Here is a 113,607-nt window from a genome sequence, read left to right on the forward strand (position 1 = left end):
TTCTTCGCCGATGTTGGCAGCGCAGTGCATTGGCAGCACGTCAGCGGCCGGCAGCAGGAAGTTCTGCACGGAGAACATGGCTTTCTTCATTTCACCGGCGTAACGCATGCCGGCGATCAGCACTTTCTTCTGGGCAAAGTTGAGGATCACGCAACCGTCGGAGTTGGTGCCGTCACGCTCAGGCACGCACTCGAAGTTGGCGACGTTGAGCACTTGCCACTCTTCACGGCCAGCCGGGTTGTACTGGGCCGGGTTGATGAACAGGCAACGACCGAACAGATTCTGCCAGGCAGTCTGGGTGGTCATTTTCACGGCCAGGTAGTGATCTTCGGCCGCGCCTACATGTACGTGGGAAACGAAGTGCTCTTGCGCGTTGTTGAACGCTTCAACGCGGTCCCACAGGGCATCGAACTTGTCGGCCGGGAACTTGCGGTTGATCGGGCCCCAGGCGATAGCGGCCTGGGTGGAAGGCTCTTCAACGATGAAACGGTCAACTGGCGAACGACCGGTGCGGTGACCAGTGCGAACAACCAAGGCGCCGGTATCGGCAAGCTCGCCCTCACCGCGATTCAAGGCTTCTTTTACCAGATCATCAACACTCAGATCGGTGTACACGGCGTTATTGGCTTGCGTCATGAGATTCCCCGTCGGCCAGTGGCCGAGTGTGCTCCAAACGTTTTGTAGTAGAAAGTCGTGCACTACTACCGCGACAAAAAGTGGGCCGGATTATGCCAGAAACGCCCAAAAAGAGTAGGGTCCTCCCGTCGTAACGGCGATATTCCGTCGCTGAGCAGTGAATTTACCTGCGCTGAACCGTTTTAGTGCCGGGTATCTGACGGCGTGTCGACGCCTGCGCCAGCGAACAATTGAGCAACATCCGTGGCATCGAACAGGTAGCGCTCGTTGCAGAACTGGCAATCGACCTCGATGTTGCCGCCGTGTTCGACCACCAATTGCTGCGCATCTTCCAGACCGAGACTGACCAGCGCATTGCCGGAGCGTTCCCGCGAGCAACTGCAACGGAAGCGCAGTTTCTGCACATCGAACAGACGAACCTGCTCTTCGTGGTAGAGGCGATGCAGCACGGTTTCGTTGTCGAGGCTGAGCAACTCATCGGCGGTCAGGGTGGTGGCCAGTGCGGTGATGTGCTGCCAGCTGGCGGCGCGATCATCTTCGTCTTTCAAACGGTCTGCCGGCAATTGTTGCAGCAGCAAGCCACGGGCACGACGACCGTCAGCGAACAGCTTGAAGCGAGTGCCAACCTGTTGCGACATGACGAAATAGTTGGTGAAGCAATCGGACAGTGTTTCGCCGTCGAGATCGACGATGCCTTGGTAGCGCTGGCCAACTGTCGGGTCGACGGTCAGGGCCAGAACGCCGTTCGGCATCAGGTCGGCGAGGGTCGCATCCGCCGCGATCTGATCGGCGTGATAACGCGCCAGACCACGGATGTCGCGGTCGCTGGAGCACTCGATCATCAGCATCGGGATCGGCCCTTCGGAACGCGCCTGCAGAATCAGCAGTCCATCGAACTTGAGGGTGCCGACCAGCAACGAGGCGGCCGCCATCAGTTCGCCGAGCAATTGCGCAACCGGTTCCGGGTACGGGTGCTTGGCAAGGACTTCGGCGTAGCTGCGCTCAAGCGCGACCAGTTCGCCACGGGTGTCGCTGTCATCAAAGATGAAGCGTTGGGTGAAATCGGTATCCGGTAGGTCGGTCATAGGTCTGGGTATCTGAATGTGGTGACAAAATGGTTACAAAACGTGAAAATTTACGCTTCTCGGCATAATTTTTGGTGCTGACTGTTCAGCCATTGGAGGCATTTTATGAACAATCCGGGTTTGTTCCAATCAAGGTGGAACCTCGGCCGGCTGGTTCTGTGCAACGTCGTGCCATTAGCGCTACTGGCTTTCTGGTTATGGCCTACGGGCAACTCGCTGTGTGTGATTTTCGACGAGTGGCTGTTTCGCTCACTCAATGCACCACTGGCCAGCAACCCGATATGGCTCCACATCTGGGCAATTGCAAGTATGCGTCCGTTCGACATCGTCGTTGGCCTAATCCTGCTGACCCTGCTGATCAAGGGCGACTGGGTGTTCAAGGCGATTGACGTACGCCGGGCTTTTTTCGGTTTTCTTTCGATCCTGCTGTTGATGGTGGTGATTCGCGCACTGTTTTCCAAGTTCGCCGACCATATGGATTGGCAGCACAGCAGTCCGTCAATGGTGCTCGAAGGTGCCGTGCACATCAGCGATTACTTCCCGGATCTGGAAAAAACCTGGGAAGTGAAAGATCGCTCGAGCCAGAGCTTTCCCGGTGACCATGCTTCGGTACTGCTGATCTGGGCACTGTTCATGGGCGTGTTCAGCCGTACGGCCGGGCAGTTTTTAGCGGTGTGGGGCTTGGCTGTTCTGTTCATGCTGCCGCGCCTGGTGGCGGGTGCGCATTGGGGGCAGGACGATTACATCGGTGGCGTATTGCTGGCGGTGTGGGCATTGGGCTGGGGTTATTACACGCCGTTTGCCTATCACGCATCGAACTTCTGGCTGAAGATGACCGCGCCGGTTTTCGCGCTGCTGGGCAAGTTGCCGGTGGTTTCGCGGATGAGTGTGGTGTCTGCTCGTTGATGGGATGAATGCTAAAAGATCGCAGCCTGCGGCAGCTCCTACATGGGAATGCATTTTCCTGTAGGAGCTGCCGCAGGCTGCGATCTTTTTATTCGTTGCTGCTGCCGCGAAACTTGAACAAATCCCGCCGCTGTTTCTTGCTCGGCTTGCCATCGGTGCTCACACCCAAAGCACCCGCCTTGCGCATCGCCGCAGCTGCTTCGCGCTTGGCGATACTCACCTCGGTTTCCGAATACAACGCCTGCGCTTCAGGCGCGCCGCGGCGCACGATCGACAACGCCTCGACCTTCACTGTACGCACTTCAAAACCGGTGCGGATCTCGAACTCATCGCCAATGCGTGGCTCTTTGCCAGGCTTGCAGCGCTCGCCGCGACAATGCACCTTGCCACTCTCGATCGCTGCTTTGGCCAAGGCGCGGGTTTTAAAAAAACGCGCTGCCCACAGCCACTTGTCGAGACGGACCTTGTCGTCCTCTGCGCTTTTTTGTGCCATGGCGTTTCCTCATTCTGAAATATTGATGAACTGTACTACCGTTTCAGTCATGTCATGAATGACCCTGTCCCGGATTACAATGCGCGCGTTCCGGCGCCTGCTTCAGGGGCCGGAAATCCGGGCTGTAGATATCTGTCGCCTTTTAACCCTTATTCTGCGTGAATACCGCGAATCCGGCCTCGTGTGGGCTGAGCGGTTGCCACGGTTGAGCATTTTTTTGAAGACATTTGACCATTTGACCGTTGTCGGTCTGCGCGAGTGGGTGGCGCTCCCGGATTTGGGAGTCGCTGGCCTGCGGGCGAAAATCGACACCGGCGCCAGCACCTCCAGCCTGCATGCCACCGACATCGAACCGTTCGAACGCGACGGCGAAAAGTGGGTGCGCTTTACTGCGCACCTGGGCACGGTGGTGCAGTTGCGTCACCGCCGTTGCGAAGCACCGCTGGTGACCCGCAAGACCATCAAAAGCTCCAACGGCCATGCGCAGGTGCGCTACGTGATCAGCACTACTCTGGCCCTGGGTGATCGGGTCTGGCCGGTCGAGTTCACACTCGCCTGCCGCAAGTCCATGCGTTATCGCCTGTTGCTCGGCTCCAAAGCCCTGATCGATGGCCAGTTGGTGGTCAATCCAGGCATCAAATATGTACAAGACAAGCCGGTGTTCCCGGTATCTACCTCCTCCACAGGTGTTGCATGAAGATCGCTGTGCTGTCGCGGAACCCGCGTCTGTATTCCACCCGCCGTCTGGTCGAAGCCGGAACCGAGCGCGGGCATGAAATGGTAGTGATCGACACCTTGCGCGCCTACATGAACATCGCCAGCCACAAGCCGCAGATCCACTATCGCGGCAAACCGCTGGAAGGCTTCGACGCGGTGATCCCGCGGATTGGCGCGTCGGTGACGTTTTACGGTTGTGCGGTGTTGCGCCAGTTCGAAATGATGGGCGTGTTCCCGCTCAACGAGTCGGTGGCGATTGCCCGTTCACGGGACAAACTGCGTTCGCTGCAATTGCTCTCGCGTCGTGGTATCGGTCTGCCGGTGACTGGCTTTGCGCACTCGCCGGACGACATTCCCGACCTGATCGACATGGTCAACGGCGCCCCGCTGGTGATCAAGGTGCTGGAAGGCACTCAGGGCATCGGAGTGGTGCTGTGTGAAACCGCAACGGCAGCGGAATCGGTGATCGAGGCGTTCATGGGCCTGAAGCAGAACATCATGGTTCAGGAATACATCAAGGAAGCCGGCGGTGCGGATATCCGTTGCTTCGTGGTCGGCGACAAAGTGATCGCGGCGATGAAGCGTCAGGCCAAGCCGGGTGAGTTCCGTTCCAACCTGCATCGCGGCGGCAGCGCGAGCCTGATCAAGATCACTCCGGAAGAACGCATGACCGCGCTGCGTGCAGCCAAGGTCATGGGGCTGGCGGTAGCGGGTGTGGATATCCTGCGCTCCAATCACGGGCCACTGGTGATGGAAGTGAACTCGTCGCCAGGTCTGGAAGGGATCGAGACCACCACCGGCAAGAACGTGGCGGGGATCATCATTGAGCATCTGGAAAAGAATGGTGGGCCGAATATGACCCGGACCAAAGGCAAAGGCTAGAGCGAAGAGCAAGAGCCCCTCACCCTAACCCTCTCCCATAGGGAGAGGGGACCGATTGGGGGATGCTTAAAAGATACACCGACCGGATCCTGCTGTGCCGAATCCACAATCGCCCCAGTCTTTCAGGTCGATGTATGACGCCAGACACCTCGGTCGGCCCCCTCTCCCTCTGGGAGAGGGTTGGGGTGAGGGTTTTATGTTTTAAACGGCATCCCGAGGCAGCATCAACCCAAGCGGCAACCTTACCCGCGCCTCCAGCCCGCCGCCGGACCGATTGCGCAACTCGACATTGCCGCCATGCATCGAAGCAATCCGCTTCACGATCGCCAGACCCAACCCGGTCCCCTTGCCACCACGGGCACGGTCACCGCGGGTAAACGGGTTGAAAATCGCCTCAAGCTCCGAAGGATCAATTCCCGCCCCCCGGTCCATCACACTCAGCACCACATAAGGCGCACTGGTGTCGCCGGACACATAGGCCGCCACTTCAACGCCGCTGCCGGCATGGTGCAAAGCATTGCCGATCAGGTTGTTGAGCAAGCGTTTCATCGACACTCGACGTAGCGGGAACGGCTGGATCGGCTCCAGGCGCAAGCGCACTTTCTCTTCGTTCTGGTTGTAAGGTGCTGCCACCTCACGCACCAGATCGCTGAGATCCACCTCTTCCACCGACTCGTCGCGACCATCGCGAATGAACGCGAGGAACTGGTCGAGAATCGCGTCCATGTCTTCGATGTCACGCACCATGTCGTCAGTCAGATCGGTGTGGTCGCCCATCAGCTCCAGCGACAAGCGCAACCGCGTCAACGGTGTGCGCAAATCGTGGGAAACCCCGGCCAGCATCAGCTCTCGCTCACGCCCCGCCTGTTCGACGTCCTCAGCCATCTGGTTGAAGGCACGGTAAACTTCGGCCATCTCGCTTGGCGTGTCACTGATCGGCAAACGCACACTGCGGCCCTGACCGAGTTGCCGCGCGGCATACACCAGGCGTTTCAGCGGTTGATTGAGCTGACTGACGAAAATCCACGCCGACGCAGTCGAGAGCAGGCCGATGGCGAGGAACCAGCCGAGTACGTTCCAGATTTTCTGGCCGCGCAACGGATGTGGGTACAGCGGCACTTTCAGCCAGCCATCCCCCAGGCTCGGCGCACGCACCCACAGCGCTGGCGGCGAGTGCATACGCAAACGCACTTCGGTGTCGGCACCGAGTTCGGCCTGCATCTGTCGCTGGTAGATTTCACTGTACGGCCAATGCTGTTCGCCTTCCGGTACACCGGCACCGACAACCCGGATCAGGGTCGCGGCATCGGCGATCTTCGCGCGGTTTTCTTCATCGGCGGCCCAATAGGCGCGCAACGTCAGGGCGACGCCGTGACTGTACTGACGATCCACCAGCACGTCCTCGTTCATCAACAGATAAACCAGGGTCAGCGCCTTGGAAAACAGCACGACGATGAGCACCAGCCAGAGGGTGCGAGAGAAAAAACTTTGGGGGAACCAGACGGGGGTTTTCATCTATAACCGCTACACACTTGCAGGAGCGAGCAATGCTCGCATATTGCGGATTGCGAGTCTGCGCCCGGGTCATTCAACCCGGGCCTGACAGACCCGCTCCTACAAATCGCCGATCACTTGGTGGCGGCGCCATCCGGTACGAACACGTAGCCCACGCCCCAGACAGTCTGGATGTAGCGCGGTTTCGACGGATCGGGCTCGATCATCCGGCGCAGACGGGAGATCTGCACGTCGATGGAACGCTCGAGGGCATCCCACTCGCGGCCACGGGCCAGGTTCATCAGTTTGTCGCGGGTCAACGGCTGACGCGCGTTCATCACCAATGCCTTGAGGACCGCGAACTCACCGGTGGTGAGCATGTGCACCTCGTCACCGCGCTTGAGTTCGCGAGTGGCCAGGGACAACGTGTAATCGCCGAAGGTGACGTTTTCGTCTTCGCTGCCCGGCGCACCAGGAACCGACGGTGCCTGACGACGCAATACCGCTTTGACCCGAGCCATCAGCTCGTCCGGGTTGAACGGCTTGGCCAGATAATCGTCCGCGCCCAGTTCCAGGCCCTTGATCCGGCTCAGCTCGTCGCCCTTGGCGGTAAGCATGATGATCGGAATCTGATTGTTCGCGCCACGCAGGCGGCGGCAAGCCGTCAGGCCGTCTTCGCCCGGCAGCATCAGGTCGAGGACGACCAGATTGAATACTTCACGCGATAACAGACGATCCATCTGCTCGGTGTTCGGTACGGCGCGGGCACGGTAGCCCTTGCTGACGAAGAAACGCTCCAGCAGGCTGCTCAGCCCCGGATCGTCATCAACGATAAGAATTTTTTCGCCTTCAGCAGTTTGTGCAGTGCTGCTCATTGGATGCTCCTTTTAGCTCGGCGCGCATTATGGCGTAGCTGTCGTTATACGCACCGTGTGCATTGTTAGCAGATTTTTCCTTCACTGCCAGAAAACCGGGGTTTATGCCTACAGACTGCAACGCCCCCGAATGTCAGAACGCTGGTTATAATGCGCGGCGTTTTGTGCCAGGCAACGTCTGAATCGTTACCGTAAATGGCCGGCACTTTTTCCGGCACTGTGCAGTAATTGTTCGATTTCACGGGTCAATGGTCTGCCTTTTGACCCAGGCAGCGGCAATCTTCAAGCCGCTCAACCAGACTCCGGGCCTTTATTTCCGTGCCTGCGAGCCTGCTTTCACAATATGTCAGGTGGTTTTATGGACAGCATCAACAGCCGCATCGCCGAGGAACTCGGCGTACGCCCACAACAGGTCGAAGCGGCCGTCGCGCTACTCGATGAAGGCTCTACCGTTCCCTTCATCGCCCGTTACCGGAAAGAAGTCACCGGCAGTCTCGATGACACCCAGTTGCGTCATCTGGAAGAGCGCCTGCGCTACCTGCGAGAACTCGACGAACGGCGTATCAGCATCCTCGCCAGCATCGAAGAGCAAGGCAAACTCACCCCTGCCCTCGAACGCGATATCAAACTCGCCGACACCAAGACTCGCCTCGAAGACTTGTACCTGCCGTACAAGCAGAAGCGCCGCACCAAGGGCCAGATCGCCCTGGAAGCCGGACTTGGCGACTTGGCCGACGGCCTGTTCAACGACCCGAACCTGGCCCCGGAAACCGAAGCCGCACGCTTTGTCGACGCCGAAAAAGGCGTGGCCGATGTCAAGGCAGCCCTCGAAGGCGCCAAATACATCCTCATGGAACGCTTCGCCGAAGACGCCAGCCTGCTGGAAAAACTGCGCAGCTACCTGAAACAGGAAGCCACCCTCAGTGCCCGCGTCATCGCCGGCAAGGAAGAAGAAGGCGCCAAGTTCCGCGACTACTTCGAACACGATGAGCCGCTGAAAAGCATGCCGTCGCACCGTGCGCTGGCGATTTTCCGTGGCCGTAACGAAGGCATTCTCAGCTCCGCGCTGAAAGTCGGCGACGAGCTGCCGGGCACAATGCACCCATGCGAGGGCATGATCGGCCAGCAATTCAACATCCAGAACCAGAACCGTCCGGCCGACAAATGGCTCGGTGAAGTGGTGCGCTGGACGTGGAAGGTCAAGCTCTATACCCACCTGGAAACCGACCTGCTCGGCGAACTGCGTGACGGCGCCGAAACCGAAGCGATCAACGTGTTTGCGCACAACCTGCACGACCTGCTGTTGGCCGCCCCGGCTGGCCCGCGCGCAACCCTGGGCCTCGACCCGGGCCTGCGTACCGGTTGCAAGGTGGCCGTGGTCGATTCGACCGGCAAAATGCTTGATCACGCCACGGTTTACCCGCACGTGCCGCACAACAAATGGGATCAGACCATCGCCATTCTGGCTGCCCTGTGCGCCAAGCACTCGGTCGATCTGATCGCCATCGGCAACGGTACCGCCAGCCGCGAGACCGACAAACTGGCGATCGAGCTGATCAAAAAATACCCAGCCATGAAGATGACCAAAGTCATGGTCTCCGAGGCCGGTGCATCGGTGTACTCGGCGTCAGAACTGGCGGCGAAGGAATTCCCGGATCTGGACGTGTCGATCCGTGGCGCCGTCTCCATCGCCCGTCGTCTGCAGGATCCACTGGCCGAGCTGGTGAAAATCGATCCGAAATCCATCGGTGTCGGCCAATACCAGCACGACGTTTCGCAGCTGAAACTGGCGCGCGGTCTGGACGCTGTGGTCGAGGACTGCGTAAACGCCGTTGGCGTTGACGTGAACACCGCTTCGGTGGCGCTGCTGGCGCGTATCTCCGGCCTCAACTCGACGCTGGCGCAGAACATCGTCGCTCACCGCGATGAGCACGGCGCGTTCAAAACCCGTGCAGCCCTGAAGAAAGTCGCCCGCCTGGGCGAAAAAACCTTCGAACAGGCCGCAGGTTTCTTGCGCGTGATGAACGGCGATAACCCGCTGGATTCGTCGGCGGTTCACCCGGAAGCCTATCCGCTGGTGCAGCGTATTGCCGCTGAAACCGACCGCGACATCCGCTCGCTGATCGGCGACGCAAGCTTCCTCAAGCGTCTGGATCCGAAGAAGTTCACCGACGAGACCTTCGGTCTGCCCACCGTCACCGACATTCTGCAAGAACTGGAAAAGCCGGGCCGCGACCCGCGTCCGGAGTTCAAGACTGCGGAGTTCCAGGAAGGCGTTGAAGATCTGAAAGACCTGCAACTGGGGATGATCCTCGAAGGCGTCGTCACCAACGTGACCGCGTTCGGTGCATTCGTCGACATCGGCGTGCATCAGGACGGTCTGGTGCACATCTCAGCGCTGTCGGAAAAATTCATCAAGGACCCACGCGAAGCGGTGAAGGCCGGTGATGTGGTGAAAGTGAAGGTCATGGAAGTCGACATCCCACGCAAACGCGTTGGCCTGTCGATGCGCATGGGCGACACCCCAGGCGAGAAAATCGACGGTGCGCGTGGTTCGCGTCCGGGCTCGGCGCAACGCCAGCCTTCGAACAACGCGCCGCGCAAGGAAACCGCAACCGCCGCACCAGTCAACAACGCAATGGCCTCGCTGTTCGCCAACGCCAAGCAGTTGAAGAAACGCTGATGGAGATTCCGGCCGGGCTCGTCGAGAGCGCGTTTTTCAAGCTGTTGGGCTGCCGCCTGCACAGCCTGGAAACCGGGGTGGCGCAAGTTGCCCTGGGGCTGGAACCCGAACTGCGCAATCGCGGCGGCAAATTGCACGGTGGCGCGCTGTTCAGTCTGGTCGATATCGCCATGGGGCTGGCCTGTTCCAGCACCCACGGCTTCGATCAGCAAAGCGCGACCATCGAGTGCAAGATCAACTATATCCGCGCCGTTTCCGACGGCGAGGTGCTGTGCACGGCGCGGGTGATTCACCCGGGCCGGCGCACGTTGGTGGTTGAAGCCGACGTGATGCAGGGCGACAAACTGGTCGCAAAAGCGCAAGGCACGTTCGCTGTCCTGTAGCTACCGGTCACCATTTTGGGTTAATTTCGGCGCAATGAATCCTGTAGGAGCTGCCGCAGGCTCGGGCCGCGATCGGACGATCTTTTGATCTTGCTATTGAAAAACAAAATCAAAAGATCGTCCGATCGCGGCCCGAGCCTGCGGCAGCTCCTACAGGGTATGTGTGCGGCTGACCGGCTAGAAAAACCAGGCGATAACGCCAGTTTCAACTTCACCCTTGTAGACCGTCCTGCCCACCCCCATATTGGGGCGACTGACGCGTGAAGGAATCCAAATTGAGCGAACTTCTCAACCGCCGCCTGGCTCTGCTCGGCGAGCGCGCTAACCTCTCTCTGCTCGAGCAGTGCCTGCACGGTATCGAACGTGAATGCCTGCGCGTGACCAGCGAAGGTCGCCTGGCGCAAACGCCGCACCCCGAAGCCTTGGGTTCCGCGCTGACCAACGAACAGATCACCACCGACTATTCCGAGTCGTTGCTGGAGTTCATCACGCCTGCCCTGCCGGATCCTGCCGACACGCTGGCGAGCCTGGACAAGATTCATCGCTTTGCCTACAGCAAACTCGGCAACGAGTACCTGTGGAGTCCATCGATGCCGTGCCCGTTGCCGGCCGAGGAAGACATCCCGATCGCCTATTACGGCACCTCCAACATTGGTCAGCTCAAGTACGTCTACCGCAAGGGCCTGGCCCTGCGCTACGGCAAGACCATGCAGTGCATTGCCGGTATTCACTACAACTTCTCGCTGCCGGAAAAGCTCTGGCCGCTGCTGCGCGAAACCGAAGGTTTTGTCGGCACGGATCGCGACTTCCAGTCGTTTTCCTACATCGCACTGATCCGTAATTTCCGTCGTTACAGCTGGCTGCTGATGTACCTGTTCGGTGCGTCGCCAGCGCTGGATGCAGGGTTCCTGCGGGGGCGTTCGCATCAACTCGAACAACTCGATCCAGACACCTTGTATCTGCCGTACGCGACCAGCCTGCGCATGAGCGACCTCGGTTACCAGAGCAACGCCCAGGCCGGTCTGACGCCGTGCTACAACGATCTGTCGAGCTACACCGACAGCCTGCGCAAAGCCGTTGCCACGCCGTACCCGCCGTACGTTGAAGTCGGCACGCACAAGGACGGTGAGTGGGTGCAGCTCAATACCAACATCCTGCAGATCGAAAACGAGTACTACTCCAACATCCGCCCGAAACGCGTGACCTACACCGGCGAGCGGCCGATTCAGGCGCTGGTGGCCCGTGGCATTCAGTACGTCGAAGTGCGTTGCTTGGACATCAATCCGTTCCTGCCGATGGGCATCGACCTGACCGAATCGCGTTTCCTCGATGCGTTCCTCCTGTACTGCGCGTTCAACGACAGCCCTTTGCTGACCAACACGTCCTGCGGCAACGCGACGTCGAACTTCCTCAGCGTGGTCAAGGAAGGTCGTCGTCCGGGCCTGCAATTGCAGCGCGACGGTCAACCGGTCGAAATGAAGACCTGGGCGGCAGAACTGCTGGAGCAAATCGCGCCACTGGCGGCGTTGCTGGACCAGAGCCATGGCGGCGATGCGCACAGCAAGGCGCTGGATACGCAACTGGCCAAGGTCAGCGATCCGTCCCTGACGCCATCCGCGCAGGTGCTGGCGGCGATGGCTGAGCATAAGGAAAGCTTTGCGCAGTTCTCGTTGCGTCAGAGTCAGGCGCATGCCGAGTTTTTCCGCAGCGAGCCGTTGGCGGCGGATGAACAGGCGAAGTTTGAGGAGTTGGCGCGTACGTCGCTGGCTGCGCAGGCTGAGCTGGAGCAGAACGAGGTGGGCGATTTTGATGTGTTTGTCGGGTCATATCAGGCGAGCATTTTGGCGATCAGCAATTAAGCGTTGGCAGTAAAAAAGATCGCAGCCTTCGGCAGCTCCTACACTTGATCGTTCCCACGCTCCGCGTGGTAACGCCTCAAGGGACGCTCCGCGTCCAGGTGACGCGGAGCGTCACCGGCTGCATTCCCACGCAGAGCGTGGGAACGATCTGAGCCCTTCTTAGATTTTTCCGCTCATAAGCTCATTCGAAAAAGTTATTTATTTACTGATTCTTAGATCATTTAGTCTCCTTTCACGCCGACGCTCGGTCGCCTGATATGGAGCTGTTCAATGAAACTGAATTTCCCGCTTCGCCTGCTCGCCGTTGCCTCTCTGGCTGCTGCGAGTTTCCTGGCCCAGGCCGCCGACCTCACCGTCGCCTACCAAACCACCGTTGACCCGGCGAAAGTCGCCCAGGCCGACGGCGCTTACGAAAAAGCCACCAAAGCCGATATCGCTTGGCGCAAGTTCGACAACGGCGCCGACATCATCGCCGCCATCGCTTCCGGCGACGTGCAGATCGGCTACCTCGGTTCGAGCCCGCTGACCGCGGCGATCACCCGCAAAGTTCCGGTCGAAACCTTCCTCATCGCCACTCAGATCGGCGCTGCCGAAGCACTGGTCGCTCGCGACGGTTCCGGCATCAAAACCCCGCAAGATCTGGTCGGCAAGAAAATCGCCGTGCCGTTCGTGTCTACCGGTCACTACAGCCTGCTCGCCGCACTGAAGCACTGGAACATCGATCCGTCGAAAGTCACCATCCTCAACCTCGCGCCACCGGCCATCGTTGCCGCATGGAAGCGTGGTGATATCGACGCCACCTACGTTTGGGATCCGGCACTCGGCGTGGCCAAGGAAAACGGCAAAGTGCTGATCACTTCCGGCGAACTGGCCAAATTCGGCGCGCCGACCTTTGACGCGTGGATCGTGCGCAAAGACTTCGCCGAGAAGCACCCGGAAATCGTCACCGCGTTCGCCAAGGTCACCCTCGACGCCTACGCCGATTACCGCAAAGACCCGAAAGCCTGGCTGGCCGATCAGTCCAACGTCGACAAACTGGTGAAACTCTCCGGCGCCAAGGCCACTGACATTCCGCTGTTGCTGCAAGGCAACGTCTACCCGCTGGCGGCTGACCAGGTCAGCGACCTCGGCGCGCCGACCACCAAAGCCATCACCGACACCGCCGCGTTCCTCAAGGAGCAAGGCAAGGTCGAAGCCGTTCTGCCGGACTACGCGCCGTACGTCAGCGCCAAATTCATCACCAACTGATCGGGAGTTAACTGCGATGGCCTTGCTACAGCTGGAGCGCATCAGCGCACAGTACCCGGGCAGCCCGGAACCGGTGCTGGCGGATATTTCTCTGACCCTGGGGCCTCAGCAATTGCTGGTCGCCCTCGGCCCGTCCGGCAGTGGCAAGACTTCGTTGTTGAACCTGATTGCCGGTTTCGTTGAACCGAGCGCCGGGCGCATCACCCTCGACGGCGTACCGGTCAAAGGCCCGAGCGCCGAACGTGGCGTGGTGTTCCAGGACGACGCCTTGCTGCCTTGGCAGGACGTGCTGGCCAACGTTGCATTTGGTCTGGAACTGGCCGGCGTCGCCAAGGACAAACGCGAAAAGATCGCCCGTGAAATGCTCGCGCTGGTTGATCTCTCCGGTTTCGAAAGCCGCCGGATCTGGCAGCTTTCCGGTGGCCAGAAGCAGCGTGTCGGCCTCGCCCGCGCCCTCGCCGCTGATCCGCGTGTATTGCTGATGGACGAACCCTTCGGCGCCCTCGACGCGTTCACTCGCGAACAGATGCAGGAATTGTTGCTGCAAGTCTGGCAGCGCACCGCCAAGCCGGTTTTCCTGATCACCCACGACATTGAAGAAGCGGTGTTCCTCGCCACTGACCTGATTCTGCTCGCGCCGAATCCGGGGCAGATCGTTGAACGCCTGCATCTGGATTTCGGTCAGCGTTACGCCGCTGGCGAGTCCGCCCGCGCGATCAAATCCGATCCACGTTTTATCGAAACCCGCGAACACGTGCTGAGCAAAGTGTTCTCGCAACGCAGCGCCGGGCAACGGCAGGAGCGCGCATGAGCAGTTACGACGTTTCCTCGGCTGCGGTAAAACCGGTCAGCGCATCGGTGGCGATTCCGGTGCGCCGCAGCCTCAGCACGCGCTGGATCAGCTTGCTGACCTTGTTTGCATTGTTAGCGATCTGGTGGGCGGTGACTGCCACCGGTTTGATCGAACCGCTGTTCCTGCCGCCGCCTTCCGCCGTGCTGCAAAAAGGCTGGTTGTTGGCGACCACGGGCTATATGGATTCGACCTTGTGGCAGCACCTGGGTGCGAGCCTGAGCCGCATCGGTCTGGGCCTCGGTTTTGCGATTCTGACCGCCGTGCCGGTGGGCATTGCCATCGGTGCCAACCGCATCGCCCGTGGTGTGCTCGATCCGTTGATCGAGTTCTACCGCCCGATTCCACCGCTGGCCTATCTGCCGCTGATCGTGATCTGGTGCGGCATCGGCGAGTTGTCGAAAGTGCTGCTGATCTATCTGGCGATTTTCGCGCCAATCGCCATCGCTACGGCGACCGGCGTGCGCACGGTTGATCCGGCGAAATTGCGCGCGGCGCAGTCGCTGGGTGCAACGCGTTTACAGCTGATTCGTCATGTGATTTTGCCAAGCGCCCTGCCGGACATTCTCACTGGCGTGCGCATTGGTCTAGGGGTTGGCTGGTCGACGCTGGTCGCGGCCGAATTGATCGCCGCCACCAGCGGCTTGGGTTTCATGGTGCAGTCAGCCGCGCAGTTCCTGGTCACCGATGTGGTGGTGCTGGGGATTCTGGTCATCGCCCTGATCGCCTTCGCCATGGAAATGGGCCTGCGCGCCCTGCAGCGCAAACTGGTGCCGTGGCACGGCCAGGCCCACTAAAGCATTTTTTTGAATCACCCCCTGTAGGAGCTGCCGCAGGCTGCGATCTTTTGATCTTGTTTTTAAAAAGATCAAGATCAAAAGATCGCAGCCTGCGGCAGCTCCTACAGGGAGGTGGTTATCTGGAATTGAAGAGAAAGACCATGAGCAGCCTCAACATCACCCCGTTAAGCTCGGCCCTCGGCGCGCAGATCAGCGGCGTCGACATCAGCCAGCCGCTGTCCCTGGAACACCGCGACGCCATCGAGCAGGCGCTGCTCAAATACCAGGTTCTGTTCTTCCGCAACCAGCCGATCGAACCACCGCAACAGGCACGCTTCGCCGCCTATTTCGGCGATCTGCACATTCACCCGATCTACCCGAACGTGCCGGAACAGCCGGAAGTGCTGATCCTCGACACCGCCGTCACCGACGTGCGCGACAACGCGATCTGGCACACCGACGTGACCTTCCTGCCGACGCCGGCGATGGGCGCGGTACTCAGCGCAAAATTGCTGCCGGAGTTTGGTGGCGACACGCTGTGGGCCAGCGGGATTGCCGCGTATGAAGCGCTGTCGGCGCCGATGAAAGGTTTGCTCGAAGGGCTGACCGCCACGCACGATTTCACTCGCTCGTTTCCGCTGGAACGCTACGGCAATACGCCGCAAGCGCTGGCGCAGTGGGAAGAAGCGCGACGCAAGAATCCACCGTTGTCGCACCCGGTGATACGCACGCATCCGGTCAGTGGGCGGCGCTCGTTGTTCGTCAATGAAGGCTTCACGTCGAAGATCAATGAGCTGTCGGAAACCGAGAGCGAGGCGATTCTGAAGTTTCTGTTCGCCCATGCGACGCGACCGGAATTCACCATTCGCTGGCGCTGGCAGCAGGACGATATTGCGTTCTGGGACAACCGCGTGACCCAGCATTACGCAGTGGATGACTACCGGCCGGCGCGGCGAGTGATGCAGCGAGCGACGGTGTTGGGGGATGTACCGTTTTTTCGTTGAGCCTTATTGAAGCAAAAGCCCCTCACCCTAACCCTCTCCCGGAGGGTGAGGGGACTGACCGAGGTGTCTGTACAAGCTACATCGACCTGAAATATCGGGTTGAACTCAAGCTTTGAAAGGCATGAAGATCGGCTCCCTTTCCCCCTCGCCCCCCTGGGGGAGAGGGCTGGGGTGAGGGGGTTGGATCTTGCTGATACAAGCCAATCGTCATCACTGCGCCGTCGAAGGCTTCTCCCACAGATTGATCCCGCCCTCTTGGGCAAAGCGGTCAATCTCCGCCAGTTCTTCAGCACTGAAACTCAAATTCTTCAACGCGCCGACGTTCTCGATAATCTGCTCCGGCCGGCTCGCGCCGATCAGTGCCGAGGTCACCCGGGGATCACGCAGCGTCCACGCCAGCGCCAGTTGCGCCAGGCTCTGACCACGATGCTTGGCGATCTCGTTCAGCGCGCGCACGTGAGCGATGTTGGCGTCGGACAAGTGCGAAGCCTGCAGCGAGCCACCGCCCGGACGATTGACCCGCGCATCCGCCGGCACGCCGTTGAGGTATTTGTCGGTGAGCAGACCTTGCGCCAGCGGTGTGAAAGCGATCACGCCGGTGCCGAGTTCATCGGTGGTATCGAGCAGATCCTTTTCCACCCAACGATTGAGCAGGTTGTACGCCGGTTGATGGATCAACAGCGGCACTTTCCATTCTTTCAACAGCGCGGCCATTTCGCGGGTTTTCACGCCGGAATACGACGAGATACCGATGTACAACGCCTTGCCCTGTTGCACGGCAGCGGCGAGGGCACTGGCGGTTTCTTCCAGCGGGGTGTCCGGGTCGAAGCGGTGCGAATAGAAGATATCCACATAGTCCAGACCCAGGCGTTGCAGGCTCTGGTCGAGGCTGGCCAGCACGTATTTGCGCGAGCCGCCGCCCTGGCCGTAAGGGCCGGGCCACATGTCCCAACCGGCCTTGCTGGAGATGATCAGCTCGTCGCGATACTGCTTGAAGTCTTCACGCAGCAAACGGCCGAAATTGATCTCGGCGCTGCCGTATGGCGGGCCGTAGTTGTTGGCCAGGTCGAAGTGGTTGATGCCCAGATCGAACGCGGTACGCAGCAACGCGCGCTGGGTGTCGATCGGCGTGCTGTCGCCGAAGTTGTGCCACAGCCCCAGCGACAGCGCCGGCAGCACCAGACCACTGCGCCCGACGCGGCGGTAAGGGATGGAGTCATAGCGGTTTTCGGCAGCGGTGTAAGTCATCGAATCCTCTCTTGTCTGTCTTTTAGTCATCTGAAACCGAATACCTTTGTGGCGAGGGGATTTATCCCCGTTGGGTGGCGAAGCCGCCCCAAAACCTGAAACCTCGATGAATCAGGTGCGCCGTATGCGCTGGTTTTACGACTGCTCCGCAGCCGAACGGGGATAAATCCCCTCGCCACAAAAGCTCTACCAGTCATGCAAAGCGATTTACAGGTCGGGCGAGGCCAAGGTTCTGGCGCAACGTCCGGCCCTCGTATTCCGTTCTGAACAACCCACGACGTTGCAGTTCCGGGACCACGCTGTTGGCGAAGTCTTCAAGCCCGCCCGGCAGATGCGGCACCAGCACGTTGAAACCGTCCGCCGCACCCTGCTCGAACCATTCCTGCAAACGATCAGCGATCTGCTGCGGCGTACCGACCAGGCTGTAATGCCCGCGCCCGCCAGCTATCTTGCGCCCCAGTTCGGCAAGGCTCAGGTTCTCCCGCCCCGCCAACTCAGTGAGCAATTTCTGCCGGCTCTGCTGACCGCTTTCCGTCTGCGGCAACTGCGGCAACGGTCCGTTCAGCGGGTACTTCGACAAATCGAAGTTGCCCAGCATACGCCCAAGCAAGGCGACGCCAACCTCGGGTTCGACTAATTGCTGAAACGTTTCACATTTTTCCTGCGCTTCGGCTTCGGTGCGGCCGACCACGACAAAAACCCCGGGCATGATTTTCAGCGATTCGGCGCTGCGCCCGTATTTCGGCAAGCGCCCTTTGAGGTCGGCGTAGAACGCCTTCGCATTGGCCAGCGAAGTCTGCGCGGTGAACACCACCTCAGCCGTTTGCGCCGCCAACTCGCGGCCGAGTTCGGAAGATCCGGCCTGAACGATCACCGGTTGCCCCTGTGGCGAGCGCGCAACGTTCAACGGGCCTTTGACCCTGAAGTGTTCCCCGACGTGATCCAGCACGTGCAACTTCGCAGGGTCGTAATACGCCCCGCTCGCCTTGTCGCGCACAAACGCATCGTCCTCCCAACTGTCCCAGAGCCCGGTGACCACCTGATGAAATTCGCGCGCTCGGATGTAGCGTTCGGCATGGCCAATATGTTCATCGCGGCCGAAATTCAACGCCTCGGCGGCATTGTCCGAGGTCACCAGATTCCACCCCGCTCGCCCGCCCGACAAATGATCGAGCGAAGCGAATTTGCGCGCCACGTGATACGGCTCGTTGTAACTGGTGGTCGCCGTGGCTATCAGGCCAATGTGCTCGGTCACTGCACTCAGCGCCGAGAGCAACGTCAGCGGTTCAAAGTGATCGGAGCGCGCCATGCGACTGGCGATGTTCTGGGTCGGCGCGGCGACGCTGTCAGCGACAAACAACGCATCGAATTTCGCCGCCTCGGCAATCTGCGCCAGCCGTTTGTAATGGGCGAAATCCAGACCCGCATTCGCCGGCACATCCGGATGACGCCACGCCGCGACGTGGTGCCCGGTGGCCATAAGGAACGCGCCGAGTTTCAACTGTCTGCTCATCTCAGAAATCCTTGCGCAGTTGCACACCGAAATAGCGCTCGTCATCCCGTGGCACGGCGCGGTAGATGTAGTTGCCGCCGCTGGCGAGAACCGGCGAGTAAGACTTGTCGGTGAGGTTCTTGCCCAGCAAGGCAACGCGCCAGCCGTTGCTGTAATCGGCCAAGGCAATGCTGGCGTTCCAGATGCCGTACGCGCCCTGCTTGGTGTCGACGTTTTGGCTGATGTCGTACTGCACTTCGCTTTGCCAGCTGTAGTCGGTGCCGAGTTCGATATCCAGGCCGTTATCCAGCGGGATGCTGTAGTCGGCGCGCACGTAGCTTTTCCAGTCCGGGCTGAACGGCAGCGGTTTGCCGTTGACGTTGCACGACGCCGCCGCACCGGCCGGGCAGGCGAATTCGTCGATGCGCGCGCGGGTGTAAGCGAGTGCACCGGACAGCTTCAATTGTTGGGTCGCTTGCAGGGCGTAATCGAGTTCGACGCCTTCGGTGCTGACACTGCCGGCGTTGATCAGCCGCGTCACCACTTGCCCGGCGACGGTGTCGAAAAAATTCGCCTGGTAGTTGTCGTACTCGCTGTGGAACACCGCGAGGTTGGTGGTCAGGCGATTGTTCCAGGAAGTGGCTTTGATCCCCGCCTCCCAAGTGTTGGAGGTCTCCGGTTTCAGCGCTTCGGTGTCGCGCGGCTGCATGTTGAAAAACACGTTGTAGGCCGGGCCTTTGTAGCCGCGCGAGTAGGTCAGGTAAGTGGTGACGGCATCGCTCAAGTCGTACTGCAAACCGAGGCGGCCAGACCAGCCATCTTCGTCGACGGAACCTGAGCTGCTGGTCGACGGCTGGATGCCGCTGACGGTGGTCGCCGAAGTCGAGACGCGACGATGATCGTATTCAAGATCATCGTGGGTGTAGCGAAGGCCGGCGATGCCGCGAAAGTCAGACGTGAAGTTCAGCGTGCTCTCGCCGAACACCGCGTAGCTGTCGCTGGTGGTGCTGTAGTTGGCCACGCCTCGGTCGGTGCGCGTCGTCGTTGTCAGGGTGCGCTGATAGGTCTCGTCGTCCTTGCCGTGCATGTAGAACAGGCCTGCGACGTACTCGAGGAATTCGCCCTTCGGCGAAGCCAGGCGCAGCTCTTGCGAGTATTGATCGAAGGCCAGATCGCCTTTGTCGGCCGTACCGGGGAACGCTGCCGTCACCGTGCCGAGGCGGTCGCCGTCCTGATACTGAGTGTTGTCCCAGCCACGCCACGCAGTGATCGACGTCAGCGTGTAATCGCCCAATTGCCAGTCGAACTGACCGGACAAACCTTTGTTGATGTCCTCGACGTGAGTACGGGTGTCGGTGTTGATGTCGCGGTTGTGGCTGGAGGCATATGCCGGACTCAGCGCGTTGGCAAAGGCCGGGGTCAACGACTTGCTGACCACGCCGTTGGGGCCGTCGTCATGGGCCTGCATGTAGTCGGCAATCAGCGTGAAGGTGACGTCGTCATTCGGGGTGAATTCGAGTTTGCCGCGCACGCCACGATGGTTGTAGCCGTTGACCTCCTGACCGTTGTGCTGGTTGTCGACGTTGCCGTAGTAGCTGCCGAACAGCGTGCTGATCGAGCCTTTCAACGTCTCCGGAATCAGGCTGCCACCAATGCCGAAACGGGTGCGACTTTCGTTGCCGCTGTAGTACGACTGATCGATGTAACCGTGAGTCTCGGCGGTCGGCGCCTTACTGGTGATGTTGAGCACGCCGGCCGAGGCGTTCTTGCCGAACAGCGTGCCTTGCGGACCGCGCAAAACCTCGACGCGCTCCAGATCCAGCAGGTCCATGGTTGCCTGTCCCGGACGTGCATACACCACGCCGTCGATCACCGTGGCCACGGTCGGCTCAACGCCTGGAGAGGTGGAAATCGTGCCGACGCCACGTACGAATAACGAGGTGTCCTTGTTCGACGCGCCAGTGCGGAAATTCAGCGACGGCACTTGCTGAACGATGCTCGCCACACCGTTGCGGTTATCGCGCTCAAGCTGTTCGCCGTCGATCACCGAGACCGCGACCGGCACTTTTTGCAGCGACTCTTCGCGGCGGGTAGCGGTGACGGTCACCGACTTCAGTGTCGGCTCTTGCTCGCTATTGTCAGCGGCGAATGCGTTGGGCAACGGCAGCGCCGCCAGCCCTGTCAGTAACCAGCCAGCGGCGCGAATCGACTGCGCCAGTGTGTGTGTCGCCCCAGCAATGTTGTGCATGCTTTGCCCGCTCGAAAATGGTCCTGATCCGCTGCCGTTCTGCGACGACAGCGCCTGAATCGGTGTCTTGGGCATTCGCTCGAGCGAGTAGCAGACAACGCGCTATGTTAGCGCTAACATCGACAGTATTGGCAAGCCGCACATAGAGCGTCCAATACTGAAAAATTAGTTTTATATGCGATTTTGTTTTTAACAAGGATCGACCCGTGAGCGAAGAAAAGCCCCGCAAGCGCCGTGGTGCCGGACGTGTGACCCTCAATGCCGTGGCGCGTGAGGCCGGGGTTTCGGCGATCACCGTGTCGCGTTATTTCAATCAGCCGGAACAGGTTTCACCCGAGCGCCGCGAGCGGATTGCGGCAGTGGTGGCCGAGTTGGGTTACGTACCGAATCTGGTGGCCGGCGGGCTGGCCTCGGCGCGGGGGAAAATCGTCGGCATGGTCATTCCGAACATCTCAGGGCCGATCTTCGCCAACACCATTCAAGGCTTCAGTGACACGCTCAGCCGTCATGGCTATCAGCTGTTGCTGGCGTCGAGTTACTTCAGCACCGAGCAGGAAGAAAACGCGGTGCGCGCGTTTCTCGGCTGGTCGCCGGCGGCGTTGGTGCTGACCAGTCACTTTCACAGTGCCGGTACCGAAAAGATGATTGCCGAAGCCGATGTGCCGGTGATCGAAACCTGGGATTACCAGCCGGATCGCGAGCCGATGCAGATCGGGTTTTCGCATTTCGACGTGGGCGTGGCGGCGGCGAAGTATCTGCTGGGAAAAGGTTATCGACGTATCGCCTTCGTGCAGAACAGTGCTGCGGGCGACTTCAGCGCCCTGGAGCGTCGCGACGGTTATGCCGCGACCGTGCGTCAATCAAAACTGGAGCCGTGGGTGTTCGCACCTGACGCTGATCGCACTCCATTCGAGGCCGGCAAACAGGCGATGGACGCCCTGATGAACGCCTCACCGCCTCCCGACGCGATCATCTTCGCCAACGACAACCTCGCCGCCGGCGGCCTGCTCGCCGGGCAACGCGCCGGTTTGAAAATCCCTGAAGACTGCGCCGTTCTCGGCTTCGGTGATTACCCGTTCGCCGAGATGCTGCTGCCGAGCCTGAGCACGATCAAACCACCGGCGCTGGAGATCGGCGTACTGGCCGCGACACGAGTGCTGGAAAGCCTTGGGGTATTACCAAGCGAGGAGGTGCAACGGCTGAATCTGCTGCAGTGCCAAGTCATCGGACGCGAAAGCACCTGAAACGGACATTTGCGTAGGAGCTGCCGCAGGCTGCGATCTTTTGATCTTAAAAACAAGGCAAAAGATCGCAGCCTGCGGCAGCTCCTACAGGGGCATCTTTACACCGAGAGTTCGCGCAGGGCGGCTGCCGCGAGGAAACCGGAGCGGGAGCGATAGCGCTGGTCACGCCGCACAGTCTGGTCAATACGCTCAAGCAACTGCTCAGGCAGCGTGGCGTTAAACCGCACTGACTTGCCGAAATACGGGGTGATATCAAAATCGACCACACCCCAGATCCCTCCCGCGTAATCCGGATTATCGAGATGAGCATCGATGTCCCTCACTTGCGGCAACGGTGCGGCGTCGGCGACCAAACCCTCATAGTGAAGCGCCAACGCTTCCTGAGTATTCTCAAACGCCTCAGCGACCGTAGTGCCCGCAGAGAAGCAGCCCGGTACATCCGGGATGATCACGCCGTAGTCTGAGTCGGCATCCGATCAACGGCAGGCGCGGCCAAGCAAGCAAAACACGTCGCCGACCGAACTCTGTGCAGGAGTCGCAAAATGTGTGCAGTAGAGAAGCAGGACGGGCAGTGGCGGGGGCTGGATTGGCTATGCTCTAAAGGACACCGAGGTGGCCCCATCGCGGGCAAACCCGCTCCCACAGGGTTCTGCGTCGTTCACAAATTTGTGTCCAACCCCGAAACCTGTGGGAGCGGGCTTGCTCGCGATGGCGGCCGATCTGGCACCGCACATCCCGCAGGCACCACCATGCACACCGCCATCATCATCTTCTTCGGCCTGGTTCTGCTCGCCCTGATGCTCTACATCGGCGAACGCATCGGCTTCAGCCGTCAGACCATGGCCTACAGCTTCGCCGCTCTGTGGCTGGCGTTGACGGTGATTAATGGCGCGGTGGGCGTGGTGCATGCGGGCCAACCACTCGGTTCGGAAATAGCGATTGGCAGTGCGGTATTCGGGGTGCCGATGGCGGCGATGGTGTTGTTCATGGTGCTGAGCGCCGAGTCGTAAATCGTCCCGGCGCCCAGCTGCCAATCAACGCACCAGATGCAGGAACTGCATGTGGCGTTCGTACTGGTCGAGGATGTCGTTGATGATCTGCTCTTTGGTGTAGCCGACCAGATCGTAGTCCTGACTGCCCTCGCTCAAATGCACTTCGGCGCGGTAATAGCGGCGGTTGTTGAGCTGCTTCGAACCCATCCCGCCACGCGCGAACGACGGCGTGAAGTAGCCGCGCATCTGCACCTGGTAGATGAACGGATGCGCATCACCATGGCCGATTTCGAGGCTGACGCTGTCATTCGCCGGATCCGGCTGAGTGACCACGTTCAGGCCTTTCTCGACGAACACCGCCGTCACTTCTTCAATCGCCGGGCGCACCGTGGTGTCCATGAAACGGTACACCTCGTCACGCGACGGGAAGTGTACGGCCTGACTCAGGCGCTGACGCCAGCCGCCCGTGCCGCGCCGCGAACCGGAGACCGGTGCCAGCGAATGCAACTGCGCGATCTGCTTCTGCGACTCCAGATAGAACGCCTTGTGCAGGCCCCACATCATCAGCAATAGAATCAGCGAGAACGGCAACGAGGTCAGCACCACCGCTGACTTCAGCGCATCGATGCTGCCAGAGAACAGCAACGCACTGGTGATCAGTGCCGTCATCGCGCCCCAGAACACCCGCAGCCATTTCGGCCCGTCTTCGTCCGGATTGCCGCCCTTGGCCGACAGGGTCGAGAGCACAACGGTGCCGGAATCGGCAGAGGTGACGAAGAACACGAAGCTGATGAACACTGTCACGGCGATGACGGTTTTGCTCCATGGATAGGTTTCCAGCAGCAGGTAAATGCTCATCGACGGGTTGTCGATGGCCGACATGCCGAGCGCGCTCATGCCGTGGTTGAGCACCTGATCGATGGCGCTGTTGCCGAAGATCGACATCCACGCGAGGGTGAAACCGAGCGGAATCAGCAGCACACCGAAAACGAATTCGCGGATGGTCCGCCCACGGGAAATCCGTGCGATGAACAGGCCCACGAACGGCGACCATGCAATCCACCAGGCCCAATAGAACACAGTCCAGCCGCCGAGCCAGTCGCTCGGTTTGTCGTAGGCGTAGAGGTCGAAACTCTTCATCGGCAAAGCGCCGAGGTAGTCACCGATGTTCTGGATCAGCGTGTTGAGCAGGTGCTGCGTCGGCCCGGCGAACAACACGAACAGCAGCAGCGCACAGGCCAGCAGCATGTTGATGTCGGACATCACCCGCACGCCTTTATCGACACCGGAGACGGCAACGATGATCGCCGCGCCCATCATCAGCGTGATCAGGCCGACCTGAATCCACTGGGTGTGCGCGATGCCGAACAGGTAGTCGAGGCCGGAGTTGAGGTGCAGCACACCAAAGCCCATGTCGGCACCGAGACCGAACACCGTGGCGATGATGCCAAAACCATCGACTGCGTAACCGATCGGGCCGTTGATGCGCTTGCCGATCAGCGGATACAGCGCCGAACGCAGAGCCAGCGGCAGGTTGTGGCGGTAAGCGAAATAGGCCAGCGCCATGCCGACGAAGGCGAACACGCCCCAGCCATGCAGGCCCCAGTGCAGAAACAGAATCTGCATCGCCTGGCGCGCCGCATCCGCCGTGCCCGCCTCGCCTTGTGGCGGCTGGAGCATGTGGGTCAGCGGTTCGGATACGCAGAAGAAAAACAGCGTGATGCTGATCCCGGCGGCGAACAGCATGCCGGCCCAGGACAGGTAACTGAATTCGGGTTCGTCGTGGTCGGCACCGAGTTTTATCTTGCCGTAGCCGGATAAGGCGGTGACCACCACGAAGACCAGATACAGGGTCATCGCGAGCATGTAGTACCAGCCGACCGTGTTGGCCGCCCAGTTTTGCGCTTCCAGCAGCCAAGCGCCGGCCTGTTCAGGCATGGCGATAACAACCAGACCGAAGAGCAGAATGACCGTCGCGGCGAAGTAGAACACCGGCGGATTCATGCGCACCAGACCGCTGGCGGGGGTAGACGATGCACTCATGAAACGTGCACCTCGAGGGGTTGAAACGTGGCTGAAATGATCGGACTCAGCAAAGGCAAGCCTCCTGTTGTGAGCGGGCAGCGAACCACCGGTTTAACTTGAATGAACGTTCAAGTTAAACATGGATAGGGTGGTAAGGACTAATCGCAGGGCTGGGCGGTAGTTTTCCTACAGTAGCCCAAGGAGGGTCAAAAGCCCCTCACCCTAACCCTCTCCCAAAGGGAGAGGGGACTGATTGGGGAATATTTGAGCGATACGCCGACGTGGTCCTGCTTTACCGAATCCAGAATCGACTCGGTATTTCAGGTCGATGTATGACGCAAGACACTTCGGTCGGCCCCCTCTCCCTCTGGGAGAGGGCTGGGGTGAGGGGAAGCTGTTAAAGCCCTACTTCTGCGTGCCGTCATCATGCTGCAAGTTGGCCTGGGTCAGATTGCACCCGGCCGGCACACTGCGCGTCAGCCACACGTTGCCGCCAATGGTCGATCCTTTGCCGATGGTGATCCGCCCGAGAATCGTCGCCCCGGCATAAATCACCACATCATCCTCAACGATCGGATGGCGCGGATGGCCCTTCTGCAACTGGCCGTCTTCGTCCGCCGGGAAGCGCTTCGCCCCCAGCGTCACGGCCTGATAAATCCGCACGCGCTCGCCAATGATCGCGGTCTCGCCGATCACCACGCCCGTGCCGTGATCGATAAAGAAGCTGCGGCCGATCTGCGCCCCCGGATGGATATCGATGCCAGTCGCCGAGTGGGCGATTTCCGCGCTGATTCGCGCCAGCAATGGCAGCCCGGCGCGATACAAATGGTGCGCCAGACGATGGTGAATCACTGCCAGAATCCCTGGGTAGCAGAGCAGCACTTCATCGACACTGCGCGCCGCCGGGTCACCGTGATAGGCGGCTAGCACATCGGTGTCGAGCAGGGCGCGCAAGCCCGGTAAGGCCAAGGCGAAATCCTGGACGATCTGAATTGCGCGGGCCTCGACTTCGCTGTCGACTTGCGCGCTGTGGCGGGCGACGTAACGCAGCTCCAGGCGGGTTTGTGCCAGCAGGGCATTCAGCGCGACATCAAGGGTGTGGCCGACGTAGAAATCTTCACTCTCTTCGCGCAGATCCACCGGCCCCAGACGCATCGGGAACAATGCGCCACACAGCGCTTCGAGAATCTCCGCCATCGCTGCCCGCGACGGCAACTCGCGACCACCCTGCTCGCCGGACGCCCGGCCGTTCTGTGCCCGCCATTGATCCCGCGCGCTGCGCAGTTGACTGACGATGGCCTGCAATTGCCAATGGCTGGAACGCTCGCTCACGGTAAAGACTCCTCACGGGCGGCCGGACTGTCTGGCCGCGTCCACGGCGCCTACTTTACGGCATGCTCGCGAGGGCGAATTAAGAACCGATAGTGCTGGGCTCAGTTTATTTGGCTATAAGCGATTCGCGGTTGCCCGGGTAAAAGCGCATGCCTATAGTCCTTTCATCTTCCTCCGCCAGTACGGAACCATGTCTAAACAACCGATCAAACAACAGCTGGATCGCTTTGACCGTCTCGACCTGCTCGGTCATCCGACGCCTTTGGAAAAACTCGAGCGCCTGTCCTCCTGGCTCGGCCGCGAGGTGTACATCAAGCGTGATGACCTGACGCCGCTGGCCATGGGTGGCAACAAGCTGCGCAAGCTCGAATACCTCGCCGCCGACGCCCTCGCGCAAGGCGCCGATACGCTGATCACCGCCGGTGCGCTGCAATCGAACCACGTTCGCCAAACTGCTGCACTCGCTGCCAAACTTGGCCTCGGCTGCGTGGCGCTGCTGGAAAACCCGCTGGGCACCGATGACAGCAATTACACCGGCAATGGCAACCGCCTGCTGCTGGATCTGTTCGACACCAAGGTCGAACTGGTCGACAACCTCGACAATGCTGACGAACAACTCGCGGCCCTTGCCGTGCGTTTGCGCAGCAACGGCAAGAAACCGTACCTGGTGCCGATTGGCGGCTCGAATGCGCTCGGTGCATTGGGTTACGTACGCGCAGGGCTGGAACTGGCCGGGCAAATCAAAGACACCGGCATCGATTTCGCTGCAGTGGTGTTGGCCTCGGGCAGCGCCGGAACTCACAGCGGTCTGGCATTGGCGTTGAGCGAAGTGTTGCCGCAATTGCCGGTGATTGGCGTGACCGTTTCGCGCAGTGAAGAAGACCAGCGACCGAAGGTGCAGGGCCTCGCCGAACGCACGGCGGACCTGCTCGGCGTCGAGTTGGCGGCGAGTTTCAAGGTTGAGTTGTGGGACGAATACTTTGGCCCGCGTTATGGCGAACCGAATGCCGGGACGTTGGCGGCGGTGAAGCTGTTGGCGAGTCAGGAAGCGGTGTTGCTGGATCCGGTTTATACCGGCAAGGCGATGGCGGGATTGCTGGACGGGATCGGGCGTCAGCGCTTTGATGAGGGGCCGATTATTTTCCTGCACACCGGCGGTGCGCCGGCGTTGTTTGCCTACAGGGATTTTCTGTAAGCAAGATCAAAAGATCGTAGCCTGCGGCAGCTCCTACAGGTGATCCCGCGTAGGAGCTGCCGCAGGCTGCGATCTTTTTCCAGAGATAACGCATATTCCAATAAAGAATAACATTTCAAATATTTAGTATTTTCAAGTCTAAAGCAGACATCTTATAGTCTCGCCGCAGGCGAATTTCGCGCAAGACGCATAAGCTGCTTTAGGGCACGATAACGCAGTCGCGCGAATAACAAATTCGCCAACTTTCCTTCAGCGTCTTCCATAAGAAAACACAGGGGCTCGTCATGAATTTTTCCGCACTACGTCGCAATCTGCTGGTTGGTTCGCTGGGCCTGGCGCTGAGCGCCGGTCTGATCGGCCAGGCAGTGGCCGGTGAGCAGCTGCAACAGATCAAGGACAAGGGCGTTCTCAACGTCGGCCTGGAAGGCACTTACCCACCGTTCAGCTTCGTCGATGCCGACGGCAAACTGTCTGGCTTCGAAGTCGAGCTCTCCGAAGCGCTGGCGCAAAAACTCGGCGTCAAAGCCAAGATCCAGCCAACCAAGTGGGACGGTATTCTTGCCGCGCTGGAATCCAAGCGCCTCGACGTCGTGGTCAACCAGGTAACGATCTCCGACGAGCGCAAGAAGAAGTATGACTTCTCTGAGCCTTACACCGTTTCCGGGATTCAGGCATTGGTGCTGAAGAGCAAAGAAGCGGCACTGAACATCAAGACCGCTGCTGACCTGTCCGGCAAGAAAGTCGGTGTAGGCCTGGGCACCAACTACGAGCAATGGGTCCGCGCCAACGTGCCGGGCGCCGATGTGCGCACCTACGATGATGATCCGACCAAGTTCGCCGACCTCAACAACGGCCGTACCGACGCCATCCTGATCGACCGTCTGGCCGCACTTGAATACGCCAAGAAAGCCCCGAAAACCGTCGCCGCCGGTGAAGCTTTCTCGCGTCAGGAATCCGGTATCGCCGTGCGTAAAGGCGAGCCTGAGCTGCTGGCAGCCCTGAACAAAGCCCTCGAAGAGCTGCGGGCCGACGGCACCCTTGAGAAGCTGTCGATCAAGTACTTCAACGCAGACGTCACTAAATAATGGAAGAAGCTTTCCAACTCGCACTGGACTCCGCGCCCTTCCTGCTCAAGGGCGCGTATTACACGGTAGTCCTCAGCCTCGGCGGCATGTTCTTCGGCTTGCTGCTGGGTTTCGGCCTGGCGCTGATGCGCCTGTCGCGCTTCAAATCGGTGAGCTGGCTGGCGCGCATCTACGTGTCGTTCTTTCGCGGCACGCCGTTGCTGGTGCAACTGTTCGTGATCTATTACGGCTTGCCGCAATTGGGTCTCGAACTGGATCCGTTGCCAGCGGCGTTGATCGGCTTCTCGCTGAACATGGCCGCTTACGCCTGTGAAATTCTGCGCGCCGCGATCGGTTCGATCGAGCGTGGTCAGTGGGAAGCTGCTGCGAGCATCGGCATGACCCGCGCGCAAACCCTGCGCCGGGCCATCCTGCCGCAAGCGATGCGCACGGCGTTGCCGCCGCTGGGCAACAGCTTCATTTCACTGGTCAAGGACACGGCACTGGCCGCCACCATTCAGGTGCCGGAGCTGTTCCGCCAGGCCCAGTTGATTACCGCCCGGACTTTCGAAGTCTTCACCATGTATCTTGCCGCCGCGCTGATCTACTGGATTCTGGCCACGGTGCTTTCGCACTTCCAGAACAAGTTGGAAGAGCGGGTCAATCGGCACGACCAGGAGTCCTGACGCGATGATTGTCGTGGAAAAACTGACCAAACAATTCAAGGGTCAGGTCGTGCTCAACGGCATCGACCTCGAGGTCAAGGAAGGTGAAGTAGTCGCGATCATCGGCCCCAGCGGCTCGGGGAAAACGACGTTTCTGCGCTGCCTGAATTTCCTTGAACAACCCACCAGCGGCCGGATCAAGGTCGGCGATATCGAGATCGATACCAGCCGCCCGCTGAACCAGCAGCAAGCGCTGGTGCGCAATCTGCGCCAGCACGTTGGCTTCGTGTTCCAGAACTTCAACCTGTTCCCGCATCGCACCGCTTTGGAAAACGTCATCGAAGGCCCGATCGTGGTCAAGAAGATGCCGCGCGACGTAGCCATTGCCTTGGGCAAAAAGCTCATGGCCAAGGTCGGTCTCGCCGGCAAGGAAGACGCTTATCCACGTCGCCTCTCCGGCGGTCAGCAACAGCGCGTGGCGATTGCCCGGGCGCTGGCGATGGAGCCGGAAGTGATCCTGTTCGACGAACCGACTTCGGCCCTCGATCCGGAACTGGTCGGCGAAGTGCTGGCGACCATTCGTGGCCTCGCCGAAGAGAAACGCACCATGGTCATCGTCACCCACGAAATGGGCTTTGCCCGCGACGTGGCCAACCGCGTGGTGTTTTTCGACAAGGGCGTGATCGTCGAACAAGGCGAAGCGAAAGCGTTGTTTGCCAATCCAAAAGAAGAACGCACTAAACAGTTTCTCAGCAAGTTTCTCAATCACGCCTGAGAATCCAGATGTATCAAACGGCAACTTCCATGGATGGAAGTTACGTTATCCCGCCTGAACAACCTGCTTCAACAAACACTAATCAAACACGTTCTATTTAGAACACATATATGTTCTGCAACAGATAATCCGCGCTAAAAATATGTCCATCATTTAAAGATAGGGTTCCCGTAGCGACTTATCGAAACCGCGGAAAACCACTGAGATTTGTGGCTCAATTCGCCAACAGACCTAGGCATAAGGCCTCATCAGCGTAGGACACTTCTGATTAGCACGTAATTCACGGATTAACTAAGCACATCTATTGACACCCCTTCCCGCACACTCTTATCTAGTCGCCAACCGGCGCCACTTAGTTTAATCAACGCACATTCAACCTTGATCAAGGTTCTCGGCTGTATTGCCAGTTGATTCACGCCTTTGTTCTTCAGAAACGGACTTCGTTGCAAGCTTCAAGGAGAGAAATCGATGACTCACACTTCGCACACCCCCGAGCTGGCAGCGCCAATCCTGGCGCCCGCGCAAAAAACCGGCATCAATCTGGCTGCTGCCGCCCATCTGTCGGTCGACGTGGCGCCCTATCCCGAGATGGATTGCGGGGACCTGATCGAACTGTTCTGGAACAAATGTTATGTCGCTTCGAAGGTCCTGACCGTCGAGGATGTCGGCGCCCCGGTCAGCCTGCGGGTGCCGGAGAGTTTCATCGCCAACGGCACGGCACGTATCCACTACCGGGTCATGCAGGTTGGCCAGGGTCAGGCGCTGTCGGCGGCGACCCGGGTGCAAGTCAAACTCGATTGTCCCGGAGGCCTGCCATCGGCATTGTGCAGCGACGAAAACCAGCAACTGCAAGCCGTCACGATCCCCGACACCATCCGCCGTCAGGGGGTTAATCCGAACCAGATCAAACGCGGCGTACCGCTGACCATCGAGCCTTACGTGAACATGGCCGAGGACGATGAAATCACCTTGCGCTGGGGCGATGTGCGCATGGACCTGGTACCGGTCACGGCGGCAGACGTCGGCTTGCCGATTCAGGTCTGGGTGCCGCCGGCGGTCATCGTCGAGGCCGGTGAAGATCTGCGCCTCGACGTGACGTACTGCGTCATCGACCGGGTCGGCAACAACTCGCGCTGGGCGCCTCCGCGGACGTTGAAGATCGGCTGTGTGAACCCTTACCTGAAAGTGCCGCTGAGGCCCGCCCTCAAAGCCGCCGAGCCACGCAATTGAATAAACGCAAATCCCCTGTGGCGAGGGGATTTATCCCCGCTCGGCTGCGAAGCAGTCGTAAACCCATAACACGCGGTGTATCTGATGCACCGCGTTACCTGATTTTGGGGCCGCTTCGCAGCCCAACGGGGATAAATCCCCTCACCACAGGGATCGCATTGGCGCTTACAAATATTGTTAACCAACCCGACCATCACCCCTTCTATGCATATTCCTAAAAGTTAGTTTATTTAATATTTATACGCGCTTAGGGTATATGAACCGGACCACCGGACATTCTTTCGTTCGCCGCACTTTTGCGGCGTTTTTCATGAGATGTGAGGTAGGTAGTATGGTCCGGAACACAATCACCCCAGTGCGAATCGCCAGGGCATTGCGTGCAGCCAAGGAGCGGCACTGATGTCCAGTCTGGCAGACGCAAACGTCCAGTCTGATCTGGACATCGCCCCGTTGTTGTTGCCCGCGCAGGTCTTGCGCAACGACGCCCAAGCCATCAAGGCCGCGCATGATCTGGCGCAAGTCGCCCGTGTGCAGGCCGCCAAGCGTGACCGTCAGCGCAAGTTGCCGTGGTCGGAAATCGAACAGTTCACTCGCAGCGGTCTGGGCAGCATTGCCATCCCGCGTGAATACGGTGGCCCGCAGGTTTCGTTCGTCACCCTGGCCGAAGTGTTTGCGATCATCTCCGCCGCCGATCCGGCGCTGGGACAGATTCCGCAGAACCAGTTCGGCATCATCAATCTGGTGCTTGGCAGTGCGACCCAGGAGCAGAAAAAACAGTTGTTCCAGAGTGTTCTGGAAGGCTGGCGAATCGGCAACGCCGGCCCTGAGCGTGGCACTAAAAACACCCTGGAATTGAAAGCGCGGATCACCGCCGACGGTGACGATTATGTGATCAATGGCCAGAAGTTCTATTCCACCGGCGCGCTGTTCGCACACTGGGTTGCGGTGAAAGCGCTCAACGATGACGGCAAGCAAGTGCTGGCCTTCGTCCGTCGCGGCACGCCGGGTTTGCGCATCGTTGATGACTGGTCGGGCTTCGGCCAGCGCACCACCGCCAGCGGCACGATCCTGCTCAACAATGTGCGCGTCGAGTCGAGCCTGGTGGTCGACAACTGGAAGATCAACGACATCCCCAACACCCAAGGCGCGGTGTCGCAGTTGATTCAAGCGGCGATTGATGCCGGCATTGCCCGTGGCGCCATCGACGACACCATCGAGTTCGTCAAAACCCGGGCGCGGCCGTGGATCGACGCCAAGGTTGATCGCGCCAGTGATGACCTCTATGTGATCGCCGATATCGGCAAACTGAAAATCGAACTGCACGCCGCCGAAGCGCTGCTGCGCAAGGCCGGCAAAGTGCTCGATCAGGTGCACGCCGCGCCGCTCACCGCCGAATCCGCCGCCCGCGCTTCGATTGCCGTGGCCGAAGCGAAAGTGCTGACTACCGAGATATCTCTGCTCGCCAGCGAAAAACTGTTCGAACTGGCCGGCAGCCGCGCCACCCTCGCCGAATTCAACCTCGACCGCCACTGGCGCAACGCCCGCGTGCACACGCTGCACGACCCGGTGCGCTGGAAATATCACGCGGTCGGAGCGTATCGCCTGAACGGCACTTTACCGGCTCGCCATTCCTGGATCTGAGACGACCAGACATCTGGAGAAACACCTATGACGATTTCCCATCACGTCGCGGTCATCACCAGCGATGAGCAAGCCCTGATCGTCGCCAGCGACCTGGCCGAAGATTTCAAACGCGACAGCGCCGTGCGCGACCGTGAACGTCGCCTGCCACTGCCAGAACTCGACGTGTTTTCCCGCTCCGGCCTGTGGGGCATCAGTGTGCCGAAGGAATACGGCGGCGCCGGCGTGTCCAACGTAACCCTGGCCAAAGTCATCGCCCTGATCGCTCAGGCCGACGGCTCGCTCGGGCAGATTCCGCAGAACCATTTCTACGCACTGGAAGTGCTCCGGGTAAACGGCAGCCACGCGCAAAAACAACGGCTGTACGCCGAAGTACTCGCCGGCCAGCGCTTCGGCAATGCCCTTGCGGAACTGGGCACGAAAACCGCGCACGACCGCGTCACCAGCCTAAAACGCGACGGTGACGGCTACCGCATCAACGGTCGCAAGTTTTATGCGACCGGTGCGATTTATGCGCAGCGCATTCCGACCTCGGTCGTCGATGAAAACGGCGTGCAGCGACTGGCCTTCGTCCCGCGTGACGCCAAAGGTCTGACCGTGATCGATGACTGGAGTGGTTTCGGTCAACGCACCACCGGCAGCGGCTCCGTGGTGTTCGAAGACGTCTACGTTGCCGCAGAAGATGTACTGCCTTTTCAAAGTGCGTTTGAGCGTCCGACCACCGTCGGCCCATTGGCACAGATCCTTCACGCCGCCATCGACACCGGTATTGCTCGCGCCGCTTATGAAGACGCGCTGCATTTTGTGCGCAGCAAAACCCGTCCTTGGATCGATTCCGGCAACGACAAAGCCACCGAAGACCCACTGACACTGAAGAGCTTCGGCCGCTTGAGCATTCGCCTGCACGCCACCGAAGCCTTGCTTGAACGTGCTGGCGAATTCCTCGACGCCGCGCAAGCCGAGACCAACGCAGACACCGTTGCCGCCGCGTCAATTGCGGTCGCCGAAGCACGCGCGATCAGCACGGAAATTTCCCTCGCTGCGGGCAGCACACTGTTCGAACTCGCCGGCAGCCAGGCCACGCTGATCGAGCACGGCCTCGACCGCCACTGGCGCAACGCCCGCGTGCACACCCTGCACGACCCGGTGCGCTGGAAATATCACGCGGTGGGTAACTACTACCTCAACGATGAAAACCCGCCGTTGCGGGGGACCATCTGATGAGCGCTACGAAAAAGAAGATCCTGCTCAACGCGTTCAACATGAACTGCATCGGCCATATCAACCATGGCTTGTGGACGCATCCGCGCGATACCTCGACCCGCTACAACACGATTGAATACTGGACCGAACTGGCACAGTTGCTCGAGCGTGGGCTGTTCGACGGATTGTTCATCGCCGACATCGTCGGCGTGTACGACGTCTACCAGAACTCGGTCGATGTGCCGCTGAAAGAGTCGATCCAGTTGCCAGTCAATGATCCATTGCTGCTGGTTTCGGCCATGGCTGCGGTAACCAAGAACCTTGGCTTCGGCCTCACCGCCAACCTCACCTACGAGCCGCCGTATCTGTTCGCCCGCCGCATGTCCACGCTCGATCATCTGAGTCGCGGCCGCGTGGGCTGGAACATCGTCACCGGCTACCTCGACAGCGCTGCGAAAGCCATGGGCCTGAGCGAGCAAGTCGAACATGACCGTCGCTACGATCAGGCCGATGAGTACCTGCAAGTGCTCTACAAACTCTGGGAGGGCAGTTGGGAAAACGGCGCGGTGCTCAATGACCGCGAGCAACGCATCTATGCGCAGCCGGAGAAAGTGCACAAGGTCGAGCACAAGGGCGAGTTTTATCAGGTCGAGGGCTATCACCTCTGCGAGCCTTCACCACAACGCACGCCAGTGTTGTTTCAGGCCGGCAGTTCCGATCGCGGTTTGCTCTTCGCCGGGCGCCATGCCGAGTGCGTTTTCATCAGCGGTCAGAACAAGCCATCGACCAAGGTTCAGGTCGACAAAGTGCGTGCCAGCGCCGTTGAAGCGGGGCGCAATCCTGAGGACATCAAGGTGCTCATGGGCCTTAACGTGATTGTCGGCGCGACTGAAGAAGCCGCGTGGGCCAAGCACGCCGAGTATCTCAGCTACGCCAGCGCCGAGGCCGGCGTCGCACATTTCTCGGCGTCGACCGGTATCGACTTCTCCCAATACGAAATCGACGAACCGATCCAGTACGTGAAGAGCAACGCGATTCAGTCGGCGACCAAGAACCTGCAGAACAACGACTGGACCCGCCGCAAGTTACTCGACCAGCACGCCCTCGGTGGTCGCTACATCACCGTGGTCGGATCGCCTGAGCAAGTGGCGGACGAGCTGGAATCGTGGATCGCCGAAACAGGTCTCGATGGTTTCAATTTGACCCGGATTGTTACGCCAGAGAGCTATGTCGATTTCATTGAACTGGTGATTCCCGAGTTGCAGCGGCGCGGGTCGTACAAGACCTCGTATGACAGCGGCAGCTTGCGCGAGAAGCTGTTTCACGGGGAGGCGCAGCTACCTGAGCAGCACACCGGCTCCCACTATCGCCAATAACTCTTTGTACTGATCATTCCCACGCTCTGCGTGGGAATGCAGCCCGGGACGCTCCGCGTCCCAACAGCGGACGCAGAGCGTCCATAGAGGCATTCCCACGCAGAGCGTGGGAACGATCTGTGAAAAATTCATGCACTGACTGGAAAACCCATCATGACCAAGAAAACTCTGTCCCACCCAGTCAAAGCACTGGCCCTGGCCCTCGGCCTGTTCAGCTCTGCGATCTTCGCCGCTGACGCCCCCCTGAAAATCGGCACCACCGCCGCCTTCGCCATCCCTCTGGAAGCCGCCGTCGAAGAAGCCTCCAAACAGGGCCTGAAGGTCGAGCTGGTGGAGTTCACCGACTGGATCGCGCCGAACGTCAGCCTCGCCGCCGGCGACATCGACGTGAATTACTTCCAGCACATCCCGTTCCTCGAAAACGCCAAGGCTGCCGCCGGTTTTGACCTGGTGCCGTTCGCGCCGGGGATCATCAATAACGTCGGCCTCTACTCGAAAAAATACAAAAGCTTCGATGAGCTGCCAGAGGGCGCCAGCGTCGCTATCGCCAACGATCCGATCAACAGCGGTCGCGGTCTGCAATTGCTCGCCAAGGCTGGTTTGATCACGCTGAAACCGGGTGTCGGCTACAAGGCCACCGAAGACGACATCGTCGCCAACCCGAAGAAAATCAAAATCCTTCAAGTCGAGGCCGTGCAACTGGTACGCGCCTATGACGACGCCGATCTGGTCCAGGGTTATCCGGCCTACATTCGTCTGGCGAAGACCTTCGATGCCGGTTCCGCGCTGCTGTTCGACGGTCTCGATCACAAGGAATACGTAATCCAGTTCGTCATCCAGCCGAAGAGCAAAACCGACCCGCGCCTGATCAAATTCGTCGACATCTACCAGCATTCGCCAGTCGTTCGCGCGGCGCTGGATAAGGCCCACGGCAAGCTGTATCAAGCCGGTTGGGAAAGCTGAGCATGACGGCCGCGATCCAACGGCGACTGGAAATTCCAGAGCCACACAATGCTGAAAAAACCGAGCTGCATCCCGAGTTGAATCGCGCCCACGTACGCTTTATCGGCCTGGGCAAAACCTACAACGGCCGGCAAGGCCCGGTCGCTGCGCTGCAAGGCATCGATCTGGCGATTTCGCGCGGTGAAGTGTTCGGCATCATTGGTCGCAGCGGTGCCGGCAAGTCGTCGTTGATCCGCACGATCAATCGTCTGGAACAGCCGACTTCGGGGCGCGTGCTGATCGATCAGATCGACATCGGCGAGTTCGATGAAGACCGTCTCGTAGCGCTGCGTCGACGGATCGGCATGATCTTCCAGCACTTCAATCTGATGTCGGCGAAAACCGTTTGGCAGAACGTCGAACTGCCGCTGAAAGTCGCGGGCGTGCCGAAAGAGCAACGCGAGAAAAAAGTTCGCGAACTGCTCGAACTGGTCGGTCTGCAAGAAAAGCACAAAGCCTATCCGGCGCAGCTTTCCGGTGGGCAGAAACAACGTGTCGGCATCGCCCGCGCGCTGGTGCATGACCCGGACATTCTGCTCTGTGACGAAGCGACTTCGGCGCTCGACCCGGAGACCACCCAGTCGATCCTCGGCCTGCTGCGCGAGATCAACAGACGCCTGGGCCTGACCATCGTGCTGATCACTCACGAAATGGCGGTAATCCGCGAGATCTGCGACCGCGTGGTGGTGTTGGAGCAAGGCCGCGTTGTCGAGCAAGGCCCGGCCTGGGAAGTGTTCGGCAACCCACAACACGAGGTCAGCCAGACCTTGCTCGCACCGTTGCAACACGCCTTGCCGGAAGAATTGCAGAGCCGTTTGCACCCGCAGCCGCCCTCCTCCGACGCAGCCGTGGTGCTGCGTTTGCAGTTCACCGGCAGTGCCAGCGACGAACCGGATCTGGCGGCGCTTTTTACTGCGCTCGGTGGCCGGGTGAAGTTGCTGCAGGGCGGCGTCGAACGGATTCAGGGGCATGCGCTGGGGCAACTGCTGTTAGCCGTCAGCGGCTCATCGTTTGGCGCCGAGCAATTGCGCGAGCGCGCCGCGCCATGGGCACAACGGGTGGAGGTCGTCGGATATGTGGTTTGATCGCTTGCTGCAAGGTTTTATCGACACGTTCCTGATGGTCGGTGTGTCGTCGCTGATCGCCCTGCTGGTGGGCATTCCGATGGCGGTGATCCTGGTCACCAGCGACAAGGGCGGGATCTACGAAGCGCCACTGTTGAACCGCACGTTGGGCGCGTTCGTGAACCTGTTTCGCTCGATCCCGTTTCTGATTCTGATGGTCGCGCTGATTCCGTTTACCCGGTTGATTGTCGGCACCACGTACGGCGTCTGGGCCGCCGTGGTACCGCTGACCATTGCCGCTACGCCGTTCTTTGCGCGGATTGCCGAAGTGAGTTTGCGTGAGGTCGATCATGGTTTGATCGAGGCGGCGCAGGCAATGGGTTGCCGACGTTGGCACATTGTCTGGCATGTGCTGTTGCCGGAGGCGCTGCCGGGGATTGTCGGCGGGTTCACGATTACCCTGGTGACGATGATCAACTCTTCGGCGATGGCTGGGGCGATTGGTGCTGGCGGCTTGGGGGATATCGCTTATCGCTACGGGTATCAGCGTTTTGATAGCCAGATCATGCTGACGGTGATTGTGTTGCTGGTGGCGTTGGTAGCGGTGATTCAGCTGGGTGGGGATCGCTTGGCGCGGGGGTTGAACAAGCGCTGAGGCAAGAGCAAAAGATCGCAGCCTGCGGTAGCTCCTACATTGGCATGTGTACCCTCTGTAGGAGCTACCGCAGGCTGCGATCTTTTCGCTTATAGTCAGCGCATCTCTCCTTGAACACGCAACTGACCATGAAACAGACCCCCACCGACCTCGAACAGATCACCGCCACCACCCTCGGCCACTACAACTCGGTGGCCGAGGACTTCCGCGAAGGCACCCGCGACCACGATGTCAGCCAGAACATCGATGCATTGCTGCGGCATATTCAGGGCGCGGCGCCGTTCACGATCCTGGATTTCGGTTGCGGGCCGGGCCGGGATTTGCAGACGTTTACCCGTATGGGTCACGTTGCGGTCGGCCTGGATGGTTCGCAGGAATTTGCGCGGATGGCGCGCGAGGACAGCGGCTGCGAGGTGTTGCAGCAGGATTTTCTCAAGCTTGAGCTGCCGGTTGAACGCTTTGACGGGATTTTTGCCAACGCGGTGCTGTTTCACGTGCCGTTGCAGGAGTTACCGAGGGTACTCAAGCAATTGCACGGCGCGTTGAAGCCTGGTGGGGTGTTGTTCAGTTCGAATCCGCGTGGGGATAACCGTGAGGGCTGGAACGGGCCGCGCTATGGCTCTTATCACGATCTGGAGGCCTGGCGCGGATTGCTGACGGCGGCGGGGTTTGTCGAGCTGGAGCATTATTTCCGGCCGGCGGGGCTGCCACGCGAGCAGCAGCCCTGGTTGGCCAGTGTCTGGCGGCGTGTGGGTTGAAGATCAAAAGATCGCAGCCTGCGGCAGCTCCTACATGGGGTGATAGGTAGGAGCTGCCGTAGGCTGCGATCTTTTACTTTTGCCCTAGGCGGCGTCTTTTTTCGGTTCGCGAATCTTGTACCAGGCCACATACAGCGCCGGCAGGAACAGCAGCGTCAGCAATGTCGCGATCACGATCCCGCCAATCATCGCGTAGGCCATCGGCCCCCAGAACACCTCCCGGGCAATCGGGATCATGCCCATGCTCGCCGCCGCTGCGGTCAGCAAGATCGGTCGGCGGCGGTGCTCGGTCGCCTCGACCACTGCATCCCACGGCGCATAACCCTTCTTCTCGTATTCATCGATCTGCGTCACGAGAATCACCGAGTTGCGGATGATGATGCCGATCAGCGCGAGAATCCCCAGAATCGCCACGAAACCCATCGCCGTACCGGTCGGCACCAGCGCCAAAACCACGCCGATCAGACCCAGCGGCGCCACGCTCGCCACCAGGAACATCTTCTGCACGCTGTGCAACTGGATCATCAGGAAGGTCGCCATCAGGAACAGCATCAACGGCAGAACCTTGGCAATCGGCCCTTGGGCCTTGCCGCTTTCCTCGACGGTACCGCCGGTGGCGACCTTGTAACCCACCGGCAGTTTATCGGCGAAAGCGTCGATAGAAGGCTTGAGGATTTTCACCAGGTCGGTGGGTTGGATCTCGTCGCGCACCGACGCCTTGATGGTGATCGTCGGCAAGCGGTCGCGACGCCAGACCAACGGCTGCTCCAGTTCGTAACGCACAGTGGCGAACGCCAGCAACGGAATCGACGTGCCGCTCGGCGTGACGATCTGCAGGTTTTGCAGGGTTTCCGGGGTACCGCGTTCGGAATCCACTGCGCGTCCGACCACGTTGATCAGGTAGATATCGTCATCGACCTGGGTCAATGGCGAGCCGCTGACGATGCTGTTCATCAGGTTTGCCACGTCTTCGGACGACAGCCCGAGTTGGCGCGCCTTGTCCTGGGCGATGTCGATGCGCAGGACTTTGCCCGGTTCGTTCCAGTCGTAAATGATTTCGCCGATGTGCGAGTTCTTGTCCAGCTCGGTGGCGAGGTCGATGGCGTGCTTGCGCACCTGATCGATGTCCTTGCCGCTGACCCGGTACTGGATTGGACGCCCCACGGGCGGGCCCATTTCCAGCGCTTGCACGTAGCTGCCGATGCCGACGAACTCCTTGTGCAGACGCTCGCGCAAGCGCTCGCTCAATGCTTCGCGGGATTCGAAGCCTTTGCTGACGATCACCAGTTGCGCGTAGTACGGGTTCTGCAATTGCTGGTCGAGCGGCAGGTAGAAACGGATCGCGCCCTGACCGATGTAAGTACTCCAGCGCACGATGTCCGGGTCGCCCTTGAGGGTTTCCTCGAGTTTGTCGACGGCTTTGCGGGTTTCGTCGATCGAGGCGTTTTGCGGCAGGTTCAGATCAACCAGAATTTCCGGGCGGTCGGAAGACGGGAAGAACTGGTTCTGGACAAAACGCATGCAAAAGATCGACAGGGCAAAACACAGCACGGTGATACCGATGGCCCACCAGCGATTGCGCATGCACCAGAGCAAACCGCCATTGAACGCGCGGCCGATGCGCCCGGGCTCGGCAGAATGGGGTTTGACGTTGGTGCTGAGGATGTGTACGCCGATCACTGGCGCAAAGAACACCGCGACCACCCACGACACCAGCATCGCCACGGCAATCACCGCAAACAGCGTGTAGGTGTATTCGCCGGCAGAACTGGCATTGAGGCCGATCGGCACAAAACCGGCGACGGTCACCAGCGTACCGGTGAGCATCGGGAATGCTGTCGAGGTGTAGGCGAAGGTCGCCGCCTGTTCCTTGGTCTCGCCCATTTCCAGGCGCGTGACCATCATCTCCACGGTGATCATCGCGTCGTCCACCAGCAGGCCGAGGGCGATGATCAACGCACCGAGGGAAATCCGCTGCATGGTGATGCCGCTGTACTCCATGTACACAAACACCATGGCCAGCACTAACGGAATCGAGCACGCCACCACCAGACCGGCGCGCACACCGAGGCTGATGAAGCTCACCACCAGCACGATGATCACCGCTTCGAACAGCGCGCTGGTGAAACCGCCAACGGCTTCTTCCACCACCACCGCCTGATCGGAAACGGTGTGCACGCCGACGCCCACCGGCAGGTCGGCGGTGAGTTGGTCGATGCGTTCGTGCAGGGCTTTACCGAACGCCTGCACGTTGCCGCCCTTCTGCATGGCGATCGCCAGGCCGATTGCCGGTTTGCCGTCGAAACGGAACTCCGGTGTCGCCGGGTCGACGTAACCGCGACTGATCTCAGCGATGTCGGCCAGGCGATAGAAACGATCATTGAGCTTGAGATTGACCTCGGCCAGGTCCTTCTCCGAAGCGAACTGCCCCGAGGTGCGCACGGAAATCCGTTCTGGACCGGCCTCGATCACACCCGCCGGGGTTACGGCGTTCTGCGATTGCAGGCTCTGCACCACCTGACGCTGATCGATGCCCAGCGCGGCGAGTTTGCGCGTGGAGAAGTTCAGGTAAATCACTTCGTCCTGCTGGCCGACCATTTCGATCTTGCCCAGCCCCGGCACGTTGCGGATCTCGGCTCGCGACTGCTCGACGTAATCGCGTAGCTGGCGCATGGTCAGGCCGTCGGCGGTAAACGCGTAGACCGAACCGAATACATCACCGAACTCGTCGTTGAACCCCGGGCCTTGAATGCCTTGGGGGAACTGCCCGCGAATGTCGTTGATCTTCTTGCGCACCTGGTACCAGATTTCCGGGATGTCCTTGGCGCTGGTGGTGTCGCGCAGGTACACGTACACCGTCGATTCGCCGGGGCGCGTGTAGCTTTTCACGTAGTCGAGGGAGTCGAGCTCTTCGAGTTTTTTCTCGATGCGATCAGTAACCTGCTTGAGCGTTTCCTCCTGGGTCGCGCCCGGCCATTTGGTCTGGATCACCATGGTCTTGATGGTGAACGACGGGTCTTCTTCGCGGCCCAGATTGAAGTACGAAAACACCCCCATGAGCAATCCGACGAACATCAGATACCAGACGAATGACTGATGCTTGAGGGCCCATTCGGAGAGGTTGAAAGAGCCTTTCATTGACTGTCCTCGTCAAGTTTCACGGATTGTCCGGGTTTGAGACTGTTGACGCCGGCGCTGACCACTTGCTCGCCGTTCTTTACCCCGCCGGCCAGCACCACAGTGCTGTCGGTGCGGCTGATAACGCTGACATCACGCGGGCTGACGGTTTTGCTTTGGGTGTCGATCACCCAGATGCGCGCTTTGCCATCGACCTCCTGCAATGCCGTCGCGGGCAATTCGATACGCGGCTTGATCGCTGAACTGAGGGTCACACTGATCGCGGTACCGAGGCGGAAACCGTCCGGCGTATCGGCCAGGGTCAGCCGTGCACGGCGAGTACGCGTGGCACTCTGCGCTTGCGGTTCGATCTCGCGAATGACGGCGGTGGTGTTGATGCTTGGATCGAGTTGCGCGGCCACTGAAAACACTACGTCGGCGGGGATCTGATCGACCAGGGTGTCGGGCAGATCAATCACCGCTTCCTTGATGTCCGGCTGCGCCAGTGTCACCACTTGCTGGCCGGCGGTCACCACCTGCCCGGCCTCGGCGTTCCACGCGGTGACCACGGCTTTGTGGTCGGAGCGCAGCTCGGTGTAGCCGAGTTGATCCTTGCTCTGATTGACCGCCGCCCGCGCCTGATCGAGCGAAGCCTGAGTGGTTTTCAGATCGGTGTTGGCGACGTCCAGTTGCGCCTGCGCGCCAACGCCGCGATCAAACAGCGCTTGCTGCCGGCGAGCGTTGGCCTGGGCGTTGATCAATTGCGCCTGGATCTTCGCCAGGTCGCCCTGGGCCGAGCGCAACTGATTCTGTTGATCGGACGGGTCGAGGGTCGCAAGCAGCGTGCCCTTCTCGACTTCCGTGCCGACATCGACGTTACGACTGGCGATACGGCCACCGACGCGGAACCCGGTATTGCTCTCGTAGCGCGCCTGAATGCTGCCGGCAAAACGCCCGAGGCTTTCCTCACTCAACGCCTGGACCTTGACCGACAGCACCGGGCGCACCGGCTCGGGCGGTGGTTCTTTCTTCGAGCACGCGGCTAACAACACAGCTACGGGAAACAGCCACAGAGACTTCATGGCTGTGCTCCCGGTTGCAGATCCTTGTAGGTGTTTTCGGCAATCTCGACTTTCATCCCCGGGTGCAACAACTGCCCGCCGGCGACGATGACCTTCTCGCCGCCCTTGAGGCCTTCGCTGATGATGACTTTGCCAGTCAGGTAGCGACCGACCGTGACCGTGTGCAACTGCGCCTCGCCCTTGTCGTCGACCATCCACACCGCCGGGTCGCTGATGTTTTTCGTCAGCGCCGACCACGGCAATTCAACCGCCGATTTGCCGGAGCCTTTCGCCGTGGCGCTGACCACCGAACCGAGCTGCATGCCCGGCGGCAATTTATCGAGGGTGACTTTGACTTGCACGGTGCCGGACTGCGCGGACACCGCCGGGGTGACTTCGCGCACGGTGCCAGTGGTTTTGATCTCGGGATTGTCGAGCAGGCTGACGGTGATCTTGTTATCCGTGGGGCGCTCGGCGAGCAGTGATTCATAAACGTTGAACACCGCGTCGCGGTCGCCATCGCGGGCCAGACTGAAAATCGGCGCGGTGGCCTGGACCACTTGACCCACTTCGGCCTGGCGCTCGGTGATCACGCCCGGCGCATCAGCGATCAACGAGGTGTAGCTGAGTTGGTCTTTGGCATTGGCCAGTTGCGCCTGCGCCGCGCTCAATGCGCTCTGACTGCTGCGCAATGCCGCTTGCGCGGAATCGTATTCGCTCTGGCTGGTGTAGCCTTTGGGCAGCAATTTCTGCTGACGCACGAAGGCCGCCGCGCTCTGTTGCACCCGCGCCTGTTCAGCGACCACCTGGGCTTGCGCAGAATCGACGTTGGTCTGCAGATCCTTGGGATCGAGCTTGGCCAGTACCTGTTTGGCCGAAACCCGGTCGCCGACATCGACCATGCGCTGGATGATCTTGCCGCCAACACGGAACGATAGCTCGGTCTGCACGCGCGCCTGCACGTCACCGGTGAGTGTCACCGAAGCCGCGTAATCCGTGGGTTTCACTTCCTGTACGAAGACCCGTGGCAAGTATTCCTGCGCGGGTTTCTTGTCGCCGCAAGCGGTCAGCAAGGCGACGGCACTGAGGGCCACCACCACTTTCAATCCGGGACCCGCCATGCAGACTCCTTGGCATTTTTCGAGACTATCGGGACGATACGACTTCAGAGCTTAGAACAGGGTTCCACCATTGCTCGCTCGAATGAAGATTAATCTCCGCAGGAGCTGCCGCAGGCTGCGATCTTTTGATGGTGTTTTCAAAGATCAAAAGATCGCAGCCTGCGGCAGCTCCTACACAGGGGGTATTCTGTGGCGGATTCAGTGCATCCAGAGAAGGACACTCATGCTTAAAACCCTGGCGGTGGCCAATTACCGCTCGATCAATAAATTGGTGATCCCGCTCGGCCGGCTGAACCTGATCACCGGCCCCAACGGCAGTGGCAAGTCCAATCTCTATCGAGCTTTGCGCCTGCTGGCGGAAACCGCGCAGGGCGGCGTGGTCAATGCGCTGGCCCGCGAGGGCGGACTCGATTCGACCTTCTGGGCCGGGCCGGAAACCATTAGCCGGCGCATGCGCAACGGCGAGGTGCCGATCCAATCGACAGTGCGCCAAGGTGTGAAGCGTCTGCGCCTGGGATTCGCCGGGGAAGATTTCAGCTATTCGATCAGCCTCGGTCTGCCCGACTCCAATGGCCATTTCATGCTGCCCGAACATGCGCGGCCAATTCCCTCCCGCTTCAGCCTCGACCCGCAGATCAAACGCGAATGCATCTGGGCCGGGCCGCATTACCGGCCAGCCAGCCTGTTGGTCGATCGCGACGGGCCGATGATCCGCGCACGCGCCGAGCGCAAATGGGATGTGCTGGCGCAGCACACGCCGAACTTCGACAGCCTGTTCGATCAGGTCGGCAGCCTGCGCAGCTCGCCGGAAGTGTTTCAGATGCGCGAGTTCATCCGTCGCTGGCGCTTCTACGATCACTTTCGCAGCGATGCCGACGCGCCGGTGCGTCAGCCACAACTGGGCACGCGCACGCCGGTTCTGCATCACGATGGACGCGATCTGGCGGCCGCGTTGCAGACCATCATCGAAATCGGCGACGGCGAGGCGATGCGCGCCGCCATCACCGATGCCTTTCCCGGCGCGCGCCTGCATATCGAAGCTCAGGCCGGCGGAAGATTTGCTATCGAGTTTTATCAGGAAGGCTTGTTGCGGCCGCTGTCGGCGGCGGAGTTGTCGGACGGAACATTGCGCTATCTGCTGCTGGTTGCGGCGCTACTGACGCCGCGGCCACCGTCGCTGATGGTGCTGAACGAGCCGGAAACCAGCTTGCACCCAGATCTGCTACCGGCGTTGGCGCGGTTGATTATTCGCGCCTCGGAGCAGTGTCAGGTGTGGGTGGTATCGCATGCGCGGCGGTTGATTTCGGCGTTGCAGGAGGATCAGGAATGCAATTGCATTGTGCTGGAGAAGACGCTGGGGGAGACCGGGATTGTCGGGCAGAAAGTGCTGGAGACGCCGGCGTGGTATTGGCCGGACTGAGTGCTTCGGTCAAAAGCCCCTCACCCTAGCCCTCTCCCGGGGGGAGAGGGGACTGACCGAGTTGAATATTCGAGGTGCACCGACCTGATCTTGCTGTGTTGAATCCATAATCGACTCGGTTTTTCAGGTCGATGTGTGACGCAGGACACCTCGGTCGGCTCCCTCTCCCTCCGGGAGAGGGCTGGGGTGAGGGCCAAGCCTCACCACCGCCCCCACAGACAATCACCCCTGCCACTTGCCCCCTTCAACAATCACGCTCTCAGGCTTGGTGTCATCGCTCAGTTCTTTACGCACGTATTGGTCGTACAGCTTGAGCAGATACTTCTCTTCACCCAACTTCGTCAGCTCGGTATTCACCCAGTCACGCAGTTCGATATTGCCCTTCTTCACCGCCGGCGCAATCGGCGCTTCTGCACCGAGTTTGTCCTCCAGCACGCGGTACCCCGGGTTCTGCTTGGCCCAGCTGAACAGCACCAGATTGTCCTGCGCATAGGCATCGCCACGACCGTTGGCCAAGGCTTGCAGCGACTCGGAGTTCTTCTCGAACTTCAGCAGTTTCCAGTCCGGGTGGTTTTTGGTCAGCCAGATATCAGCGGTGGTGCCAGTGGTGACGATGGTGGTGCGAGTCGCCAGGTCATCAAGGTTTTTCACCGGGCTGCTTTGCGGTACCAGTGCCTGCACGGCAACCTTGAGGTTCGGGTTGGTGAACTCCACCGCTTCCTTGCGCTCCGGGGTCACGGTCATGTTGGCGAGGATCAGGTCGACCTTATCGCTTTGCAGGAACGGAATACGGCTCGCTGGCTCGACGGCAACGAACTCGACCTTGGTCTCGTCACCGAGCAGATCCTTGGCGAAGCGCCGGCCGATGTCGGTATCGAAACCAACGTAACGCCCGGCCTCATCGACAAAACCGAACGGCGGCTTGTCGGTGAAGACGCCGACGATCAGCTTGTCGCGGGCCTTGATCTTGTCCAGATAACCAGCTGGCGCAGCGCTTTCGCTGGCGACTTTCGGCTTCGGTGGTTCTTCGGTTTTGCTGCAACCAGCGAGCAAGGCGAGGCTGAGCAAGGGCAGTAAAAAAGTGGCCGTTTTCATAACAGTTCCAGTTCCTTTGTCGGATTCGTTTTTGGCAGTGTTGCAACGAAGGAGAACTTCTCCAGAAACTGCTGCGCGCGTGCGGTTTGCGGGTTCGTAAAGAAAATCTCGGGCGGGGTTTGTTCAAGGATGCGCCCGGCATCCATGAACACGATGCGGTCGGCCACCGCGCGGGCGAAGGCCATTTCATGGGTGACAATCAACAGGGTCATGCCTTCGCGGGCCAGGCCCTGAATCACCTGCAAGACTTCCTTGACCATCTCCGGGTCGAGGGCAGCGGTGACTTCATCGAAGAGCATCACCCCTGGGTTCATGCACAACGAACGGACGATGGCGATGCGTTGTTGCTGGCCGCCGGAGAGCTGGCGCGGAAATGCATCGCGCTTGTCGGCCAGACCTACGCGTTCAAGCAAGGCCTCAGCTTGCTGCTGCGCTTCGCGGCGCTGGCGCTTCTGCACCTTCAGCGGGCCGAGCAGCAGGTTGTCGAGCACGCTCATGTGCGGGAACAGGTGATAACTCTGGAAAACCATGCCGATCTGCTGGCGGATGTCACGCCAGTCGGTGGCTTTGTCCAGCAGCTCGCGGCCGACAAATTTCAGGCTGCCGCTGTGTGCTTCTTCCAGACCGTTGAGGCACCGCAGCAAAGTGCTTTTGCCGCAGCCGCTAGGGCCGAGGATGACGATCACTTCGCCGCTCTGCACTTGCAGGTCGATGCCGTTGAGCACTTGCTGCTCGCCATAGAATTTGTTGAAGCCGTGAAACTCGATCAATGCGCTCATGCTGGCGTCCAGCGCCGCTCCAGCACGCGCGAGGCGGCCGAGAGCGGGTAGCAGATGAAGAAGAAAAACAGGAACAGCGCGCCGTAGATCAACACCGATTCGTAAGTGCGCTCGATGATCTGCTGGCCGACCTTGATCACGTCGACCACACCTATGAGCACCGCCAGCGAACTGGTCTTGATGATCCGCGTGTAGACGTTGATGGTCGGCGGCGTCATGCGTCTCAACGCTTGCGGCAACAGCACGTAGCCATAGAGTTGCGCGGCGTTCAGGCCAATCGACAGCCCTGCTTCACGCTGGCCGCGCGGCAACGAATGCAGCGCACCACGCGCGACTTCGCCGACTTCACTCGCGCCCCACAACGACAGCACCAGCACCGCGCACCAGAAACTCGGAATGCTCAAACCAAAGAAAATCGGCAAGCCGAAAAACAACAGATACAACCAGACCAGCACCGGAATCGCCCGGAACAGCTCCAGATACACCCGCAGAATCGCGTTCAGCCACGTGATGTTGAGCGTGCGCAACACGCCGTAGAGCACGCCGCCGATCGTACTGATGGCGATGCTCAGAAACGAGATCGACAAGGTTTGCCCGGCGCCCTTGGCCAATTGCGGCAACGACACCCAGAGCAATTCAAGACCCGAACTGGCCATGCTGGAGCCTCCTTTCCAGACGGCTGAGCAACAGCGACAGCGGCAAGAACAACAGCACACAGATCAGCGTCAACACGGCGAGCATTTCGTAGGTTTTGTAATAGAGCGCGATGTAGCTCTTGGTGGTGTAGAGGATTTCCGGCACCGCCACCGCCGAGACCACCGTGGTTTCCTTGAGCAGGAAAATGAAATTGGCGAACAGCGACGGCAGACTGAGGATCCCCGCTTGCGGCAGGATCACGTAGCGCAGCAATTGGCCGTGGGACAGGCCGATGGAGCGTCCCGATTCCAGCTGCGCCTGCGGTACGGCATCGACGCCGGCGCGCAGCACTTCAGTGAGGTAGGCGCCACCGAGAAAGGTCATGGTGATGATCGCGGCGGTGAAACCGGAAACCTGAATTCCCGTTGCCGGCAAGGCGAAGTAGACGAAGAACAGCTGGATCAGTAGCGGCGTGTTACGCGCCAGTTCCACGTACAGGCCGACCAGCTTTTGCAGGTAAGGCGTGCGGAATACCAGAATCGTCGCGTTGAGCAGCGCCACCAGTAACGAGGTACCGATGGCGATGAAACCGACCTGCAGCGTCACGCCCACGGCTTTGAGAAACGCCGGCAGGGTGCTGAGGATGAAAGCGTAATCGAAGGTCATGAAACGTCCTGGACGTCGCTCGGTAAGCGGCGGTGATGCAGTCCATGGACAGCGGATGGCTGTCCGGCAGGGGATGACTTTATAGGTATAAAAACCAGAATTTAAATACCGTTAAAGCATATTGATATCACCCAAAAAACTATCTTGTAGGTTTGCCGGGAAGGAATAAGAAGGCTATTTTCCTTTGCGCTGTAGGACGGATCTTTTTTTCACAAAAGCCCTCCAAGGATGAACAGCTTTTGGCCAGACTCCCCCGGCCAAACCATAACAAGGAAGACAACATGGACGTAAAAGTGCCGCAGCGACTGGATCCGCAGGACATTGTGAAATTGCTCGTGGCGTTGCGCCGGGCGTTGAAGGCTCAGGTGGCCTGAGAATCAAGAGCACCCTCACCCCAGCCCTCTCCCCGAGAGAGAGGGGGCTGAGCGAGGTGTCTGGCGTCATACATCGACCTGAAAGACCGAGTCGATTATGGATTCGGCAGAGATCTTTCACGTCGGCGTATTGCGTCAATATCCCCCATTCAGTCCCCTCTACCTCTGGGCGGTCCGACGTTTCGGGAGGGTTAGGGTGAGGGCCGCTTTGCGCACGCACACAAAAACGCCGATGACCGTCGCTGGCCATCGGCGTTTTCATACCTTGAAGGGGTTCACTCAAGCGTCAGATCAGAACGCCGGCAGTACCGCGCCGTTGTACTTCTTCTCGATGAACGCTTTGACTTCCGGGCTGGTCAGGGCTTTGGCCAGTTTCTGGATCGCGTCGCTGTTCTTGTTGTCCTCGCGGGCCACCAGGAAGTTCACGTAAGGCGAGTCAGCACCTTCGATCACCAGAGCGTCCTTGGTCGGGTTCAACTTGGCTTCCAGCGCGTAGTTGGTATTGATCATGTCCAGATCAACTTCTTTCAGAACGCGTGGCAGCAGCGCCGATTCCAGTTCCTTGAACTTGAAGTTGTGCGGGTTCTTGGCGATGTCTTTCGGCGTTGCCAGGGCGTTTTTCGGGTCTTTCAGTTCGATCAAACCAGCCTTCTGCAACAGGATCAGTGCACGGCCGCTGTTGCTGCCTTCGTTGGGGATGGCGATGGTCGCGCCGTCCGGCAGTTCAGCCAGGGTTTTGTACTTGCTCGAGTAACCACCGAACGGTTCAACGTGCACGCCTTGCACGGTCACCAGGTACTTGGATTTGTCGTCCTTGTATTTGCCCTGGTTGAAGCTGTTCAGGTACGGCAGGGTCTGGAAGTAGTTGGCGTCCAGACGCTTTTCGCCTACCTGCACGTTCGGCTGAACGTAGTCGGTGAAGACTTTGATTTCCAGATCCACGCCTTCTTTGGCCAGGGTCGGTTTGATCAGCTCGAGGATTTCAGCGTGCGGAACCGGGGTCGCGGCAACCACCAGTTTCTCGCCGGCGTTGGCCAGGGAAGCAGTCAGAGCAGCCGCCAATGCGGTAAACAACAGAACCTTTTTCATGCAGTGTCCTTATCGAAAATCACGGTCGCGGATGGCGACGGCATTTAATACGAGTGCCAGTGAAGTGCTATCGCTGGCGTGAAGCGGACAATACCGGGATTTTTTATTCCCGGACAATAACGTTTATTCACGTTGTTATTCCATTTTGTTCATACACCCGATTTAGACGCGTAGGAGCTGCCGAAGGCTGCGATCTTTTGATTTTCAATAGGTTAAATCGCTAAAGCAGGATCAAAAGATCGCAGGCTGCGCCAGCTCCTACAGGAGACCGGTGTTTTTCAGGAGCTGCTTGAGGGCGGTCTGGTCGGTTGTCGAGCCGGTGGAGAGGATCTGCTTGATCTGGGCCTCGATCTGCGTCAGTAGCGGCGGCAGATTGAGGTGCTCCGGGAGGATTTCGTCGCCAGTGCTCACCAGTAAGGCGAAGTGAATGACGTTTTCCAGTTCGCGGGTGTTGCCCGGCCAACTGTGCTGTTCAAGCACGTGCTGCGCGGCTTCGCTGATCAGTGGCACAGGGAGGTCCAGACGCTGGCTGTAGATGCCTAGGAAATACTCGGCCAGCGAGAGAATATCGCCGGTACGCGCGCGCAACGCTGGCAGCTCAAGATGCCCCTCGCTGAGGTAATGATAGAGCCGCTCGTGGAATTTCCCGGCGTCGACCGCTTGCGCCAGATCGATGCTGGTCGCGGCCACCAGGCGCACATCCACCGGGCTCGGCTGATGCGCACCGACGCGGGTGACTTCGTGGTTTTCCAAAGCGGCAAGCAGTTTGATCTGGATCGGCAGCGGCAGGTCGCCGATCTCATCCAGATACAACGTGCCGCCATTGGCCGAACCGAACCAGCCAGCGCGACTGCTGGCCGAACCGCTGTAACCGCCGGCGGCGTAGCCAAATAATTCCGCGTCGGCGTAGGTCGGGCTGATGGCGCCGCAATTGACCGAAACGAACAAACCGCTGCGATCACTGGCGCGATGGATATGCCGGGCGAGCAACTCCTTGCCGGTACCGGTCTCGCCACGGATCAAAACCGAAATCGAGCGCGGCGCCAGATGCTCGAGTTCTTCACGTAATTGCCGCGAACGCGGATCGACGAACACCAGCGCTTTGGCGCGAATGCTCAGGGGGCTTTTTTCCGCATCGGGAAAGGTCAGCAACGGCTGACCGAAAGTTTCGAAACTCATGGCAGACTCCCGCCCAAAACCGCCGGCAGACGGGGGCGTTGAAAGAAAAAATCAGGCGCGACGGCGGGCGTGGTGTTCCATACGGTTTTGCAGGCGATAGAGATACGCAAAACCCTGCTCCCAACGCTGATGCCCGGACTTCACATTGATATGCCCGGCACCGCCGAGAATGCCCGCCTCGGCGCCCCAGTTACGCGCCAGCTGCAGCGCTCGCGAGGCGCTGACGGCGGCGTCGTTGTCGGAGCTGACGACCTGACTTGGGAATGGCAGCAGATCCGTCGGGATCGGGGCAAAATTGCGCAATGCCGGGGCGCAGGTCGGACGTTCTACATCCGCTGGCGCGACCAGCAAGGCACCGCGCACCTGACGCAGGTATTGCAACGGCGCAGTGGCGGCCCAGTGAGCAACGGTGACGCAGCCGAGACTGTGCGCGATGAGGATCACCGGCGTGCTGTCGGCGGCGATCGCATCCGCCAGTGCCGCCACCCAGTCTTCGCGGCGCGGCGTCAGCCAATCGGCCTGCTCGACCCGCGCACTGTTCGGCAGGCTGTTCTGCCAATGGGTTTGCCAATGATCATCTGGCGATCCTTGCCAGCCCGGCACAATCAGGTAGCGGATTGATTCGTTGCGCATGGGGAAGCTCTCCTGCGTCGTGTCTGTTCCTGAACGAGTATAGGGAGAGGATTTATATTCGTTAAGGAATAAGAAGCTATTTATTAAGACCTGAATTGAATATGAGATTTGTGCGTGCGTTGAAATCTTTTCCCCCTCACCCCAGCCCTCTCCCCCAAGGGGGCGAGGGGAAAAGGAGCCGATCTTCATGCCGTTCAAATCTTGAGTTCGACTCGATATCCCACGTCGGCGTACGTCTACCAAATACCTCGATCAGTCCCCTCTCCCTCTGGGAGAGGGCTAGGGTGAGGGGCTTTTTCAACGCAATAAATAAAAAAAAGGGCCGCACCCTGCCAAGGAGACGGCCCCGGAAAAACATGAAAGCTTTTACCGCGCGGTGATCACCGATAATTTGGTAATCCCCGCGCGCTCGATCGAGGCCATGGCGCGCGCCACTTCGCCGTAGTTCACCCCGTCATCGGCCTGCAATTGCACGCGCACTTCCGGGTCCTTGGCTTTCGCCGACTTCAAGTTGAATTCCAGCAAGTCCGGCTGAATCTCATCCTTGTTGATAAACAGTTTGCCGGCGCCATCGATGCTCACCACCAGCGGGTCCTTCTGCTCGACCGGAGCCACCGCTTCGGTCTTCGGCAGGTTGATCGGTATCGCGTTGGTCAGCAGCGGCGCGGTGACGATAAACACCACCAGCAGCACCAGCATCACATCCACCAGCGGCGTCACATTGATCTCGCTGAGCACCTCATCACTGTCTTGCGTGGAGAAGGCCATATCAGGACGCCTCCTTCACTTTTGCCGCGTTGCCCGGCGCTGCAACCTTGTGCGCGGTCGGGTGGATCAGCACGCGGAACGCACTCTTCTGCGCCAGGCTGTAGAAATCGTGGGCGAAGTCATCGAGATCCGCCGCCGTCAGTTTCAACCGACGCAAAAAGTAGTTGTAAACCAGCACCGCCGGCACCGCGACAGCGATCCCCACACCGGTGGCGACCAGTGCCGCACCAATTGGGCCGGCGACCGTTTCCAGGCTCGCCGAACCCGCTGCGCTGATACCTTTCAACGCCTCCATGATCCCCCACACCGTGCCGAACAAACCAATGAACGGCGACGTACTGCCGATACTCGCAACCACCGCCAGACCGGTTTCCAGCGAACGGCGTTCGCGGACAATCTGCTGACGCAACGCACGCTCCAGGCGATCCTGATGGTTGATCGCCTGGCTCAGATCCGTGGCCTGTGGCACCTCACCTACTTGAATCGCTGCGTAACCGGCCTGTGCCACCCGGGCCGCAGCGCCGGGTTGGGTTTCGCTCAATTCAGCGGCGGAATCGAGACTCGACGCCGCCCAGAAACGTTTATGAAACTTGCGATCCTGTGCCTTCAGACGACCGAACTGCACAGCCTTGAGCAATGCCAGGCCCCAGGTGGCGACGGAAAAAACCACCAGCAGCCAGATCACCGCGCTTTCGATGGATTCCAGTGGAGATGCCAGTAACGTCATGATGATTCCCTCGTGTAAACGTTTCGCGCGAATTTGGTTTCGGTTTAATGAATCTTGAAATCAATGGGCACGCTGACCCAGCCGTCCTGGGCGACATCACCCTGCTTGGCCGGGACGAAACTCCAACGTTTGACGGCGCTTAGGGCCGCATCGTCGAGTTGTTGCCGGCCACTGCTTTTGGCTATCTGGATCTCGCCCGGTTTGCCGCTGGCCAACACATGCACCCGCAACAAAACCGTGCCTTCCCAACCTCGACGCTGGGCCAGCGACGGATATTCCGGCGCCGGGTTTTTCAGGTACGCGGCGTTGGCCGAGGCCGGCGTTACCGGTGCTGGCGCAGGAGGTGCCGGAGGCGCTGGCGCGGCGACCGGAGCGGCCGGTTGTGGCGGCGCCGGTGGTTGCTCGACAGCCTTTGGTGCCGGTTTCGGCGGCTGTTTAACCACCGGTTTTGGTTTTGGAATTGGCTTCGGCGGTGGTGGTTTGACGGCCAGTTCGTCCTCTACCGGTGGTGGCGGCTCCACCACCGGCGCTGGTGGCGGCGGCTCGACAACCGGTGGCGCTGGTGGTGCCGGGCGCGAAAATTCGATGGTCATCGGTGGAATTTCCGGCGGCACGATTGGCAACGTCGGCGTCGGCTGCTGGTTGATCCAGTAGATCACCGCGCCATGCGCCAACAACGCCAGCACACCCAGCAGGATTGCCTCGCGCCGACTCAAGATGCCTTTGGGGGCACGCTGCAAACTCTGCTGCCCCAACGGCACACGGTGCGGCCGGCCGAGATCGACCAGTTCGCCACTCGGCGTCTGACGCCACAGCAATTCCTCTGCGCTGGCGGCGGTCTGGACATTGCCCATTGATTCACTCCCTGCGGTCTTTTTGCGTTCTCTACAAAAGATGCCGATCGACCGTTTGTTGAAGCCCCCACGGCAGATCGCTGGGTGAATCATTGGGCTTGGCGCTTATCTCCGAAAGTAATCTTTAACGTTATACATAGGCTTTTATGGAATATGTAGATTGATCAATTCCGCCAAAGCCACGTCGTACGCGGGCTGCAGCGCAGGTTGAAAAAATACATGCTTTTCAGGCATTGAAAGTATTCATGCAACGCATCGTTTGCAGCTATCCACACGGCCGAACAAGTAATAAAACCTAATTACTTGTTAATACAGAAAATAAAAAAGGCCAGCGCACTTGCGTACGCCAGCCTGTTTATTACAGCGGCATTACTGCTTCACGAATTCCCCTGCCAGGTTTACTACTTCGCCATCAAAGTTAGTTCGGGAACCGGCTGCACGAACTTTGGCATAGTTGTGATCAGGAGAAAATAACGACCACGCCTGAAACCCGCTATTACCATTCAGACCGACAAACGTAATGGTGGTAGGTTGTCCGGTGCTGTTTTGGAAATGGTAATGCCCGTAGCTGACGTCATAATTCACGCCACCTTGGCTGAACTGCCCGCTGAAAGTACCGTTGGAATCATTGCCATCGGTGATTACCAGCTTGGCGCCAGCGTTGGCGTTTACATAAGTGCCATTAATGCTCGACATAACGAGATTCCCTTTATTGTTGGATAAGTGTCTTCCGATGAGAGCAAGTTTCCTCCTGGAAACTCACGAGTCAGAGAATGGTTCGACATTCAGTCATTGTCCACACGAGAAACTAACCAATTTGCAATAAGCACCATTCATCTCGCTCATAACTTATCGCCAATCATTCGAGCATTAATTCCAATTAAACTAGCGACTGGCGTTGGTCTGTTGTATTGCGACGCCAGGCGCAATCACCGCCGTCTCGGAGCGCGGTGTACCTTGCGGCACCCAGTCATAACTCACAGGCAGCGCGCGATACACCCAGTTGCTGATGGCGTCACCGCCCGGCGCCTTGCCGAGGTACGGGCTGACGTATTCCCAGACGTTTTCACCGCTGGCCGTCACCTGGAAGAACCGCCCGTTCATGCCTTCATCGATCAACGTATTGCCGTTGGGCAAACGCCGCGCGCTGCTGATGAACGAGCTGTAAAACGCCCATCCCGGTTGCTTCGAATTGGCGGCGCTGTACTGCCAGACAATTTCATTTTTCACTGGGTCGATTTCCAGCACCCGTGAACCGGAAATCAGCCCGAGGGTGACGTTCGGATAACCTGCCGAACCCTGGTTATCGAACACCAGCACATTGCCCGCGCCCGGTAGCCCGGCCGCAATGATATGGGCGTCATGCTGACCGACAAACTGATCGACCGGACGCGGCAAGGTTCGTGCGGTTTTCGGGCTGGCCAATGGCAGGTTCGGCCCCAGACGCCAGACTACTTTGCCGCTGTGCTTGTCGATGATCGCGATGAAGTTGGCATTGCGTGAATCGAACAACAGGTTGTCCGGATTGAAACGCTTGTCGCCGGCATCGAACCACTTGTTCGGCCCGACCACACTGAGGTTGTTGATGTGCAGGTAGTCGGCATCCTCGCTCCCTCGCACCAGTTTCAATTGCTCTGGCGTGAAGCCGAATTCGTTGAGGTGCTCCGACGCCAGCCACTGCCATTTCACTTCACCGTCAGGGCTGACTTCATAGATTGCATCGTCGATCACCTCGGGGACTTTGAAGCCTTTGATCGAGTGCACTTTGTTCGCCAGCACCACCGTGTTGCCGTTGCTCAACCGGCGTTGGTCGTGATGCTGCTGCGCTGCGCCACCGGGCGCCTTGTCGCCCCACTGCCAGACGACTTTGCCATTCCAGTCCAGTTCGCCGACGCTCTGATTGCCCAGGCCATTGCCAGCCGAACCGAGCTTGCCGGGGTCCTTGTCACTCAGTTGCAGCAGGACATGCCCGCGCTCACCGCCAACCAGTCTCGGGTCGATGATCGCTGACGGGAAACCTGCCTGCGGCCAGGTTTTGACCTCGTTGCCGTTCATGTCGATCAAGTGCGTCTGCTTGTCGGCGCCGCTGAAAATCACGTACTGATTGAACGCTTTGTCCGGGTCGTACCGAGTGACGCCGGTCGGGTACACGCTGGGCGCGGCGAAGGCGCCAGCGCTGAACACCGCGCCGGACAACAACAGCGCAAAAGCCGTTTTGATACGTAACATGGTGCAGCTCCTTGAGTGACGAATCAGAAGTCGTAGCGACCGGTGACGCCGAGGGTTCTTGGCGTGCCGAGCAAGCCTTCATAGCCGCCGTTGCCGCCCGTCCACAGGGTCGTGTAGTAGGTTTTGTCGAAGGCGTTTTTCAGCCACAGCGAGATGTCCCACTGCCCTTGGTTGAAGTCGCCGCGCAGGCCGGTGGAGAGATTGACCACTGCGTAACTCGGGATCTGCCCGTAGTCGGAATCCTCGACCGTACCGACGGCTTTCGAGCGGAAGGCGTAGCTGCCGGTGACGTAGGGTTCGAAGCCGTTATCAAGATTCCATTTGTATTCACCGTTGGCGTTGCCGATCCATTTCGAAGCGCCGACCACTTGATGGCCGCTGAGGTCGCAAGAGGCTGGGGCACCCGGCGCCTGGCTGATTTCCGGCGGGCATGGCGCGTCTTTGTAGGAGAGGTAGCTGACGTCGTTGAAGGAGCCGTTGAAGTTCAGCGTGAGGCCGCGCAACGGGATCACCGTGCTTTCAAACTCGATGCCGCGCGAGCGCACCGAACCGGCGTTGGTCAGGTATTGCACGCGGTTGACGTCGTCGTAGGCGTTGGTCTGATAGGCGTTGACCTGGGTCCAGAATACGTTGGCGTTAAGCTGCAAACGTCGATCCCACAGCGTGCTTTTGAAACCGAGTTCGGCGTTGTTTGCGCGTTCGGTGCCGATCAGCAGCGAGTCAGCGCCGGCGGCTGGTGCAGAGCCGACCGAGAGGTTAACGCCGCCTGATTTTTCACCGTGGGACACGGTCGCGTAACCGAGTAAATCGTCAGTGATGCGATAGCTGAGGTTGAGCAAACCGGACGGGCTGGAACTGTACTGATTCAAGTCGCCGGAATCGTAGGCACCGGCACGACCGCGTCGCGCCGTCGCCGCTGCACCCGCCACCGCCGCGCCACCGACCGGCGCATCGCGAGTGACCCAGGCGTTCTTCTCTTCGTAAGTACCACGCACGCCGGCCGTGAAATCCAGACGCTCGCTGAGGTGCCAGGTGCCTTGGGCAAACAGCGCAAAACTGTCGGTCTTGATATGGCCGTTGCCGACGCTGCCAATGTTGGCCAGCGCACCGGCCGGCGTGCCGTTCCAGATATCCGCTTGCGGGCCGTAATAGGCGAAGGATTTGTTGTCCAGATCGTTGCCGAAGTAGTAGGCGCCAACCACGTAATCGAAGAACTCGCCTTTGGGCGAAGCCAGACGAAATTCCTGTGAGTACTGTTTGTCTTCTACCGATACACCAGCGTTGTAAGTCGACGCGACGTTGAGACCATCGTCATTTTTCGGGGTGAAATTCCAGAAGCGATACGAGCTGATCGAGGTCAGGGTGAAATCGCTCGGCAGTGCCCAATTGGCTTCAACCGAGGTGCCGCCCTGGTGCACGGTGACGTGTTGGTCGCTGTCCAGATTGACCTTGCGGTGCGAACCGTTGACCAGCGTTGCGCCAGCGGCAGCCGCCCGCGCCGAGTAGAGATTGACGCCATTGATGGTCGGCCCGGTGTTGTACAACACGCGGGTGCCGGCGCTGGAATCCTCTTCGTTGTAGTCGCCGATCCAGCGCAGGTTGAAGTCTTCATTCGGCTTGAACAGCAACTGCGCACGGAAGCCATCGCGCGAGCCGCCATTCAGATCATGGCCGTTGTATTCGTTCTTGATGTCGCCGTCGCTGCGCGTGCGATACGCCGAAAAACGTCCGGCCAATTCATCGTTGAGCGGCCCGGAAATCGTGCCTTTGGTTTGAAAATAACCATCCTCGCCAACCGAGGTTTCGATGCTGCGCTCAGGCGTGAACGTCGGCGCGCGGGTGCTGATGTTGATCACCCCGGCGGTGGTGTTCTTGCCGAACAACGTGCCCTGCGGCCCGCGCAGAACTTCGAGCTGTTCGATGTCCATCAAGTCGAACACCGCCATCCCCGGGCGGCCCAGATAGACGTTGTCGATGTACAACCCGACGCTGCCTTCCAGACCATCGCTGGCCGGGTTGTTGCCCAGGCCACGGATCGACACGCTGGACTGCCGCGCGTGCATGTAGGCGACGTTGACGCTGGGCACCAGTTGCTGCAAATCCTGAATCCGGTAAACCCGTTGCGTCTCCAGATTCTGGCCGCTGACCACGCTCATTGGTGTCGGCACGTCCTGCGAACTTTCTTCGCGGCGGCGAGTGGTAACGGTGACCGTTTCCAACTGCGAACTGTTCGCCACCGGTTTGCCTGCGGGTACCGGCGTCGGCGCTTGCGTTTCCGCCGCGTAGCTGTGCGTCCAGCTGGCGCTGCCTGCCAGCAACAGGGCCAGAGGCAGGCGTTTGAGCCGTCGTGGTGTTAGGGGTGACGCGAGGTTCAACGGACTCATGGCGCGGCTCCTGGTCAAAAAACACACAGACATCTTCAGCGCTGCATATTCTTTTAAGTTATTTATTTATGGATTTACAAATATTTACTGCATAAGAGATTGCCTTTATAAGGAGTCGACCTAATGCATATCCAATGCATTTCCCGGATATTTTTTATGTGAAAAATGCATATCGACTTGCGACAACTTCGTCACTTCATCGCCCTAACTGAGCAACGCAGCTTTGTTGCCGGCGCGCAGGCGGTGAACCTGTCGCAGTCGGCGTTCAGCCGCAGCATTCAGGCGCTGGAACACAGCGTCGGCTGTCAGTTGGTTGATCGCGGGCGCAAGGAATTGCCGCCGACCAAACAGGGCCAGGTGCTGCTTGAGCACGCGCGGCGGCTGGTCAGTGGCGCGCAGCAAATGGCCAACGAGATCAGTCAGTTCAATGGGCTGGAGGCGGGGGAACTGCGCTTCGGTTGCGGGCCGGCACCAGCGGCGGGTTTGATCCCGCGCGCGATTGGCAGCTTCATCGGGCGTTATCCAAAAGCGCGCGTTCAGTTCCAGGTCGATGACTGGCAGAGTTTGAGCAAACGCTTACTGAGCGAAGAGTTTGAATTCTTCGTTGCTGATACTCGGCATTTTGAAGCCGATCCGGATTACCTGACGCACCGGTTGCGGCCGCGCAAGTGGCATTTCTGCTGCCGCGCGGGGCATCCGCTGGCGGCTTTTGATCGAATCACTGCTGAGCAATTGATGAGCTATCCGCTGGCGGTGAGTATCCGCCCGCCGAACTTGCGCAAGGTGATTGTCGATCTCAGCGGGCGCCCGGATTTCACCCCGAATGTGGAGTGTGAAAACAGCTCCAGCCTACTGAGTGTGGTGCTGCGTTCGGAGGCGATCGGGATTGTTGGCGCCTATTCGGATGCACTGCATCAGGCCAAGGGTGAACTGGTGTGTTTGCGCATTGAAGGGTTGGCGGATGATCTTGAGGAGTTGTATACGCGCTATGGGATCGTCAGCCGCGCGGGGTATCGGTTGTCGCCGCTGGCGGAGGCGATGATTGAGCAGATCAAGGCGATTGATGCGGTGGATGAGGAGGTGTGTTCACTGGACGGACTCGCTGTCTGATCGACCGCTATCGCGAGCAGGCTCACTCCTACATTAGAAATGCATTCCCCTGTAGGAGTGAGCCTGCTCGCGATAGCGGCTGCCCGGGCACCAATGCACTCCCTGCATAAACCCCATTCCCCAAATGCACTTGCCGAACACCCCCACCGAAAGCGAAAACCCTCGCCTGTCCCACTGACCGGTGAACCCCATGCCCACCCCGCCAAACCCCGTGCGCAATGTGCTGTACATCATGTGCGATCAACTGCGCCGCGATTACCTGTCCTGCTACGGCCACCCGCATTTGCACACACCGAACATCGATCGCCTGGCCGCCGCCGGCGTACGTTTCAGCCGCGCGTACACCCAAGGCACGATTTGCGGCCCGTCGCGAATGTCGGCCTACACCGGGCGCTACGTCAGCAGCCATCAGGTGGCGTGGAACGCTGTGCCGTTGCCACTGGAAGAATTGACCATCGGCGATTACCTGCGCCCGCACGGCATCCGTACTGCATTGGTCGGCAAGACCCACGCAACGGCGAACGTGGATGCCTTGCAGCGGCTGGCGATCAATCCCGATAGCCAACAAGCGGAAATCCTCAACGAAGTCGGCTTCGAACCGTACATGCGCCACGACGGTATCTATCCCGACGATCCGCTGTTCGCCGACAAACGCGAATCCGCGCCCTACACCCATTATCTGCGCGAGCAGGGTTTCGACGGCAAAAACCCCTGGCACGACTGGGCCAATGCCGCCGAAGGCGAAAACGGTGAAATCCTCAGTGGCTGGCAAATGCGTCATGCGAATTTGCCAGCACGAATTCCCGAGCAACACTCAGAGACTGTCTACACTACAAATCGAGCCATCGACTTCATCGCCGAGCAAGGTGAGAAATCCTGGTGTTTACACCTTTCCTATATCAAACCGCACTGGCCTTACATCGTACCAGCTCCATACCACGCCTTGTACAGTACGAAATCGATTCTCGAAGCGGTCCGCGCGGCGCCCTCAGAAGCCAGCAAACACCCCGTATACACTGCCTTTCGCCAGCACGAGGAAAGCCTCAACTTCTCCCGCGATTCAGTACGATTGACTGTAATTCCCACCTACATGGGCTTGATCAAGCAAGTGGATGATCAGCTCGGGCGTCTGTTCGACTTTTTGCAAAGCAACGGCCGTTGGGACGACACACTGATCGTGTTCACCAGCGATCACGGCGACTTCCTCGGCGATCATTGGCTCGGTGAGAAGGAGTTCTTGCTGGAGCAGGCGGTGGGTGTGCCGTTGATCGTGCGTGACCCTCGGGCGGCGGCGGATCTCACGCGCGGAACGGTGGACCATCGGCTGGCGGAAACCATCGATGCGTTGCCGACCTTCCTTGAAGCGCTGGGATTACCGGATGCGGCGCATCGACTGGAAGGGCGCTCTTTGATCCCGCTTCTTCATGGCGAAAACCCGGACTGGCGCCGCTATGCGATCAGCGAATACGACTACGCCTTTCAGGCACCGGCGCGAGAGCGACTGGGTCAGCCGATCGACCGTTGCCGCATGACCATGGTGCGCAGCGAGCGCTGGAAATACCTGGCGTACGACGGCTTTCGGCCGCAGTTGTTTGATCTGCTCAATGACCCGCAGGAGCTGCATGATTTGGGTGATGACCCGGAATTCGCAGCGGTGCGCGAGGAGCATGCGGGGTATTTGTTCGAGTGGGTGCGGGGGTTGAAACGACGCACGACGATCAGTCATCAGGAGATAGATTTGCGTGGGCAGCGGTTTCGTTACGGTGAGCCGGAAACCGAGAAGGTCGTGCAGATCGGCGTTTGGTGATTCCAGTAGGAACTGCGGCACGCTGCGATCTTTTGATCCTGACCTTTGAAATCAAAAGATCGCAGCCTCGTTTCACTCGACAGCTCCTACAGGTGCCAAGTCCGGTCAGACGCCGACGATATCTGCGCCTTTGATGGTTTGACTGCGCTGCCCGTTTGCACCCACCGGCACTTCACCTTTGAGTGTCACTCGACGCACCACCCGATCCTGAGTGCCGTAATCATCAATCGCGTAATGCTGCGTCGAGCGGTTATCCCAGATCGCCACATCACCCGCCTGCCAGCGCCAGCGCACGGTGTTTTCCTGGCGAATCACATGGCTCTGCAGCAAGCCGAACAGGTGCGCCGAATCTGCCTGCGAATAACCCTTGATGCGTTTGACGAAATGCCCGAGCAACAAGCTCTTCTCGCCACTGATCGGGTGCACACGCACCACCGGGTGCTCGGTCTCGTAGACGGTCGAGGTGAAGACCTTGCGATAGAGCTCAAGCTTCTCCGCCGAGACGTCAGGCTTGGCGCTGGCGTAGTCGTATTCGTTGCTGTGCACGGCGATCAGTTTATCGGCCAGTTCACGCAGCTCGCTCGGCAGGCCGTTGTACGCCGTCGCGGTGTTGGCCCACAGGGTGTCGCCACCGAATGCCGGGGCCACCACCGAACGCAGGATCGAGGCTTTCGGGTAGGCATCGACGAAGGTCACGTCAGTGTGCCAAGAGTTGGCGCGCTGACCTTCAGCGCCGTCCAGTTCGAGCAGATAGCGCGTGCCTTCACGCGACGGCACGGTCGGGTGCGCCACAGGTTCGCCGAGCAGATGGGCGAAGGCTTCCTGACGCTGATCGTCGAGCTGGGTCTGTTCGCGGAAGAACACCACCTTGTATTGAATCAGAGCCTGCTGGATGGCTTCGACGGTGGCGGCGTCCAGCTCACCGGACAAGTGCACGCCACGAATCTCGGCGCCGATACGACCGGCCACCGGGTGAATTTCCAGCGCGTGGACAGCGGGTTTTACAGCGAGTGCGGCATTGCTCATGGGTAGACCCTCATCGACTGCTTACGGTTGGACGGCAGCGAAACAACGCTCTATCTATATTCCATTTACATCTAATAGATATTCACATGCTTCGTTGACGGAATAAGAGCTTGCATTTAAAACCTCTAGCAACCCTCGTCGCAAATGCCTTCGAGCTATTTTTAGGATGCCGGAAAAGCATATGGATCTTCGCCAGTTGCGTTACTTCATCGCCCTCAACGAACACCGCAGTTTTGTCCGTGCGGCGGACGCGATGGGCATCACTCAACCGGCGTTCAGCCGCAGTATTCAAGGGCTGGAGCAAGAATTCGGCTGCGTGCTGGTGGATCGCGGCAACAAGGATCTGCGCCCCACCCCCGAAGGCCAAGTGGTGCTGCAACACGCCCTGAGCCTGGTACAAGGCGCGGCGATGCTCAGCGCGGAAGTGACGCAGATGACCAAACTCGATGCCGGCGAGGTGCACTTCGGTTGCGGCCCGGCGCCAGCAGTGAAACTGGTGCCGGATGCGGTGGCGCAATTCATCAATGCGCACCCGAAAGTGCGCACCTGTTTTCAAGTGGATAACTGGGAAAAACTCAGCCGCGCGCTGAGCCGTGAAGAGATCGAATTCTTCATCGCCGACATCCGCCATTTCGAGGCGGATCCGAACTTTCAGACTCAAGCCCTGACACCGAAACGCGGAGTGTTTTTTTGCCGTCCGGGGCATCCGTTGTTGGCCAAGGAAAGCCTGTCGACCAACGACATGTTCGACTACCCGCTGGCGACCACGCGGATCCCGCCGGGCATTCGTAAATTGCTGGCGAACCTCAGTGGACGCATCGATTTTTCCCCGACCATCGAGACCGAGCATTTTCCGGCGCTGGTGAAAGTGGTGCTGCAATCGAATGCGATTGGCGTCGGTACGGAAGAGGCGTTTGTCGAGGACATTGCCAAGGGTTCGCTGGTGCTGCTGCACTGGCGCAATTTGCCGCAGAACCTGGAGAGCATGAATGCGCGTTGCGGGATTGTCAGCCGTACCGGGTTTCGACTGTCGCCGGCGGCGCGGGCGATGATTGAGACGCTGGTGGCGGTGGATCGGCAGGAAGTCAGCGTCGCCGTTTGAAGAGGATCGTTCCCACGCTCTGCGTGGGAATGCAGCCCGGGACGCTCCGCGTCCCAAAGCGGACGCAGAGCGTCCATTGATGCGTTCCCACGCAGAGCGTGGGAACGATCGGTTCCCCTGTAGGAGCTGCCGCAGGCTGCGATCTTTGTTTTTAAAGCTTCGCCGCGGCCAACTCCGGCGCCACCCATTCATTAACCTTGAACGGCTTGCGAATCAGTCTCTGCTGCGCCGCCAGATCGACCTTGTCCTGCAAGCTATCCAGGAACGCCGGATCCAGCGTCGACGGGAATACTTCGCTCAGTTTCTGATCTTTCAGATCTTCAGTGAGAATCACCGGCGGATAACTCGCCAGCCCCGACACCAATTGCACATAGGCGTCCTTGTTGCTGTCCTGCGTTAGCCACTCCACTGCCTGCTGCTGCGCCTTCAACAACTTCGCCACTGCCTCCGGATGCGCATCGACAAACTTGCCGGTGCCAACCAGTACCGACTGCACACTGCCAGCACCACCGAGATCCTTGGTGTTCAACGGCAACTCGGCGAGGCCCTTGGTCTGCAACGCCGCCAACCCGGAACTGCCCCACGATGCATCAATCTGTTTGGCCGCCAGCGCTGCGGTCGCGCCGGTGAAGTCGAGGTTAATGACCTTCAGATCTTTCTCGCTCAAGCCCTGACTGGCCAGCGCCGCGTCAAACGACAGTTGCGTCGCAGTACCCCGGAAGATCGCCACGCGCTTGCCCTTCAGATCCTGCAGGGTCTTGATCCCCGAGCCAGGCACTACGCCCAGATACTGCTTCACCCCACGCGCACTCGCGCTGAGCAACCGGGTATCGAGACCATTGGACTTGCCGATGATCGCCGCCAGATCGCCCAGATACGCCAGATCCACCTGGCCATTGGCGAACGCCTCATTGATCACCGGTCCGGCGCCTTTGAAGAAACTCCACTGAATCTTGATGCCCTGATCGGCGAAGGCCTTTTCGAAGATCTGCTGATCGCGCAATACGTCGACCACACCGCCACCGCTGTGCTGAGTGCCGGCACTCAGGTCGGGCACGGCGATCCTGATTTCCTTGAGTTCGTCGGCGTGAACGGTGAACGCCAGCAGGCCCGCCAGTGCAGGAACGGCAAACAGACTGAAAACACGTTTGAAGGGAAGGTTCATGGGTGCTGCTCCTTGATCACGACAGGCGTTGAGGAGCCGAAAGTAGGCTGAATGCACACCTTCACTTAAATACTATAAATGCACATTTTTATAGCTTTTAAAGCTAAGCAAGCAAAAGCGGGGCTTGCAGCGGCGTATGCATTAACAGCATGGAAAATATTCTCCGAATGCATTGGATGCGTGTGGTCTGGAGGCCTTAAATGGCCTCGCTTATCTCTTAAAAGAATCTATATCGATATTGTTATAACTATTTGTTTTTAGCTAATACCGCTAAAGATCGCAGCCTGCGGCAGCTCCTACAGGGGCGACGCAATCCCCCTGCCGAAGGCTGCGATCTTTGATCTTGACTCGATCTCGATCCAACCCGACAACGGAGGTCACCCATGGCCCGTCAATCCCTGCTCAGTTTGCCGCTGCCGGCGCCACCGCTGAAAAGCCAAGGCATTTCGCCAACCATCAACCAACGCCTGTTGCCGTGGCTGCTGCCCATCGGCCTGTTCGTTTTGTGGTGGCTGGCAGCGCGCAACCAATGGATGAGCGAGCAGATCCTGCCCGCGCCATCACTGGTGTGGAACAGCGCCGTCGAACTGGCGCATGGCGAGTTGTGGAGCCATTTGTGGATCAGTCTGCAGCGATTGTTCTGGGGCTTGCTCGCAGGGGTTTGCGCCGGTGCGTTACTCGGTGCGGCGCTGGGTTTCAGTCGCCGTCTGGAACGTTTGATTTTCCCGACCTTCGCCGGTCTGGCGCAGGTGCCGACGCTGGCGTGGATCCCGCTGTTCATGGTGTTTTTCGGCATCGGCGAAGTGTTGAAACTGGTGGTGCTGATCAAAGCCATCGTCGTCCCCGTGACCCTGCACACACTGGTTGGCGTGCGCGACGCACAGCCGAAACTGCGCGAGGCTGCCGCCGTCTTGCGCCTGCCGCCGCATCTGCTGATTCGTCGATTGGTCTTGCCCGCCGCCCTTCCCGCGTTCATGGCCGGCGTGCGTCTGGCGCTGGCAGCCGGCTGGACGTCGTTGCTGGCGGTCGAGTTGCTCGCTTCCAGCGAAGGCATTGGTTACCTGATGGTCTGGGCGCGCCAGCTGTTCATGCTCGACATCGTCTTCGTGTGCATCGTGGTCATCGGTGTGATCGGCGTGGCGATGGATCGCGGCATCGGGCTGCTGGACCGCAAACTGGTGCACTGGCCACATCCCGCCACTGCCGAGATTCGGCGAGGCCCGCGCTATCAAGGCTGGCAGCGCCTGCAACCGTGGTTGTTGCCGCTGGGCTTGCTGGCGTTGTGGCAACTGGCGAACGATCAGCAGTGGGTCGATAACAACATTCTGGTCAGCCCGCTGGCCGTGTTGATCACTGCTTGGGACGGTTTGCTTGACGGCACGTTGATCAGTGGCATGGCGCTAAGCCTCGGTCGCACCCTCGGTGGTTTGCTGCTGGGTGGCGGGTTCGGTTTCGCCCTCGGCTTGCTGCTGGGGCTGTCGCGCACCAGTGAACGCCTGCTCGGTCCGACCCTCGCCGCCATCCGCCAGATCGCGATTTTCGCCTGGGTGCCGTTGCTCACCGCCTGGTTCGGTCTGGGTGAACTGGCGAAGTGGGTGTTCGTCGCCCTCGCCGCGTTCTTCCCGCTGTTCATCGCCACGCAACGCAGCGTCGCCAATCTCTCACCGCAACTGAACGAAGCCGCGCAAGTCTTGCGCCTCAGCCTCGGCCAGCGCTTGCGTCGCCTGGTGCTGCCGGGCGCCGCGCCGGGGATTTTCGCCGGCCTCAGGCTGAGTCTGATCTACGCCTGGCTCGGCACCATCGGCGCTGAATATTTCATGCCGTCGAATGGCGGCATCGGCAGCCAGATGATCGGCGCACAACAACTGCTGCGCATGGATCTGATCATGGCCGGCATGCTCTTCGTCGGCCTCACCGGCGCCCTGCTCAACCTCATTGGCCAACGCCTGGAAATTCGCGCGACCCGCTGGAGACACGCATGAACGCACCGATTGTCAGCTTCAACCACGTAGGCAAATCCTTCGACGTCGACGGTTTCGAACTGGAGGCGATTCGTGAATTCAATCTGGACATCGCCGAGGGCGAATTCGTCGCCATCGTCGGCTCCAGCGGCTGCGGCAAATCGACGTTATTACGCTTGCTCGTGGGCCTCGATACGCAATTTCGTGGGCAGATCACTGTTGACGGCAAAGCTGTCAGCGGCATCGGCGGCGAACGCGGCATTGTCTTTCAGGAACACCGTTTATTCCCGTGGCTGACCGTCGCCGACAACATTGGCCTGGGTCTGGTCAACGAGCCGTTGAGCGCTGCGCAAAAGCAAAAACGCATCGATGATTTCATTGATCTGGTCGGTCTGCGCGACTTCACTCGCGCCTATCCGCACCAGCTCTCCGGCGGCATGGCGCAACGTGTGGCGATCGCTCGCGGTCTGGTCGCCAGCCCACGAATTCTGCTGCTCGATGAACCCTTTGGCGCGCTCGACGCACTGACACGCCAGCAAATGCAGGACGAACTGTTGGCGATCCGCGCCCGCGCGAAGATCACCACGATCCTCGTCACCCACGACGTCGAAGAAGCGATCTTCCTCGCCGACCGCGTGGTGGTGATGGAGCCGCGTCCGGGGCGGATCAAGCAAGTGGTCGACATCGCCCTGCCCCATCCGCGCCAGCGCAGCAGTTTCGACTTCCATCAGTTGCGTGAAGAGCTGCTGCACGAACTGACCAGTGACGACCATTACCAACCGAGCGTGCCGGTGCAGATTCGTGATCTGCCGCTGACGTTCATTGCCTGCTGAACAGGAGTTTTGCGATGCCGCAACGTCCCAATTTTCTGGTGATTCTGGCCGACGATCTCGGCTTCTCCGACATCGGTGCGTTCGGCGGCGAAATCGCCACGCCGCACCTTGATGCCCTGGCCAACAACGGCCTGCGCCTCACCGATTTTCATACCGCACCGACCTGCTCGCCGACCCGCTCGATGCTGCTCACCGGCACCGACCACCACATAGCCGGCATCGGCACCATGGCCGAGACGCTGACCCCGGATCTGATCGGCAAACCGGGTTACGAGGGTTACCTCAACGACCGCGTCGTTGCGCTGCCCGAGTTGCTGCGCGAGGCCGGTTATCAAACGTTGATGAGCGGCAAATGGCACCTCGGTTTGAAAGCTGAACTGGCGCCGCATGCGCGCGGTTTCGAGCGCTCGTTTTCGCTGCTGCCGGGCGCGGCCAACCACTACGGTTTCGAGCCGACCTACGATGAGCAAACCCCCGGCCTGCTGAAATCAACCCCGGCGCTGTACATCGAAGACGACACCTTCATCGACGAATTGCCGAAGGATTTCTATTCCTCCGATGCCTTCGGCGACAAGTTGCTGCAATACCTCAAGGAGCGTGATCAAACCCGGCCGTTCTTCGCTTACCTGCCATTCTCCGCACCGCACTGGCCGCTGCAGGCGCCCGCCGACATCGTTGAGAAATACCGTGGTCGTTACGACGCAGGCCCGGAAGTGTTGCGCCTGGAGCGTCTGGAAAAACTCAAAGCCCTCGGCCTGATCGAACCGGACGTCGAGCCGCATCCGCTGATTCAGTTGACCCAGCAATGGGACGCACTGAGCGCGGAACAAAAACAGATCTCCGCGCGGGCGATGGAGGTCTATGCAGCGATGGTCGAGCGCATGGACTGGAACATCGGCCGGGTGGTCGATTATCTGCGCCAGCAAGGGCAGCTCGACAACACGTTCATCCTGTTCATGTCCGACAACGGTGCCGAAGGCGCGCTGCTGGAAGCGTTCCCCAAGTTCGGCCCGGAACTGGTGACGTATCTCAGCCAGCACTACGACAACAGCCTCGACAACATTGGCCGGGCCAATTCCTACGTGTGGTACGGACCGGATTGGGCGCAGGTGGCGACCGCGCCATCGCGGTTATTCAAGGCGTTTACTACTGAGGGCGGGATTCGCGTGCCGGCGCTGCTGCACTATCCGCAGTTGGCGCTCAAAGGGCAGATCAGCCATGGCTTCGGCACGGTGATGGACATCACGCCGACGATTCTCGATCTGGCGGGCGTGCGTCATCCGGGCAAGCTCTGGCACGGCAAACCGGTGGCGCCGCTGCGGGGCAAATCGTGGCTGGGGTTCTTGTCGGGCGAGACCGCGCAGGTGCATGACGAACACACGGTGACGGGTTGGGAATTGTTCGGGCGCCGGGCGATTCGGCAGGGGTCGTGGAAAGCGGTGTGGATCCCGGGGCCGGTAGGGCCGGCGACCTGGCAGCTTTATGATTTGAGCAGTGATCCGGGGGAGATTCATGATTTGGCGGTGAGCCAACCGGAGAAGCTCAGCGCGTTGATCGGGCATTGGCAGCAGTATGTCGAGGAGACCGGGGTGATTTTGAGTGAGTCGCCGTTTCAGCCGGATTGAAGGGGAAGATCAAAAGCCCCTCACCCTAACCCTCTCCCTGAGGGAGAGGGGACTGACCGAGGTGTCTTCCGTTAAATATCGACCTGTGAAAACGAGTCGATTATGGATTCAACGAAGCACTTTCACGTCGGCGTAACTCTTCAATATCCCCCAATCGGTTCCCTCTCCCTCCGGGAGAGGGCGAGGGTGAGGGCAACTCGTCAGGCCTCCACCGCCTCCCCAGCCACCGCGATTTCATCCCTGCGAACAAACCGGTTCGCCCGCCCAAACGTGCCGAAATCATTAAACCGCACGCCCATCTCGCGCATCACCTTATGCGCCACCGGCACGGTCATCTGGCGGATATAAAACGGCTCCTTCACCACAAAATGATGAATCCCGTGGCTGCTGCCAAAGTTGAAGCAGAACGCCTGCAACGGCCACAACCACCAGGGGTTCAGCACCTGACACTGCTGCAGCACGTTGCCCAGTTCAACGTCCCCGTAGTAATGCATGTTCGAGCTGATGAAGTGCAGGCAGAACGTACGCAACACGTTCGGGCCGATGATCACCACGGCAGCGATATCGATCACCTGCATCACCGACAACGTCGTCGCTGACCATTCAATCGGCGCACCCAACAAGTACGCGATGCCATTGGCCGCATGAAAACCCAAGAACACATACCACGCACCCCAATGCACCAGAGCCAGCGGCGCGTAGACCTTCAACGTGCGTTTGATGATGCTGAACTTGTGCGCCCAGGTCTTGGCTCGGAGCATGCGGATGAACGCCGACATCACGTTGTCGCCGACCATCAGCAACCGTGCAAAACCCCACGGCTCGCCGTTGGTGATCGCGCGCTCTTCCATGTCGGTTTCGGTGCCAGAGACCTTGTGGTGATTGAGGTGCAGATGCCGACGAATCCACGGATTGATCGTGCTCGGCCGCGCCAGCCACACCAGGCCCATCATCAAATTGTGCGGCACGCGTTGCTTGCGGAAATACATGCTGTGGATCAGGTCATGCTCCAGCTCATGGGTCAGCGAAGCGAAAAACGCATTGAGCAACAGGCACACCCACCACGCCATATGGCCGCTGATGTACAGCGCCGCCGAGCCGATCATCCCGATCAGGGCCAAGGCCAGAATCCCCGCGCCCAACGCGTCCTGATGCTTGAGAATCGGGTAGCGCTCGCGCAGTTCGACGCCTTTGGCCAGCACCACTTCGCGAATATGCGCTGATCGCTGGGCCGCATTGTGTCGCTGGAGACTTGCAGAAGTACCGTCCATGCTTCCATCCTCGGGTTTATGATGTTCGCATCGTGCCTCGCCAAGGCTTCACTTACGGTAGCCGAGAACGCCAACCTGTTGACCGGAAGCGCCAATCAGCATGAAGGAACCGACCTCCCTCGCCAGCTGGACCCGTGCCTTGCGCAAGCAACTCGACGCGCTGGGACTGGACAGCATTGCCCTGTGCCAACAGGCCGGGCTCGATCCGCAGTTGATGGACGACCCCAACGCGCGCTATCCACTGTCCGGCACTACCCGCCTGTGGGAAATCGCCGTGCAGGTCAGCGGCGACCCGGCGATTGGTCTGCGGGTGTCGCGGTTCGTCAGCCCGACCACCTTTCATGCGCTCGGATATGCGCTGGTCGCCAGCGGCAGTTTGCGGGAAGTGTTTGAACGTATCGTGCGTTATCACCCGGTGGTCAGCGATGCGCTGGAACTGGAGCTGAGTCGTAGCGATGATCGCTATCAATTTCGTCTGAAAATTCCGTCAGGCAATCCGGCGCCGGCCTTCGAAGCCATCGATGCGTTCGCCGCAATCTATGTGCGCACCTGCCGCAATCGCCTCGGCCGCGATTACGCGCCGCTGGCCGTTTATCTGCGCCGCCCGGAGCCGGCCGACGCGCACCAATGGCACAAAGTCTTCCGCGCCCCGGTGCATTTCGGCTGTGCCGAGGATCGCCTGGAGTTCGCCCTCGCCGACTTCGACAGCCACCTCGACGACGCCAACCCGGAACTCGCCGAGCACAATGAAGCCGTGCTCAAACGCACGATGGCCCAGCTCAAACCGCTGACCTGGGAGCGCAAGGTGCGCGATGCCATTGAAGAACAATTGCCGGAAGGTGAGCCAAGTGCTGAACGGATTGCCCAGGCGCTGCACCTGAGTTTGCGCAGCTTGCAAAGGCATCTGGCGGATGAGGGTTGTCGCTTTGATACCTTATTGAACGAGAGCCGCGAGAATCTGGCGCTGCTGCACCTGCGCGATCCGCAGTGTTCGCTGAGTGAGGTGAGTTATCTGCTGGGGTTCGCTGATACCAGCAGCTTCAGCCGCGCGTTCAAGCGCTGGACGGGGCTGACGCCGGGGCAGTTTCGGGATGGGTTGCGCTGATCGTCAGCCTTTAGCCAGACTTCGCTCCATACCGGACGACCATTGTTCGATCATGGCAGCCCCCATCTCGGCGAAAGCTGGATGAGTTGCGCTGTACTCCGCCATTTCGCCCATCGCCACCAGCATGCCGTTAGCAACTTGCAGCAGTAATTCACTGCAACGCGCCTCAGTCAGGTTGCAGACCGTCCGGCCAAAACGCACCAGCATTTTGTGCTTGGGCCAAGCCTTCGAGCCACCCAAGAGCAACGCCATGCTGTCGTGCTTTATGTAGACCGACGTGGTGATGATGTCGTATGCGGGCGCGAGTCTGATTGTCGATTTCTCGCCACAGTCTTCGTACAACACACCGAAGTTTTTTAGATGTGCATCGCCGTTTTTCAAGCCTGCGGACAAAGCCACAATTTTGAAAAATGCTTCCAGCGCCTGATTGAGCAATGCAGGCGAAACAAATGCTTTGATCTGCCGGGCCGCGCCTTCGTAAGAGCCGTCGTATTTGGCTTTCGAGGGCCAACCGTTGAGCACGCAAAAGTCCTCAAAACCGAGGTAGCCTGTAGCGCTCAGGTCAAAGCGCTCGATAACCAGAAACTTGCCATGTTCGCTCAGCTCAAACTGCGGCACCTCAAGCCCGCTGTGTTGCGCAGCACGCATGCAAAAGTATTCGTTGGTTGCCAACTGCGGATATTCATCGGCGCGAAAAGCTTTAACCAGGTGAGTGGATCCCCGATGAGTCAGGCGATCAATCGCAGCCGCACTGTCACGCACCAGTACTTTGGGCTGCACTCCTGATACCCCGGAATACTGGCCATAGGTTTGCAACAGATCCTCGAACAAGTCTTGCGCACCATCGTGTACCAGCAGATCGGCAAGCGACGTTTCAGGCGGGCGATCCGTCATCGATGCGCCGGCAATGGATAATCGACCGAGCTGATAGGGGCCGACAATGGCCAGCAATGCAAAGTCATCGAAGCCGCGAACCGCTTTGCTGAAACGCCGGACCAGCTCATCACGAAGCGCGCCTTCGGGCAGGTTCATCTCGAAAACCGGATGAATGCCATGCTCCCAACCATAACTTTCCAACCGGGACGGCATTGTCAGTGACACGGCATTCTCAGCACTGGCTTCTTCGCGGTAATTGAAGACGCTGTCGACTCGATCTTGCCCGCGCGCCAACGTTCCCACCGCTTGTCCGCCGACACTGACGTTTAATCGATCCGATGACTCAGTCATGGAAGCTGACCTTTTGCAGCGTATCGAGTGTCGGGCGGCGAGCCTGCCGTGGAGCCGCAGTCAGCTCATAGCCAAACCCGTTGAGGATCGCTTCGACTTTGCGCAGGCCGATTTCCGCAATGGTGTTGTTTTCTATCCCCGAGATCGTCGAGCGGCTCATTCCGTATTGCTGAGCCAATGCCTGTTGGGTCATTTTGTTCGCCTTGCGCAGGGCTTTGATTAGTTCGCCAAGCTGTTCCATATGATTACCTGCATCAAATGCGGTGCAAAATTCGATATATGTATAGTTTGCATCGCATTTGATGCACTCACTGAACAAGATTAGCCTAGTTCCGAGTGATCACGAAGGAATCACTTGCTCAGCACAAACCCCAGCTCAAAAACAGTGCCGTCAGCATCACTGCTGACCCCCACCTGCCCCCCATGCAATTGCATGATCGACTGCACGATCGCCAAACCCAGCCCACCCGAATCCCCCGGCTCTGCTCGTGAAGGATCAACGCGGTAGAAGCGGTCGAACAGCTTGCCCAAATGCTCCGGCGCAATCGCCTGGCCATGGTTGTGAACCTGCAACCAGCACTCACCTGGCTCGTCGCGACGACGCAAACTGATTACCGATCCGCGATCAGCGTGACGCACAGCATTGGCCAACAGATTGCCGAGCGCCCGCTGCAACAGTTGCTGATCGGCAAACAATTCACCGAGCAGTCGATTGTCCAGCCGCAGATCGCGGTCATCGGCCAACGCTTCAAAATAATCACACAACTCGCTACCAACACTGTGCAAATCCAGCGTTTGCAGATTCAGCGCGCGCTCAGCCTGTTCTGCACGAGCGAGAAACATCAGGTTTTCCGCCATGCGCTTGAGCCGTTCAAACTCTTCCATATTCGAAGCCAGAACTTCCTGATACTCCGCCGTGCTGCGCGGATGATTCAGTGCCTGGCCGTTACTGGCGAGCAAGGTGTGCAACGGCGTGCGGATTTCGTGGGCGAGGTCCGCGGAGAACTGCGACAGGCGCTGCACGCTGTCGTCCAGCCGCGCCAGCATGCCGTTGAGCGCCCGCACCGGTTCGAGCAGTTCGGCAGGCGTGCCATTGGCGGGCAAGCGTTGATCGAGGCTGCGCAGATCGATGCCGCGCACCGCTTCGCTCAACTGCCGCAACGGTTGCAGGCCCCGGCGCAGCAACAGCAAGCCCAAGGCAAAAGCGAGCAACGCGCCCAGTCCCACCGACAGGTACAAGCGCATGCGATAGCTGCCGAGCATCTGCTCGCGCTCACTCAGCACTTTGCCGGCGATCACCGTCAGCGGCTCGCCGTTCGGCCCTTGCGCCGCGCCGGACAACAGCGCCAGTTCAGCACCGTCCGGCGCTTGCCACGTGAGTACATCGGAACGCTGTGGCGTGTGCTCGCGGGGGATGGCGTTCAGCGCAGGCAAATCGCGTTGACGGGGATTGATCGCGATCACGCTTGAACCGTCGGCACGCAGCACCAGCAGCAGACTGTCGAGATTGCCAAGCATGTTCTGATACAGCCGTGGTCGCGCCTGCAAGGCACCCAGGCTGTCGCTGTCGGCGAGCAAGGCGCGCACTTGCTCCAGTCGACCGAGCAACGCGAGGTCGTCGCGATAGGCGATTTCCGACGCGAGCGAACGGTAGAGAAATACGCCAATCGCGCTCAGCACCAACGCGCAGACCAGTGCGAACGCCAGCGCCAGGCGCCAGGCGATCGACCTAGAGCGCATCGTCGGGAGCTTCCAGCTGATAACCGACGCCGCGCACGGTGTGGATCAGTTTCGGCATGTACGGGTCATCGACTTTCGCGCGCAGACGTCGCACTGCTACTTCGACCATGTTGGTGTCGCTGTCGAAATTCAGGTTCCACACCTGCGAGGCGATCAACGTGCGCGACAGCACTTCGCCTTGGCGACTGGCGAGCAGTTGCAGCAGGGCGAACTCTTTATTGGTCAGGGAAATGCGCTGACCACCGCGACTGACGCGACGGCGCAGCACGTCGATTTCCAGATCGGCGATGCTGTACGACTCGGCTTCACGCATCGGCCCACGGCGCAGCAATGTGCGCACGCGCGCGAGCAGTTCGGCGAAGGCGAAGGGTTTCAGCAGATAGTCGTCGGCACCCAGTTCGAGGCCGCGTACGCGGTCTTCAATGGCGTCCTTGGCCGTCAGGAACAACACCGGCGTAGCGCTGCGCTGGCGGATCAGTTGCAGCAACTGCCAGCCGTTGAGGCCGGGGAGCATCACGTCGAGGATGATCAGGTCGTATTCCTGCTGCTCAATGAAGTAACGGCCATCGAGACCATTGAGCGCCACGTCCACGGCAAAACCCGACTCGCCCAGGCCTTTGGCGAGGAAATTCGCGGTTTTGGCTTCATCTTCTACGACCAGCAAACGCATGGCACACCTCGATTGACAGGCACACAGGCTAGGCGCCTTCAGCGGCGTTGCCCATTACAAACTTGTAATCAGACTGACGAGGTTCTGACGAAGACCGGCGATTAAGGTGGCGACCTTAGCTTTTGGAGCCTTTCCATGACCGTCAAATACCTTGTCGCCAGCCTCGCCGTCAGCCTCAGCGCCAGCGTGTTCGCAAGCCCTGAACTGCCGCGCCATGCCGACCTCGACCTGAAAACCGCGCAACTGCTGGCCAACACGGCAATGAGCAATTGCACCGGCACCGTGTCGGTGCTCGACCGTGGCGGCAACCTGCTGGTGACCTTGCGCGGCGACGGTGTCGGCCCGCACAACACTGCCGCCAGCCAGCGCAAGGCGTACACCGCGCTGTCAACGAAAACCGCGACCCGGTTGTTTGCCGAACGTGCTCGCAACAACCCGGAAACCGCCAACCTCAACACCCTCGACGAGTTGCTGTTGCTCGGTGGCGGAATTCCGCTGTTCGCCGCTGATGAGCTGGTTGGCGCCATGGGCGTGGCCGGTTCCGGCGGCGGCGAGCAAGACGAAAACTGTGCGCTCAAGGCTGCCGAAAAAACCGGTCTGGCCACCACCCGTTCCCAATAAGGAGATGCATCGATGAATACTTTGCGCATGACTTTCGCCGCGCTCGGCCTGAGTGCTTTCTCAAGCCTGGCGCTGGCCGCTGGAAACCCCTTGAGCGTGCACGTGCTCAATCTGGAAAACGGCTTGCCGTCGCCGGGCATCGACGTGACGCTGGAGAAACACGTCGGCCAGAACTGGCAGCCGTTGGCTCAGGGCACAACCAATGAACAAGGGCGGATTGCCGAACTGTTCCCGGCCAAGCAGCCTTTTGAGGCGGGTGAATACCGCGTGGTGTTCAAGACCGGCGAGTACTTCAAGAAGATCAGGCACGACACGTTCTTCCCGGAGATCCCGGTGATTTTCGAGGTAAAACAGACGGATCAGCACTACCACATCCCGCTGCTGCTCAGCCCGTACGGCTTCTCGACCTATCGCGGTTCCTGAGCCCCACGCAAAACCCCTATGGGAACTGGCCCCTGTGGCGAGGGGATTTATCCCCGCTGGGGCGCGCAGCGGCCCTAAAAATGGGACTGCTGCGCAGTCCAACGGGGATAAATCCCCTCGCCACAGGAGCCAGTTCCAACAGGGGATCGGTGTGAGTTTTTAGATCGTGGCCAAGGCGCGTAAGCGCGTGGCGTCGAGGATTTCGATTTCGCCGTACCCGAGCCCGATAATCCCCTGTCCCTGAAAATCCTTGAGAATCTGGTTGGTGGTCTGCCGTGACAGCGACAGCATCGACGCCAGTTGCTCCTGCGGCAGTTGCAGCACCCGGCGCGGCGCATCGAGTTCGCCGTAGCCTTCGGCGATCATCAGCAAGCGATGGGCCAGACGTGCCGGCGCTGGCAGCAGGCTCAATTGTTCGAGGTTGATAAAGGTCAGGCGCAGTTTGTGGCTCATCAGCAGCGCCAGATGCCGCCAATACACCGGCTGTTCGTCGAGCAGTTTCAGCAGCGTCGCCTGCGGAATATTCAGCAGGGTGCACGGCCCGACGGCATAGGCGTCATGGGTGCGCGGCTGACCATCGAACAGACAGATTTCGCCAAACCAGTGCGGCGCCTCCACCAGGCTCAACAACGCCTCCTTGCCCTGCTCGCTGACCGCACCGATGCGCACGGCGCCATCAAGCACCGCGTACAAACCGCAAGGCGCATCGCCGCGCTGGAACAACCGTTGCCCCGCCGTCAGCCGCCGCTCCCGGGCCGCGGCCAGCAGACTATCCTGAAAGGACACCGGCAGATGACTGAACCACTGGCCGCTCATCAGCCGCGAACGCATTTGCATAAACACTCCTGGATTGTCGCCTGCCTGACAGAGCGAAACCTGATCCCGAGGGATGATGCAATCAACCCTACCGGAGGAACAACAATGAAAAGCCTCGTCGACCATCTCAGTCAATACGCCGCCTACCACCGCGATCCGCGCAACATCGCCAGCCACTTTATCGGTATTCCGCTGATCGTGGTGGCGGTGGCCGTGTTGTTGTCGCGGCCAGAATGGTTGCTGGGTGGATTTTGGATATCTCCAGCCGTTGTGTTGGCGCTGGCCTCGGCGTGGTTTTATCTGCGCCTGGAAGTGAAGTTGGGCGTACTGATGACGGTGCTGATGGGACTATCTGTTTGGGCCGGGCATGTTCTGGCGCAGCAGAGCACCATGGTCTGGCTGAGCAGCGGTGTGGCGATGTTTGTGATCGGCTGGGTGATCCAGTTTGTCGGGCATCACTATGAAGGACGCAAACCGGCGTTTGTCGATGATGTGTCGGGGCTGATTGTCGGGCCGCTGTTTGTCGTGGCCGAATTGGCGTTCATGCTCGGGATGCGGCATGAATTGAAAGAGCAGATCGAGGCGCGGGCGGGGGTGGTGCGGGTTAATCCGAATGGCAAAGCGGCGGCTTAGGCCGCTTGAAAGATCGCAGCCTGCGGCAGCTCCTACAGTGGATTTGGTCGATCACAAAATGTGTGACCAACCGAAACCACTGTAGGAGCTGCCGCAGGCTGCGATCTTTTGATCTTAGAGGCTGGCGACTTTCTGCCAGACCTTGGGCTTGAAGAACAGGGTCTCACCCTTGGCCAAGCCGATCAGACTGTCGTGATCCTTGACCACTTCGGCTTCGATCAAATCAGTCTGCCCTTCAACCTTCAACGTCACCCGCGTAGTCGCGCCCAACGGCCGAATATCACGCACCTCAGCCGCATGGTGATCCTCCAGCTCATGCTTGGACAACGACACCTCGTGCGGACGGAACAGCACGTGATTGTCGTCGCTCAACAGCAGGCGATTCGAATCCCCAAGGAAGTGATAAACGAAATCGCTGGCCGGGTTTTCGTAGACGTCGCCCGGTGAGCCGATCTGCTCGATCACGCCCTTGTTCATCACCACGATACGGTCAGCAACCTCCATCGCCTCTTCCTGGTCGTGGGTTACAAAAACCGAAGTCAGGTTGATGTCTTCGTGCAGCCGCGCCAACCAGCGGCGCAGTTCTTTACGCACCTTGGCATCAAGGGCGCCGAACGGCTCATCCAGCAGCAACACCTTCGGCTCTACCGCCAAGGCGCGGGCCAGGGCGATGCGCTGACGCTGGCCACCGGACAACTGCTCCGGATAACGATCCGACAGCCAGTCCAACTGCACCATGTTCAGCAGTTCGTGAACCTTGACCGCGATCTGGCTTTCGCTTGGGCGCTGGTTTTTCGGTTTCATGCGCAGGCCGAACGCGACGTTGTCGAACACGGTCATGTGGCGGAACAAGGCGTAGTGCTGGAACACGAAACCGACGTTGCGATCACGCACGTCGTGGCCGGAGACGTCTTCGCCGTGGAAGACGATGTTGCCCTGATCCGGGGTTTCCAGACCGGCAATGATCCGTAGCAGCGTGGTCTTGCCGCAGCCCGATGGGCCGAGCAGCGCGACCAGTTCACCGCTGTGAATGTCCAGGCTGATGTTGTCCAGCGCCTTGAACGCATTGAAATTCTTGCTGACGTTACGCACTTCGATCGACATGAATTATTCCTCCGCGGCGCTGGCGCGCAGGCGGTTGATACGGTTTTCGCTCCACTGCTTGAGCAGCAGGATGAAGAGCGCCAGGATCAGCAACAGGCTCGCCACGGCGAACGCGGCCACGTGGTTGTATTCGTTGTAGAGGATCTCGTATTGCAACGGCAAGGTTTTGGTCACCGCGGGAATGTGAGAGTAGACCTGTGATATCGTATGGATTTTAATTATGGCCCGCGCGGTACACAGCACCACGCCATAGATCAGGCCCCACTTGATGTTCGGCACAGTGACATGCCAGAACATCTGCCAGCCGTTGGCACCGAGCAGGCGCGCGGCCTCCTCTTCCTGTGTGCCTTGTTCCTGCATCAGCGGAATCAGCTCGCGGGCCACGAACGGCACGGTGACGAAAATCGTCGCCAGCACGATGCCCGGCAGGGCGAAGACGATCTGGATGTCGTGATCCTGCAGCCACGGCCCGAACAGGCCCTGCGCACCGAACATCAGCACGTAGACCAGACCGGCGATCACCGGCGACACCGAGAACGGCAGGTCGATCAGCGTCACCAGCATGCTCTTGCCACGGAACGAGTACTTGCTCACGCACCATGCGGCGCTGACGCCGAACACCAGGTTCAGCGGCACCGAAATCAGTACGGCGAACACCGTGAGTTTCAGTGCCGACAGGGCATCCGGTTCAAAGATCGCGGTGAAGAAGGCACCGAGGCCGTTTTTCAAGCCTTGCGATACGACGATGAACAGCGGCAGCAGCAGAAACAGGAAGAAGACCAGCCAGCCAAGACCGATCAAGACTCTGCGCGAAGTGGCGCTGCCACGGCGTGCAGCGTTGGCCGAAGAGGCGGCCGCAATAGACGATTGGGACATGGTTCGCGCCTCCTTATGGGGTTTCGATGCGCCGCTGCAGCAAGTTGATCAGCAGCAACAGGACGAAGGAAACCACCAGCATCAGCACGCCGATGGCGGTAGCGCCGGTGTAATCGTATTGGTCGAGTTTGACCATGATCAGCAGCGGCAGGATCTCGGTTTTCATCGGCATGTTGCCGGCGATGAAAATCACCGAACCGTACTCGCCGACACCACGGGCAAACGCCAGGGCAAAACCGGTGAGCCAGGCGGGCAGCAGCGCGGGGACAAGAATATGGCGGAACACCTGCAAAGGCTTCGCACCGAGGCACGCGGCGGCTTCTTCGACTTCACGGGGAATGTCGGCCAGCACCGGTTGCACCGTGCGCACCACGAACGGCAGCGTGACGAAGGTCAGCGCCAAAGTGATACCCAGTGGGGTGTAAGCGATTTTGAAACCGAGGTCTGCAGCGAACTGGCCGACCAGTCCGGCCGGCGCATACAGCGCGGTCAGCGCGATGCCGGCCACCGCTGTCGGCAGCGCGAACGGCAGATCGATCATCGCGTCGATCACCTTGCGCCCCGGGAAGGTGTAGCGCACCAGTACCCACGCCAGCAGTGTGCCGATGATGCCGTTGATGATCGCGGCGCATAGCGCGGTGCCGAAGCTCAGCTTCAATGCCGCCAGCACCCGTGGTGCGGAGATGATCGCCCAGAACTGATCCCAGGTGAGTTGGGCGGCGTGGACGAACATCGCCGCCAGGGGGATAAGCACAATCAGGCTGAGGTACACCAAGGTGTAGCCCAGCGTCAGCCCGAAGCCGGGTATGACGGGGGAGATACGACGCGACATAAAAGTCCTTGGTTAAAAACGCATCAATGTGGGAGTGAACCCTGTGGCGAGGGGATTTATCCCCGTTGGGCTACGCAGTAGCCCCAAAATCGGCAAATGCGGAAAACCAGATACACCGCATGTGATGGTTTTGGGGCAGCTTCGCTGCCCAACGGGGATAAATCCCCTCGCCACAAAAGCCCGCTCCCACAGTTTTGTAGTCAGATTACTGCGCCTGATAAATCTGGTCGAACACGCCACCGTCGTTGAAGAATTTCGGCTGCGCGGTTTTCCAGCCGCCGAAGTCCTTGTCGATGGTCACCAGGTCCAGTTTCGGGAACTGCTGGGCGTACTTCGCAGCCACGTCCTTGTCACGCGGACGGTAGAAGTTCTTCGCAGCAATTTCCTGACCGGCCGGGCTGTACAGGTGCTTCAGATAGGCTTCGGCAATCTGCTCGTTGCCTTTCTTCTCGGCGTTCTTGTCGACCACGGCCACTGGCGGCTCGGCGAGGATCGACAGCGAAGGCACGACGATGTCGAACTTGTCAGCGCCGCCATCTTCTTTCAGCGCCAGGAACGCTTCGTTTTCCCAGGCCAGCAACACGTCGCCCTGACCGTTGTTGACGAAAGTAATGGTCGAACCGCGCGCACCGGTGTCGAGGATCGGCACGTGCTTGAACAGGGTCTGTACGTATTCTTTGGCTTTGGCTTCGTCACCGCCATTGGCTTTCAGGCCATAGGCCCACGCGGCGAGGAAGTTCCAGCGCGCACCGCCGGAGGTTTTTGGGTTCGGGGTGATTACCGAGACGTCGTTCTTGACCAGATCGCCCCAGTCCTTGATGCCTTTCGGATTGCCCTTGCGCACCAGGAAGACGATGGTCGAAGTGTACGGCGTGCTCGCTTCCGGCAGACGCTTCTGCCAGTCGGCGGGCAGGGTCTTGCCGAGTTTGGCGATTTCATCGATGTCGCCGGCCAAAGCCAGGGTCACTACGTCAGCGCGCAGACCGTCGATCACCGCACGGCCCTGCTTGCCCGAACCGCCGTGGGATTGCTGGATTTTCACGGTGTCGCCGGCGTGGTCTTTCTGCCAGAACTTGATGAATTCGGCGTTGTAGTCCTGATACAGCTCGCGCGTTGGGTCATACGACACGTTGAGCAGCTCGTAATCCTTGGCAACCGCGGAACCGGCAAACACAGCGCTGGCCAGGGCGGCCAAAGCGTAACGGCGAATCGACGACATGGTGAAAGCTCCTGGAATTCTTGGTGGTGGCTTTTTCTTATGAATATCTGGAATCGGGTTTGCCGGCTAAAGATCGGAGCCTGCGGCAGCTCCTACATCAATCCCCCGTAGGAGCTGCCGCAGGCTGCGATCTTTTGATGTTCACCTCAGCCCGGTTGTTTACCCGGTTGCTGCAAACGGAATTTTTCTTTGCGTTCGATCTGCACGACCTGCGCGTTGTGCACAGTGATCTCCACTGCGCCAAACCGCAGATCGCGCAGAGCGCTCTGGATTTCACGCAAGATGGTGGTTTCGTCCTGACCGTCAACGCTGCGAAGGGATGCGCTCATGGTGCTGCTCCTTTGAATGGGATTTGCCTGGCAGTGGGCGGCACTGCGTTCGGCGTGGGAGCAATATAAGAGAGGCATGGATATTCTTAAAAAGACTATTTAAGAATGTTTATATAACTAGAAAACATTATGTGGCGGGGCAAGGGTTTGCGCCGATCTGAGAGCGATAGATAACCCTGTGGCGAGGGGATTTATCCCCGTTGGGTTGCGAAGCGACCCTGAAAATTTGGGACTGCTGCGCAGTCCAACGGGGATAAATCCCCTCGCCACAGATTTTGTATTCACCTCAGGTTTTGTGTCAGCTGTCAGCAATAACGGGTGCTTTCGTCCAGTCAATTTCGGTCGCCGGGCTCGGCCGTCCAAACCAGTAGCCCTGTCCCAGATCACATTCCTGCGCGAGCAGGAACACCGCCTGCTCAGCCTGCTCAATCCCCTCGGCATGCACCTGCATGCCCATGCTCCGCGCCAGCGCAATAATCACCCGGACAATCGCCGCGTCATCCTCATCCCACGGCAAACCGGCTACAAAGCCCTGATCGATCTTCAATTTTTGCACCGGCAAACGCTTGAGTCGCAGCAGCGACGAATAGCCGGTGCCGAAATCATCGATCGCCAGGCGAATCCCCAACTCACGCAAACGATGCATCTGCTCCAGTGCCACTTCCGGATCGTCCATCACCGCACTTTCGGTGACTTCCAGCTCCAGATACGCCGGATCCAGCCCGGTGTCATGCAGCACCTGCGCCACTTGCTGATACAACTCGCGGCGCGCAAACAACCGCGATGACACATTGACCGCGACAAATGACAGCACCATTCCGGCCTGCTGCCACTCACACATCTGCCGACAGGCCTGTTGCATCACCCATGCGTCGATTTCGGCGATCAATCCGGTGCGTTCGGCAATCGGGATGAACTCCGCCGGCGACACCAGACCGCGTTGCGGATGCTGCCAGCGAACCAGCGCTTCGACGCCAATCAGGCGACTGCTTTTCAGGTCATGCACCGGCTGGTAGTAGACACGCAGTTCCTGCTGTTCCAGCGCCCGGCGCAGTTCGAAAGCGATTTCGACCCGTCGCTGAGCGTGGGCGGTGAGTTCTTCGGTGTACAAAGCGTAACCGTTGCGGCCGCTGCTCTTGGCCTTGAACAATGCCGCATCGGCATTACGCAACAGTTGATCGGCGCTCAATGCATCGCTGGGAAACAGGCTGATGCCGATACTGGCGTTTATGAACAACTCGTGGCCATCGATGCAGAGCGGTTCCTTGAGCGCATCGAGAATGCGTTGCGCCAGTGCCGCCGCTTGCACGGGCTGTGGACAACTTTCCGCGAGCACGGCGAACTCGTCGCCGCCGAGGCGCGCCAGGGTGATTCCCGGTCCGAACAGTTCCTGCAGGCGCGCCGCCACGGCCTTGAGCAAGCGATCGCCGACGTTATGCCCGAGGCTGTCGTTGATCATCTTGAAGTGATCGAGATCGAGCATCAGCAAGGCACAGCCGCGCTTGTGGATCTGCGCAGAGGCCAGCGCCTGCTCGGCACGGTCGCTGAACAACAGGCGATTGGGCAGATCGGTCAGCGGGTCGTGGTGCGCAAGGTGTTTGAGTTCATGCTCGGAGTGCTTGATCGCGCTGATATCGGAAAACACTGCGACGTAATGACTGAGTCGGCCCTGATCGTCATGAATGACGCGGATGGTTTGCCACTGTGGATAAATCTCGCCGCTCTTGCGGCGGTTCCAGATTTCCCCACTCCATTCGCCCTCGGTCTCGAGGGTGGCGAACATTGCCTGATAGAAACCCGGCGGATGATGCCCGGACTTGAAAAGGCTGGGACGCTGGCCGAGGACTTCTTCGCGCTGATAACCGGTGATCTCGATGAACGCACGATTGACGTGCACGATCAGCCCCTGATGGTTGGTCACCAACACCCCTTCGCGGGTGCAATCGAACACCGCAGCGGCCTGGCGCAGGCGTTCGCGATCAGCGTGACGCTCGCGCAACCGCGCGCCGATCCCGAGAAACTCGCACAGTCGAACCCGCGCCAGAAAAATCAGCGCGGCGCTGACCGCCGCAAACACATAACCGTTGATCAGTTGCCATCGGCCAAGATCGACGGAGTTATCGAAGAAATTGTTTAATAAATGATCAGCACCTTGCAGCCAGACGACGGCAAGCACGAGATAGAGCAGCGCTGCACGCAAGGCATCGCGATATGTGGCAGACATTCGGCTATCCATGTCCCTACAAAAAGGTTGGAATTATAGGTCAAGAAACATCCAGCGACTCTTATCTGAAAGGGCGACTGGTTTTATCTGTGTGCTTAGTGATAATGCAACGGCTGTTTTTATCTTTATCGAGGGCCCTATAGCCTATGTGGTACGAAGGTTTTCTTGGCTTGTCGGCCTGGTCTCTGGTCGCGGTCACCCTGTTGATGACCCACGTGACAATTGTCGGCGTCACGGTCTATCTGCACCGCTATTCGGCCCATCGCTCGCTTGAGCTTAATGCCGGCCTGAAGCACTTCTTCCGTTTCTGGCTGTGGCTGACCACGGCGCAGAACACCCGCGAGTGGACCGCCATCCACCGTAAACACCACGCCAAGTGCGAAACCGAGGATGACCCGCACAGCCCGGTCATCAAAGGCCTTTCCACCGTGCTGCGCACTGGCGCCGAGCTGTACCGCGCTGAAGCGCAGAATCCGGAAACCCTGCGCATCTACGGCAAGAACTGCCCGGAAGACTGGATCGAACGCAACGTCTACAGCCGCTACCCGCTGCTGGGCGTGGCAATCATGGGCGTGATCGACCTGCTGCTGTTCGGCACCATCGGCATCACCATCTGGGCGATCCAGATGATGTGGATCCCGGTATGGGCCGCCGGCGTGATCAACGGTCTTGGCCATGCCGTCGGCTACCGCAACTTCGAATGCCGCGACGCGGCGACCAATCTGGTGCCGTGGGGCATCCTGATCGGCGGCGAAGAACTGCATAACAACCATCACACCTACCCTAACTCGGCCAAGCTGTCGGTGAAGAAGTGGGAGTTCGACCTCGGTTGGGCGTGGATCAAAGTCTTCAGTTTCCTGCGTCTGGCCAAGGTTCAGCGTGTCGCGCCGATCGCCCACCGGGTCGAAGGCAAGGGCAATCTGGACATGGACACCGCCATGGCGATCCTCAACAACCGCTTCCAGATCATGGCCCAGTACCGCAAGTTGGTGATCGGGCCGCTGGTCAAGCAAGAGCTGGCCAAGGTCGATCATTCGGTGCGCCACCAGTTTCACCGCGCCAAGCGCCTGCTGTCGCGGGAAACCAGCCTGCTGGAAGATCGTCATCACTTGCGCATCCAGAACATGCTCGAACACAGTCAGGCATTGAAGGTAATTTACGAAAAACGCCTGGCCCTGCAGCAGATCTGGGTCAAGACCAGCGCAAATGGTCACGACATGCTCGCGGCCATCAAGGAATGGATTCACGAGGCGGAAGCCAGCGGCATTCAGTCGTTGCGTGAATTCGCCGACCAGTTGAAAACCTACTCGCTGCGCCCTACTGCGTAATCGCGTAATCGCGTAATCGCGTAATCGGTAGGAGCTGCCGCAGGCTGCGATCTTTTGACTTTGTTTCAAAAAGAAAAGATCAAAAGATCGCAGCCTGCGGCAGCTCACAGGGTTGACCATTGGCAGCCGCCCGGCGGAACCCCGCACCCGCTGGGAACTTCGCTGAAAATCCCCTATCTCAAAGACACTTCGCCACCCCGGCGGGTTGTACTGTGGTTGTTGTCGAACTCCCGGCACGCCCTTTGAGATCTGTGCCGATGGTCAACAACAATCAAAAAGACTCATCCTTCCCGCAGTGGCCCGAGGCCGCACAAACCCTCATGGCATTGATGCACGCCCAAGGCGAAGTTGCGCGCTTGAGCGAACGCGAACAGCTGTTCAGCTCGCTGCTGGTCAGCGTCAATGCCGTACTCTGGGCCTTCAACTGGGAAACCCGGCAAGTGCTGTACGTCAGCCCGGCTTATGAACGGATTTTCGGCCGTTCTGCCGGCTTGTTGCTGGGCGACTACAACCAGTGGCGCGACAGCATCTACCCCGACGATCTGGAATACGCCGAACGCAGCCTCGCCGAAGTGCTGCACAAAGGCGCAGTAGAAGATCGCGAATACCGCATCATCGCCGCCGATGGCCAGGTGCGCTGGCTCAGCGACAAGTGCTTCATCAATCGCCAGGACGAACCCGGGCAACCGGTGATCATCGTCGGCATCGCCGAAGACATCACCGACAAGAAGCAGATGGAAACCGAGCTTCATCGCCTGGCGACCACCGACGTGCTGACGCAAAGCAGTAACCGCCGGCACTTTTTCGAATGCGCCAACCGCGAGTTCGAAGAGGCGCGCCTGCAAGGTTCGCCCATGGCCTTTCTGCTGCTGGACATCGACGACTTCAAAATAATCAACGACACCTACGGCCACCCGGAAGGCGACAACGTGCTGCAGCGGATTGCCGAGTGCGGCCGCGGTTCGTTACGCCGTGGCGATCTGTTCGGGCGAATTGGCGGGGAAGAGTTTGCCGCGGTGTTTCCGGGCTGTGCGCCGGACATGGCGATGCAGGTGGCCGAGCGGTTGCAGCAGGAGATTCAACGGTTGAGTTTCAGCCATGCCGGCCAGACGTTCGGCATCAGCGTCAGCCAGGGCCTGACCAGTCTCACTGAAGAAGACGAAAGCCTCGACAGCCTGTTCGCCCGCGCGGATGCCGCGATGTACGAAGCCAAGCGCCAGGGCAAGAACCGCATCATCACAGCCTGACCCCGAACACAAACCCTGTAGGAGCTGCGGCACGCTGCGATCTTTTGATCTTGTTCTAAAGATCAAAAGATCGCAGCGTGCCGCAGCTCCTACAGGGGGATTGTGCGAATGTTATTTGCGCATCCGCATCAGCTCCGGCAAGCCGATCTTGAGCAACCGCGCCGTGCGGCTCTTCGCCAACTCTTCGATGCCTTCATGCTCGGTCAGATGCGCCATCTGCGCGGCCATGTTCATCACCAGCGCCTCGCGCGAATACACCCCGCCGCCGAGCTGGTAGACCGACGCAATCAACTCACGCAGCTCCAGCGGCAGTCGCCAGCGCGTACGCAGCGCCGAACCGTAGGCTGCACCAAATTGTGCCAGCGCTTCGCCAACCTCCTCCAGCTCATCCAGCTCACCGCCAGCCTGCTGCCATTCCTGCAAACAACGCAGCAGCGCGAGATCACCCAGACGGTGCAGCATGCCTGCGCAATAGCAGCGCTCCTGATCGAGATCAAGCAGTCGAGCCAGCGTGCGCGCGTATTCAGCGGTGTGCAGCGACAAGCCCCAATAACGCTCGGCATAATCGGCCAGACACGGGTCACTGAGTTTGGCACTGCGCTTGAGCGCCAGGCCGAGAATCAGGTTCATGCTCTGCCCGGTGCCCAGTCGATGCAGCGCCTGAGCCAATGTCTGCACCGGCGCACCATGGTGTTGCGCGGCGCTGTTGGCCGCCGCGATCAACACCGCGGTGATTTGCGGATCGGTTTTTATCTCATCTTCCAGCAGCTTCAGGTCGAGGCCATTGGGATTCAGGCTGCGCTTCACGGCCACTTGAACGTCGGTCATCAACGGCGCGCCATCGGCTTGCTCACGGCGACGCTCAAGAAACACCGACAAGGTCATGCCCGGCGCTAGCGCCGGCACTTCGCAGAACACCTCTTCCCCGGCATTGAGCAGCAAACCCTGCAAACGGGCGGTCAGACTTTCCATGTTCAGCGGTTTGGTCAGATACGCCGTCGGCGCCAACGGAATGGCTTCGCGCACACTGGCGCTGTCATTGCGACTGCTCATCAGAATGAACGGCAGCGGCGGATTGCGTTTGCGCTGGCGCACGCTGCGCAGCACATTCAAGCCATCGACGCCGGGCAGTTCCCAATCGACGATGGCCAGGTCATAAGGAATTTCGCTGAGCATCGACAGCGCTTGCTGGCCATCGGCACACAGATCCAGCCGCGCATCGCAGCGCACGTTCAGCAGCACTTGTTTGAGCAGGTCGCGGGACCACGGATCAGCCTCGGCAATCAGCACTCGCGGTACGGCGGGTAATTCAACGGCAGTCATGCGCGCTCTCCCTTGCAATCCCTGAACCTTAGCCAATGCTGGCCTTTCGATACAGCGCTAAAGCGCCCGATGTGTTTCAAGGGGCGTAAAAAAACCCGCCGAAGCGGGTTTTTTGTCGATCAGGTCACACTGGGTGATCAGAGCTCGGAGAAGCACTCTTCGATGATCGCCAGGCCTTTGTCCAGTTGCTCGTCCGGCGAGGTCAGCGGTACGAGGACGCGCAGAACGTTGCCGTAGGTGCCGCAGGACAGCAGGATCAGACCTTTGTCGCGAGCCTTGGCCACAACCGATGCCACAGCAGCAGCGTTCGGCTTGTGGCTGTCGCCGTTTTCGAACAGCTCGACCGCGATCATCGCGCCCAGGGCACGGACTTCACCGATCACCGGGTACTTGGCCTGAATGGCCTTCAGGCCAGTGACCAGACGCTCGCCGACTGCCTTGCAACGATCCAGCAGGTTTTCTTCTTCGAACACTTCCATCACTGCCAGAGCAGCGGCGCAAGCGATCGGGCTACCGGCGTAGGTGCCACCGAGGCCGCCCGGAGCAATGGCGTCCATGTATTCGGCCTTGCCGCAAACACCGGCCAGCGGGAAGCCGCCAGCGATGGATTTGGCGAAGGTGGTCAGGTCGGCGGCAACGCCCATCTGTTCCATGGCGAAGAACGTACCGGTACGGCCAGCGCCTGTTTGTACTTCGTCAGCGATCAGCAAAATGCCGTGCTGGTCGCACAGCGCGCGCAGACGCTTCATGAATTCCTTCGGCGCGACGTAGAAACCACCTTCACCCTGTACAGGCTCGATGATGATCGCCGCGATGTCTTTCGGCTCGGCGTCGTTCTTGAAGATGCGTTCGATGGAAGCGATCGAGTCGTCGATGCTCACGCCGTGCAGCTCATTCGGGTACAGCGCGCGGAAGATGCCGCCTGGCATCAGGCCCATGCCGGCCGAGTACGGCACGACTTTACCGGTCAGGCCCAGGGTCATCATGGTGCGACCGTGGTAGGCGCCGGTGAAGGCGATCACGCCAGCGCGGCCAGTGGCGGCACGGGCGATTTTCACGGCGTTTTCTACCGCTTCGGAACCGGTGGTGACCAGCAGGGTTTTCTTGGCGAAATCACCCGGGATCTTCGCGTTGATCTTTTCGCACACTTCTACGTACGGCTCGTAAGCCAGCACCTGGAAGCAAGTGTGGGTCAGCTTGTTCAGCTGTTCGGTCACGGCGGCGATGATTTTCGGGTGCACGTGGCCGGTGTTCAGTACAGCGATACCGCCGGCGAAGTCGATGAACTCACGACCTTCAACGTCAGTCACGGTAGCGTTTTTTGCCGACTCAGCGAAGATCGGGTGAATCTGGCCAACACCACGTGGAACAGCTGCGGTACGACGGGCCATCAGTTCAGCGTTAGTCTTGCTCATTACAGTCCTCATTCGCCGCTCATCGGGCGGCGTGGTTCAAGGATTAAGCGGGAGGAAGCGACGGCGGCAGCATGCGATGATCGACTGCCACGGCGTTCCCGGCCGCAGAGAAAATTCCGGTTTGAAACGACGCAAAGGGACAGCGCTCTCGTGCCCTTTGCGTTTGCAGCGATCCTTGTCCGGGCTTAGATGCCCAGGCAGAGGTATTTGATTTCCAGGTAATCTTCGATGCCGTACTTGGAGCCTTCACGGCCCAGGCCCGAGGCCTTGATGCCGCCGAACGGCGCGACTTCGTTGGAGATCAGCCCGGTGTTGACGCCAACCATGCCGTACTCCAGTGCTTCAGCGACACGGAACACACGACCGAGGTCGCGAGCATAGAAGTACGAAGCCAGACCGAATTCGGTGTCGTTGGACATCGCGATCACTTCGGCTTCGTCTTTGAAGCGGAACAGCGGCGCCAGCGGACCGAAGGTTTCTTCCTTGGCCACTGCAGCATTTTTCGGCACGTTGGTGAGGATGGTCGGTTCGAAGAAGTTGCCTTCCATCGCCTTGCCACCGGCCAGCACGGTCGCGCCTTTGGCCACAGCGTCAGCAATGTGCTCTTTGACCTTGGCCACGGCTTTTTCGTCGATCAGCGGGCCAGTGGTGGTGCCGTCTTCCAGACCGTTGCCGATTTTCAGTTTGGCCACAGCCACTTTCAGTTTCTCGGCGAACGCGTCGTAGACCGAATCCTGAATGTACAGACGGTTGGCGCAAACGCAGGTCTGGCCGTTGTTGCGGTACTTGGAAATGATCGCGCCTTCGACGGCCTTATCCAGGTCCGCGTCGTCGAACACGATGAACGGCGCGTTGCCGCCCAGTTCCAGCGAGACTTTCTTGATGTCCTTGGCGCATTCAGCCATCAGCTGGCGGCCAATTTCGGTCGAACCGGTGAAGGACAGCTTGCGCACGATCGGGTTGCTGGTCAGCTCGCTGCCGATGTCGCCGGCGCTGCCGGACACCACGCTGAACACGCCCGCAGGAATGCCCGCGCGCTGAGCCAGTTCGGCCAGGGCGAAAGCGGAGAATGGCGTTTGCGAAGCAGGCTTGAGGACCATGGTGCAACCGGCGGCCAGTGCCGGGCCGGCTTTACGGGTGATCATCGCGGCCGGGAAGTTCCACGGGGTGATCGCTGCGGTCACACCGATTGGCTGCTTGATCACGATCAGGCGCTTGTCGGGCTGGTGACCTGGAATCACGTCACCGTAGATGCGCTTGGCTTCTTCGGCGAACCACTCGATGAACGAAGCGGCGTAAACGATTTCGCCCTTGGCTTCGGCCAGCGGCTTGCCCTGTTCGAGAGTCATCAGGCGCGCGAGGTCGTCCTGGTTCTCGATCATCAGTTCGAACCAGCGACGCAACTTGCCGGCACGCTCTTTGGCGGTCAGTGCACGCCAGGCCGGCAGCGCTTTGTCAGCGGCTTCGATGGCACGGCGGGTTTCGGCGGCGCCCATTTTTGGCACGGTACCGAGGATTTCACCGGTGGCCGGGTTGTTGACCTTGATCGTCTGACCGTTGTCCGCATCGACCCAAGCGCCATCAATGAAGGCTTGCTGGCGGAACAACTGGGTATCTTTAAGCTGCATGTCGGCTTTCCTTAACAGCACCGCGGCCTGCGCGGAGCAAATTATGATTGTAGAAAGGCGCCTCGCAAGGCTGCCGTCAGGGAAATCAGTGACCGGGTGTGGCGCATAAACAGTGGACGATTCGAACCACCAGCGCTTCAACACCCAGCAAAGAGCGTTTGAAATCTCAAACGGATCGTAGGATCAAAGGGGGTAAAGGACAATAGGTCGTTCGAAAAAAAGAACAAAAACGCCGCGTTTGTGGAAATTTTCAGATCAACGAGCAAAAAGCCCTCGCGGCAACAGAACCATAGATCAGTCCCGCGAAAGCGCCAAGCGAGGGTTTTGCAGGACGTTACAGCTTTCAGGAATGCAGCGATTTCAACCGACACGCGCACTGACAATCCGCGCCAAAACCCAGCATGGACGCCCCGAGCCGACCTAGGTATGATGTCGCCCGCTGCACCAGTAGCTCAGCTGGATAGAGTACTGCCCTCCGAAGGCAGGGGTCGTGGGTTCGAATCCCGCCTGGTGCACCATTGATTTAAACGAGAAAGCCCCGGACTGTGATGGTCCGGGGCTTTTTTGTGGGCGATGAACAGACTGCGCAACGACGCTACTCCGTCGTCCAGTCAAACTCATCGTAATCATCGTCGTCCTCTTCTTCCTCAATCTCCTCAAAAACCTCGTCTTCATCAACGACATCTTCTTCCGGCTGATTCAGCAGAAACTCCTTGCGTGCTTCAGTAATCGCGCGCCGTATCTCTTCGCCCTTCTCGGGGCAATTGAGGAGTTGGGCGATGCGGTCAATTTTCGATGCCACGTTATCCTCCAGTGGATTGGCAATGCCCCGATATTGCGCGCTTTTGCGGGGCAATGCCAAATGGCGGGAGGAGAAGCCGGTCATTTTTTCTGCAACTGTTCGAGTCGGGCGTCGAGATCGGCGTTCGGATAGCGTTTGTGCAGGTTGTTGAACAGACTGTCGGCCGCTAGTGACTGGCCGGATTCGCGCAGGCGCAGGACTTCACGCAGTTGTGCATCGAGACCATTGACCGGGGCGGCAGCGCGTTTGCCGAGTTTGGCTTCATCGGCGCTGATCGCCTGACTTTGCATTGGCGCAGCCATTTCCGCCATTGGCGCGGGAGCGGGCATGCCGCCAGCGGGGGCGCTCAATGCCTCGGGCGCCTGTTTGCGGGCCAGTGGCGCTGCCGGTTTGGCTGCCGGAGCGAAGTCGAATTGTGGTTGCGGCTCAGGCGCGCGCTGCACCAGCGACAACATCAGGGCGACGCCGACGAGACTGGCGAACGCAACTTGCCAGCGCGGTTTGCGGCAGGCGTCGAGCCAGCGTTGCCACAGGCTTGGCTTGGGCATCGGCGCTTCACGCCTGGCAACGTTGAGAATGAATGCATCGAGGTGCGCTGGCGGTTCAGCGTTGTGCTGTTCGCGCACATGTTTTATCACCGAGTCATCGGGTGTCTGGCGGGCGTCAGTCATGTCAGTACCTCCTCGGCCAGCAGCCGACGCAGTTTTTGCTGGGCGTAGCGCAAGCGGCTTTTCACGGTTTCCAGCGGTGTTTCGGTGAGGCTGGCGATTTGCGCCAGGTCGAGGTCGCCGTGGGCACGCAGCAGGAACACTTCGCGCTGGTCGGCGGGCAGGGTTTGCAGGGCGCTTTCCAGGCGCTGGCTGTCGCGGCTAAGGCTGAGCAGTTGTTCGGGATCGTTCGTGTCATCGCTGACGGCGTGCGCCTGTTCGTCAAAGCTGTCGTGCAGCGGTTGCCGAGCGCCGTGTTTGCGCCAGTGATCGATCAGACGATTGCGTGCAATCTGGAACAACCATGTACGAAAGGTCGCCCGGCCCTGTGGCTGACTGGTGCTGCGGATCAGGCTCAGCCAAGTGTCCTGAAACACTTCGTCGGCCAACTCCGGTTTGCCACTCAAACCGAGCAGAAACCGATACAGGCCCTGGCGGTGGCGCGCGTACAAGATCTCGAACGCCGCGCCGTCGCCCTCGCGATAACGCGCCAGCAGCGCTTCATCGCTGCTGGCGGTTGAGCTGTCTGCCGAAGCAAACAGCTGGCTGATGAACCCCTTCAGACGACTCACTTATTCAATCCGTCGTGGAGTGGCCGGCGCATTCGCTGCGGTCGAGGTGCGCAGGCTCTGCGCCAGTTCCACCAGTTGCACGAACTCGTTGCGCAGGCCGAAGCGATCGTCACCACGCGCGCCACGGGCCAGCGCCTCAGTGTCTTTCAGGCTGAAGTCGCCAGTGTAGCGGCCATCCTTGAGTTGCTGGGAAAACGCGGCGACCGCAGCGGCAAAGCGCAGGTCTTCACTGGCGGGGGCGACCTGATTGGTAATCGGCCGTTCGATCAGCTGACTTTTCCCACCTTCGGGCTGTTGATAACGTACACGCAGCATCGCCATTTCTCCGTTTTTCGCGGAAGCAACCGGCGGCGATTGGCCGTAACGCAGCGGCTCCAGCCAGCCCTTCTCACCCGCCGGGACAATTTCATACAGCGCGGTCACTGTGTGTCCTGCGCCGATTTCACCGGCATCGACTTTGTCATTGCTGAAATCCTCACGCTTCAATGCACGGTTTTCGTAGCCGAGCAGACGATATTCGCTGACCTGCGCCGGGTTGAACTCCACCTGCAACTTGACGTTCTTCGCTACCACGGCGAGGGTCGAGCCGAGTTGATCGACCAGCACCTTGCGTGCCTCGCGCAGGTTATCGATATAGGCGTAGTTGCCATCGCCAGCGTCGGCCAGTTGCTCCATCAAGTGTTCATTGTAGTTATCCACACCAAAACCCAAGGTGGTCAGGGATATCCCGCTTTTGCGTTTATCCACAGCCATTTGCTTGAGGTTGTCGAAGTCGCTGACGCCGACATTGAAGTCGCCATCGGTGGCCAGAAGAACGCGGTTGATGCCGTTGGGGATGAAGGCTTGTTGCGCCATCTGGTAGGCCATTTCGATGCCTGAAGCGCCAGCGGTCGAACCACCTGCAGTCAATTGCTCGATAGCCGTACGAATTTTCGCTTTTTCCCGTCCGGAAGTAGGTTCAAGCACCACTCTGGATTCGCCGGCGTAGACGACCAACGACACGCGATCCTGATCGCGCAATTGATCGACCAGCAGTTTCAAGGTGCTTTTGACCAGCGGCAGGCCCTCGCGACGATCCATGGAACCCGATACGTCGACCAGAAACACCAGATTGGCCGGTGCCAGTTCCGCCACGGCGCGGTCGGAGGCCTTGATGCCGATACGCAGCAACCGCGTGTGCGGGTTCCATGGAGAGGCAGCCAGCTCGGTGGTCACGCCAAACGGCGAGCCATCGCTGGGTAACGCGTAGTCGTAGGGGAAGTAATTGACCATTTCCTCCAGTCGCACCGCGCCTTCCGGTGGCAGACGTCCTTGATTGAGCAGACGGCGAACATTGGCGTACGCGCCCGTATCGACGTCAGCGCTGAAGGTTGAAACCGGCGTTTCGGCGACGCTGTGGATCGGGTTGTCAGGCAGCGTCTGATATTGCTCGCGCTGCTCGTCACGATAGCCCTGTGGATAACTGTCCGCGCTGGGCATCGCGGCAAAACTGGCCAGCGGCGCCGGATGCGCCATGCGCTTGGCCATCGTTCCGCCCGCCATGACCGCTTCCTGTTGAACCACAGCTTGAGGCTGCGCAGGCGCTGGCACAGCGGCGGAATCAGGATTGGAAGAGACGCCGCAACCACCGACGGCCAACAACATACCGACCACGACGGGACGCAAAAGAAGATGAGACATGGGAGCTGACCTCGGGATGAAATTGATCATTCATCCAGTGAGACGGGCAGCCCTTTCAGTTCGGGTTAAACGCCGCTAAAAAATTTTCAGCGGTGATAACGCCGCACCGCACTGCTGTTGCGCAGCACATGGCCTTTGATTTTTTCCATCAGTTCAGCGCGGGTCAAGCCGGCCGGCAAGGCGTCCGGAGCAAGGTCGAGGGCGTAGATCTGGATGATGTAGTGGTGTGCACTGTCGCCCACTGGCGGGCACGGCCCCATGTAATGCGTGTTGCCCTTGCTGTTGGTGCCGCCGACACCCTCGAAAGCGGACTTGGCACCGACACCGGCCGGAATCTGGCGGGTCGTGGCTTTGATGCCGTAGTGAATCCAGTGATCGACGCCCAGGCCTTTCTGGCCGTCCGGATCGTGCATGACGATCGCGTAGCTCTGGGTCGCGGTGGGGCCAGCGTTCCAGCTCAGCGCCGGCGACTGGTTCTTGCCGCCACAGCCGGCCGCATCGCTGGCCGCTGCTGCGGTGAACAGGCGGTTATCGGAAACACCCGGGATGCTCAGGGTGAAACGCTCCTGGGCCTGCGCCGGAAACTGCACGCAAAGGGCGACGGCAACGGCCGCCAGCCATGGGTTGAGAGAGGTCAATCGGGTCATTCCGGGAGCACCTTGTGCAGTTGGGCCTTCGTCGGCCTGCAAACTATAGCTGTACCGTTCGTGCCGTGGCAGTGGCAAATGGCTGAACCTCGCACTACCGCGCAAACTCACAAGAGAAATGCCTGCGAGGAAGCCGGATATGGCCCTGCACCGTGTCGCCCGTATCGCCGATGTCCCACAAGACCGTGGCCTGCCCGTGGAAATCGGCGACTGCAAGATCGTCCTGCTGCGCGCCGGAGATCAACTGCGTGCCTTTCAGGGCGAATGCCCACATGCCGGCGCGCCGTTGGCTGACGGCGCGTTGTGTCACGGACGCCTGATCTGCCCGTGGCATAAAGCCGCATTCCGCGCTGAAGACGGCGCGTTGTGCGAGCCGCCAGCCCTCGACAGCCTTAAACGTTATCCGCTGGAAACACGCGGCGACGAGGTGTGGGTGGATGACCAACCGTTAGCGGATCCGCACACTCCGCCGGCAGACGATTCCCGTACGTTCGTGATTGTCGGCGCAGGGGCGGCAGGCACGGCGTGCGCGGCGGCGCTACGGGAAAAGGGCTTTGGTGGCCGAATCCTGATGATCGACCGTGAAACCGACGCCGGTTACGACCGAACGGTGCTGAGCAAATTCGTCCTCGCCGGAGAAATGCCAGCCGAGGAAATTCCACCCCTGCGCGATGAAGCTTTCTATAAAGAGCAGCGCATTGAACGGCTGCACAGCGAAATCACTTCACTCGACGCTCAGGTCAAGACCCTGCACCTCGCCGATGGCCAAATCCTCAATTACGACGCAGCGGTGCTGGCGACTGGCGGCGCACCCAATCGATTGGAGTTGCCCGGCGCAGACCTGCCGCAGGTGTTCGTCTTGCGTTCAAAAGCCCAGGCTGAACAGATCATGAACACGGCCCAGCCGGATCAGCGCGCGGTGATCATCGGCGACAGCTTCATCGCCCTTGAGTGTGCCTCGGCCCTGCGCCAGCACGGTCTGGACGTTACGGTGCTGGCGCGCCATGCGATTCCCTTCGCCGCGCAATTCGGCGAAACCGTGGGCAAAGCGATTCGCACACTGCATGAAGAAAATGGCGTGAAGTTCATCAACGAGCACCAAGCCACGGAAATCATCGGCGACGGCAAGGTCGAGGCGGTGCTGCTGGACAATGGTTTGCGCCTTTCTGCGGATCTGGTGCTGGCAGGCATTGGCGTCCACCCCGCCACCGAGCCTTTTGCGTCATTGCCCAAGGAAAAAGATCAGTCGCTGCGCGTCGACGCCGGCATGCGCATCACCGCGGGGCTTTGGGCCATTGGCGACATCGCCACCTTCCCGCTGAACGGCCAGCCGCAGCGCATCGAACACTGGCGCCTGGCCCAGCAACACGCACGAATCGCTGCTGCCAACATGCTCGGTGGCGACGAACACTATCTTGATGTGCCGTACTTCTGGACCTGGCACTTCGGCAAGAATTACGACTACCTCGGCCACGCTGAGCATTGGGATGAAGTCGAGTTTCTGGGCGAGCCGGAGCACCCACCGTTTATTGGTCTGTTCGGCCGAAAGGGTGTTCTAGTCGCTGCAGTCGCCTGCGAAAAGGAACGCGCCATGGCCCTGCTGGCCGAACGCATGAAGCAACCCCTGCCCATGGAAGAAGCCTGGACCCTGATCCGCGACTGATAAAAACCCCTGTAGGAGCTGTTGATCGTTCCCACGCTCCTGCGTGGGAATGCAGCCCGTGACGCTCCGCGTCACTGGACGCGGAGCGTCCCAAGAGGCATTCCCACGCAGAGCGTGGGAACGATCAATCAGGGGTTTCGCCATCAGGAGAGACGGTTCACCGGTTCGCGGTTATCGTCGTCTTCGGCATGCAGGAAGATCACCCGTGGATGCTCCAGCGGTGCCAATGGCGGCGGCAATTCTTCCTGCTGCACCGGCCAGAAATGCGTCACCACATGACTGATATCGCCTTCCTGATCATTGTGAATGGTCATCACCCCGGGCGTGCGCAGTTTCTGCAAACGGTCGTCACACAGTTTGAAGCTCTTGCTCAGACCCTCATCATCGATCACCGGCGACGGCAACCGGCGCTGGGCGAAGCTGCGGCTCTTACGCTGCTGATAACGCGCCCAACCGATCAGAATCACCGCGTTGACCAGCGCCACCCACAGATATATCTGCAAAGTACCGAGTGCATCGAACGCCGAATTATCGATGCGCGCCCCGCCCGCATGGGGTTCGATCAATGGCCACAGACCACGGATCAGCAAGAACAACAGGCCCACCCACGCCACCACCGTAAGCACCACGTCGACCACGACGAGGAAAGGCCGCTGGCGAGTCCGGATGATTTTCATTTGATGACCTCCTCTTCGTCGTCGCCGATCGGCTTGATGCCCCGATCAGGACTGACCCAGCGCGCACGTTTCTGATGTTGGCCGAACAACACTTTCGGGAAGCTGACCAGCGTGGTCAGCAAACTGACAAACCAGAATGCAATCGGGTACCAGACCACCCAGAACATGGTCTTGCCCAACCCCGGCTCGTAGCGACGGTCGATGATGATGCTGACGGCGAATTGCACGAGGCAGACAAACGCCAGTAACAGCCCGGTGAACGCCGGCGGCATCAGGTGATGCACGGCGATGGCCTCGGGCAGCACCACGAATTTGCCGACGCCCCAGAAAATCACCGACAACAGGAAGGTAAACGCCCAACCGGTCGACAGGCAGTATTCGAACAGCAGCGGCCACAGGTAACGATGGCGGTACTGCCAGATGCCACGGATGTTCTTGAACAGCACTTCGGCGCCACCCTGGGCCCAGCGCAAACGCTGCTTCCACAGGCCGCCGAGGGTTTCCGGCATGAGGATCCAGCACAGCGCGCGCGGCTCGTAAAAGATGCTCCAGTGATCGAGTTGCAGCTTCCAGCTGATGTCGATGTCTTCGGTGATCATGTCCGGGCTCCAGTAACCGACCCGGTTCAGCGCCGAACGGCGGAACGCGACGATGACACCGGAGACGGTGAAGATCCGTCCAAACACGCGCTGAGTCCGTTTGATCAACCCGATGATCGACGAAAACTCACCGACCTGAACCCGTCCGACCAAAGTCGAACGCGTGCGAATCCGTGGGTTGCCGGTCACCGCGCCAAGACGTGCGTTATCCAGCATCGGCGCGACCAGATAGGCCGCCGTGTTCGGCGCCAGCAACGCGTCGCCGTCGATGCACACCAGGTATTCACTGCGCGCGGCGATGGCGCCCATGCGCAGGGCGACCGCTTTGCCTTGGTTTTCCGCCAGATGCAGCACGCGCAGTCGCGGATCTTCCTTGGCCAAGGCATCCAGCACTTGCGCGGTGTTGTCCTTGGAGCCGTCGTTGATCGCGATGACTTCGATGTTCGGATAATGCTGGGCCAGTGCCGCATGGATGGTATCGGCGGCGTTGTCACCTTCGTTGTAGCAAGGGATCAGGATCGAGATCAGCGGTTCGCCTTCCAGCGGTGGCGGCAAGGTGTCGTCCTTCCACGGCCAGTGCCGCTCCCAGTGCAGCCAGAAATACAGGCCACCGGCAATCCACAGCCCGGACATGAACAACGGGTAGAAGAACACGAAGTCCATCAGGAACTGCCCGGTGACCAGAAAGATCAGGCCCAGCGGCACGCCGAGGACGAGCGCCAGAACAAGCAGGGCTAACAGTCTATCCAGCATGTTATGGATTCCATTTATTGGAGAGCGCAGGCCTTACGGTTTTCAGGTCCGGCAGGTTGTCGAGGAAGTTGTCCGGGTAGTAACCGAAACTGGTCGCGCCCTGACGCTTGAGACGGCCCATCCAGTCCGCCAGATGCGCACCGTCGATGTCGGCCTGATCCTTTTTCGTCCAGTCGCGCGCCTGCAACTCGAACACCGTGCGATCCAGCGCTCCAGGGCGTTTCTTGACCGTGGCCACCAAGGCTTCGAGCCACGGGCCAGACTCAGCCTGGGTCTGCTTCTCCATCAACGGCATGGCCATCGGCGCCGTCCAGTCGTAAGTTACGAGGAAGTCGTCGAGGTTCTGCGCGAACCACGCTTCGCTCTCGGGATTGAGCATTGGCTCGGCGAAAATGTTGCGCGCGGTCAGCACCTGCGGGCCACGAATCGCGCGGACTTTGGCGGTCAACTCGTTGGTGAAATCGATGAGGTATTTGCTTTTGAAACGCGTCCAGCGCTGCATCGCTGCCGGATCATCGCGCAGGGCGGCAATCGAGCCGGGCAGACCGTGGGCGGCGTAGGCTTTCAAGGCTTCCGGACTGGCGTCCTCGAAATCCGACAGCACGGCGTCGTCGTGGTAGAGAATGCCGTCGACCGAAGTCAGGCGCGCGACGTCTTCGTAGATTTCACCGATGATTCGCCGCACCTCCGGATCGAACGGCGACAGACGTTTGTACTGGTCCGGATCGACCGACGTGGTGCCGGTTTTCGGATCCCAGCGCGTCACCCGTGGCAGTTTCGAATCGAGGCCGAAACTCAGCACCGGCATCCACGCAAACACTTTGACGTGGGCACGAGTGCGCAGCTGCCAGGCAACGCGGTCGAAGATGTCGGCGCGCACCGGCAAGTGGCGATTGGGGAAGTACAGCGAATGCACCAGACCGTCGCCCTTCGGGTCAGCGAAGGCTTGCAGGAACACCGTGTTGGCGCCCATGTCAGCCATGCGCTGCACCAGCTTGCCGAGGTTGATGTCCTGTTGCGCCGGATCCGGGTCGTAGACGTTGTCCAGATCGACGTGGACCACGCGCATGACGAAATCCGACTGCGCGCCGACGATGCTGTTGGCAAAATGTTCGCCGTCAGGGTCGGAAGCGACGAGGAAGCGTGGGCTGCTCATCAGGTTGTCGAGGGCGTCGAGGCCGTCGTCGAGCGTCAGGGCCATTTCGTAGCCCTCCTCGCCCACCACGGTCAACGAAGTGCCGTCTGCCGTGCCGTACGGCCAGACCCACACGCGTGGTTTCTTGCCGGTGACCTTGCGGATTTTTTCCGAGATGTTGTTCACGTCGGTACGAATCCGCGCCTGGAAGTCGGCCTCGGATTCATAGCGTTTGGTCACTGGATCGTAGCGCCGGGTCGCCGCTGCCGGCTGCATGTTGCCCTGCGGGTTGGCCAGAATCCCTTTGTGGTTGGCGTCGGTGTGCGCGGCAATTTCCACCAGGCCCGATTGCGAGATTTCGCGCACCTGATCCCAGTTCAGGAAGTCGGAACGCGCACGCGGCGCACCGGCGAAATCCACCGGTTGATTGAGCGGCGTGTCGATCCAGCTGCCAACCGGCGCCAGCAATGCGTGCCAGTTATACGCACGCAGCACCGGCAGCACGCGGGTGTAGAAGCTCGAATAGCCGTCGTCGAAGCTAAGCAGAATCGCCTTCGCCGGCAGCTCCGGGCCGCCCTTGCGCGCCGCCATGATCTGGTCGACCGTGACCGGCTTGTAGCCGTTCTCGCGCAGCCAGGCGAGTTGCTCGATCATGCGTTCGGTGCGCACCGCCACCACGGCCTGATCGGGGTCGCGGTCTTCGACGTCGTGATAGGCAATGCCGAGCACGTGATTTTTCGGCCACGGTTTTTCACTGGCCGCCAGTGGTCGCTCGGACGGCGGCGCGAAGGCCGGAGCTTGCTGGGCGCAAGCGCTGATCAACAGCACTCCCAGCAGAAGGATGAAACGCGAAATCAAAGGCATCTTCAAACTCTTCTAGAAGCGGAAAGTGAGGTCGACGAGCAGACGCAGATCGGTCTCCCGATCACCGTCGTAGGGCCGGTTGATCACACTGAACAAACCGCCCACCTCGAACACGTCGTTCCAGGCATAGCGTTGGCCGTAGCCGAGCAAGGCCATGCCGCCGGTGCCGTGATCACGCTGGCTATACGTCCCCGCGCCGGCCTGGAATTGCTGACTCCAGGACGTTTCGTAGCGGTGGTAAAGGACGTGATTGACGTTGACCAGCGGCATCACGCTGAAGTCGGATTTCGGGTTGAAGTACGGCACGTCATCGGATTTCGAGTTGTGGCTGGTGCCGACTTCCAGACCGGCATCGACCTGAATGTTCGGCGCGCTGTAAACGCCCTCGCGACCCGTGAGCAAGGCTTCGACACGGTCGTTGCCGTCGCTGAAGTGCGACGGGCTCACCGACAGGCGCCACTCGCGGCTTTCGTTGGCGCGCCAGCGGATGAAGCCGCTGCCGCCGTTGGCCTTGATGTCGCTGTTGAGCGCGCGCAGCGGCGTTTCCGCCGAGAGGTATTCGAGGCTGCCGCCGTACTGCCAGTGGTCGTTGATGTCGCGGGCGATCGCCAGACGCGCGCCCTGTTTGTCGCCGTAGCCGTAATCGTGATTGGAGACTTCGGCTTCGAGAGTCATGTCGCGGGTCCGCCGCTCCAGGCCGACGCGCTGGAAGCGATGGTTGCCGGTGCCTTCGGCAAAGTCGCCGGTGGCATAACCGACGCCGGCAAAGACGCGCCAGTCTTCATTGATCGGCGGGCTGTAGAGCGTGCTCTGAATACCGAAATCGCGGCTACCGCTGACGGCGCCCGCACCACTGCTGCCGCCACCATTGGCCTTGCCGCCGTAGGCTTCGACGCGCAGTTCGGACATGTCATGGACTTCGCGCTCGCGCGCCAGACGCTGGACCTGACGGTTGTCCGGATAACGCGCGACGACGTCGTCGGTCAGCGCATCCATTTGCCGCCATTCCTGCAATTCCATTGCGGTGTGCGCCTGGCCGATTTCCAGGCCCATGTCGCGCGGCACCATGCTCTCGGTTTCCTTGAGCTGGATTTCTGCGCGGCGCGGCCATTGGCGGGCGAGGTACAGATCGGCCTGGGCCAGACGCAAGCCGACGTTGCCCGGCGCCTGGTCGACCAGGGTCTGCAAGCGTTCCTCGCCATGCGGCAGGTCGGAACCGTAGGTGCCGGCCTGCGCCGCCAGTTGCTGGGCGTCCATCCATTCATCGTTGGGGTTGCCGATCGGCAAGCCCTTGAGTTCGATGCGCGGGCGCTGCGACTTGGCGGCGTCTTCCGCCACTTTACGTGCCTCGTCGGCGCGATCGCTTTCCAGCAACGCGTAATACAGCGCCGTGGTGTCTTCGAGGCGGTCGCCGGCATCGGCGTCCGGAGCGGACAGCACCTGGCGATAGAGATCGGCGGCGATTTCCGGCTCGCGTTGATCCAGATAAGACGCCGCCACCCAGCGCAACGCGTAGGTCGGAATCTTCACGCCTTCGGCTTGCAGCTTCTGGTACTCCGTGATGACGTCGGCGGTGCGTGCACGGGCCTTGAGCGCGCCCATGCGATCAATGCGCCAGCGCACCACGTCGTCGTGCGCCGTGGCGTCCGGTGTCCAGGTGGCGAGCAGTTTGTCGTAGTCGGCGAGCGCCCGGTCGGCGATGACGTAGCGTTCACTCTCACTGCGCGTGGCGTATTCGGCGAGGCGTACGCGCTCGGCGGCGAGATCGCCTTCGAGGCGGCGCAAGGTCACCGGATCGATCAGTCCCGGCCGTTGACTGGCCAAGCGCAGTGCCGGTTCCGGCAGACGTGCCTTTTGCAGGGCGACCACGTATTCGCGCGCGACCTCCGGTTTGCTGCCGGCGCGTTTGAAGGCTTGGTCGTATTCGAAAAGCGCGTCGTATTGCTTGCCGGCGCGGGTCAGGGCGTAGCCCAGCGCGAGGCGGCGCGAAGGATCATCAGGCTTTGCCGCCACCAGCGCTTTGGCGCGAGTCACCGCTTCGTCAGGTTTACCGGCGTCAGCCTGAGTCAGGGCAAGGCCCAGTTGCAGATCAGCGTTATCCGGTTCCAGCGCCAAGGCCTTGTTGTAAACCTGAGTTGCCTGATCCCAGCGCTTGAGATTGCGGTAGGCGCGGGCGGTGGCTGTCAGTGCCTGCACCGGCAAGACACGGTCACGGCCCTGGGTTTCATAGACCTGCACCACTTCGGCGTCGAGCCCGGCCCAACTGGCGATTTGCAGGTGATCGCTGATCTGCCCGGTGGTCGACTGACCCGGCGGCACCTGACGCAGCACCGTCAGCGCAGGCGTGGTTTGCCCGGCACGGGCATCACGCACCATCTGATCATAGGGTGTGTCGGCAAACGCCAATGCCGGCCAAAGCAACTGGCTGCACAGCGCGACACGGAACAACGGGCGTAGACCACGATGTAATACGGGAACATCAATACGCGGCATTCGTCAGCATCCTTACATGGCCAGCCGGGTCGCAATGCCCTCCTTGCCCATTCGTAACGGTGGCCGAAACTGACAGCACTCGGCCAAGCTTAGTCAGGCAGTCTTGCACGCAAGCGTAGACCAGAATTCAGAACACAATATTTGTTCAGAATCGAAGCGGCTGCCCGGCCGCGACACCGAAAACCCGAACGCCAGACAGCAAAACGCCCGGCGTCCGTGCGATACGGAGACCGGGCGTTGCTATTTAGAGCGCAGAATTACTGCACTTGCGTGACGCCTGCGAACTTGCTCATCAGGAAGCCGACGAACTGTTCAACGGTCATCTTCTGGCCGTTGAATTCGACCTGATTGGCGGCGTAATGCAACTTGGTCACGACGTTGGTACCGTCAACGACCGCCAACTGCGAACCGACCGCCATGCCGGCGAACATGTCAGCCGCTTCCTTGGACTGATCAACAATGGCTTTGGCGTCAGTCTGACCGTCCAGTTGCGCCTGCACGCTGAGCAGATCGACCAGCATCGGCTTGGACACCTGAATGTTCAGATCGAGCAGCGCGACCAATTGTTTGCCCAGTTGATCCGGTGGCAGATCCATCGATTGCGGCTTGGTCAGGTCAATCACCAGGTTGGCGCGGCTCTCACCGTTGGCGGTGTTGAACGAGAGGTTTTCCAGGGCAATCTGCGGGCCAGCCGCGAGGAGTTTTTGCAGGTCGGCTTTGACTTGCGCATTTTCCGCGTCGGTCAGGTTCAGCTCTGGCGCTGGCAGACCTTGAGCAGCGGCCTCGGCAGCGGCTTTTTCGTACGGCTGCAACTTGGTCTGGTAGATCTGCATCAGCGACATCGTCGACGGGATGTCGAGGTTCTTCAGGCTCATGGCCATGCTCGCCGAACCGATTTTCTTGTCGTTGAGGCTGACTTCACCAATCTTGTAGTCAGCACGACCGGAGGCGTTGCTGCCACTTTCTTCGGTGAGGTTCTTCATTTCGAAGTTGTTCACGCCGAGCACCGACTGCTTGGGGCCGAAGGTGGTTTTGCTGCTGGTCAGCTCCAGGGTGTTTTCGCCGGTGTAGTAGCCGTAGCTGCTTTTCGCGAGGTTGCTGGCCAGGGTCAGACCATTCAACTCGACCTGCACCGGTGCCTGATCTTCAGCGACGGTGACCAGTTTCAGGTTGTCCATGTAACCGTCAGCCTTGACCTTCTGCGCCTGAGCGCTGGCGGAAATGTTCATGGTCAGGCCGGAGAACTTCAGGCTCGACTGCTCATCCAGCGCGGTTTCGAATGGCACGAGGTCGAGGGTACTGGTGGTGGATTCGTCGTAGCCGATATTGGTCACGCCTTTGAGCGGCGCAGCGCCCTTGGTCGCGGCGAACCACTTCTCGGTGGCGGCATTCTTTTCCAGCTCGTAGTTGCTGGTGGCCATGACTGGCAGCCATTTCAGCGAAAACAGACGCGAGAACGGCAGCGGACCGTGTTCGATGTGGTCGACGAAGAGCAATTCGACCGGCTTGTCGCCGAACATCTCGCCTTCACCCTTGAGGCGATAGTGCGCGGTGCTGGTGAAGGTGTGGCGATCCAGCGACACCAGTTCCAGCGACGCGGTGCCGTTGGAGCCGGCCATGGCGGTCTGCAGCTCTTTGTTGGCGTTGCTGACGGCGTTGTTCAACACGCCTTCGATCTTGGTCCCGGTGTACCAGGCCCCGCCAGCGCTGATGGCACCGATGGCAACAACAATTCCGAGGAGCACGCCTGCTGATTTATTCATGAATGACCTGATCGATTTCCGTGGCTGTGAGTGTGGTCGTCTTCCCTGAACCCGTGACCGGGTCGCGGCTCGACTCCGCTGAATTCAGCGGTGGAGATTAGCACCGGGCGCGCAAGGTGGCCCAATGTTTAAAGGTTAAAGAGTGTCTATGGACACTCGGGAAAGCAAAAAGATCGCAGCCTGCGGCAGCTCCTACAGGGAAACACGTTCCAATGTAGGAGCTGCCGCAGGCTGCGATCTTTTGCTGTTCAGGAATACTGAACCTCGATCTCATCCAGCTGATGATCAAAGCTTTTCAGCCGCGCGGTCCATGTGTAGACCAGCACTTCAAAGTCCCGATCGATCACCGCGCCGCCCGGCCCGTCGGCGCGCGGATCGCAGAAATCCAGCTGATAACGCTCACGGGCCATGGCCGTGGCGACATCCGACAATTCACGAGCGTTGTTGAGCCAGTGCCAGCCCTCGCCATCGATTTGCTTGTCGAGTTCCAGACACTGCTTTTTCAGCGCTTCGAGGCTTTTTTCCAGCGGCGTGCCGGTAAGTTCGCCCATGACTTCGGCGAACGTACGCCCCGGTTGCCAATAGCTGCCCCAGAAATACCGGTCGAACACGGTTTCGACCCGGCGTAGGGCGACTTTGGTATCCCAGATCAGCACCAGGGTCTTGCCCTGTTCAAGCTGCCGTTTCTTGACCCGCTGCACCTGCACCGACGCCCACGCCACCACAACAATTGCCATGACCGCGATCAACGCCGTGGCGCTGTCGAGAAAAATCATGGCCTTGTCGATCTGGTGGGCCAGCATGATGCCGTAGAAATAGGTGGCCGATAGCAGTAGCAGCGCTGCGAGGGCGCACCAGAAGCCGAGAGCGTAAGGGTTTTTCATTATTGGTTTCCCCTAGACCAGCGCTAGCAATGTGCGCTGGAAGGGTGCTTTGCACGGGGCGCCCTTCCAACACTTCAAAGCATAGCAACGGCCTCAGGGTTTGCTGGGGCTTGGAGCGTGCGTTCGTCCGCTTTCCCAACCGCCACCGAGGGCGAGGAACAAATCGATCTGGCTCATCGCGACTTGAGTGTTGGCGGCGGCCAGTTGCGCGGTGACATCGGTGTAGGTGCGGGTCGCTTGCAGATCAGCCAGGAACGACTCGCGGCCGGCCTGAAAGAAGCGGTGGGTCTGGTCGGCGGCCAGTTTCGCCGACTGTTCGGCGTCGGCCAGCGCATCGCGGCGTTGCAGCAGCGCGCTGTACTGAGCGAGGCCAGTCTGGGTTTCGCGAATGGCGTTGAGCACCACACCGTCGAAGTGCGCCAGTGCGCCCTGGGTTGTGGCTTCGGCTTCACGGATTCGCGCGCGAGCGCCGTTGGTCGGCACTTTCCAGCTCAGCGATGGGCCGAAGCCCCAGCGGTTGGTCGACGGATCACCGAGGTCATCAATGATACCGACAGTGCCGATGGTCGCGCCGATGCTGATGTCCGGGTACAGCTCGCCGGTGGCGACACCGATTCCGGCAGTCGCAGCCGCCAGACGTCGTTCAGCCTGACGAATGTCCGGACGACGCTTGAGCAGCGCCGCGCCGTCTCCGACCGGCACCCGTTGAGCGATCTTCGGCAGCTCGGCGCACGTCGCAGTGCCGGCCGGCAATTGATCGACCGGTTTCGCCAACAGCATCGACAGCCGGAACAACCCGGCCTGACGCGCCGCTTCATAGCGCGGCATGTCGGCGCGCAGGGATTTGAATTGGGTCTGCGAACGGGTGACCTGGGTTTCATCGCCGCGCCCGGCATCGCGCAGACGCTGGATGAGCGTGGTGCCTTGCGATTGCAGGTCAAGGGAATGCTGGGCGATTTCGCGTTCTTCGTTGGCCGCGCAGACTTGCGTGTAAGCACGCACCACGTCTGCCACCAAAGTAATGCGCGCGGTATCCGCTGCGGCTTGGGTGGCGTCGGCGTTGGCTTTCGCGCCTTCAATGCCGCGCTGTAAGGTGCCCCACAGATCGAACTGATAAGACGCGCTGATGCCAATATCGCCAACGTTGGCCACTGGCACCTTTTCCGGCAGCAGGTAAGCCTGTCCGGATTCCTGCAAACGCTGGGCACCCATTTTCACCCCAGCGCTCCAGCCGCCAGCGGCCTCGGCCTCATCGACCTGAGCGCGGGCGCGCTGCAAGTTGGCGGCGGCGACGCGCAGATCGGTGTTGGACGCCATGGCCTGCTGCACCAGTTGATCCAGACGCGGGTCTTTATACAGCCGCCACCAGTCTGCCGGCACCGGTGCCGAGACCACAGGTTTACCGTCGACGGCCAATTCGCCCTGAAAATCCTTGCGCTGAACGGCCGAATTTTCAGGCACGTGATAATCCGGCCCGACCATCTGACAAGCCGACAACATCACGCCCAACCCGGCGATCATCAGGGCCCTGCTCATTGCGCGGACTCCTGCTTTTTATCGTCGACTTTTGCGTCTTCGATAATCGACACCGTCGCGGTGCGCCCGGCGATCATGCGGAAATCTTCCGGCACGTCATCAAAGGCAATCCGCACCGGAATCCGCTGCGCCAGCCGCACCCAGCTAAACGCCGGGTTGACGTTCGGTAGCAGGTTGCTGCCGCTGGTACGGTCGCGGTCTTCGATACCGGCGACGATGCTTTCGACGTGCCCGCGCAATTTGGCGCGGTCGCCGATCACACGGATATCCACCGACTGGCCGACATGAATGCCGTCGAGTTTGGTCTCCTCAAAATAACCGTCAATGTGGAACGAGTTGCTGTCGACCACCGACAACACCGGACGCCCGGCAGTGACGAATTCCTGCGGTCGCGGCGCACGGTCGTTGACGTAACCGTCCACCGGGCTGCGGATCACCGAGCGGTCGAGGTTGAGCTGAGCGCTGTCCACGGTGACCATGGCTTCGGCCAGCGCCGATTGCGCACGGGCGACCTTCGATTGGCTTTCTTCCAGTTGCTCGGCGGGCACCAGGTTGCCGAGGCCACGGTTACGCTTGGCTTCGCGCTGGGCTTGAGCGAGGGTTTCTTCGCGATCAGCGACAGCCGCTTTGGCCTGACGCAGAGCCAGTTTGAAGCGATCCTGATCGATGCTGAACAGCACCTGGCCGCGCTTGATCAACTGGTTGTCTTTCACTTCAACCTGCTGGATCAATCCGGACACGTCCGGAGCGATCTGGATGATGTCGGCGCGAATGTGGCCGTCACGGGTCCACGGCGCGAACATGTAATACATCACCATGCGCCAGACGAGGACAACGGCAAAAGTCACGATCAGCAGGGTCAGTACCACGCGACCGATGGTCAAGAACGGTTTTTTCATGTCATCAGGTATCGACTGAGTGAGTCCACGCCGTACAGCAGTACCGCGTAGAGGGCCACGTTGAACAATGCCCGGTGCCAGACCAGACGGTAAAAGTGCACACGCGTAAGCACGGCATGCACCAGCAAAAACAGCACATAAGTGATGCCCATCAGCACCAGCAGGGTCGGCAGGAAAATGCCGCTGATGTCCAGATCACCGATCATAGGGGCGCTCCATCGGGCAGCGGTTCTTCGGGCTCGGCGCTGGAGACGAATTCGACGCCGGGCAGCAACGCCAGACGCAAACCGCTCAAGGCGTGCAACAGGTTTAGCCGGGTTTCATCATCGCCGTGACCGTTGAGTGCGCGGCGGGCGCGATCCATGGTCATCAGTAAAGGCGCTGGCGCCGGCAAGCGTTCACCAGCCTTGAGGCAGGCGCGGAAATACTCGCCGACCTCGCTGACCACTTGCTGCAACAACGCATTCGGCGCGCCGGTCACCCGTGGGGTGTAGGCGAGCAAGTCGAGCAGGTTGAGGCCGACGCGCACTTCACGCATGGCAATGCCGGTGTCCTGACCGGTGAGAGCGAGACGCGGCAGATGCTGCATCAGCCGATCGAGCAACTGCACACCCAACTGGCGGTGCTCGGCGAGGTTGGCCGGCTCGGTCATGTGGACGATGTCTTTCCAGCTGAAACGAGTCAGGCGCTTGGCCGCCAGCTCAGCGCCGAACGGTCGCGCGACCAGCGTCCAGATGAAGGCAAACAACAGCCCCATCGGCCCCGCCAGGTTGGAGTTCACGAAGGCGAAGAAGTCCGCGTCGTAAGCGCCTTGAATACTGATGAAAGACGAGGTGTTGACCAGCGTCAGCAGCATGCCGAGGTAGAAACGCGGCTGCACGGTCAGGGTGCCGACGCAGATGAACGGGATGGAAAACGCCAGCACCAGCATCGGGAAATCGTGCAAGTTGGGCAGAATCAAAAACAGGTAAAGGCTGGCGAACAGCACCGACATGCCGGTCCAGAAAAAGAACCGGTAGATCTGCGGTGCCGGGTCGTCCATCGAGGCGAAGAAGCTGCACGCCACCGCCGCCAGAATCACCGCGCTGCCGCCGTCCGGCCAGCCGAGCAGAATCCACAGCACCGAGGCGGTGATGATCGCCAGAATCGTCGAGGCCACCGAATACATCATCAGGCCACGGTCAAGAAACGGCTTCAGGCGACCGAGACGCCAATGGCGGTAAACCGCGCGCCAGTTGTCCTGACGCTCGCAAAGAATGGCGTCTTGCAGGCTGCGGCAGTCCTGCCAAAGATCGATGAATTCACCGAGGCGATAAATCGAGTTGGAGAACAGCAGTTGCCGGCGATCTTCCAATGCGGCAGCGCTCGGTTGCAGGGCTTCGAGCTGATCTTTCAGCGCTTGCCAACGGTCGAGATCGGCGTCCTGATGAGCCAGCCATTCGCGGGTTGCGACCAGCAGCGGTTCGAATTTTTCCACCAGCTCTGGTGTGCGCCGTTCGAGGGCGTAGAGCGAGTCTTCCAGCGCATCAATCACCGGCAGCAGATGAATCATTCGCCCGCGCAGTTCTTTGGTGTTGCGCACGGTTTGCGGTCGCGAGCCTTCGTGGGGCAACTGGCCGATCATCAATTCGAGGCTGTTGAAGTTGGCGACCATGGCCATGCGCAGCGCGGTGACTTCTTCGGGCTGCACGTCGCGGCTGAGAAATTTCAGGCTGTAGGTGGTCGCGTCGGCGAACCACTTGCTCACGGCATCGTTGAACACCGGCGCCAAGCGTCGCGGCCAGAACATCGCACCGACCACGGCAGCGACGGCGATGCCGAGAAAAATTTCCTCTGTACGCGCTTCCGCCACGTCCCACACCGCCAGCGGGTTATCCACCACCGGCAAGGCAATCAGCGGCAAGGTGTAACCGGCGAGCATCAGCGCGTAGCTGTTGGCCGTGCGCAGATGCAGGGACATGAACAGCAAAATCCCCGTCCACAGCGCAATGACCACCACCAGCACATACGGGCTCTGGACGAACATCGGCACGAAAAAAACCGCCGCGGCCGCGCCGAGAAAGGTACCGATTGCGCGGTATAACGCCTTGGAACTGGTCGGCCCGAGAAACGGGCTGGAGACGATGTAAACCGTGGCCATCGCCCAATACGGACGCGGCATTTGCATAAGCAAGGCGATGTACAGCGCGATCATCGACGCTGCAAAAGTACGGACCCCGTAAAACCAGTCGCGGGCCGGCGGAATGCCAGAGAAAAAACCGTTCAAGAATTGACCACCACAGGCGGATTGGCCGCCTCAAAAGCTCTGAGTACCCGAAGCGTAGCTTCCAGATCGCTTTGATCGATGCCTTCGAGCACCTCATGACGCAAGCGCACCAGTTCGATCTCGACCGCTTGCACCAGTTCACGCCCGGTATCGGTCAGGCTCAGGCACTTGGCGCGGCGATCGTGGGCATCTTCGGTCCGGCAGACGTAGCCGGAATGACACAACTGATCGAGCAGACGCACCAGCGACGGACTCTCCATCCCGGCCGCCTGCGCCACCTGCACCTGACGCACGCCCTCGCCCAACCGGCCGATCATCAACAACGGCACGGCGCAGGCTTCGGAGATTCCATAGTTGACCAGCGTGGTCTGGCAGATCTTCCGCCAATGCCTGGCGGCCACCACCATGGCACTGCTGATGTTCATCTGGAGAGCGTCGAGTTCGTTCGGCACGGGGAAATGCACACTGTTAGTTTGCTAACTATCAATATCGCATTGGAGGGGAATTTCAGTCAAGTTTTGAAACAAATCTTCCCAGAGTGACAATATTTAGAGGTCGTCGATCTCGTGAGGAAGGCCAACCTCCTCACGGCGTGAGTGAACGACGGAAGCCAGTTCGAGATCATCCAGCGTGTTCAGTAGATCCTCATACAACGGTGCGGATATCAAATAAGCCACCGTTTGATCATGATTCTGCACAGCAATCGGCCCGAATCGGCTGCTTTGGATGATTGCCTCAAGTTTGTCTGCTAATTGCGCAATATCGATTGTTTCTACAGGCAAAAGCGGGGGCATCGCTTTGCTCTCCTGGTTTTCAGAACCGGAACGCTACTCCGATGTGGGCTGAAATCAGTCGGGCAATCTGTAATAAGTTTTTGCGCCAGCCCTACGCATCCCGCCCCTTGCGCAACATCACATCCAACTGATCCACCACCTCCGCCCAATCGGCGTCATCCAGAATCTCGTCGCGCAAGAACTGCGACTGGCTCTTCGTCCAGAAAAACGCATCGGCCAGATGCAGTTCGGGTTTGAGCGGGGAATGGGTGGCGATGAATTTGTCGATGTTGACCGGATCGTCGGGAAGGCCGAGTTGTTTGAACAGGGATGGCAAGCTGTGCGTTGGGCTTTCCATTGAGCAATTCCTTGATGAATGGGGTGTCTGGAAGATTATTCGCGAGCAGGCTCGCTCCCACAGGGGAATGCGATCAACCTGTGGGAGCGAGCCTGCTCGCGAAGGCGTCAGTGCAGGCGCTGCAAAACCTAATCACTCAACTCCCGCACCTCGGGATGCGGCACCATTTTCAGAAACTCCGGCATGCTCATGTGCAGCAGATAATTGTGGTTGCCCGCCTCCAGATAAATATCTTTCTGCCGCGTCAGCAACGGGTCGATGACCATGTCCAGCCCGTAGGAATCACCCAGCGGCGGCACCGCGCCGCGCTCGCAGTCGTCAAAGATGTGCGCCAGATTGCTTTCGCGAGTCAGTTGCCATTCGCCGCTGTTGCGCACCTTGCTCAGATCCAGATGACGGCTGGCCGGCAATACGGCCATCAGGTAGTGCCCGTGGTGGTCGTCGAGGATGATCGATTTCGCCACCCGCTCGGCGGGTACCCCGGCGACTCGCGCGGTTTCCAGGCTACTGGACGAATGCCGGTGAGCGACCACGTCATATTCGCAATGCGCCCGGGTCAGGCTGCTTTGCACCTTTTTTGCCATTCGCATGATGCACCTCGGTGTCGCGCGGAAGGTTGTTGCGGTGACTTTGAGTCTAGT

Annotated in this window: 100 protein-coding genes, 1 tRNA gene and 1 pseudogene; 39 read left to right on the forward strand and 63 right to left on the reverse strand. The window is 59.8% G+C overall.

All coding sequences use genetic code 11. From position 1 onward, the window contains the following. On the reverse strand, positions 1-636 hold a 636-nt coding region (locus tag ACIPZE_RS11840; RefSeq protein ID WP_400772976.1), incomplete at its 3' end, for a phosphoenolpyruvate carboxykinase (ATP). A gap of 182 nt (positions 637-818) precedes the next feature. Beyond that, complete coding sequence (gene hslO, locus ACIPZE_RS11845; RefSeq protein WP_400772978.1) at positions 819-1,721, reverse strand: Hsp33 family molecular chaperone HslO; 903 nt, start codon at positions 1,719-1,721, stop codon at positions 819-821. 105 nt (positions 1,722-1,826) lie between these two features. Between hslO and ACIPZE_RS11850 the strand changes: the two genes are divergently transcribed. After that, positions 1,827-2,627, forward strand: a complete 801-nt coding sequence (locus tag ACIPZE_RS11850; RefSeq protein ID WP_283438060.1) for a phosphatase PAP2 family protein — start codon at positions 1,827-1,829, stop codon at positions 2,625-2,627. Between the two features lie 88 nt (positions 2,628-2,715). Here the strand turns inward: ACIPZE_RS11850 and ACIPZE_RS11855 are convergent, their stop codons facing one another. Beyond that, positions 2,716-3,120: an RNA-binding S4 domain-containing protein gene (locus tag ACIPZE_RS11855; RefSeq protein ID WP_400772979.1), complete on the reverse strand. Its 405-nt coding sequence runs from the start codon at positions 3,118-3,120 to the stop codon at positions 2,716-2,718. A 235-nt stretch (positions 3,121-3,355) separates the two neighbouring features. Between ACIPZE_RS11855 and ACIPZE_RS11860 the strand changes: the two genes are divergently transcribed. Together ACIPZE_RS11860 and rimK are read left to right on the forward strand one after the other, a co-directional pair. Beyond that, complete coding sequence (locus tag ACIPZE_RS11860) at positions 3,356-3,817, forward strand: ATP-dependent zinc protease (protein ID WP_171057267.1); 462 nt, start codon at positions 3,356-3,358, stop codon at positions 3,815-3,817. Then, entirely contained in the window at positions 3,814-4,719 is a 906-nt protein-coding gene (rimK, locus tag ACIPZE_RS11865; protein WP_007949201.1) for a 30S ribosomal protein S6--L-glutamate ligase, read from the forward strand. Before ACIPZE_RS11860 ends, rimK begins: the two co-directional genes overlap by 4 nt. A 201-nt stretch (positions 4,720-4,920) precedes the next feature. Here rimK and ACIPZE_RS11870 read toward each other — a convergent pair whose 3' ends face one another. Then, a complete protein-coding gene (locus tag ACIPZE_RS11870) occupies positions 4,921-6,234 on the reverse strand; it encodes an ATP-binding protein (RefSeq protein WP_129387603.1) in 1,314 nt (437 codons plus the stop codon). A gap of 113 nt (positions 6,235-6,347) precedes the next feature. Beyond that, complete coding sequence (gene ompR, locus ACIPZE_RS11875) at positions 6,348-7,088, reverse strand: two-component system response regulator OmpR (RefSeq protein WP_129387599.1); 741 nt, start codon at positions 7,086-7,088, stop codon at positions 6,348-6,350. 358 nt (positions 7,089-7,446) lie between these two features. Here ompR and ACIPZE_RS11880 point away from each other — a divergent pair, with 358 nt between their 5' ends. From ACIPZE_RS11880 to tauD, 7 genes are all read left to right on the forward strand, one after another. Then, complete coding sequence (locus ACIPZE_RS11880) at positions 7,447-9,771, forward strand: Tex family protein (RefSeq protein WP_129387596.1); 2,325 nt, start codon at positions 7,447-7,449, stop codon at positions 9,769-9,771. Next, positions 9,771-10,154, forward strand: a complete 384-nt coding sequence (locus ACIPZE_RS11885) for a PaaI family thioesterase (RefSeq protein WP_187679402.1) — start codon at positions 9,771-9,773, stop codon at positions 10,152-10,154. The genes ACIPZE_RS11880 and ACIPZE_RS11885 overlap by 1 nt, the downstream gene beginning before the upstream one ends. 275 nt (positions 10,155-10,429) lie before the next feature. Continuing rightward, positions 10,430-12,013, forward strand: a complete 1,584-nt coding sequence (gene gshA, locus ACIPZE_RS11890) for a glutamate--cysteine ligase (RefSeq protein WP_400772981.1) — start codon at positions 10,430-10,432, stop codon at positions 12,011-12,013. 270 nt (positions 12,014-12,283) lie between these two features. Further along, positions 12,284-13,261 (forward strand): taurine ABC transporter substrate-binding protein, encoded by a 978-nt coding sequence (tauA, locus tag ACIPZE_RS11895; RefSeq protein WP_400772983.1) that lies wholly within the window; start codon positions 12,284-12,286, stop codon positions 13,259-13,261. A 16-nt stretch (positions 13,262-13,277) separates the two neighbouring features. Then, on the forward strand, positions 13,278-14,072 hold the full coding sequence (gene tauB / locus ACIPZE_RS11900; RefSeq protein ID WP_038359812.1) for a taurine ABC transporter ATP-binding subunit: 795 nt from the start codon (positions 13,278-13,280) through the stop codon (positions 14,070-14,072). Continuing rightward, complete coding sequence (gene tauC / locus ACIPZE_RS11905) at positions 14,069-14,908, forward strand: taurine ABC transporter permease TauC (RefSeq protein ID WP_158958179.1); 840 nt, start codon at positions 14,069-14,071, stop codon at positions 14,906-14,908. The genes tauB and tauC overlap by 4 nt, the downstream gene beginning before the upstream one ends. A gap of 143 nt (positions 14,909-15,051) precedes the next feature. Further along, positions 15,052-15,894 carry a taurine dioxygenase gene (gene tauD, locus ACIPZE_RS11910; RefSeq protein ID WP_283438063.1) on the forward strand — a complete coding sequence of 281 codons (843 nt, stop codon included), beginning with the start codon at positions 15,052-15,054 and terminating at the stop codon, positions 15,892-15,894. Between the two features lie 210 nt (positions 15,895-16,104). Here tauD and mgrA read toward each other — a convergent pair whose 3' ends face one another. From mgrA to ACIPZE_RS11925, 3 genes are all read right to left on the reverse strand, one after another. Beyond that, positions 16,105-17,142 carry an L-glyceraldehyde 3-phosphate reductase gene (gene mgrA / locus ACIPZE_RS11915; protein ID WP_400772986.1) on the reverse strand — a complete coding sequence of 346 codons (1,038 nt, stop codon included), beginning with the start codon at positions 17,140-17,142 and terminating at the stop codon, positions 16,105-16,107. 193 nt (positions 17,143-17,335) lie between these two features. Further along, a complete protein-coding gene (locus ACIPZE_RS11920) occupies positions 17,336-18,655 on the reverse strand; it encodes an LLM class flavin-dependent oxidoreductase (protein ID WP_400772987.1) in 1,320 nt (439 codons plus the stop codon). Position 18,656: 1 nt separating this feature from the next. Continuing rightward, positions 18,657-20,882: a TonB-dependent receptor gene (locus ACIPZE_RS11925; RefSeq protein ID WP_400772989.1), complete on the reverse strand. Its 2,226-nt coding sequence runs from the start codon at positions 20,880-20,882 to the stop codon at positions 18,657-18,659. A 206-nt stretch (positions 20,883-21,088) separates the two neighbouring features. Here ACIPZE_RS11925 and ACIPZE_RS11930 point away from each other — a divergent pair, with 206 nt between their 5' ends. Then, positions 21,089-22,126, forward strand: a complete 1,038-nt coding sequence (locus tag ACIPZE_RS11930; protein ID WP_400772991.1) for a LacI family DNA-binding transcriptional regulator — start codon at positions 21,089-21,091, stop codon at positions 22,124-22,126. A gap of 98 nt (positions 22,127-22,224) precedes the next feature. Here ACIPZE_RS11930 and ACIPZE_RS11935 read toward each other — a convergent pair. Continuing rightward, positions 22,225-22,599: pseudogene (locus ACIPZE_RS11935) on the reverse strand (type II toxin-antitoxin system HicB family antitoxin); the annotation flags it as partial. A gap of 276 nt (positions 22,600-22,875) precedes the next feature. On the opposite strand from ACIPZE_RS11935, the gene ACIPZE_RS11940 reads away from it, so the two are divergent. Then, a complete protein-coding gene (locus ACIPZE_RS11940; protein WP_283438068.1) occupies positions 22,876-23,136 on the forward strand; it encodes a hypothetical protein in 261 nt (86 codons plus the stop codon). Between the two features lie 24 nt (positions 23,137-23,160). Here the strand turns inward: ACIPZE_RS11940 and betT are convergent, their stop codons facing one another. Together betT and epsC are read right to left on the reverse strand one after the other, a co-directional pair. Then, a complete protein-coding gene (gene betT, locus ACIPZE_RS11945) occupies positions 23,161-25,122 on the reverse strand; it encodes a choline transporter BetT (protein WP_164979464.1) in 1,962 nt (653 codons plus the stop codon). Positions 25,123-25,548: 426 nt separating this feature from the next. Beyond that, on the reverse strand, positions 25,549-26,475 hold the full coding sequence (gene epsC / locus ACIPZE_RS11950) for a serine O-acetyltransferase EpsC (protein ID WP_400772994.1): 927 nt from the start codon (positions 26,473-26,475) through the stop codon (positions 25,549-25,551). 190 nt (positions 26,476-26,665) lie between these two features. On the opposite strand from epsC, the gene ACIPZE_RS11955 reads away from it, so the two are divergent. The 12 genes from ACIPZE_RS11955 to ACIPZE_RS12010 all read left to right on the forward strand — a co-directional run bounded on the left by ACIPZE_RS11955 (position 26,666) and on the right by ACIPZE_RS12010 (position 39,103). After that, positions 26,666-27,670: a D-cysteine desulfhydrase gene (locus tag ACIPZE_RS11955; RefSeq protein ID WP_283438070.1), complete on the forward strand. Its 1,005-nt coding sequence runs from the start codon at positions 26,666-26,668 to the stop codon at positions 27,668-27,670. 284 nt (positions 27,671-27,954) lie between these two features. Continuing rightward, positions 27,955-28,755, forward strand: coding sequence for a cystine ABC transporter substrate-binding protein (tcyJ, locus tag ACIPZE_RS11960; RefSeq protein WP_400772996.1), 801 nt, complete (start codon positions 27,955-27,957; stop codon positions 28,753-28,755). Continuing rightward, complete coding sequence (tcyL, locus tag ACIPZE_RS11965) at positions 28,755-29,420, forward strand: cystine ABC transporter permease (protein ID WP_007918741.1); 666 nt, start codon at positions 28,755-28,757, stop codon at positions 29,418-29,420. The genes tcyJ and tcyL overlap by 1 nt, the downstream gene beginning before the upstream one ends. Positions 29,421-29,424: 4 nt before the next feature. Beyond that, positions 29,425-30,174, forward strand: coding sequence for an L-cystine ABC transporter ATP-binding protein TcyN (gene tcyN, locus ACIPZE_RS11970; RefSeq protein WP_283438072.1), 750 nt, complete (start codon positions 29,425-29,427; stop codon positions 30,172-30,174). Positions 30,175-30,642: 468 nt separating this feature from the next. Further along, the gene (locus tag ACIPZE_RS11975) at positions 30,643-31,404 is read left to right on the forward strand and encodes a hypothetical protein (RefSeq protein WP_283438073.1); all 762 of its coding nucleotides are present in this window, start codon (positions 30,643-30,645) and stop codon (positions 31,402-31,404) included. 399 nt (positions 31,405-31,803) lie between these two features. Continuing rightward, complete coding sequence (locus tag ACIPZE_RS11980) at positions 31,804-33,045, forward strand: SfnB family sulfur acquisition oxidoreductase (RefSeq protein ID WP_283438074.1); 1,242 nt, start codon at positions 31,804-31,806, stop codon at positions 33,043-33,045. 27 nt (positions 33,046-33,072) lie between these two features. After that, positions 33,073-34,266 carry an SfnB family sulfur acquisition oxidoreductase gene (locus tag ACIPZE_RS11985; protein WP_400772998.1) on the forward strand — a complete coding sequence of 398 codons (1,194 nt, stop codon included), beginning with the start codon at positions 33,073-33,075 and terminating at the stop codon, positions 34,264-34,266. Continuing rightward, complete coding sequence (locus tag ACIPZE_RS11990; RefSeq protein WP_283438076.1) at positions 34,266-35,624, forward strand: LLM class flavin-dependent oxidoreductase; 1,359 nt, start codon at positions 34,266-34,268, stop codon at positions 35,622-35,624. The genes ACIPZE_RS11985 and ACIPZE_RS11990 overlap by 1 nt, the downstream gene beginning before the upstream one ends. 153 nt (positions 35,625-35,777) lie before the next feature. After that, positions 35,778-36,587 (forward strand): MetQ/NlpA family ABC transporter substrate-binding protein, encoded by an 810-nt coding sequence (locus ACIPZE_RS11995; protein ID WP_283438077.1) that lies wholly within the window; start codon positions 35,778-35,780, stop codon positions 36,585-36,587. Positions 36,588-36,589: 2 nt separating this feature from the next. Beyond that, on the forward strand, positions 36,590-37,711 hold the full coding sequence (locus ACIPZE_RS12000) for a methionine ABC transporter ATP-binding protein (protein ID WP_400773001.1): 1,122 nt from the start codon (positions 36,590-36,592) through the stop codon (positions 37,709-37,711). Next, positions 37,701-38,345 (forward strand): methionine ABC transporter permease, encoded by a 645-nt coding sequence (locus tag ACIPZE_RS12005; RefSeq protein ID WP_400773003.1) that lies wholly within the window; start codon positions 37,701-37,703, stop codon positions 38,343-38,345. Before ACIPZE_RS12000 ends, ACIPZE_RS12005 begins: the two co-directional genes overlap by 11 nt. A 128-nt stretch (positions 38,346-38,473) precedes the next feature. Then, positions 38,474-39,103, forward strand: coding sequence for a class I SAM-dependent methyltransferase (locus ACIPZE_RS12010; RefSeq protein WP_400773005.1), 630 nt, complete (start codon positions 38,474-38,476; stop codon positions 39,101-39,103). A gap of 84 nt (positions 39,104-39,187) precedes the next feature. Here the strand turns inward: ACIPZE_RS12010 and ACIPZE_RS12015 are convergent, their stop codons facing one another. From ACIPZE_RS12015 to ACIPZE_RS12025, 3 genes are read right to left on the reverse strand one after another with little or no spacing between them, the layout of a single operon-like run. Beyond that, entirely contained in the window at positions 39,188-42,241 is a 3,054-nt protein-coding gene (locus ACIPZE_RS12015) for an efflux RND transporter permease subunit (protein WP_400773007.1), read from the reverse strand. Beyond that, positions 42,238-43,302 carry an efflux RND transporter periplasmic adaptor subunit gene (locus ACIPZE_RS12020; protein WP_283438081.1) on the reverse strand — a complete coding sequence of 355 codons (1,065 nt, stop codon included), beginning with the start codon at positions 43,300-43,302 and terminating at the stop codon, positions 42,238-42,240. The genes ACIPZE_RS12015 and ACIPZE_RS12020 overlap by 4 nt, the downstream gene beginning before the upstream one ends. Next, on the reverse strand, positions 43,299-44,402 hold the full coding sequence (locus tag ACIPZE_RS12025) for an efflux RND transporter periplasmic adaptor subunit (RefSeq protein WP_129387514.1): 1,104 nt from the start codon (positions 44,400-44,402) through the stop codon (positions 43,299-43,301). Before ACIPZE_RS12025 ends, ACIPZE_RS12020 begins: the two co-directional genes overlap by 4 nt. A gap of 223 nt (positions 44,403-44,625) precedes the next feature. Between ACIPZE_RS12025 and ACIPZE_RS12030 the strand changes: the two genes are divergently transcribed. Beyond that, positions 44,626-45,822, forward strand: a complete 1,197-nt coding sequence (locus ACIPZE_RS12030) for an AAA family ATPase (RefSeq protein WP_283438082.1) — start codon at positions 44,626-44,628, stop codon at positions 45,820-45,822. 222 nt (positions 45,823-46,044) lie between these two features. On the opposite strand, the gene ACIPZE_RS12035 is transcribed toward ACIPZE_RS12030, so the two are convergent. The 13 genes from ACIPZE_RS12035 to ACIPZE_RS12095 all read right to left on the reverse strand — a co-directional run bounded on the left by ACIPZE_RS12035 (position 46,045) and on the right by ACIPZE_RS12095 (position 59,235). Further along, positions 46,045-46,917, reverse strand: a complete 873-nt coding sequence (locus ACIPZE_RS12035; protein WP_283438083.1) for a transporter substrate-binding domain-containing protein — start codon at positions 46,915-46,917, stop codon at positions 46,045-46,047. After that, the gene (locus ACIPZE_RS12040; RefSeq protein WP_283438084.1) at positions 46,914-47,696 is read right to left on the reverse strand and encodes an amino acid ABC transporter ATP-binding protein; all 783 of its coding nucleotides are present in this window, start codon (positions 47,694-47,696) and stop codon (positions 46,914-46,916) included. The genes ACIPZE_RS12035 and ACIPZE_RS12040 overlap by 4 nt, the downstream gene beginning before the upstream one ends. After that, positions 47,693-48,352: an amino acid ABC transporter permease gene (locus ACIPZE_RS12045; protein ID WP_400773010.1), complete on the reverse strand. Its 660-nt coding sequence runs from the start codon at positions 48,350-48,352 to the stop codon at positions 47,693-47,695. Before ACIPZE_RS12045 ends, ACIPZE_RS12040 begins: the two co-directional genes overlap by 4 nt. Further along, positions 48,333-48,998 carry an amino acid ABC transporter permease gene (locus ACIPZE_RS12050; RefSeq protein WP_400773012.1) on the reverse strand — a complete coding sequence of 222 codons (666 nt, stop codon included), beginning with the start codon at positions 48,996-48,998 and terminating at the stop codon, positions 48,333-48,335. The genes ACIPZE_RS12045 and ACIPZE_RS12050 overlap by 20 nt, the downstream gene beginning before the upstream one ends. Positions 48,999-49,663: 665 nt before the next feature. Continuing rightward, positions 49,664-50,461 (reverse strand): MetQ/NlpA family ABC transporter substrate-binding protein, encoded by a 798-nt coding sequence (locus ACIPZE_RS12055; protein WP_016985636.1) that lies wholly within the window; start codon positions 50,459-50,461, stop codon positions 49,664-49,666. 258 nt (positions 50,462-50,719) lie between these two features. Then, positions 50,720-51,640 (reverse strand): sigma 54-interacting transcriptional regulator, encoded by a 921-nt coding sequence (locus tag ACIPZE_RS12060; RefSeq protein ID WP_283438087.1) that lies wholly within the window; start codon positions 51,638-51,640, stop codon positions 50,720-50,722. A 51-nt stretch (positions 51,641-51,691) separates the two neighbouring features. Beyond that, entirely contained in the window at positions 51,692-52,273 is a 582-nt protein-coding gene (locus ACIPZE_RS12065) for an alpha/beta hydrolase (RefSeq protein WP_400773015.1), read from the reverse strand. 366 nt (positions 52,274-52,639) lie between these two features. Next, on the reverse strand, positions 52,640-53,041 hold the full coding sequence (locus ACIPZE_RS12070; protein WP_003220570.1) for a biopolymer transporter ExbD: 402 nt from the start codon (positions 53,039-53,041) through the stop codon (positions 52,640-52,642). A 1-nt stretch (position 53,042) separates the two neighbouring features. Next, entirely contained in the window at positions 53,043-53,768 is a 726-nt protein-coding gene (locus tag ACIPZE_RS12075) for a MotA/TolQ/ExbB proton channel family protein (RefSeq protein ID WP_400773016.1), read from the reverse strand. 44 nt (positions 53,769-53,812) lie between these two features. After that, complete coding sequence (locus ACIPZE_RS12080; protein ID WP_400773018.1) at positions 53,813-54,622, reverse strand: energy transducer TonB; 810 nt, start codon at positions 54,620-54,622, stop codon at positions 53,813-53,815. Positions 54,623-54,991: 369 nt separating this feature from the next. Further along, a complete protein-coding gene (locus tag ACIPZE_RS12085; protein ID WP_129387488.1) occupies positions 54,992-55,318 on the reverse strand; it encodes a hypothetical protein in 327 nt (108 codons plus the stop codon). A 189-nt stretch (positions 55,319-55,507) separates the two neighbouring features. Next, positions 55,508-56,851, reverse strand: a complete 1,344-nt coding sequence (locus ACIPZE_RS12090; RefSeq protein WP_400773020.1) for an aryl-sulfate sulfotransferase — start codon at positions 56,849-56,851, stop codon at positions 55,508-55,510. A gap of 23 nt (positions 56,852-56,874) precedes the next feature. After that, positions 56,875-59,235 carry a TonB-dependent receptor gene (locus tag ACIPZE_RS12095; protein ID WP_400773022.1) on the reverse strand — a complete coding sequence of 787 codons (2,361 nt, stop codon included), beginning with the start codon at positions 59,233-59,235 and terminating at the stop codon, positions 56,875-56,877. Positions 59,236-59,400: 165 nt separating this feature from the next. On the opposite strand from ACIPZE_RS12095, the gene ACIPZE_RS12100 reads away from it, so the two are divergent. Both ACIPZE_RS12100 and ACIPZE_RS12105 read left to right on the forward strand, forming a co-directional pair. After that, on the forward strand, positions 59,401-60,345 hold the full coding sequence (locus ACIPZE_RS12100; RefSeq protein WP_283438093.1) for a LysR family transcriptional regulator: 945 nt from the start codon (positions 59,401-59,403) through the stop codon (positions 60,343-60,345). A gap of 190 nt (positions 60,346-60,535) precedes the next feature. Next, positions 60,536-62,152, forward strand: a complete 1,617-nt coding sequence (locus tag ACIPZE_RS12105; protein ID WP_283438094.1) for an alkaline phosphatase family protein — start codon at positions 60,536-60,538, stop codon at positions 62,150-62,152. 105 nt (positions 62,153-62,257) lie between these two features. Here ACIPZE_RS12105 and ACIPZE_RS12110 read toward each other — a convergent pair whose 3' ends face one another. Then, complete coding sequence (locus ACIPZE_RS12110) at positions 62,258-63,178, reverse strand: TauD/TfdA family dioxygenase (RefSeq protein WP_283438095.1); 921 nt, start codon at positions 63,176-63,178, stop codon at positions 62,258-62,260. A 181-nt stretch (positions 63,179-63,359) separates the two neighbouring features. On the opposite strand from ACIPZE_RS12110, the gene ACIPZE_RS12115 reads away from it, so the two are divergent. After that, positions 63,360-64,280 (forward strand): LysR family transcriptional regulator, encoded by a 921-nt coding sequence (locus tag ACIPZE_RS12115; protein ID WP_400773024.1) that lies wholly within the window; start codon positions 63,360-63,362, stop codon positions 64,278-64,280. Between the two features lie 151 nt (positions 64,281-64,431). Here the strand turns inward: ACIPZE_RS12115 and ACIPZE_RS12120 are convergent, their stop codons facing one another. Then, a complete protein-coding gene (locus ACIPZE_RS12120; RefSeq protein WP_283438096.1) occupies positions 64,432-65,445 on the reverse strand; it encodes an ABC transporter substrate-binding protein in 1,014 nt (337 codons plus the stop codon). 383 nt (positions 65,446-65,828) lie between these two features. On the opposite strand from ACIPZE_RS12120, the gene ACIPZE_RS12125 reads away from it, so the two are divergent. From ACIPZE_RS12125 to ACIPZE_RS12135, 3 genes are read left to right on the forward strand one after another with little or no spacing between them, the layout of a single operon-like run. Next, positions 65,829-67,427: an ABC transporter permease gene (locus ACIPZE_RS12125; RefSeq protein ID WP_283438097.1), complete on the forward strand. Its 1,599-nt coding sequence runs from the start codon at positions 65,829-65,831 to the stop codon at positions 67,425-67,427. Next, the gene (locus ACIPZE_RS12130; RefSeq protein WP_007917657.1) at positions 67,424-68,239 is read left to right on the forward strand and encodes an ABC transporter ATP-binding protein; all 816 of its coding nucleotides are present in this window, start codon (positions 67,424-67,426) and stop codon (positions 68,237-68,239) included. The genes ACIPZE_RS12125 and ACIPZE_RS12130 overlap by 4 nt, the downstream gene beginning before the upstream one ends. A 14-nt stretch (positions 68,240-68,253) precedes the next feature. Beyond that, entirely contained in the window at positions 68,254-69,864 is a 1,611-nt protein-coding gene (locus ACIPZE_RS12135; RefSeq protein WP_400773027.1) for an arylsulfatase, read from the forward strand. Positions 69,865-70,064: 200 nt separating this feature from the next. On the opposite strand, the gene ACIPZE_RS12140 is transcribed toward ACIPZE_RS12135, so the two are convergent. Then, positions 70,065-71,135, reverse strand: a complete 1,071-nt coding sequence (locus ACIPZE_RS12140; protein ID WP_400773029.1) for a fatty acid desaturase — start codon at positions 71,133-71,135, stop codon at positions 70,065-70,067. A gap of 100 nt (positions 71,136-71,235) precedes the next feature. Between ACIPZE_RS12140 and ACIPZE_RS12145 the strand changes: the two genes are divergently transcribed. Next, positions 71,236-72,240, forward strand: a complete 1,005-nt coding sequence (locus ACIPZE_RS12145) for an AraC family transcriptional regulator ligand-binding domain-containing protein (RefSeq protein ID WP_400773030.1) — start codon at positions 71,236-71,238, stop codon at positions 72,238-72,240. 3 nt (positions 72,241-72,243) lie between these two features. On the opposite strand, the gene ACIPZE_RS12150 is transcribed toward ACIPZE_RS12145, so the two are convergent. From ACIPZE_RS12150 to ACIPZE_RS12165, 4 genes are all read right to left on the reverse strand, one after another. After that, complete coding sequence (locus ACIPZE_RS12150) at positions 72,244-73,467, reverse strand: type II toxin-antitoxin system HipA family toxin (RefSeq protein ID WP_283438101.1); 1,224 nt, start codon at positions 73,465-73,467, stop codon at positions 72,244-72,246. Next, a complete protein-coding gene (locus ACIPZE_RS12155; protein ID WP_129396079.1) occupies positions 73,460-73,708 on the reverse strand; it encodes a helix-turn-helix domain-containing protein in 249 nt (82 codons plus the stop codon). The genes ACIPZE_RS12150 and ACIPZE_RS12155 overlap by 8 nt, the downstream gene beginning before the upstream one ends. 110 nt (positions 73,709-73,818) lie before the next feature. Then, the gene (locus tag ACIPZE_RS12160) at positions 73,819-75,207 is read right to left on the reverse strand and encodes a heavy metal sensor histidine kinase (protein WP_400773032.1); all 1,389 of its coding nucleotides are present in this window, start codon (positions 75,205-75,207) and stop codon (positions 73,819-73,821) included. Then, positions 75,197-75,877 carry a heavy metal response regulator transcription factor gene (locus ACIPZE_RS12165; RefSeq protein ID WP_129387443.1) on the reverse strand — a complete coding sequence of 227 codons (681 nt, stop codon included), beginning with the start codon at positions 75,875-75,877 and terminating at the stop codon, positions 75,197-75,199. The genes ACIPZE_RS12160 and ACIPZE_RS12165 overlap by 11 nt, the downstream gene beginning before the upstream one ends. Positions 75,878-76,012: 135 nt before the next feature. Here ACIPZE_RS12165 and ACIPZE_RS12170 point away from each other — a divergent pair, with 135 nt between their 5' ends. Then, positions 76,013-76,498, forward strand: coding sequence for a heme-binding protein (locus ACIPZE_RS12170; protein WP_400773034.1), 486 nt, complete (start codon positions 76,013-76,015; stop codon positions 76,496-76,498). 12 nt (positions 76,499-76,510) lie between these two features. Next, positions 76,511-76,921: a hydroxyisourate hydrolase gene (gene uraH, locus ACIPZE_RS12175; RefSeq protein ID WP_129387437.1), complete on the forward strand. Its 411-nt coding sequence runs from the start codon at positions 76,511-76,513 to the stop codon at positions 76,919-76,921. A 159-nt stretch (positions 76,922-77,080) separates the two neighbouring features. Here the strand turns inward: uraH and ACIPZE_RS12180 are convergent, their stop codons facing one another. Beyond that, on the reverse strand, positions 77,081-77,758 hold the full coding sequence (locus tag ACIPZE_RS12180; RefSeq protein WP_283438106.1) for a Crp/Fnr family transcriptional regulator: 678 nt from the start codon (positions 77,756-77,758) through the stop codon (positions 77,081-77,083). A gap of 84 nt (positions 77,759-77,842) precedes the next feature. On the opposite strand from ACIPZE_RS12180, the gene ACIPZE_RS12185 reads away from it, so the two are divergent. Beyond that, the gene (locus tag ACIPZE_RS12185; RefSeq protein WP_283438107.1) at positions 77,843-78,370 is read left to right on the forward strand and encodes a DUF962 domain-containing protein; all 528 of its coding nucleotides are present in this window, start codon (positions 77,843-77,845) and stop codon (positions 78,368-78,370) included. Positions 78,371-78,484: 114 nt separating this feature from the next. Here the strand turns inward: ACIPZE_RS12185 and ACIPZE_RS12190 are convergent, their stop codons facing one another. The 6 genes from ACIPZE_RS12190 to dibA form a co-directional block, all read right to left on the reverse strand. Then, entirely contained in the window at positions 78,485-79,474 is a 990-nt protein-coding gene (locus tag ACIPZE_RS12190; protein ID WP_102354732.1) for a sulfate/molybdate ABC transporter ATP-binding protein, read from the reverse strand. Between the two features lie 3 nt (positions 79,475-79,477). Further along, positions 79,478-80,350 carry a sulfate ABC transporter permease subunit CysW gene (gene cysW / locus ACIPZE_RS12195; RefSeq protein ID WP_400773037.1) on the reverse strand — a complete coding sequence of 291 codons (873 nt, stop codon included), beginning with the start codon at positions 80,348-80,350 and terminating at the stop codon, positions 79,478-79,480. A 13-nt stretch (positions 80,351-80,363) separates the two neighbouring features. Beyond that, entirely contained in the window at positions 80,364-81,182 is an 819-nt protein-coding gene (gene cysT, locus ACIPZE_RS12200) for a sulfate ABC transporter permease subunit CysT (protein WP_008080019.1), read from the reverse strand. 205 nt (positions 81,183-81,387) lie between these two features. Further along, the gene (locus tag ACIPZE_RS12205; protein WP_038367242.1) at positions 81,388-82,401 is read right to left on the reverse strand and encodes a sulfate ABC transporter substrate-binding protein; all 1,014 of its coding nucleotides are present in this window, start codon (positions 82,399-82,401) and stop codon (positions 81,388-81,390) included. Positions 82,402-82,547: 146 nt separating this feature from the next. Next, positions 82,548-82,730, reverse strand: coding sequence for a sulfur starvation response protein OscA (gene oscA, locus ACIPZE_RS12210; protein ID WP_034151822.1), 183 nt, complete (start codon positions 82,728-82,730; stop codon positions 82,548-82,550). Between the two features lie 298 nt (positions 82,731-83,028). After that, positions 83,029-84,954 carry a phosphodiesterase DibA gene (dibA, locus tag ACIPZE_RS12215; protein ID WP_283438109.1) on the reverse strand — a complete coding sequence of 642 codons (1,926 nt, stop codon included), beginning with the start codon at positions 84,952-84,954 and terminating at the stop codon, positions 83,029-83,031. Positions 84,955-85,100: 146 nt separating this feature from the next. Between dibA and desA the strand changes: the two genes are divergently transcribed. Together desA and ACIPZE_RS12225 are read left to right on the forward strand one after the other, a co-directional pair. Then, on the forward strand, positions 85,101-86,282 hold the full coding sequence (gene desA, locus ACIPZE_RS12220; protein ID WP_129387416.1) for a delta-9 fatty acid desaturase DesA: 1,182 nt from the start codon (positions 85,101-85,103) through the stop codon (positions 86,280-86,282). Positions 86,283-86,539: 257 nt separating this feature from the next. Next, positions 86,540-87,529 (forward strand): GGDEF domain-containing protein, encoded by a 990-nt coding sequence (locus tag ACIPZE_RS12225; RefSeq protein ID WP_400773041.1) that lies wholly within the window; start codon positions 86,540-86,542, stop codon positions 87,527-87,529. Positions 87,530-87,640: 111 nt separating this feature from the next. Here ACIPZE_RS12225 and ACIPZE_RS12230 read toward each other — a convergent pair whose 3' ends face one another. From ACIPZE_RS12230 to gabD, 3 genes are all read right to left on the reverse strand, one after another. Beyond that, on the reverse strand, positions 87,641-88,852 hold the full coding sequence (locus ACIPZE_RS12230) for a response regulator (protein ID WP_283438111.1): 1,212 nt from the start codon (positions 88,850-88,852) through the stop codon (positions 87,641-87,643). A 137-nt stretch (positions 88,853-88,989) separates the two neighbouring features. After that, entirely contained in the window at positions 88,990-90,267 is a 1,278-nt protein-coding gene (gabT, locus tag ACIPZE_RS12235; RefSeq protein WP_008080000.1) for a 4-aminobutyrate--2-oxoglutarate transaminase, read from the reverse strand. Between the two features lie 185 nt (positions 90,268-90,452). Further along, the gene (gene gabD, locus ACIPZE_RS12240) at positions 90,453-91,895 is read right to left on the reverse strand and encodes an NADP-dependent succinate-semialdehyde dehydrogenase (protein WP_053116466.1); all 1,443 of its coding nucleotides are present in this window, start codon (positions 91,893-91,895) and stop codon (positions 90,453-90,455) included. A 441-nt stretch (positions 91,896-92,336) separates the two neighbouring features. Here gabD and ACIPZE_RS12245 point away from each other — a divergent pair. Beyond that, positions 92,337-92,413, forward strand: a tRNA-Arg gene (locus ACIPZE_RS12245). Positions 92,414-92,490: 77 nt separating this feature from the next. Here the strand turns inward: ACIPZE_RS12245 and ACIPZE_RS12250 are convergent. The 5 genes from ACIPZE_RS12250 to ACIPZE_RS12270 all read right to left on the reverse strand — a co-directional run bounded on the left by ACIPZE_RS12250 (position 92,491) and on the right by ACIPZE_RS12270 (position 96,303). Further along, positions 92,491-92,757 carry a hypothetical protein gene (locus tag ACIPZE_RS12250; protein ID WP_174823956.1) on the reverse strand — a complete coding sequence of 89 codons (267 nt, stop codon included), beginning with the start codon at positions 92,755-92,757 and terminating at the stop codon, positions 92,491-92,493. Between the two features lie 20 nt (positions 92,758-92,777). After that, positions 92,778-93,368, reverse strand: coding sequence for a hypothetical protein (locus ACIPZE_RS12255; RefSeq protein WP_400773042.1), 591 nt, complete (start codon positions 93,366-93,368; stop codon positions 92,778-92,780). Beyond that, positions 93,365-93,946, reverse strand: coding sequence for an RNA polymerase sigma factor (locus ACIPZE_RS12260; protein ID WP_283438667.1), 582 nt, complete (start codon positions 93,944-93,946; stop codon positions 93,365-93,367). The genes ACIPZE_RS12255 and ACIPZE_RS12260 overlap by 4 nt, the downstream gene beginning before the upstream one ends. Before the next feature lie 30 nt (positions 93,947-93,976). Then, positions 93,977-95,656 (reverse strand): von Willebrand factor type A domain-containing protein, encoded by a 1,680-nt coding sequence (locus tag ACIPZE_RS12265; RefSeq protein ID WP_400773044.1) that lies wholly within the window; start codon positions 95,654-95,656, stop codon positions 93,977-93,979. A gap of 86 nt (positions 95,657-95,742) precedes the next feature. Beyond that, positions 95,743-96,303, reverse strand: coding sequence for a YbhB/YbcL family Raf kinase inhibitor-like protein (locus tag ACIPZE_RS12270; protein WP_400773046.1), 561 nt, complete (start codon positions 96,301-96,303; stop codon positions 95,743-95,745). 139 nt (positions 96,304-96,442) lie between these two features. On the opposite strand from ACIPZE_RS12270, the gene ACIPZE_RS12275 reads away from it, so the two are divergent. After that, positions 96,443-97,966, forward strand: coding sequence for an FAD-dependent oxidoreductase (locus tag ACIPZE_RS12275; protein ID WP_283438115.1), 1,524 nt, complete (start codon positions 96,443-96,445; stop codon positions 97,964-97,966). 143 nt (positions 97,967-98,109) lie between these two features. On the opposite strand, the gene pgaD is transcribed toward ACIPZE_RS12275, so the two are convergent. The 14 genes from pgaD to ACIPZE_RS12345 all read right to left on the reverse strand — a co-directional run bounded on the left by pgaD (position 98,110) and on the right by ACIPZE_RS12345 (position 113,556). After that, positions 98,110-98,643: a poly-beta-1,6-N-acetyl-D-glucosamine biosynthesis protein PgaD gene (gene pgaD / locus ACIPZE_RS12280; protein WP_129387388.1), complete on the reverse strand. Its 534-nt coding sequence runs from the start codon at positions 98,641-98,643 to the stop codon at positions 98,110-98,112. After that, positions 98,640-99,995, reverse strand: a complete 1,356-nt coding sequence (pgaC, locus tag ACIPZE_RS12285) for a poly-beta-1,6-N-acetyl-D-glucosamine synthase (protein WP_129387385.1) — start codon at positions 99,993-99,995, stop codon at positions 98,640-98,642. Before pgaC ends, pgaD begins: the two co-directional genes overlap by 4 nt. A gap of 1 nt (position 99,996) precedes the next feature. After that, complete coding sequence (gene pgaB / locus ACIPZE_RS12290; RefSeq protein WP_400773049.1) at positions 99,997-101,994, reverse strand: poly-beta-1,6-N-acetyl-D-glucosamine N-deacetylase PgaB; 1,998 nt, start codon at positions 101,992-101,994, stop codon at positions 99,997-99,999. A 12-nt stretch (positions 101,995-102,006) separates the two neighbouring features. Next, on the reverse strand, positions 102,007-104,487 hold the full coding sequence (gene pgaA, locus ACIPZE_RS12295) for a poly-beta-1,6 N-acetyl-D-glucosamine export porin PgaA (RefSeq protein WP_400773051.1): 2,481 nt from the start codon (positions 104,485-104,487) through the stop codon (positions 102,007-102,009). Positions 104,488-104,744: 257 nt separating this feature from the next. After that, complete coding sequence (locus tag ACIPZE_RS12300; protein WP_400773053.1) at positions 104,745-106,250, reverse strand: YdgA family protein; 1,506 nt, start codon at positions 106,248-106,250, stop codon at positions 104,745-104,747. A 248-nt stretch (positions 106,251-106,498) separates the two neighbouring features. Then, positions 106,499-107,134 (reverse strand): NADH:ubiquinone oxidoreductase subunit N, encoded by a 636-nt coding sequence (locus ACIPZE_RS12305; RefSeq protein WP_129387375.1) that lies wholly within the window; start codon positions 107,132-107,134, stop codon positions 106,499-106,501. 93 nt (positions 107,135-107,227) lie between these two features. Continuing rightward, complete coding sequence (locus tag ACIPZE_RS12310; RefSeq protein ID WP_283438119.1) at positions 107,228-108,670, reverse strand: efflux transporter outer membrane subunit; 1,443 nt, start codon at positions 108,668-108,670, stop codon at positions 107,228-107,230. Further along, complete coding sequence (locus tag ACIPZE_RS12315) at positions 108,667-109,569, reverse strand: HlyD family secretion protein (RefSeq protein ID WP_129387370.1); 903 nt, start codon at positions 109,567-109,569, stop codon at positions 108,667-108,669. The genes ACIPZE_RS12310 and ACIPZE_RS12315 overlap by 4 nt, the downstream gene beginning before the upstream one ends. After that, on the reverse strand, positions 109,566-109,775 hold the full coding sequence (locus ACIPZE_RS12320) for a DUF1656 domain-containing protein (RefSeq protein WP_007917703.1): 210 nt from the start codon (positions 109,773-109,775) through the stop codon (positions 109,566-109,568). The genes ACIPZE_RS12315 and ACIPZE_RS12320 overlap by 4 nt, the downstream gene beginning before the upstream one ends. Then, positions 109,772-111,835: an FUSC family protein gene (locus tag ACIPZE_RS12325; protein WP_400773055.1), complete on the reverse strand. Its 2,064-nt coding sequence runs from the start codon at positions 111,833-111,835 to the stop codon at positions 109,772-109,774. The genes ACIPZE_RS12320 and ACIPZE_RS12325 overlap by 4 nt, the downstream gene beginning before the upstream one ends. Beyond that, entirely contained in the window at positions 111,832-112,260 is a 429-nt protein-coding gene (locus tag ACIPZE_RS12330) for a MarR family winged helix-turn-helix transcriptional regulator (RefSeq protein ID WP_129387366.1), read from the reverse strand. Before ACIPZE_RS12330 ends, ACIPZE_RS12325 begins: the two co-directional genes overlap by 4 nt. A 123-nt stretch (positions 112,261-112,383) precedes the next feature. Then, a complete protein-coding gene (locus tag ACIPZE_RS12335) occupies positions 112,384-112,629 on the reverse strand; it encodes a hypothetical protein (protein WP_283438121.1) in 246 nt (81 codons plus the stop codon). Positions 112,630-112,720: 91 nt separating this feature from the next. Next, on the reverse strand, positions 112,721-112,966 hold the full coding sequence (locus ACIPZE_RS12340) for a DUF2789 domain-containing protein (protein ID WP_283438122.1): 246 nt from the start codon (positions 112,964-112,966) through the stop codon (positions 112,721-112,723). Between the two features lie 128 nt (positions 112,967-113,094). Further along, the gene (locus ACIPZE_RS12345) at positions 113,095-113,556 is read right to left on the reverse strand and encodes an aminoacyl-tRNA deacylase (protein ID WP_400773058.1); all 462 of its coding nucleotides are present in this window, start codon (positions 113,554-113,556) and stop codon (positions 113,095-113,097) included. Between the last annotated feature and the right edge of the window lie 51 nt (positions 113,557-113,607).

The organism is Pseudomonas sp. NPDC089741 (assembly GCF_044748825.1).
GTDB lineage: Bacteria > Pseudomonadota > Gammaproteobacteria > Pseudomonadales > Pseudomonadaceae > Aquipseudomonas > Aquipseudomonas helmanticensis.

What these genes read in the sequence shown, in the direction of transcription:
- hslO (WP_400772978.1), bottom strand. Translation starts at nt 1,721, where the DNA reads ATGACCGACCTACCGGATACCGATTTCACCCAACGCTTCATCTTTGAT.
- ACIPZE_RS11850 (WP_283438060.1), top strand. Translation starts at nt 1,827, where the DNA reads ATGAACAATCCGGGTTTGTTCCAATCAAGGTGGAACCTCGGCCGGCTG.
- ACIPZE_RS11855 (WP_400772979.1), bottom strand. Translation starts at nt 3,120, where the DNA reads ATGGCACAAAAAAGCGCAGAGGACGACAAGGTCCGTCTCGACAAGTGG.
- rimK (WP_007949201.1), top strand. Translation starts at nt 3,814, where the DNA reads ATGAAGATCGCTGTGCTGTCGCGGAACCCGCGTCTGTATTCCACCCGC.
- ACIPZE_RS11870 (WP_129387603.1), bottom strand. Translation starts at nt 6,234, where the DNA reads ATGAAAACCCCCGTCTGGTTCCCCCAAAGTTTTTTCTCTCGCACCCTC.
- ompR (WP_129387599.1), bottom strand. Translation starts at nt 7,088, where the DNA reads ATGAGCAGCACTGCACAAACTGCTGAAGGCGAAAAAATTCTTATCGTT.
- ACIPZE_RS11880 (WP_129387596.1), top strand. Translation starts at nt 7,447, where the DNA reads ATGGACAGCATCAACAGCCGCATCGCCGAGGAACTCGGCGTACGCCCA.
- ACIPZE_RS11885 (WP_187679402.1), top strand. Translation starts at nt 9,771, where the DNA reads ATGGAGATTCCGGCCGGGCTCGTCGAGAGCGCGTTTTTCAAGCTGTTG.
- tauA (WP_400772983.1), top strand. Translation starts at nt 12,284, where the DNA reads ATGAAACTGAATTTCCCGCTTCGCCTGCTCGCCGTTGCCTCTCTGGCT.
- tauB (WP_038359812.1), top strand. Translation starts at nt 13,278, where the DNA reads ATGGCCTTGCTACAGCTGGAGCGCATCAGCGCACAGTACCCGGGCAGC.
- tauC (WP_158958179.1), top strand. Translation starts at nt 14,069, where the DNA reads ATGAGCAGTTACGACGTTTCCTCGGCTGCGGTAAAACCGGTCAGCGCA.
- tauD (WP_283438063.1), top strand. Translation starts at nt 15,052, where the DNA reads ATGAGCAGCCTCAACATCACCCCGTTAAGCTCGGCCCTCGGCGCGCAG.
- mgrA (WP_400772986.1), bottom strand. Translation starts at nt 17,142, where the DNA reads ATGACTTACACCGCTGCCGAAAACCGCTATGACTCCATCCCTTACCGC.
- ACIPZE_RS11920 (WP_400772987.1), bottom strand. Translation starts at nt 18,655, where the DNA reads ATGAGCAGACAGTTGAAACTCGGCGCGTTCCTTATGGCCACCGGGCAC.
- ACIPZE_RS11925 (WP_400772989.1), bottom strand. Translation starts at nt 20,882, where the DNA reads ATGCACAACATTGCTGGGGCGACACACACACTGGCGCAGTCGATTCGC.
- ACIPZE_RS11940 (WP_283438068.1), top strand. Translation starts at nt 22,876, where the DNA reads ATGCACACCGCCATCATCATCTTCTTCGGCCTGGTTCTGCTCGCCCTG.
- betT (WP_164979464.1), bottom strand. Translation starts at nt 25,122, where the DNA reads ATGAATCCGCCGGTGTTCTACTTCGCCGCGACGGTCATTCTGCTCTTC.
- ACIPZE_RS11955 (WP_283438070.1), top strand. Translation starts at nt 26,666, where the DNA reads ATGTCTAAACAACCGATCAAACAACAGCTGGATCGCTTTGACCGTCTC.
- tcyJ (WP_400772996.1), top strand. Translation starts at nt 27,955, where the DNA reads ATGAATTTTTCCGCACTACGTCGCAATCTGCTGGTTGGTTCGCTGGGC.
- tcyL (WP_007918741.1), top strand. Translation starts at nt 28,755, where the DNA reads ATGGAAGAAGCTTTCCAACTCGCACTGGACTCCGCGCCCTTCCTGCTC.
- tcyN (WP_283438072.1), top strand. Translation starts at nt 29,425, where the DNA reads ATGATTGTCGTGGAAAAACTGACCAAACAATTCAAGGGTCAGGTCGTG.
- ACIPZE_RS11975 (WP_283438073.1), top strand. Translation starts at nt 30,643, where the DNA reads ATGACTCACACTTCGCACACCCCCGAGCTGGCAGCGCCAATCCTGGCG.
- ACIPZE_RS11980 (WP_283438074.1), top strand. Translation starts at nt 31,804, where the DNA reads ATGTCCAGTCTGGCAGACGCAAACGTCCAGTCTGATCTGGACATCGCC.
- ACIPZE_RS11985 (WP_400772998.1), top strand. Translation starts at nt 33,073, where the DNA reads ATGACGATTTCCCATCACGTCGCGGTCATCACCAGCGATGAGCAAGCC.
- ACIPZE_RS11990 (WP_283438076.1), top strand. Translation starts at nt 34,266, where the DNA reads ATGAGCGCTACGAAAAAGAAGATCCTGCTCAACGCGTTCAACATGAAC.
- ACIPZE_RS11995 (WP_283438077.1), top strand. Translation starts at nt 35,778, where the DNA reads ATGACCAAGAAAACTCTGTCCCACCCAGTCAAAGCACTGGCCCTGGCC.
- ACIPZE_RS12000 (WP_400773001.1), top strand. Translation starts at nt 36,590, where the DNA reads ATGACGGCCGCGATCCAACGGCGACTGGAAATTCCAGAGCCACACAAT.
- ACIPZE_RS12005 (WP_400773003.1), top strand. Translation starts at nt 37,701, where the DNA reads ATGTGGTTTGATCGCTTGCTGCAAGGTTTTATCGACACGTTCCTGATG.
- ACIPZE_RS12010 (WP_400773005.1), top strand. Translation starts at nt 38,474, where the DNA reads ATGAAACAGACCCCCACCGACCTCGAACAGATCACCGCCACCACCCTC.
- ACIPZE_RS12015 (WP_400773007.1), bottom strand. Translation starts at nt 42,241, where the DNA reads ATGAAAGGCTCTTTCAACCTCTCCGAATGGGCCCTCAAGCATCAGTCA.
- ACIPZE_RS12020 (WP_283438081.1), bottom strand. Translation starts at nt 43,302, where the DNA reads ATGAAGTCTCTGTGGCTGTTTCCCGTAGCTGTGTTGTTAGCCGCGTGC.
- ACIPZE_RS12025 (WP_129387514.1), bottom strand. Translation starts at nt 44,402, where the DNA reads ATGGCGGGTCCCGGATTGAAAGTGGTGGTGGCCCTCAGTGCCGTCGCC.
- ACIPZE_RS12030 (WP_283438082.1), top strand. Translation starts at nt 44,626, where the DNA reads ATGCTTAAAACCCTGGCGGTGGCCAATTACCGCTCGATCAATAAATTG.
- ACIPZE_RS12035 (WP_283438083.1), bottom strand. Translation starts at nt 46,917, where the DNA reads ATGAAAACGGCCACTTTTTTACTGCCCTTGCTCAGCCTCGCCTTGCTC.
- ACIPZE_RS12040 (WP_283438084.1), bottom strand. Translation starts at nt 47,696, where the DNA reads ATGAGCGCATTGATCGAGTTTCACGGCTTCAACAAATTCTATGGCGAG.
- ACIPZE_RS12045 (WP_400773010.1), bottom strand. Translation starts at nt 48,352, where the DNA reads ATGGCCAGTTCGGGTCTTGAATTGCTCTGGGTGTCGTTGCCGCAATTG.
- ACIPZE_RS12050 (WP_400773012.1), bottom strand. Translation starts at nt 48,998, where the DNA reads ATGACCTTCGATTACGCTTTCATCCTCAGCACCCTGCCGGCGTTTCTC.
- ACIPZE_RS12055 (WP_016985636.1), bottom strand. Translation starts at nt 50,461, where the DNA reads ATGAAAAAGGTTCTGTTGTTTACCGCATTGGCGGCTGCTCTGACTGCT.
- ACIPZE_RS12060 (WP_283438087.1), bottom strand. Translation starts at nt 51,640, where the DNA reads ATGAGTTTCGAAACTTTCGGTCAGCCGTTGCTGACCTTTCCCGATGCG.
- ACIPZE_RS12065 (WP_400773015.1), bottom strand. Translation starts at nt 52,273, where the DNA reads ATGCGCAACGAATCAATCCGCTACCTGATTGTGCCGGGCTGGCAAGGA.
- ACIPZE_RS12070 (WP_003220570.1), bottom strand. Translation starts at nt 53,041, where the DNA reads ATGGCCTTCTCCACGCAAGACAGTGATGAGGTGCTCAGCGAGATCAAT.
- ACIPZE_RS12075 (WP_400773016.1), bottom strand. Translation starts at nt 53,768, where the DNA reads ATGACGTTACTGGCATCTCCACTGGAATCCATCGAAAGCGCGGTGATC.
- ACIPZE_RS12080 (WP_400773018.1), bottom strand. Translation starts at nt 54,622, where the DNA reads ATGGGCAATGTCCAGACCGCCGCCAGCGCAGAGGAATTGCTGTGGCGT.
- ACIPZE_RS12085 (WP_129387488.1), bottom strand. Translation starts at nt 55,318, where the DNA reads ATGTCGAGCATTAATGGCACTTATGTAAACGCCAACGCTGGCGCCAAG.
- ACIPZE_RS12090 (WP_400773020.1), bottom strand. Translation starts at nt 56,851, where the DNA reads ATGTTACGTATCAAAACGGCTTTTGCGCTGTTGTTGTCCGGCGCGGTG.
- ACIPZE_RS12095 (WP_400773022.1), bottom strand. Translation starts at nt 59,235, where the DNA reads ATGAGTCCGTTGAACCTCGCGTCACCCCTAACACCACGACGGCTCAAA.
- ACIPZE_RS12100 (WP_283438093.1), top strand. Translation starts at nt 59,401, where the DNA reads ATGCATATCGACTTGCGACAACTTCGTCACTTCATCGCCCTAACTGAG.
- ACIPZE_RS12105 (WP_283438094.1), top strand. Translation starts at nt 60,536, where the DNA reads ATGCCCACCCCGCCAAACCCCGTGCGCAATGTGCTGTACATCATGTGC.
- ACIPZE_RS12110 (WP_283438095.1), bottom strand. Translation starts at nt 63,178, where the DNA reads ATGAGCAATGCCGCACTCGCTGTAAAACCCGCTGTCCACGCGCTGGAA.
- ACIPZE_RS12115 (WP_400773024.1), top strand. Translation starts at nt 63,360, where the DNA reads ATGGATCTTCGCCAGTTGCGTTACTTCATCGCCCTCAACGAACACCGC.
- ACIPZE_RS12120 (WP_283438096.1), bottom strand. Translation starts at nt 65,445, where the DNA reads ATGAACCTTCCCTTCAAACGTGTTTTCAGTCTGTTTGCCGTTCCTGCA.
- ACIPZE_RS12125 (WP_283438097.1), top strand. Translation starts at nt 65,829, where the DNA reads ATGGCCCGTCAATCCCTGCTCAGTTTGCCGCTGCCGGCGCCACCGCTG.
- ACIPZE_RS12130 (WP_007917657.1), top strand. Translation starts at nt 67,424, where the DNA reads ATGAACGCACCGATTGTCAGCTTCAACCACGTAGGCAAATCCTTCGAC.
- ACIPZE_RS12135 (WP_400773027.1), top strand. Translation starts at nt 68,254, where the DNA reads ATGCCGCAACGTCCCAATTTTCTGGTGATTCTGGCCGACGATCTCGGC.
- ACIPZE_RS12140 (WP_400773029.1), bottom strand. Translation starts at nt 71,135, where the DNA reads ATGGACGGTACTTCTGCAAGTCTCCAGCGACACAATGCGGCCCAGCGA.
- ACIPZE_RS12145 (WP_400773030.1), top strand. Translation starts at nt 71,236, where the DNA reads ATGAAGGAACCGACCTCCCTCGCCAGCTGGACCCGTGCCTTGCGCAAG.
- ACIPZE_RS12150 (WP_283438101.1), bottom strand. Translation starts at nt 73,467, where the DNA reads ATGACTGAGTCATCGGATCGATTAAACGTCAGTGTCGGCGGACAAGCG.
- ACIPZE_RS12155 (WP_129396079.1), bottom strand. Translation starts at nt 73,708, where the DNA reads ATGGAACAGCTTGGCGAACTAATCAAAGCCCTGCGCAAGGCGAACAAA.
- ACIPZE_RS12160 (WP_400773032.1), bottom strand. Translation starts at nt 75,207, where the DNA reads ATGCGCTCTAGGTCGATCGCCTGGCGCCTGGCGCTGGCGTTCGCACTG.
- ACIPZE_RS12165 (WP_129387443.1), bottom strand. Translation starts at nt 75,877, where the DNA reads ATGCGTTTGCTGGTCGTAGAAGATGAAGCCAAAACCGCGAATTTCCTC.
- ACIPZE_RS12170 (WP_400773034.1), top strand. Translation starts at nt 76,013, where the DNA reads ATGACCGTCAAATACCTTGTCGCCAGCCTCGCCGTCAGCCTCAGCGCC.
- uraH (WP_129387437.1), top strand. Translation starts at nt 76,511, where the DNA reads ATGAATACTTTGCGCATGACTTTCGCCGCGCTCGGCCTGAGTGCTTTC.
- ACIPZE_RS12180 (WP_283438106.1), bottom strand. Translation starts at nt 77,758, where the DNA reads ATGCAAATGCGTTCGCGGCTGATGAGCGGCCAGTGGTTCAGTCATCTG.
- ACIPZE_RS12185 (WP_283438107.1), top strand. Translation starts at nt 77,843, where the DNA reads ATGAAAAGCCTCGTCGACCATCTCAGTCAATACGCCGCCTACCACCGC.
- ACIPZE_RS12190 (WP_102354732.1), bottom strand. Translation starts at nt 79,474, where the DNA reads ATGTCGATCGAAGTGCGTAACGTCAGCAAGAATTTCAATGCGTTCAAG.
- cysW (WP_400773037.1), bottom strand. Translation starts at nt 80,350, where the DNA reads ATGTCCCAATCGTCTATTGCGGCCGCCTCTTCGGCCAACGCTGCACGC.
- cysT (WP_008080019.1), bottom strand. Translation starts at nt 81,182, where the DNA reads ATGTCGCGTCGTATCTCCCCCGTCATACCCGGCTTCGGGCTGACGCTG.
- ACIPZE_RS12205 (WP_038367242.1), bottom strand. Translation starts at nt 82,401, where the DNA reads ATGTCGTCGATTCGCCGTTACGCTTTGGCCGCCCTGGCCAGCGCTGTG.
- oscA (WP_034151822.1), bottom strand. Translation starts at nt 82,730, where the DNA reads ATGAGCGCATCCCTTCGCAGCGTTGACGGTCAGGACGAAACCACCATC.
- dibA (WP_283438109.1), bottom strand. Translation starts at nt 84,954, where the DNA reads ATGTCTGCCACATATCGCGATGCCTTGCGTGCAGCGCTGCTCTATCTC.
- desA (WP_129387416.1), top strand. Translation starts at nt 85,101, where the DNA reads ATGTGGTACGAAGGTTTTCTTGGCTTGTCGGCCTGGTCTCTGGTCGCG.
- ACIPZE_RS12225 (WP_400773041.1), top strand. Translation starts at nt 86,540, where the DNA reads ATGGTCAACAACAATCAAAAAGACTCATCCTTCCCGCAGTGGCCCGAG.
- ACIPZE_RS12230 (WP_283438111.1), bottom strand. Translation starts at nt 88,852, where the DNA reads ATGACTGCCGTTGAATTACCCGCCGTACCGCGAGTGCTGATTGCCGAG.
- gabT (WP_008080000.1), bottom strand. Translation starts at nt 90,267, where the DNA reads ATGAGCAAGACTAACGCTGAACTGATGGCCCGTCGTACCGCAGCTGTT.
- gabD (WP_053116466.1), bottom strand. Translation starts at nt 91,895, where the DNA reads ATGCAGCTTAAAGATACCCAGTTGTTCCGCCAGCAAGCCTTCATTGAT.
- ACIPZE_RS12255 (WP_400773042.1), bottom strand. Translation starts at nt 93,368, where the DNA reads ATGACTGACGCCCGCCAGACACCCGATGACTCGGTGATAAAACATGTG.
- ACIPZE_RS12265 (WP_400773044.1), bottom strand. Translation starts at nt 95,656, where the DNA reads ATGTCTCATCTTCTTTTGCGTCCCGTCGTGGTCGGTATGTTGTTGGCC.
- ACIPZE_RS12270 (WP_400773046.1), bottom strand. Translation starts at nt 96,303, where the DNA reads ATGACCCGATTGACCTCTCTCAACCCATGGCTGGCGGCCGTTGCCGTC.
- ACIPZE_RS12275 (WP_283438115.1), top strand. Translation starts at nt 96,443, where the DNA reads ATGGCCCTGCACCGTGTCGCCCGTATCGCCGATGTCCCACAAGACCGT.
- pgaD (WP_129387388.1), bottom strand. Translation starts at nt 98,643, where the DNA reads ATGAAAATCATCCGGACTCGCCAGCGGCCTTTCCTCGTCGTGGTCGAC.
- pgaC (WP_129387385.1), bottom strand. Translation starts at nt 99,995, where the DNA reads ATGCTGGATAGACTGTTAGCCCTGCTTGTTCTGGCGCTCGTCCTCGGC.
- pgaB (WP_400773049.1), bottom strand. Translation starts at nt 101,994, where the DNA reads ATGCCTTTGATTTCGCGTTTCATCCTTCTGCTGGGAGTGCTGTTGATC.
- pgaA (WP_400773051.1), bottom strand. Translation starts at nt 104,487, where the DNA reads ATGCCGCGTATTGATGTTCCCGTATTACATCGTGGTCTACGCCCGTTG.
- ACIPZE_RS12300 (WP_400773053.1), bottom strand. Translation starts at nt 106,250, where the DNA reads ATGAATAAATCAGCAGGCGTGCTCCTCGGAATTGTTGTTGCCATCGGT.
- ACIPZE_RS12305 (WP_129387375.1), bottom strand. Translation starts at nt 107,134, where the DNA reads ATGAAAAACCCTTACGCTCTCGGCTTCTGGTGCGCCCTCGCAGCGCTG.
- ACIPZE_RS12310 (WP_283438119.1), bottom strand. Translation starts at nt 108,670, where the DNA reads ATGAGCAGGGCCCTGATGATCGCCGGGTTGGGCGTGATGTTGTCGGCT.
- ACIPZE_RS12315 (WP_129387370.1), bottom strand. Translation starts at nt 109,569, where the DNA reads ATGAAAAAACCGTTCTTGACCATCGGTCGCGTGGTACTGACCCTGCTG.
- ACIPZE_RS12320 (WP_007917703.1), bottom strand. Translation starts at nt 109,775, where the DNA reads ATGATCGGTGATCTGGACATCAGCGGCATTTTCCTGCCGACCCTGCTG.
- ACIPZE_RS12330 (WP_129387366.1), bottom strand. Translation starts at nt 112,260, where the DNA reads ATGAACATCAGCAGTGCCATGGTGGTGGCCGCCAGGCATTGGCGGAAG.
- ACIPZE_RS12335 (WP_283438121.1), bottom strand. Translation starts at nt 112,629, where the DNA reads ATGCCCCCGCTTTTGCCTGTAGAAACAATCGATATTGCGCAATTAGCA.
- ACIPZE_RS12340 (WP_283438122.1), bottom strand. Translation starts at nt 112,966, where the DNA reads ATGGAAAGCCCAACGCACAGCTTGCCATCCCTGTTCAAACAACTCGGC.
- ACIPZE_RS12345 (WP_400773058.1), bottom strand. Translation starts at nt 113,556, where the DNA reads ATGCGAATGGCAAAAAAGGTGCAAAGCAGCCTGACCCGGGCGCATTGC.